Genomic DNA, 106281 nt, shown 5'->3' with positions numbered 1-106281 from the left:
AAGTCCCTCACAACTCACTTTAGCCAACCCGCCTGCGTTTCGGCGGCGGGAGGCCGGCTAGATGATTTTCATACCCCTTTTTGGGCAGCTCGTCCGGCGCGCCCGGGCATGGCCGGCCGTGACCGGCACGCCGGCGCTGCTGCGGCGCCGGTCCGGCCAACGCCTAGGCCGCCTTGCGCTTGGCCAGGTACATGGCCGCGTCGGCGTGCTTGAGGATGTCGTCGGCGTCGCTCTGGTCGCCGCAGAACAGGTGCCAGCCGATGCTGACCGTGCAGCTGTATCGCAGTTCGCCGAGCTGGTATTCCTGGTTCAGGATGCGGGTGATCTTGTCCGCCACCGCCACCACATGCAGTTCGGCGGCCGCCTGGTCGCCGCCCAATTCCTCGATCAGCACGACAAACTCGTCGCCGCCCAGGCGCGCCACCGTGTCGGCCTGCCGCACCAGCGCCCGCAGGCGGCGCGCCACCTTCACCAGCAGCTGGTCGCCTGCGTCGTGGCCGTGGGTGTCGTTGAGCAGCTTGAACTTGTTCAAGTCCATGAACAGGATGGCCGCGTAACTGGTGTGGCGCTTGCTCGTGTAGATGGCCTGCTTGAGCCGGTCCAGCAGCAGGCGCCGGTTGGGCAGCTGGGTCAGCGCGTCGTAGAACGCCATCATGCGCAGCTCCTGCTCGAGCCGCTTGCGTTCCGTCATGTCCACGAACTGGGCCAGCAGATGGCTGCCGCCGTCCGCCTCCACCGGTACGATGCGCGATTCAAGCCAGATGTCGCGCCCGGAGCTGGTGCCCACCTGCACCTCGCGCCGCTGCACGCAGTTGCTGGCCAGGGCCAGCCGGCAATCGTCCACCAGCGCCGCCACGTGCCAGCGGCTGACCTCATAGGCGCCCTGTGCCAGCAATTCCTCGCGCGTGACGCCGATCAGGCGGGCAAAGGCGTCGTTGGCCTCGATGCAGCGGCCGTCGGCGGCGAACACCCGCATCGGCAGCGGTGAGTTGAGCAGGATGGAGGCGTTGAACTTGAGCACCGCATGCAGCTCGCGATTGACCGATTCGGCCGCGCCGCGCGCATCGCGCAGCTCCTGCTGCACGCGCTGGCTGGCCTCGAGCGCGTCGCGCAACCGGACCTCCATCTCATGGCGTTCCGTCAGGTCGAGGAACTGCACCAACAGGTGGCGTTCGCCATTGAGCTCGGTGACCATGAGGTGGCATTCGCCGCTGATGTCGCGCCCGAACGCCGTCAGCACGGCGCCTTCGACCCGGCGCGGCTGGCCGTCCTGCAGCGACAGCAAGGCTTGCTCCAGCAAGCCCGTGTCGCGCCATTTATCGATGCTGTGGAAGTTGTACGTCATCAGCCTGGCACGGGTGGTGCCCACCATGCGGGCGTAGGCCTCGTTGGCCTCCACGCAGCGCCCGTCGGCCGCGTAGACGCCGATCGGCACCGGCGAATGGAGCACGATGGTCTCGTTGAAGCGCAGCACGGCGGCCAGCTCCTGGTTGGCCTTCTCTGCCTGCCCCAGCGCGGCGGCCAGCTGCCGCTGCAAGTCCATCTCGATACCGTAGCTGGCCTCGTAGCTGCTGACGAAGGACCACACCATGAAGCCGGTGAAACCGATCACGGTGGCGTGCACCATGGTCCACACGTCGGCCGACCGCAGCGGCACCGTCAGCACCAGCCAGCCGCGCGTCTCGGCCAGCCAGTACAGGGCCACGGCACACACGAACAGGGCCGTGAGCCCCAGCAGCACGCGCCGGCCCAGCAGCCAGCCAGCCATCATCAACAGCGGCGCCATGCTCAGCAGCACAGGCGAACGCACGCCCGTCAACAGCATGGGGGTGAGCAGGACGAAGGACGACCACAGCCCCACGATCAGGTAGCGCGCCAGCCGGCTGCGCCCCTGCAGCAACGCGCCCTTGGCGCCCAGGCCGGCCACCACCATCAGGGCGCCCGGATATTGCACGGCCGGCAGGATCAGGTACAGCGCCAGCCACAAGGCGGCGCCGGCCAGCACCCAGACGTCGACGAAGCGGCGCACGAAACGGTCGCTGGTGCCGCTCACGCGCAGCCGGGCATCGGCGCCGGCGCGCGCCAGGACGTCAGCCGATCGTGGTGCCAGGCGGGGCAAACCCTTGGTCATGTGCTGCGTACTCCGGTGGGACGACGGCGCGATCGCCGGCTCGGACAACAATTTGTCCACGACACATTGTACATGGCGGCACCGCCCCGGCAAGCGCGGGCGGCCGCCGCCGTGTTGACCATACCACAAGCGCCGCGCGCCGCGCGCCATGGGCGGCGGCCGGCGCCTTTGCCACGGCGCGCATCATTTTTCTTGACAAGCACGCGCGCCAGCCCTTACATTAAAGCCATGACCCCGCATCTGCACCTATCCTCTTTCCTGCTGGCCGCCCTATCCCTAGCGGCGCACCTACCAGCACGCGCTTGATTCGCACCCCGCGCAACCCGCGCAATCCGCATTAAGCTGCACCATTTGTTCCGCCCGGCCATGAGCTGCACGGATCTTCAAATTCCAGGAAAGTTTGCACCGATGTTCACTACGGCTACCCGCGTTCACACCAGCACCAGCGCCCCGTTCGCGCTGCCACTCGGCATGCGCGCCCAGTCGCGCCTATGGCTATTGCTACCGATCGGTTGCCTGGCCTAGTGTCCCGTGGCCGCCCGGCAGCCTGTCGCCACCCGCGCCCGTAACGGCTTTCCCCTTTCAAGATCCCAGGAGTCCCCCATGATGTTGCAGAACCCAGCAGCGAAGTATCGCGCCTTTCCCCCTGTCCAATTGTCCGACCGCCAGTGGCCGAACAACGTCATCACCAAGCCGCCCATCTGGATGAGCACCGACCTGCGCGACGGTAACCAGGCCCTGATCGAGCCGATGAGCGCCGAGAAGAAGCTGCGCTTCTTCGAGCTGCTGTGCAAGATCGGCCTCAAGGAAATCGAAGTGGGCTTCCCGTCCGCCTCGCAGACCGACTTCGACTTCGTGCGCAAGCTGGTCGACGAGAACCGCATTCCGGACGACGTCACCATCATCGTGCTGACCCAGTCGCGCGATGAACTGATACGCCGCACCGTGGCCTCGGTGGCCGGCGCCAAACGCGCCGTGGTCCACCTGTACAACTCGGTGGCGCCCGTGTTCCGCAAGGTGGTGTTCGGCATGTCGCGCGAACAGATCACCGACATCGCCACCACCGGCACCCGCCTGGTGAAAGAACTGGTGGCCCAGCACCCGCAGACGGAATGGGTGTTCGAATACACGCCCGAATCGTTCTCCACCACGGAACTCGATTTTTCCAAGCACATCGTGGACGCCGTCAGCGCCATCTGGGAGCCGACCCCGCACAACAAGATGATCGTCAACCTGCCCTCGACGGTCGAATGCAGCACCCCCAATGTGTACGCGGACCAGATCGAATGGATGTCGCGCAAGCTGGCGCGGCGCGACTCGCTCATCATCAGCGTCCACCCGCACAATGACCGCGGCACGGCTGTCGCCTCGGCCGAACTGGCCGTGATGGCCGGCGCCGACCGCGTCGAAGGCTGCCTGTTCGGCAACGGCGAACGCACCGGCAACGTCGACCTGGTCACGCTGGCGCTCAACCTGTACACCCAGGGCGTCCACCCGGGCCTGGACTTCTCCGACATCGACGAAGTGCGCAAGTGCGTGGAAGAGTGCAACCAGCTGCCCGTGCATCCGCGCCACCCCTACGTGGGCGACCTTGTATTCACCGCCTTCTCCGGCTCGCACCAGGACGCCATCAAGAAGGGCTTCGCCCAGCAGCAGCCGGGCGCGCTGTGGGAAATCCCCTACCTGCCGATCGACCCGGCCGACCTGGGCCGCAGCTACGACGCCGTGATCCGCGTCAACAGCCAGTCCGGCAAGGGCGGCATGGCCTACTTGCTGGAACAGGACTACGGCCTGGTGCTGCCGCGCCGCCTGCAGATCGAGTTCTCGCGCGCCGTGCAAGCCGTGGCCGACGCCACCGGCCTGGAAATCACGGCCGACGGCATCCACGAGATCTTCAGCCGCGAATACCTGGAGCAGAACGCGCCCTACGCCTACAGTTCGCACCGCATGGTGGAAGACACCAGCAGCGACGAGCCGGTGCAGATCGACATCGCCATACTCCACCACCAGGCGCCGCTGGCCCTGCAAGGCGGCGGCAACGGTCCGGTCGATGCCTTCGTCGACGCGCTGGGCCTGGACATCAAGCTGATGGACTACCACGAGCACTCGATCGGTTCCGGCGCCAACGCCAAGGCGGCCTGCTATGTGGAACTGCGCCTGGCCAACGGCCCTACCCTGTTCGGCGCCGCCATCGACAGCAACATCGTCACGGCCTCGTTCAAGGCCGTGCTGAGCGCCGTCAACCGCCAGCTCAAGCAGACCAAGGCCGGCGCCACGCCAGCCGCCGCCACCGCCTGAGAGGCTGACGCGGCGCCCCGTTGCGCGCGATCGCCAGTCGTTTTCGCGCAACGCTTTCCACTCACAAAAGTGGAAAATATGATAACTAAATCACGGATTGCACTACACTGCATTTTTAGCCAGGAGTGCGATCCGTGAAACCGACCGAATTCTCCGCCCTTCCCTTCCTGGAGCTGTCCCGCTGGCAGCGGCTGACGCTGGCCGTCGCACTGGGCGCGGCCCTGCACTTCGCGCTGGGCCTGGAGCCGGTGTGGTGGATGGCCTGGATCGCGCCCGCGCCCGTGCTGGCCCTGGCGCTGCGTTCGCGCAGCGGCGCCGCCCGCTGGGGCACGCTGGCCGCCGCCGTGACCGGCCTGGCCCCCAACCTGCCCTACCTGATTACCGTACTCGGCGACTTCACGGCGCCCCTGGTCCTGCTGCTGCAAGGGCTGCTGTGGATGGCCGTTATCATGGCCACGCGCCGCATCGTGCTGCGCTACCCGCGTTGGTGGGCCGTGTTCGCCTATCCCCTGCTGTGGGCCGGCGCCGACACGCTGATGGCCAACCTGCTGCCGGACGGGAACTGGAACAGCCTGGCCTACACCCAGGCCGGCTTCCTGCCGGCCCTGCAGGTGACGGCGCTGTCCGGTACCGCCGGCCTGGTGTTCCTGCTGTCGCTGCCGGCCTCCGCGCTGGCCCTGCTGGTGGCACGCGGCAGCGTGCTGCCCCATGCCTGGCGCGCCGCCGCCGGCGCCGCGCTGCCTGTGGCCGCCGCGCTGGCCTATGGCGTGCTGCGCCTGCAAACGCCGCTGGCAGGCCAACAGACCACCTTCGGCCTGGCCGCCATCGACGACGCCATCGGCCTGCAGGCCAGCGCCACCTATGCCGCCCCGATCTGGCAGCGCTACGAACAACACATTGAAGCGCTGGCGGCACAGGGCGCGCGCATCGTCGTCCTGCCGGAAAAAATCGCCATGCTGTCGCCCGCGCAGGCGCTGCAACAGCAACAGCGGCTGGCCGCGCTGGCGGCGCGGCTGGGCATCTGGATAGCGGCCGGCGTGGGCACCGACGACGGCCAGCACCGCCTCAACCTGGCCTGGCTGCTGCCGCCGCAAGGCGCGCCGGCGCAGACTTACCAGAAGCACCATCTGGCGCCGCCGGAGCGGGAATTCGTGCCCGGCAGCGAATACACGCTGCAGACCGTGGACGCCTTGCACTACGGCCTGGCCATCTGCAAGGACATGCATTTCGGCACGCTGGGCCGAGCCTACGGCCAGCGCGGCGCGGACGTGATGCTGGTGCCGGCCTGGGACTTCGGCGCCGACCGCCACCTGGCCGCCGCCATGACGGCCCTGCGCGGCGTGGAAAATGGCTACACGGTGGTGCGTGCCGCACGCGAAGGCGTGCTGACGGTACACGATCCCTACGGCCGCGCGCTGGCGCAGCAGGACAGCGCCGCCATGCCCGGCGCCGCCACGCTGGCCACGGTGCAGGCGGGTCCGCAACTGGCCACGCTCTACACCCGCACCGGCGACGCCTTCGGCTGGCTGTGCACGGCCGTAGGCGCCTTGCTGGTGGTGCTGAGCCGGCGCCGCCCGTCGCTCACCGCGACCCGCGCCGCCCTCGCCGCCTGAGCCTCCCGTCCTGGCTGCCGGCGTTGCCGCGCGCATCGGACAGCGGGCCACCCGGAACCGCAATATGGACAGTTGCACCACAATCGCGCCTGGCCACGCACGCTTACCATGCGCGCCGCCATTTTTGTTGCCGATTGCTGGCCCGATTTGTGCATTAATTGTCCTGGATCATGCAAATTTTTGCTGCAGCGCACTATAGTGTGACGATTACCTGCACCGGTTCGGACATTTCCCGTCCTGACTGCACCAAATTGACGCAACGGTCCGACGTCCGCGCATTCCCTAGCTTATCCGAAAAGAAACGAGTCAACCATGAACCTGATACTGCGACGCCTGCTGCTCTGGCAAAAATTCCTGGTCCTGTCGCTGCTTTGTGCCGTGCTGGTGGCCATTCCCCTGCTGCTGTACGTTGTCCAGTCGGGCAAGGAAGTGGGCGTGGCGCAGCAGGAAGTCCAGGGTATCGCCCCGATCCGCGCCACCATGAACGCCATCCGGCTGGCGCAGCAGCATCGCGGCCTGTCGGCCATGGTGCTCGGTGGCGACAGCAGCGCCAACGAGCGGCGCCGCGCCAAGCAGCAGGAACTGGCGGGCGCGCTGACGGCGGCCGACGCCCTGCTCAAGGATGGCGACCCGGCCCTGTATGAGCGCTATGCCAAGGTGCGCGACGAAATCGGCGCCCTGACGGCGCGCGTGGAACAGGGTGCGCTGAACGGCCAGGAAAGCTTTAGCGCCCACAGCGCCCTGATCGGCCGCCTGATGCGCTTTAACGAAGCGCTGGTCGACCACTACAATCTGAGCCTCGACCCGCAGTTCGAAACGTTCTACCTGATCGACTCGGCCCTGGTCAAATCGCCCGCCCTGACGGAAGCGCTGGGCCGCCTGCGCGCCAAGGGTTCGGCCGCGCTGGCCACCAAGACGGCCACCCCGGAACAGCGCGTCACCATCGCCGCCATGGCGGCCACGGTGGCCGAACTGTATGACAGCGCCACCAACTCGCTGCGCAAGGCCAGCGAAGGCGACGCCGCCATCAAGGCGCAGCTGGACGCGCTGCAGGAAACCAGCCTGGCCTCGGGCCGCGCCGTGCTGCAACTGGTCGATCGTCAGATCGTCAAGGCCGACGAACTGACGCTGGCGCCGGCCGAATTTTTCAACCAGATCACGGGCGCCATCGACAACCAGCTCAAGCTCAACGACGCCGCGCTCGACCAGGTGCGCAGCCGGGTGGACAGCCGCCTGGCCCATCTGAACATGGTACGGTATGAAACCATGGCCGGCATGCTGGCGCTGGCCGTGCTGGCCGCGTTCACCTGCGTGGCCATCGTCAAATCCGTCACGGTCCCGCTGGCCGAAGCCGTGGAGGCGGCGCACCGCGTGGCGCAAGGCGACCTGACGGTCGACATCGACGCCCACTCGGAAGACGAAGCGGGCCAGCTGATGCGCGCCCTGCACGCCATGGTGGCCAGCCTGACGGCCATCGTCGGCACGGTGCGCGCCGGCAGCGACGCCATCGTCAGCGCCTCGACCCAGATGGCGACCGACAACGCCGACCTGTCGAGCCGCACGGAATCGGAAGCGAGCGCGCTGGAAGAAACGGCGTCGGCCCTGGAGCAGCTGGCCTCGACCGTGCACCAGAACGCGGAAAGCGCGCGCCAGGCCAACACGCTGGCCGCCTCGGCTTCCGACGTGGCCGTGCGCGGCGGCACCGTGGTGGCGCAGGTGGTGCAGACCATGGAGTCGATCAACGCCTCGGGCCGCGAAATCACCAACATCATCGGCATCATCGACGGCATCGCCTTCCAGACCAATATCCTGGCGCTCAACGCGGCGGTGGAAGCGGCGCGCGCCGGCGAACAGGGACGCGGCTTTGCCGTGGTGGCGACGGAAGTGCGCAACCTGGCGCACCGTTCGGCGGCGGCGGCCAAGGAGATCAAGACCCTGATCGACGCCTCGTCCGAGCAGTCCAGCGCCGGCGCCAAGCTGGTGCAGCAGGCCGGCGCCACCATGGACGAAATCATCGGCAGCATCAGCCGCGTCAACCACATCGTGGGCGAGATCAGCACGGCCAGCAGTGAACAGGCGATCGGCATCGAACAGATCACCGAAGCCGTCACCCACCTGGATGGGGTGACGCAGCAGAACGCCACCATGGTGGAAGAAGAAGCGGCCGTGGCCAAGGCCATGAACCAGCAGGCCAAGGAACTGCAGGCGGCCGTCAGCGTATTCAAGCTCGGTTACGAGGATGCGCCACCGGCCGCACGCCCCCACGGGCGCGAGCAGCAGCGCCGCCTGAAACTGGCTGCCTGAATCGGCAAATAGAAATGGGGACGTACCCCATTTCCGGGGACCTGAAAAATGGGGACGTACCCCTTTTTTCCCCTTGAAAAATGGGGACGTACCCCATTTTCGTTCGGTGACATACCCCATTTTCGCGGCTTGATTACGGCTGGCGTGCCAGGCGGATGCCGGTGAACTGCCAGCGCGCGCCGGCCGGGAAGAAATTGCGGTAGCTGGCACGCGCATGGCCGGCCGGCGTGGCGCACGACGAGCCGCGCAGCACATATTGGTTGACCATGAACTTGCCGTTGTATTCGCCCAGCGCCCCCGGCGCGGCGCGGTAGCCGGGATACGGCGCATAGCTGCTGCTGGTCCATTGCCAGCAGTGGCCGAACAATTGGGCGATGCCGGGGCTGCCCCGTGCGGCCAACTCCCATTCCGCCTCCGTCGGCAGGCGTGCACCGGCCCAGTGGGCATAGGCGTCGGCCTCGAACAGCGACACGTGCGTCACTGGCCGCATCAGGTCCAACGTCCGCGCGCCGTGCAGCGTGAATTCGCGCCACCGTCCGGCACCATCATTCTCGTCGCCGCGCAGCCAGTACAGCGGATGCCGCAGCCGGTTGGCCTGCACCCAGTCCCAGCCCTCGGCCAGCCACAAGTCGGGATTGTTGTAGCCGCCGGCCTCGATGAAGGCCATGTATTCGCCATTGGTCACCAGCCGCGAGGCCAGCGCGAACGGCGCCACGTATTGTCGGTGCCGGGGCAATTCATTATCAAAACTGAAGCCGTCGCCGTCATGGCCGATGTCCACCAGGCCGCCATCGAGCTCGATCCAACTCTGCGGCCCGGGTGCGGCGGCAGGCTCCAGTGGCGCGGCGGCAGAAGTCGCTGCAGGAGCGGCAATGGACGCGGCAATGGAAGCAGCGACCGAAGCGGCGCCATGCGCTGCATCGTGGTAGGCCGGCAGCAGCGGATTCTGCGCCAGCAGGTGCTTCACGTCCGTCAGCATCAGCTCCTGATGCTGCTGTTCGTGCTGCATACCCAGCGTGAGCAGCGCGCCCAGTTCCTGCACCTGCCCCGCATCGCAGACGCTGTCCGTCAGCAGCGCGATGCGGCGGTCCACGTCGGCGCGGTAGGCGCGCACCTCCGTCATCGACGGCCGCGTGAGCAGGCCGCGCTGGGCGCGCGGATGCTTCTGCCCCACGCCGTTGTAGTAGGAATTGAACAGCACCCGGAACGCTGGATGGAACGGCACAAAACCGGGTTCCATGCGCTCCAGGATGAAGGTCTCGAAGAACCATGTCGTATGCGCCAGATGCCATTTGATGGGACTGGCGTCGGGCATCGACTGCGCGCCGCAGTCCTCGTCCGACAGCGGCTCGGCCAACGCCAGCGTGCGGCGCCGCACGGTTTCGTAGCGGGCACGCCACAACGCCTGGGCGCCTGCCAGCTGCGGGGGCTGGTGCATGCTCATGGGCTCAGGCGCGCGCGGCGCGGGCGTGGATCACGGCGAACCAGCCGGCCGGATCGGTCCAGATGCGGGCCGCCTCGAAGCCGGCCCGTTCCAGCAGCGCGACAAAACCGGCGCGCGTGTATTTGTAGCTGTATTCCGTGTGGATGCGTTCACCGGCGCCGAAATGGCGCTCGCCGCCCTGCCAGCGCACCGTCAGCCCGTGGCGCGCCTCCAGGTGCATCTCGATGCGGCTGGCCTGCTCGTTGAAGAAGGCGCGGTGCAGCCAGTCGCGCACGTCGAAGTCGGCGCCGGCCAGGTGGTTCAGATGATTGAGCAGGTTGAGGTTGAAGGCGGCCGTCACGCCCAGCGCATCGTCGTAGGCCGCGTCGAGCACCGCCGTATCCTTGACCAGGTCCACGCCGATCAGCAGCCCGCCATCCTCGCCCGCGCTGTCGCGCAGGCCGCGCAGGAATCGCTCCGCCTCGTCCGGCCCGAAATTGCCGATCGACGAGCCAGGATAGAAGAACAGCCGGCGCGTGCGGCGCACGCTGTCGGGCAGCGCGCAGCCTTTCGAGAAATCCAGGCCCAGCGCCAGCATGCCGATTTCCGGAAAGCGCTGCTGCAGGCCACGCACGGCTTCGGCCAGGAAGTCGCGCGAAATATCGACCGGCACGTACTGGGCCGGCTGCAGCAGGGGAAACAGGGCGGCCGCCTTGGCGCAGTTGCCCGCGCCCAGGTCGATCAGCGTGCAGCTGGCGCCGGCCTCGCGCGCGATGTCGCTGCCGTGGCGGGCGAAGATGGCGGCCTCGGTGCGGGTCGGATAGTATTCGGGCAGTTCGCAGATGGCTTCGAACAGGCGCGAACCGAGGCTGTCGTAGAAGAACTTGGGCGACACGGCGGCGGACGGGGCCAGCAGCCCCGCGCTGATCTCGGCCACCACATTGACGGCGCCATGGGCCGGGCGCGCGGCAGCATCGGCAGTGCAGGATTCGGGCGAAACGGGCGAAACAATACGCATCGCGGGAGTACGGGGCATCAGCATGATGTGCTCAGTCGGTTGGTGGATGACGGTCGTCCCTGCCGGCGCTGCCCCTGCATCTGGCCACGCCGGCCACTGCTACGGATAACATTTTTGTTATGATAGCCGAATCTCCAATTTTCAGCGCCACGCAGTACCGCTGTGCCCACCGGCGCATGGGCAGCGCTCTCAATAGCAATCTCGCAACGATCAATCATCCGAACAAGAAAAGGCACACCCGACATGACCACCTCCGCCCTGCGCACCATCAAATCCATCCTGGCCGCCGCCCTCGGCGCCACCCTGCTGCTGGCCACGCCGCTGAGCCAGGCACAGGGCCAGGTGTTCCGCGTGTCCGCCATCCCGGACGAAGCGCCGACGGAACTGCAGCGCAAGTTCAAGCCGCTGGGCGAATACCTGGAAAAGAAGATCGGCATGAAAGTCGAGTTCACGCCCGTGACGGACTACGCCGCCTCGGTCGAAGCGCTGATCAACAAGAAGGTCGACATGGTGTGGTTCGGCGGCTTCACCTTCGTGCAGGCCAAGGACCGCAGCAAGAACCAGATCACGCCGCTGGTGCAGCGCGCCGAGGACGAAAAATTCCATTCCGTCTTCATCACCACCAACAAGGACATCCACAAGCTGGAGGACTTGAAAGGCCACACCCTGAGCTTCGGTTCCGAGTCGTCCACCTCGGGCCACCTGATGCCGCGCTCCTACCTGCTGGCCGCCAAGATCAACCCGGACACGGACCTCAAGCGCATCGCCTTCTCCGGCGCACATGACGCCACCGTGGCGGCCGTGGCCGGCGGCAAGGTCGACGCGGGCGCGCTCAACATCTCCGTGTGGGAAAAGCTGGTCAGCGAACACAAGGTCGATCCGGCCGTGGTGCGCGTGTTCTACACCACCCCCGGCTACTACGACTACAACTGGAGCGTGCGCACCGACATGAACGCCGACCTGAAGAAAAAGCTGAGCGACGCCTTCCTGGCGCTGGACCCGAAGAACCCGCAGGACAAGGCCATCCTGGACCTGCAGCGCGCCTCGAAGTTCATTCCCACCAAGGCTGAAAACTACACCGCCATCGAAGTAGCCGCCGTCAACGCGGGCCTGCTGAAGAAGTAAGCGATGCAAGCGAGCAGCCGCACCGGCGCCGACGCCAGCGCCGGGCCGACCTACCGCCTGGAGCACCTGACGGTGCGCCACCTGGCCGCCGCCGCGGGCGCGGCCCCGGCGCTGCGCGACGTCACGCTGACGGTGGCGCCCGGCGAGCAGCTGGCCGTGATCGGCCCGTCCGGCGCCGGCAAGACCACCCTGCTGGCCGTGCTGGCCTGCGCCCACCGCCCGTCCGACGGCGTGTTCCAGGCCTTCGGCCAGGACCCATGGACGCTGGCCGAGGCGCAGCGCCACCGGCTGCGCGCGCGCCTGTTCCTGGCGCCGCAGACCCCGCCCCTGCCGCCGCGCCAACGCGTGGTGACGGCCGTGCTGGCGGCGCGCCTGCCGCAATGGAGCTTGTGGCGCGCCCTGGTCTCGCTGGTCAAGCCGGCCGATCCGGAAGCGGCCTATCAGGCGCTGGCCCGCTTCAACCTGGGCGACAAGCTGTACGCCCGGGTCGATCGCCTGTCCGGCGGCGAGCGCCAGCGCTGCGGCCTGGCGCGCCTGCTGCTGTCGTCGGCGCAGGCGCTGCTGGTGGACGAACCGCTGTCGGCGCTGGACCCGGCCCTGTCCGAGCTGGCGCTGGCCACGCTGCGCCAGGACGCTACCGAACGCAACGCCACCCTGATCTGCAGCCTGCACCAGGTGGACCTGGCGCTGGCCCATTTTCCCCGCATCGTCGCCCTGCGCGACGGCGCCATCGTGTTCGACCTGCCGCGCGAGCAGGTCACGCCGGACATGGTGACGGCGCTGTACCAGGGCGAGCTGCCCGCCGCCAGCACGCCGCCGCCGGCCGTACTGCCGTCGCGCGTGGCCGTGGGCGCCTGCTTCTGATCCATGCACAATACGTTCAACCCCAGGCCCAACCCCAACGGCGCCACACGCCACCCCGACCCCGCCTGGCGCGGCCGCGTCATCATGGCCGTGCTGGGCGTCGCCCTGCTGTGGCCCATGGTCGTGACCAGCGAATTCAAGCCCTCCGTGCTGTTCGACTGGCAAAGCCTGGAGGCCACCGGCCGCTTCCTGGCCGGCTTCGTGCCACCGGCCCACAGTCCCGAATTTCTCGCCATGCTGCTGCGCGAAACGTGGCAGACGGTGGCCATCGCCACGGCCGGCCTCACGCTGGCCCTGCTGGGCGCCATCCCCGCCGCCTTGCTGGTGACGGAAAAGCTGTCGATCTCGCGCCTGGGCACGGGCCGCATGCGCCTGCCCTCGGTCCTGCTGCGCCAGCTGGCGCGCTGGCTGCTGGTGCTGCTGCGCAGCGTGCCGGAACTGGTGTGGGCGCTGCTGTTCGTGCGCATCATCGGCCTCGGCCCCACGGCCGGCGTGCTGGCCATCGCCCTCACCTACTGCGGCATGCTGGGCAAGGTCTACGCCGAAATCCTGGAATCGGCCGACGGCGGCGCCAGCACGGTGCTGCTGGCCAACGGCAGCGGGCGGCTGGCCGCCCTGCTCTACGGCACGCTGCCGGAGGCGGCCTCGGAACTGGTGTCCTACACCGTCTACCGCTGGGAATGCGCGATCCGCGGTTCCGTCGTCATGGGCTTCGTGGGCGCCGGCGGCCTGGGCCAGCGCATGGATGAATCGATGAAGATGCTGTCCGGCGGCGAAGTGTCGTCCATGCTGATCGTGTTCGTGCTGCTGGTGGCCGGCGCCGACACGGTGTCCAAAATGCTGAGGAGGCGGCTGGCATGAGCGCACCGCACACCCCGGCCGGCATGCCGCCGGCCCCGCCCCGCGCCTGGTCCACCATCGCCCTGGCCGCGCTGTTGCTGGCATTGGTGGCGGCCAGCTTCGCCTCGCTGCCCCTGCAGTGGCGCGCCTTTTTCACGCTCGAAGCGCTGGCCAGCATGGCGGAATTCCTGTCCGGCTTCGCCCCGCCCGAGCTGGCCCTGCCCTTCCTGGCCAAAACGGCCGGCGCCGCCGCCGAAACGCTGGCCATGTCCGCCCTGGGCACCCTGCTGGCCGTGATGGCCGGCCTGGCGCTGGCCCTGCCGGCCGCGGGCCGCTTCGGCCGCGCCCTGCGCGCGCCCGTGCGGGCCCTGCTCAACGTGCTGCGCTCGATTCCCGAACTGGTGTGGGCTTCCATCCTGCTGGTGGCGGCCGGCCTGGGGCCGTTCGCCGGCACGCTGGCGCTGGCCGCCCACACGTCCGGCGTGCTGGGCCGCCTGTTCGCCGACGCGCTGGAAAACGCCGCGCCCCTGCCCGAGGAAAGCCTGCGCACCAACGGCGCTTCCCCGCTGGCCGCCTTCCTGTACGCCACCTTGCCGCAGGCGCTGCCGCAGATGCTGTCCTACACCCTGTACCGCTGGGAGAACAACATCCGCGCCGCCGCCATCCTGGGCGTGGTGGGCGCGGGCGGGCTGGGGCAGATGCTCAAATATCACCTGTCGCTGTTCCAGATGCAGCAGGCCGCCACCGTGATCGCCGCCATGCTGCTGCTGGTGGGGCTGGTGGACGCCATCAGCTTCGCGCTGCGGCGCGTGCTGACCCGCTAATCCAACCCAGGTAACCCGCCCCATGCTCGAACTGCGCCAGCTCACCAAATCCTACGCCAGCGGCCATCCCGTGCTGGACCGGCTCAGCTGGCAGTTCCGGGCCGGCGAGTTCGTCGCCATCATGGGCGACTCCGGCGTCGGCAAGTCCACCCTGCTGAACCTGATCGCCGGCCTGGACCAGCCCGACCCCGGCCCGCAAGCGTCGCCCATCCTGGTGGACGGGGTGGCCATGTCGGGCCTGGACGACGACGCGGCCACCCGGCTGCGGCGATCCCGCATGGGCTTCATCTTCCAGGCCTTCCACGTGCTGCCCCATCTGACGCTGCTGCAAAACGTAGCCCTGCCCCTGCTGCTGAACGGCCTGCCGCGCGGACGCGCCGGCCAGATGCTCGAAGCGGTGGGCCTGGGCGGGCGCGGCGCCGACTTCCCGCACCAGCTGTCGGGCGGCGAACTGCAACGGGTGGCCATCGCGCGCGCCCTGGTGCACCGGCCGGCCCTGGTGCTGGCCGACGAACCGACCGGCAATCTCGACCCCGACACGGCCGATACCATCCTCACCCTGCTGCGCCAGGAAATCAAAGCGACCGGCGCTTGCGCCATCATGGTCACCCATTCCCATGCCGCGGCCGCCATGGCCGACAAAACGTTGTTATTAACGAAATTGGGGATACAAGAAACAACAATCGTCAATCCGTTTGAGCAAAAAACAAGATAATTTTTTTATCAAATCATCCTATCCAATTCTCTCCGTAGTATTATTGAAAGTAACTTGCTTGGTTATCAAGAATGTTGAGCCGCTTTCCACATTCGGGGACCGAAATGTGGGGTCGCTCGCCAGCGAGGACACGCCAACCTATCCACGTTTTTGAGCAAAGGAGGAGCAAAAATGAACGTACGGCAAAAAAAGTTGGAATTGATCGAGGCCATGAACCGGGCCCGCGCGCTCGAACCATCCAGCTTTGTTCCCAACAAGCTGCTGGACACCCTGATCGAGAAAATGAACCTGAAAAACGATGCGGAATTGTGCCGCGTGCTTGAGGTTCAACCGCCTATCATCAGCAAAATCCGGCATCGCAAGCTGGCCGTCGGGGCCACCATCTTATTGCGTATGCATGAGAAATCGGACATCAGCATCCGAGAACTGAAGGAATTGTCGACCGCTTCCATGCACTGAGCAGCCCAGCTGACCTTGCGATGCCAGGCGCCGGCATGCGGTTTCCGGCGCCCCACCTGCGCCAGAAGTAAAACTTGCAGCGAGCCTGCCGTTGAGCCGCACATCTCTTTACAACGTCCAGCCCAAACCCCGCTGAACGACGTTACAAAGTAATCACTAGTCAAAATTTTTCAGTAACCAAGCAAGTCTTCAACTGGTTGAAGATTGTAACTACTGGTATTGAAGTCGCGACCTCATATTTACTCCGTCATCGCGCCGTTCCGCGCCAGGGACAAGCCGCGCCTTGCGCGCCCGCGCCGCAGGCATGGCCGTCGCCTTCGGCCTGCGCTAGCGCAGCCGCTCGCGCAGCCGCGCCAGCGCGCGCATGAACAACTCCGGCTGGTCGTGGGCGCGCGCCAGCACCAGCGCGCCCTGGATGCCGCCCACCACTTCCTCGGCCAGGGCCGCGGCATCGTTCGCCGCGCGGCCGCCCCGCTGCAGCGCCGCGGCCAGGGCCGCGATCCATTCAGCGAAATAGCCTTTCACCTGCTGCGCGTGGCGGTCGCGCTCCTGGCCCAGCGCGAACAGGCCCACCAGACAGACCTTGCGGCCGGACAGGAAGTAATTGGCCACGGCGCCGAACATCCGGTCCAGCCCCGCGGCCACATCGTCGCAGGCGGCCAATGGCAGGAACACCTGTTCGCGGAACCAGGTATCGATCTCGGTCAGCACGGCGTCGGCCATCTCCTCCTTCCCGCCGGGGAAGAAGTGATAGATGCTGCCCTTGCCCAGCCCCGTCCCTTGCGTGATGCGGGCCAGGCTGGCGCCTTCGAAGCCATAGGTCCGAAACACTTCCGCCAGCCGTGGCACCACGTCGCCGCGTTCCGCAATTGTCCTTGCCATTACCGCTCACCTGCTTTCTTTAAAATCCGAAGTCGCTCAAGCCCGGATGATCGGCCGGACGCGGGCCGTTCAAATCCCAGTGGAACTTGCGTTCGGACGCCGCGATCGGCGCTTCGTTGATGCTGGCCAGGCGCCGCGCCATCAAGCCGTCGGCGGCGAACTCCCAGTTCTCGTTGCCGTAGGCGCGATACCACTGGCCAGAGTCGTCATGGTATTCGTAGGCGAAGCGGACCGCAATGCGATTGCCCTCGACAGCCCACAATTCCTTGATCAAGCGGTATTCCAGCTCGCGCGTCCATTTGCGCGTCAGCAGGCCGACGATGGCGGCACGGCCCTGCACGAACTCGGCGCGGTTGCGCCACAGGCAGTCTTCCGTGTAGGCCAGCGACACTTTTTCCGGATTGCGGCTGTTCCAGCCATCTTCGGCCAGACGGACTTTTTCGATGGCGGTGGCGCGGGTGAACGGGGGCAGCGGGGGACGGGACATGATAAACCTCCAAAAGTAAGTTTGATTGTACCGAGCGGAATAATGTGTACCGATCAGTACAATAAGTGTAGTCCGCAAGCCGCCGCAATGCAAGCACATTCCAATCTGGCCGGAACGGCCGCAGGGAACCAGATCAAGCTGTTTGCAAAAGATTAATGAGGCACTATACTCCGCACTGCCCCGCCGCCGCCCGCGCCCGGCAGGGCCGGAGACAGCCTATACTGAAAATCGGAGCACACCGCATGGACGACAAGAAACCGGGCCGCATCGAGCCCTACACGCACGCCGCCGCCGGCTGGGGCGCGCTCAAGCAAGTGGCGATCAACCTGGTGCGTGAAAAGGTCAGCGGCAGCAATTACAGGAGCCTGCTGGCGCAAAACCAGCCCGACGGCTTCGACTGCCCCGGCTGTGCCTGGCCCGACCGCGAACATACGTCCACCTTCGAATTTTGCGAGAACGGCGTCAAGGCCGTGGCGGCGGAGGCCACCAGCAAACGGGTGCGGCCGGACTTCTTCGCCCAGCATACGGTGGGCGCCCTGCTGCAGCAGTCCGACTACGAGCTGGAACAGCATGGCCGCCTGACCGATCCCATGGTGTACCACCACGCCAGCGACAAATACGTGCCCATTTCCTGGGACGGCGCCTTTGACCTGATCGCGCGCCACCTGAAGGCGCTGCCCGATCCCAACCAGGCCGCCTTCTACACCTCCGGCCGCACCGGCAACGAGGCCGCCTTCCTGTTCCAGCTATTCGTGCGCATGTACGGCACCAACAACTTCCCGGACTGCTCCAACATGTGCCACGAGCCCACCAGCCGCGGCCTGCCCGGCACCGTGGGTACGGGCAAGGGCACCGTCACGCTGGAGGATTTCGAACATGCGGACACGCTGCTGATCTTCGGCCAGAACCCGGCCACCAACCATCCGCGCATGCTGGGCGAACTGCGCGACTGCGCCAAACGGGGCGCCACCATCGTCTCCATCAATCCGCTGCGCGAACGAGGGCTGGAGCGCTTCACGTCGCCGTCCCACCCGCTGGAGATGCTGACCAACGCCAGCACGGCCATCGGTTCGCTGTTCATCCAGCCGCGCCTGGGCGGCGACTTCGCCCTCATCAAAGGCGTGGCCAAGCGCCTGCTGGAACTGGATGACGCGGCCCTGGCGGCCGGCCAGGCGCGCCTGCTGGACCTCGATTTCATCGCCGAACATACGAGCGGCTTCGACGCCTTCGCCGACGACTTGCGGCAACAGGACTGGGACCAGCTGATCGCCGAATCGGGCGTGCCGCGCGAGCAGATCGAGCGCCTGGCGCAGATCTACGCCAACGGCCAGCGCGTGATCGCCACCTGGGGCATGGGCTTGACCCAGCACAAGGGCGCCGTGGCCACGATCCAGATGCTGTCCAACCTGATGATGATGCGCGGGAACATCGGCCGCCTGGGCGCCGGCCTGTGCCCCGTGCGCGGCCACTCCAACGTGCAGGGCGACCGCACCATGGGCATCGAGGAAAAGCCCACGGCCGCCTTCCTCGACCGGCTGGGCCAGGTGTTCGGCTTCACCCCGCCGCGCCAGCACGGCTACGACGTGGTGGCCACCATCCAGGCCATGCTGGACCACAAGGTCAAGGTGTTCTTCGGCATGGGCGGCAACTTCGCCATGGCCACGCCCGACACCCCGCTCACCTTCCAGGCCCTGCGCGCCTGTGCGCTGACCGTGCACGTGGCCACCAAGCTCAATCGCAGCCACCTGGTGCACGGCAAGGATGCCCTGCTGCTGCCCACGCTGGGCCGCACCGAGATTGACCTGCAGCACGGCGTGGCGCAAGGGGTGACGGTGGAGGATTCGATGAGCATGGTGCACCTGTCCTACGGCATGAACGCGCCGGCCTCGCCCAACCTGCTGTCGGAGACGGCCATCGTAGCGCGCATGGCCGAGGCCACGCTGGGCAGCGCGCTGGTCGACTGGAACTGGTACGCGGCCGACTACGCCCGCATTCGCGACGCAGTGGCCAGGGTGTTCGACGATTTTTACGACTTCAATGCGCGGGTGAGCAAGCCGGGTGGCTTCCACCTGAAGGTGGCCTCGCGCGCGCGCGAGTGGCGCACGGCCAGCGGCCGGGCCCAGTTCCTGGTGCGGACCGTCGACACCGACACCCCCATCCACCGCGCCCGCGCCATCCACGGCGCGCGCCTGATGACGCTGATGACGGCCCGTTCGCACGACCAGTACAACACCACCATCTATGGCATGGACGACCGCTACCGGGGCGTGTACGGCATGCGCCGCGTGGTGTTCGCCAACCGGGCCGACCTCGACATGCTGGGGCTGCAGCCGGGCGGCTGGGTCGATCTGGTGAGCGTGTGGGACGATGGCGTGGAGCGCCGCGCAGACGGCTTCCTGCTGGTGGAATACGACATCCCGCGCGGCTGCCTGGGCGCCTACTTCCCGGAGACGAACCCGCTGGTGCCGCTGCACAGCACGGCCGACGGCGCCGGCACGCCCACTTCAAAGTCGATTCCCGTGCTGCTGCATCCGGCAACGGCGCCGGCCAATGCGCCGGTCAGCACGACAGCCAGCACCTAAGCGTACTGCACGCAGCCATCCTCGCGGCAGAAGCTGACCAGCGCGAGGCCGGCCCGTTCGGCGATGTCGATCGCCAGCGTGCTGGGGGCGGAAATGGTGGCCAGCATGGGGATGTCCATGCGGGCGGCCTTGCGTACCAGCTCGTAGCTGGCACGGCTGGACAGGAACACGAAACCGCGCCGCATGTCCTCGCCCTGCCGCGCCAGGTGGCCGATCAGTTTGTCGAGGGCATTGTGACGGCCCACGTCTTCGAACACGTGGACGATGGCGCCGTCCGGATGGCACCAGGCGGCCGCGTGGACGCCGCCGGTCGCTTGCATCAGCAATTGGTGTTGCGCCAGTTCGCGCGCCGCGCGCGCCACGGCCGGCGCGGGCGCGTGCCCGAGCGCCGGCGCGCTGATGCGCGGCGGTTGCAGGTCGAGCTGCGCCAGGGAGTCCACGCCGCATACGCCGCAGCCGCTGCGCCCGGCCAGCGTACGGCGCCGCTCCTTCAGCCGCATGAACGCCTGCTGGCAGATGGTCAGCTCCACTTCGGCGCTGTCGGCGTGCTGGCGCAGCACCAGGTCGTAGATGTCGTCGCGCCGCTCGACCACCCCTTCGGACAGGGCGAAACCGAGCGCGAACACTTCCAGGTCGCGCGGCGTGGCCATCATCACCGCTTGCGAAACGCCGTTGAACACCAGCGCCACCGGCATTTCCTCGACCACGCGGTCGGTGGTGCGCGCCTGGTCCGGGCCACGGTGGCGTACCACGCTGCGCTGCTGGAAACCAGCCCGCTCCAGCTCTGTGTCAAATAGCATGCTGCCTCCGCGCTCGTATCATCTTGCCATGATACATGCGCGGACGCGGCCATGCAGCATCTCAGCTTCTCAGGCGGGAGCGCCCTCGCCGGCCACGCCGTAATGGCGCGCGTAGCGGGTATCCAGGTTCCCCAGCGGCAGCAGCAGGAACAAGTCGGCGCTTTCAAAATCAGGGTCCCAGGCCGGTTCGCCGCAGATCCACGCGCCCGAGCGCATATAGCCTTTCAGCAGCGGCGGCACTTGCGCCTTGCCGGCCGCTTCCAGCTTGCTGATGGGGAAAGGCAGGTGCGGCGTGACGCGGTATTCGGGCGGCGCCATGTGCTGGCCGGCCAACGCCTGGTACACGGCGACGGCATTGTGACCGCCGTCGGCCAGGCTGATGCTGGCGCAGCCGATCAGGTAGTCGCAGCGCTCGCGCCGCATGTACTCGGCCAGGCCGGACCACAGCAGCATGATGACGCTGCCGCCACGGTAGTCGGGATGGATGCAGGCGCGGCCCGCTTCCACCATGCGCCCGCGCAGGTTGTTCAGGCGGCCCAGGTCGAATTCGTTTTCGGAGTAGAGGCGGCCCAGCTTGCGGGCGCGCGTGGCGCTGAGCAGGCGGTAGGTGCCCACCACTTCCAGCGTGTTGGTGTCGCGCACGATCAGGTGATCGCAGTGCTCGTCGAATTCATCGCTATCGAGGCCATCGTCGCGGGCCAGCGAACTGAGTCCCATCGTTTCGATGAACACTTTGTAGCGCAAGCGCTGCACTTCATGCAGCTCTTCCGGTGTGCTTGCCATGCTGAGGACCAGCTTGGCCGACGCTGCCCTGACGTCTGCTTGTACGATCGAATGTTGCATGCTTCATCCTTTCAGTGGGAGACGAAGCAAGCGTAACGGTCTAATACTTCAAGAAAATGACAAAGCGGTGTCTTTTCCGTGACATCAGGGCGGCGTTGTTTTTTTGCTAGTTTTTCTTCGGACGGCCCGTTTTCAGCTGGGGAAGCGCGGACAGCACATTCTGCAGCGTGGCCAGGTCGATCTGGCTGATCAGGGCCACGCCGATGCGCAGCAACTCGCTCTTCTTGATCTCAAAGCCCGCTTTCAGGCAGGCTTTCTTGACCTGGCCCAGCACCGCGTACTCCTGTTCGGGCATGGTGAAGCTGTCGCGCACCAGCTTGTCCTTGCGCTGCTTGTCCTTGGCCGGTTCCACCGGACGGACGGCGGGCGCCTTGGCGGCGGCCTTGGGGGCAGCCTTGGCGGCGGTTCTGACGGCTGGCTTGCTCACTGCCTTCGGCGCGGCCTTGGCGGTAGCTTTGACGGCAGGCTTGGCTGCCGCCTTAGGTGCAGCCTTAGGTGCAGCTTTGGCGGCTTTCGGCGCAGCTTTTACGGCAGCCTTCGGCGCGGCTGCTTTCGATGCGGCTGCTTTCGATGCGACCGCTTTCGGTGCAGCCGCTTTCGGCGCGGCTTTCGCTGCCGGCTTGGCGGCGGCCTTCACAACGATCTTGGTCTCGGCCTTGGCAGCCGGCTTCGCAGCCGGTTTGGCCACAGGCTTGGCGACGGCCTTGGCGCCGTCCTTTACGGCCGGCTTGGCGGCAGCGGCGCGCGTGGCGGGCCGGGCCTTGGCGACCGGCGCCGGGACGATCTTGGGCAGCGGGGCCGCCTTGCCGTTGGCAACCGGCTCGCCGGCCGTGGATTTCATGGCGATTGCTTTGCTCATAAACACTCCTCATTAACAATATAAACAATATATACTATTTTTGAAAATTGTGTTTGAGCAATATCATGCCCGGCAGCGCCGGCTCTCAGCCCCTCAGGCGTTGGCGCGGATGCTGAAGTCCACCCCCACCTCGTCCCACAGCTCCTGCTCCTTCTCCATCCAGTACGACACGGTGGGATGGTCGCTGACCCAGTCGCGCCGGATTTCCAGCTCGATGCGGTTCTTCATGCGCAGCTTGAGCTGGCGGAAATCGACATCGATGCGCGCGTGCATGAACAGGATCGCCAACCGCAGCGCCACCACGGCCTTGGCGAAATCGGGCTCGGTGAGCGCCTCGCCCACCTTGCGCAGGTTGCCCTTCTGGGCCACGATCAGACGGCTCATGGTCTTCTGCTCGCGCGTGGTGAAGCCCGGCAGGTCGGCGTTCTCGATCATGTAGGCGGCGTGCTTGTGGTAGCCGGTCTGCGACACCACCAGTCCCACCTCGTGCAGCAGCGCGCTCCAGAACAGGTGGCGCGTGTAGGCGTCGGTGGCCGGCTTCATCTGCGCGTACAGGGCCAGCGCGTCGTCGGCCACGCGCTCGGCGCGGCGCTCGTCGACATGGAACTTCTGCTGGAAGGCGCGCACCGACTGCTCGCGCCGGTCACGCTTGGTCGAACGCAGGTACAAGTCCCACATTACGCCCATGCGCAGGCCGGCCTCGATCGGCTGCACCACGGGGATGTCCAGTTCGTGCACCAGCGCGATCATGATGGCCAGGCCGCCGATGATGGTGGAGGCGCGCTCCGGGCGCAGCCCCGCCAGTTCGATCTTGCTCACGTGGCCGATCTGGATGAAGCGCTGCTTGAGCGCCTCCAGCGTGGCGGCGTTCATCTCGCGCCCCAGGCCGTTCTTGACGATGATCTCGGCCAGCGTGCGCGCCGTGCCGGATGAACCGTAGCACTGGCGCCAGTACTGGGGATGGTAAGGCGGCGCCGCATCCTCCAGGTGGCTGCGGGCCGACAGGATGGCCGCCTCGAACGAGGGCGCGTCGATCCGGCCGCCGACGAAGAACGACAGGCTTTGCTTGACCGTACCCAGGCTGAACGACTCGACCCGCTCGATCTCCTGGCCACGTCCCAGTATCAGCTCGGTGGAGCCGCCGCCGATGTCGATCACCAGCCGCCGCTCGCCCGGCAGCGCCAGCGCGTTGGACACGCCCATGTAGATCAGGCGTCCCTCCTCCTCGCCGGAGATCACTTCGATGGGGTAGCCGATGGCCTGTTCGGCGGCCGGCAAGAAGGCGGCCGCATTGCGCGCCACCCGCATGGCCGAAGTGGCCACCACCCGCACCGCCTCCAGCTGGTAGGCCGCCAGCGTGATGCTAAAACTCTTGAGGCAGTTCAGGGCCGCCTGCATGGCCGCCTCGGTCAGGTTGCCGTTGGCGTCCAGGCCGGCGGCCAGCCGTATCGGTTCGCGCACGCTCTTGAGCACGCGGATGGCTTCGCCATCGTGTTTGCCGATGTGCAGGCGGAAACTGTTGGAACCTAAATCTACTGCTGCGTACATAGGAGAAGCCTCTTATCTGATGACCACCGCGAAGGCTTTCAGAATACCGGGTGAAAAATCCTCATACAGTAAGCGCTGAATGTGACAGGCCGATGACAGGCCCGCCTCAGGCTTCCAGCGCGCTTTCCGCGCGCGCCTCCACCACCCGGTTGCGGCCGGCCAGCTTGGCTTGCTGCAGCGCTTCGTCGGCCCGCTTGAACAGGCTCACGGCGCTGTCCTCGGCGCGGATGGTGGTCACGCCCAGGCTGGCCGTCAGGTTGATGACGGCCCGCTCGGTCTTGACGGGGTGGCCAGCCACGGCGTTGCGGATGCGTTCGGCCACCATCAGCGCGTCGGCCAGCGAAGTGCGGGGCAGCTGGATGGCGAATTCGGCGCCGCCCAAGCGGCCCATCAGGTCGCTGTCGCGCAACTGCTTCTTGCACACGTCGACCATGGTTTTGAGCACCATGTCGCCCACCGGGTGGCCGTAGCTGTCGTTGACGCGCTTGAAATGGTCGAGATTGAGCACGATCAGGGCGGTGGGCATGCCGGGCCGGCGCGCCAGCGCCATCCACGGCGTCAGGGCCTGATAGAAGCCGCGCCGGTTGGGCACGTCCGTCACCGTGTCCACCGTTTCGAGCCGGGCCAGTTCGCCCTGCAGCGTCTCGCGCGACAGCAACAGGTAGCCGAAGGCGTTGGTGAGCATCATCAGGTACAGCACGGCCAGGCCCAGCCACTGGATCATGCCGCCGCTCACCCAGCCCCAGCCGTCCGGCTGCAGCACGGACAGCATGCCGCGCGCGGCCACGGCCAGCGACAGCAGCAACATGGTCACCACCAGGAAGCGGCGCAGCATGCTGCCGTCGCGCCAGCGCAGGGCCAGCGCCACCACCCCGGCCAGGAAGAAGCCGGCCACGATCAGCGAGCCGGCCGCCGCCCGCAACGGCTGCTCCAGTTCGCCCAGATAGCCGGCCAGGAACACGGCCACGGCCACGCCCAGGGCCGGCGCCAGGTAGCGCCGCCAGATGGGGCGGCCCGCCAGTTCCCACAGGGCGGCCGCGTCCAGCGCCATGCCGGCGAACAGCAAGCCGTTGCCCACGCCGATGCACAGCAGGTCGGGCAAGGTGCCGCGCAGGTACAGCAGCAGCCACGCGCCGGCCTGGCACTGCTTGGCCACGGCCCAGGTCGACAGGCTGAGCGTCTGCTTGCGCTCGTATTCAAAAAAGAACAGCGCCGCGCACAGGCTCAGATTGCCCAACGCCAGCGCCAGCAGCAGTGTTTTGATATCCATGGATGAAAGGATGCGGGGCGCGCCGGGCGCGCCCGGTTACACCTCGTGTTCGACGTTGGTGCTGCCGTCGCCGATCTTGCTGCTCCACGCCTGGACGAAGAACTGCTTCTCGTCCTCGGTGGGCGCTTCGTGCCAGAATACGATCAGCGTGCCCTTGTGGTCATGAATCTGGGAAAACTTTTCGATGAAACCCTGATTGCCGGCCTGGTCGGCCAGCGCCACCACGTAGCCGTACACGCGGGTCAGGCGCTCGATACGGTCCGGCTCGGTGAAACTGTTGGTTGCGGTAATGGTGGGGTGGTCTAGAAACATCTTTCTCTCCAATGAGGCCGCCAGCAGGGCTGGTCCTGGCTTTCGCCAATGTACCTACAAATTTTCCATCTGTAAATGCGGATGACCGGCCCGGGGGCCGCATGCTACTATAAAAACACGCCCGGCGCCCGTCAACTGCCTGGCAAACGCCCAGTTCACCGCCCACCTGTCCCATGCCGCCACCGCCCGATCCGCATCCAGCCCAGCCGCCCTGCCCGCCCGCGCCCCGCGTGCGCACCCGCGGCGACTGGCGCTCGCTCGAATTCCTGCCCGGCATGGTGCAAAGCGAAATGCGGCTGTCCCGGCCCGACGATCTCGTGCTCAGTTACGCGCGCGCCATGATGTGCTTCGTGCTGTTCCAGCCGCAGCCCGAACACATCCTGATGGTGGGCCTGGGCGGCGGCTCGCTGGTCAAGTTCTGCCACCGCTACCTGCCGCGCTCGCGCATCACCGTGCTGGAATTGCGGGCCGACGTGATCGCCCTGCGCGACCAGTTCGCCATTCCGCCCGACGATGCGCGCTTGCGCGTGATCCACACGGACGCCACGCACTACATGGCCGGCCAGAACGGCTGCGCCGACGTGCTGCTGGTGGACGGCTTCGACGAGGCCGGCCTGCCGCCGGCGCTGGGTAGCGCCAGCTTCTATGCCGACTGCCGGCGCGCGTTGCGTCCCGGCGGCGTGCTGGCGGCCAACATCTTCAGCTACGACCCGCACTACCCGGCCATGCTGCGCCGGCTGCGCCAGACTTTCCAGAACCAGTTGTGCTGGTTCCACGGCATGGCCGGCAACAACCGCATCGTGTTCGCCGTCAAGGGCGGCGGCCGTTCGCCGGCCCTGGCCATGCAGCGCCGCGTGGCGCGCCGCCAGGGGCTGGGGCTGGCCCTGCTGAACCGGCTGCTGGCGCACTGGGTCGTCATGCGCCTGCGCTGGGGGCGCTAGCGCCGGCGCCAGCGTCTATCCTATTCGGCCGCCTTCTTCTTGGCGCCATGCACCATCTGGCGCGCCTGCTTGCGCAACTGGGCCTGGGCGTAGCGCGATTGCTGCTCCGGCGTTTCCGGCACCAGCGTGGGCACGGCCACCGGCTTGCGGTTCTCGTCCACCGCCACCATCGTGAAGTAGCAGCTGTTGGCGTGACGCACCAGGCGCTGCTGGATATTTTCCGTCACCACCCGTATCCCCACTTCCATCGAAGTGCGGCCCGTGTAGTTGATCGAGGCCAGGAACGTCACCAGCTCGCCCACGTGGATAGGCTGCAGGAACATCACCTGGTCCACCGACAGCGTGACCACATAGCTGCCCGAATAGCGGCTGGCGCAGGCATAGGCCACGCTGTCGAGGTATTTGAGGATGGTGCCGCCGTGTACGTTGCCGGAGAAATTGGCCATGTCCGGCGTCATCAGCACGGTCATGGTCAGTTCGTGGGCGGACCAGGTCATCGGTTTTTCCATAGTTGTTCCAGTGGGTGGGGATGGGGGATGTCGCCATCCTATCTGCTCGGCCCGCCGCTAGCAAATAAATAGCCTGCAACAACTTGATTGCACATTTGCAAGTCACAGGTTACAAAGCCCTGCCCAGATGGTAAGGTATGCTACCTGCCGGCCATGCCGCCCCCCGCAATCCGCTCCCCAGCCCGCAACAACGAGCCCGTCCCATGCCATCCAGTCCCCCGCCCGCGCCCAACCTCGAAACCCTGGTCAAGCTGCGCAAGCTGTTTACCCGGCTGGTGGCGGCGGTGGGAGCCGTGCTGCTGATCCTGTCCATCTTCGTCGTCCACGCCCTCAACCAGAGCCGGCTGCGTTACTACGCGGCGGCCGAGGAAACGTCGCGCAACCTGTCGGTCGCGCTGGAAAACTTCCTGCTGTCGCACTTCCAGGAAGTGGAACTGTCGATGCGGCGCGCGGCCCAGGAATATCGCGCCATGCAGAGTGGCGGCCACTTCGACGACGCCGCCTTCAGCGCCTACCTGCGCACGCTCAAGGAGCGCACGCCCCACGCCAACTCGGTGCGCGGCTCGAACGCGGACGGCCTGGTGATCTACGGCGAGGAAATCGACCTGGCCCACCCGCAAGATCTGAACATCCGCGAATTCTTCCAGCGCGCCCGCACCGACCGCGAGCTGATCATCGGCGTGCCCGTCAAGTCGCGCATCAGCAACGAGTGGGTGCTGCCGCTGATGTACGCGCTCACCAAGGCCGACGGCAGCTTCGGCGGCACCGCCTACGTCAACATGAACACCTCGCGCATCACCGAGCTGTTCGCCTCGCTCAACACGGGGCCGCGCGGCGTCATCACCCTGCTCGACAGCCAGCGCCGCATCCTGCACCGCTACCCGGAATCGTCGGCCGTCGTGATCGGCAGCCCGGTCAGGCTGTCGGCACAGACGGAAGCGATGCTGGCGGCCGGCAAGCCGCACGCCACCTACCGCGCCGAGAGCCGGCTCGACGGCCAGCACCGCGTGTTCAGCGTCGAGCGCATCGGCAACTATCCGATCTATGTGCTGGTGGGGCTGTCGAGCGACGACTTCCTCGCCCCGTGGTACAAGGAAATCCGCAACGCCTCCCTCTTCCTCACCGTGATGTACCTGCTGGCCGGGGCCTTCCTGGCCAGCGTGCGGGTGGCGATGCGCACCCAATACCGTTCGCTGACGCAGCTGGTGGAAAAGGATGCAGCCCTGCAAAGCTCGCTCGCCCGGCTGACGGCCTCCGAGTCGCGCTGGCGCTCGCTGACGGAAGGCTTGCCGCAAATGGTGTGGACCACCACCCCAGCCCTGCGGCTGGACTTCCTCAGCCACCACTGGCACGACTACACGGGCGTGCCGACGGCGCAATTGCTGGCGCGCGAGCATTGGTCGGCCATCGTCCACCCGGACGACAGCGCGGCGCTGGAGGCGGCCTGGCAGCTGGCCCAGGCGAACGGGCGGGAATTCCGCTGCGACTGCCGGTTGCGCCACCGCGACGGCCAGTGGCGCCTGTTCGACAACCACGCGCTGGCGCAGCGCGACGGCGACGGCAAGGTACTGAGCTGGGTCGGCAGCAGCACCGACATCACGGAAGCGCGCGCCGCCCACGACGCCCTGCTGCTGGCCAAGGAGCAGGCGCTGCAGGCGGGCCGGGCCAAGTCGGAATTCCTGGCCAACATGAGCCACGAGATCCGCTCGCCCATGAACGCCGTGCTGGGCATGCTGCAGCTGCTGCAGCAGACGGCCCTGGACGGGCGCCAGCACGACTACACCACCAAGGCCGAGACGGCGGCCCGCGCGCTGCTGGGCCTGCTCAACGACATCCTCGACTTTTCCAAGGTGGAGGCGGGCAAGCTGGCGCTCGATCCCCACCCGTTCAGCCTGGACAAGCTGTGGCGCGACCTGGCCGTGATCCTGTCGGCCAACGTGGGCGACAAGAACGTGGAAGTGCTGTTCCGCATCGACCCGGCCTTGCCCTCGTGGCTGGTGGGCGACGCCCTGCGCCTGCAGCAGATCCTGCTTAACCTGGCCGGCAACGCCATCAAATTCACGGCCTCGGGCGAGGTGGTGCTGTCGGCCCGGCTGGCCGGGCGCAGCGAGCGCGGCCTGTCGATCGCGTTCGCCGTGCGCGACACCGGCATCGGCATCTCGCCCGAACATTGCCGCCACATCTTCGACGGTTTTTCCCAGGCCGAGGCGTCGACGGCGCGCCGCTACGGCGGCACCGGCCTGGGCCTGGCCATCAGCCAGCGCCTGGCACGCCTGATGGGCGGCACCTTGAAAGTGGACAGCACCCCGGGCCAGGGCAGCGAATTCAGCTTCGTGATCGAGCTGCAAACGGCGCCCGAACCGGCCGAACCGGTCGCCGCGCTGCAGGGGGCTAGCCTGACGGACCTGCATGGGCTGGCATGCCTGGTAGTGGACGACAATGCCAGCGCGCGCCAGATCCTGAGTGAAATCGCGCTCTCGTTTGGCTGGCAGGTGGAGGTGGCCGACAACGGCTACGACGCGCTGGCCGCCGTGGCCCGGCGCGACCCCGACCGTCCCTACGACGTGGTGTTCATCGACTGGCGCATGCCGTCGCTGGACGGCTGGGAAACGAGCTGGCAAATCCGCCGCCTGCTGCCGGAAGGCAAAACGCCGCTGATCGTCATGGTCACCGCCTACGACCGCGAACTGCTGGCCCAGCGCCAGGCCGAACTGGAGCCCGTGCTCGACGGGGTACTGGTCAAGCCGGTCACGGCCTCCATGATGTTCAACGTGGTGGCCGAAGCCCGCCTGGGCCACCATGGGCCAGCCGTGGCGGTGGCGCCCCGCTCCCAGCAACGGCTGGCCGGGCTGCGCCTGCTGCTGGTGGAGGACAACGCCACCAACCAGCAAGTGGCGGGCGAACTGCTGGGCAACGACGGCGCCGACGTGGAAGTGGCCGGCTGCGGCCAGGCCGCCATCGACGCCCTGCTGCGCTCAGGCCAGCAGCCCGACCTGATCCTGATGGATATCCAGATGCCCGACATGGACGGCTACCAGGCCACGCGCCTGATCCGCGAACGGCTGGGCGAGCTGGCCCCGCCCATCGTGGCCATGACGGCCAACGCCATGCCGGCCGACCGCGCCGCCGCGCTGGCGGCGGGCATGGTGGATCACATTGGCAAGCCGTTCGACCTGGCCCAGCTGATCGCCGTCATCCTGCATCACACGCGCCCGGACACGGCAGACGGCGCCACGACCGGAACCGGGCACGGCGGCGCGGATGCCGGCGCGATTGCCGGCGCTGACACGGTCATTGAACAGCATGCCGATACGGTTACCGCGCCGACCATCGCGCCCGTCCCGGCCGTCAGCCTGAACAGTGCGGCCGCCCTGGCCCGGATGGGCGGCCTGGAAGCCGTCTACCTGATGACCCTGCGCAGCTTTGGCGCCGAAGCGGAACGCAGCGGCGCCGCCCTGCGCCTCGCCGTGACCGAACACCGGCTGGACACGGCGCCAGCCTTGCTCCACACGCTCAAGGGCGTCTCCGGCACGGTGGGCGCGGAGGCGCTGGCGGCACTGGCGGCGCAGGCCGAAGCGACCTTGCGCAGCACGGCCGATCCAGCCGTCTGCACAGCCCAGATCGAAGCCGTGCTGGCCGCGCTGCCCGTCACCGCCGCCGCCATCGACCAACTGGCCACGCGGATGGAAGCGCAAGCGGGCGGGCGCGCCGCCTGAGGTCGGTGACGACCGGCGGAGCGAAGCGAGCCATCAGGCAATAGCGGCCGTGGTGACTGTGGTGGCCGTGGCCGTGGTAATTGTGGTGACTGTGGTGACTGTGGTGACTGTGGTGACTGTGGCGGCCGTGGTAGCAGGCCGGCGCGGGCCAGGCCGCGCCGCTGCCGGGGACGGGCGCTTACAGACCCTGGCTGTCGATATCGGCCAGCGATTCGCGGCCCTTGTCGGTGAGTTCGTAGCCGGCATCGCCGGCGCGCACTGCGATGTGGGCTTTCTTGCCCAGGAAATTGGCCACGTCCGCTTCCAGCGTGGCGTGCGGATCGGCCGCCAGTGCCCGCATGCCGATGATGCAGCGGCGCAGGAACAGGGCTTGCTCGCCCTTGTCGGTGAGCGACAGGCGGCCATTCTTGGCCACGCTGAACAGCTTGAGGCCGGCCAGGCGCTTGGTATTGCGGCCCACGCAGGCGCTCACACGCTCACCCTTGAGGCCACGCGCCACTTCGGCCAGTGCGTCGTATTCGTCTTGCGTTAATTTCTCGTTTTTCATTGCCATTTTTTCCATAAGAGACTGCTGCGGCCCTCATGGTACGCGCCCGGCCCCGCATCGGCAAGGCAAGCCGGTCCCGCAGCGCCTCCCTGGCGGAGGACGCCCGGCACAGCCCGCGGGTGGACTGTCAATGGAATTACTTGAACGCTCGTATCGCCAGCCACACCAAGCCTATGCTGGCAAAGGCGCCGACCCAGAGAATCACTTGCACACGCTTGCTGTTCAGCACTGCTACGCTGCGGCGGCCGAGGTAGATTTTATTGTGTAAGGAATTGCCCATGATGGCCTCCGTGAACAGAAAAACGATGTCGTGAGTAAATTATATGAACTCTTCCGTGACGGCTGTGTGACCGCGGACACAATACCTAAAATTTGTATCCGACAAGCAACAAAAATGAAAGAAGCATACGACTGCAGCGGCACCCGGTGAAGGCACCGCTGCGCTACGCCCCCACGCCACCGCGCTCACGTCTGGATCGGCGCCTGATGCGGGGTGGGCTCCTCGATGGGCGCGTGGTCGGGCGACGGCATCTCGTCCGGCGGCGGCTCTTTCTCGGGTTTCGGGGGCGGCATATCCGGCTCCGGCGTCGTGTGGGCGCGCCGGGCGGGTGTAATGGGGAAAGCAGTAGGTGTCATCTTGAGATCCTCCTGAACGGCCGGGCAAGCACTGCCCTTCCCTATCAGATCGGGGGCGATCAGGAATTATCAAGAGGATACCGGCAGCGCGGCGGCGCCGGCAGGAGACGTGCGCTCCGGGCCGGCACTGCGCCCAAAAGCGCGGCGCCGCCCCGCCAGCCTCAGCGGCTGATGGCCGTCAGCAAGACGAAGGTTTCATGACGGATGGCAGGCTCCGCCTCCTTGAAAGCCTTGTCGGCCTTGACATAGGCGGGCCGCTTCAATTCCACCTTTTCCTTGGCGGTGGGCACGGGCGCCGTGTCGAACAGCGAGGGGCCGCTGTTATAGGTTTGCTTGAGCACGCGCTGGCCGTAGCTGGACTGGTAGTAGTGCGTCATCTCCTTGGCCGTCTCGGCCGACAGCAGGCGCGCCACGGGAATGGACAGGCGCTGGTAGATCTGCTCGGCGGGAACCTTGTCCAGCTTGTCGAACACGGCCTGGCGCTGCTGGGGCGTGGGATAGCGGCTCATGCCGGCCGTGGCCCGCATCATTTTTTCAGCCTGCATGGCGGCCAGCAGATCGTGCGCGGCCTGCACTTGTGCCGCGTCCGGCATGGACGGGGCTGCGGGTCCCGCCGCGGCGCCAGCCGTTGCCGAGACCAGGTTTGCGGCCGCCATCAAGCCGGCCAGGGCCAGCATCTTCATCGATTTCATTGTTGCTCCGGAAGTTGCGCGGCACTGCGCGCGAGGCAGCATCATATTATCGATCAGGCAAATATGCCAAATTTTCATGACGTGCGGAACCGGGGACGAACAGGTGACTTATGCGGTAAAGTGGCCGGATTTCACCGCCCATCACCGAATGTCGGCAAGTTCGTGCCGCCAAGAGAAAGATCATGACAATGACTGTATTACCGTTCCGGGCGACCAGCGCCGAGGCTTGCCTGTGGCTGGAACAGCAAACCCTGACCCCATGGACCCTGGCGCGCCTGATCGAGCATGGGCTCACGCCCTACGTCTGGCTGGAGTACGACGCCGCCTATCCCGACCTGTTCGGCGATGCCAATGGCGGTTATGCGGCCCCCATCTTTTTCGAAGGTGACACCCGGCGCCTGGCCGCCGGCAGCGAAGACGTGCTCATCACCATGACCAAGGATGCGTACCGGATCGTCGTGACGCTCCCGCCGCCGGGTTTCCGCCGCGCCTTGCACGAGTTGCGCTTCCAGAAGAAGGACGTGGAGCGGCTGGCAGGCAAACTGAAACACGAGGCCGAGCCGGCCGTCGTCAAGGTCGAGACGGCCCGGGAATCGCAGGATGGGATCGGCAAGGAGCAGGTGCTGACGGCGTTTGCCGGCATGGTCAAGCTGGATCTGGAACAGGCGCTGGCCAGCGGCGGCGGCATTTTTGGCGACGACGGCGCCCGCGTCAAAGGCAGCGCCAGGAAGTCGAAAAACAAGGCTATCTGGAATCCGGTCACGCTGGCGCTCGGCTTGCATGAAGTGCACCGGGTTCCCATCTCGCACCTGAAACGCGCCTTCAACGGGCATGACTTTCTGGCGCCGTGGGCGGCGCAGTGGGAGCAGTCCCTGGCATTGCTGGGAAAGTAAGCCACGCTGAAGCTGCCACAGCGCCGGCCGCCACGCCACACGTGCATCGGCCGCATCGACCGCAGCGGCGCGCCGCGCGCCGGTCGCAAGGCGCCGCGCGCTGTCGTGGCGGACCAGCGCCCGCCACGGCTATCAGGACGGAGCGCCCTTATTTGCCCGAATTTTTCAGTTCGTGTTTCAGGCTTTCGCTCATCGGGAACTTGAAGGTCGGGGTGAGGAACCACTTGCTGTAGATCTTGGCGAATTCCCCCGAGGCGTTCAGTTTCGCCAGGGTGGCGTCGACCACCTGTTGCAGCGGCTTGTTATCCTTGCGCATCATGATGGCGATCGGATCGCTCGACAGCGCATCCTTGAGCAGCACAAAACCTTTCGGATTACTGGCGGTGGCGGCCAGCTGCGCCAGCTGCACGTCGTCATGCACAAAGGCGTCGACCTTCTTCTGCTGCAGCGCGCCGAACGATTCCACATTGTCGTGCGACTTGACGAACTGGATGTGCAAGCCCTTGTCCATATCGGCCTTGGCCAGCAGCGGCGCGCCGGACGCACCCTGGTTGACGATCACGCGTTTGTCCTTCAGGTCGGCGACGGACTGGATGCCCGAATCGGCGCGCACCATGATCTTGGTATCGGCGAAGAAGATGGGCGTGGAAAACGCCACTTCCGTCGCGCGCTGGGGCGTGATCGAAGTGGAGCCGCACTCCAGGTCGACCGCGCCATCCTTCACCTTGGCCATGCGGTCGCTGGACGAGACCTGGACATAACTGACCTTCAGGTCCGGCTGGGCCAGTTCCTTCTTGATGGCCTCGACCACGGCGCCGCACAGATCGATGGTGTAACCGGACGGCTTGTGCTGCCCGTCGGCAAACGAGAACGGCTGCGACGCCTCCCGGTAGCCGATCGCGATGGCGCCGGGCTTGCTCAGCTTGAGCTGACTGCTAACCTCGCCGCCCACCGCATGGGTCATCACGCCCAGCAGCGTGGCCGCCAACACTAGCGCTTTATCGTTCAACATTATTTGTCTCCCTGGTTATTGGATGTAAACGTAAGGAGATAGCAATCGACGTGCCAGTCTGGCGCGGACAGCACGCTGTTGCAAGCGCTTGATTTTGCGATGGTTTCCCCGGACCAGGCCGGACTGCGGCAGGCTCGCCTCCAACAACTTGGACGTTGCGGCGATATGCTGTATGAATAATTGAACTGGGCAGATAACGATCTGCCATCCCACACCAGGACAGCATCGGATGGACCAAACACAAAAAAACCGCCGGCCCGGTGAGGGAACGACGGTTTCCTTGATGCCCATCTAACTGACTGGACAGTGTTTGGCGGAGAGGGTGGGATTCGAACCCACGGTAGGGGGAAACCCTACGCCTGATTTCGAGTCAGGTACATTCGACCACTCTGCCACCTTTCCGGGTCTTGCTACTGTCGCTTGCTGCTGCGAAGGCAAAATTATAGCAGAGCAAAACTGAATTGGAAGGGCAAACGCAAAAAATATGTTCGCCCAACCTCACAATGTCGCTCAGGCTGCCTTCAGATGCGTCAGCCCGCCCATGTACGGACGCAGCGCGGCCGGGATCTCGACGCTGCCGTCGGCCTGCTGGTAGTTTTCCAGCACGGCCACCAGCGTACGGCCCACGGCCAGGCCGGAACCGTTCAGCGTGTGCAGCAATTCCGGCTTGCCCTGGGCATTGCGGAAACGGGCCTGCATGCGGCGCGCCTGGAACGCTTCACAGTTCGACAGCGACGAAATCTCGCGGTAGGTGTTCTGCGCCGGCAGCCACACTTCCAGGTCGAAGGTCTTGGTCGCGCCAAAGCCCATGTCGCCCGTGCACAGCGACATCACGCGATATGGCAGGCCCAGGCGCTGCAGGATGGTTTCCGCATGGCCCACCATTTCGTCCAGCACCTGGTAGGAGGTGTCGGGATGCACCACCTGCACCATTTCCACCTTGTCGAACTGGTGCTGGCGGATCATGCCGCGGGTGTCGCGGCCATAGCTGCCCGCTTCCGAGCGGAAGCAAGGGGTGTGAGCCGTCATCTTCAGCGGCAGCGCATCGGCCGCCAGGATTTCGTCGCGCACGATGTTGGTCAGCGACACTTCCGACGTCGGGATCAGGTAGAAGGTTTCGCCCTCGCCTTCCGCGCCGCCTTTTTTCACCGAGAACAGGTCGGCTTCAAACTTGGGCAGCTGGCCCGTGCCGCGCAGCGAGTCGGCGTTGACCATGTACGGCGTGTAGCATTCCGTGTAGCCGTGCTCGTCGGTGTGGGTGTTCAGCATGAACTGGGCCAGCGCGCGGTGCAGGCGGGCGATGCCACCCTTCATCACGGAGAAGCGCGAGCCGGTCAGCTTGGTGGCCACGTCGAAGTCCAGGCCCAGCGCGGCGCCCACGTCCACGTGGTCCTTGATCTCGAAGTCGAAGCTGCGCGGGGTGCCCACGCGGCGCACTTCCACGTTGGCGGCCTCGTCGGTGCCCACCGGCACGGATTCGTGCGGCAGGTTGGGAATGGCCTGCATGAAATCGCCCAGCTTGGCTTGCACGGCCGACAGTGCCGTCTCGTTGGCTTTGAGTTCGTCGCCCAGGCCGGCCACTTCCGCCATCACGGCCGACGTATCTTCCCCCTTGCCCTTCATCATGCCGATTTGCTTGGACAGCGAATTGCGCTTGCCTTGCAGTTCTTCGGTACGGGTCTGGATCGCCTTGCGTTCCGCTTCGAGGGCGTTGAAACCGGCCACGTCCAGCTGGAATTTACGCGTCGCCAGGCGCTCGGCGACGGTGGCTATGTCTTTACGGAGGAGTTGGATATCTATCATGGGGGAAAACTTGCCGTTATATCGAAAACGCAATTGTACCAAGAGGATGCCGTTTATTTGCGAGTTTTGCGCCTCCGGCCTGGCGCCGGCCCGGGCCAGGCCGCCAGCACGCCGATCCGCCGGTTCCGCAATGGGTCAGCAGCCGGTGGCAGGCGGCAATTGGCAGGGCGCAGGCCAACTCAATTCGCCCGCACGGCCGACGCCGCCGCTGCGACGGCCGTCTCGCCCAGCCAGGCAGCAACGGCCTCGTTGAACGCTTCCGGCTGGCGCACCATGGGCCAGTGGTCGGCCTTGAAGCCCAGCACCCGGCTCGATGGCCGGGCATCGAGCGCCTCGGCCCACGGCCGCGAATGGAACATGAATGGTTTCTTGCTGCCGTAGATGAACAGCATGGGACAGGCCGGCTCGAAGCGCTTGCGGTCGCGGTAGGAGCCGTGGGCGCCGGTCCAGGTGATGTAATAGGGGAAGTTCATGGCCGAACTGATGTAGCGCGGATCGGCCGGCACCTTCATCAGGCGCACCATGAAATGCGTCATCCAGTCGCCCATGCGGCCACCCACCTTCCAGGCCACGGCCAGCCAGACCTGGTACCACACCACCATCAGCTTGGCGCCCTGCGACAACGACTTCACGTAGTCCTGGGATTCCACGTCGCCGATGTCCACGCCCACGATGCGCGACACCAGCTCCGGATGGCGCATGTAGAACTGGTAGCCGAACACGCAGCCCCAGTCGTGCAGCATCAGCGTCACCTTGCGGCCGGGGCTGACCTGGGTGACGATGCGCTCGAACAGGGCCAGCATTTCGGCCAGACTCCAGGCGCGGCGCGGCTTGCTGCAATCGAAGCCGGGCAAGGTGAAGCGTACGCAGCGGTAATGGGGAGACAGCGCGGCCACCTGGGCGTCCCACAGCCGATAGGTATCGGGCCAGCCGTGGAGCATGACGATGGTTTCCTGCCCCTCCCCTTCCACCAGGACGTCGATACCTTCGATCTGCAATTGCTGCTTCATGGCTACTCCTTGGGTGTGCGCCGTTCCGGCATTTTGTACATATTAACAACACTTTATCCCAATCAGGACAAACGCCGGGGCTGTGCTGACGGAATGGCATTATTCGCCAGGTGGGCGCACACGATCAATGACCTGGGAGATCATCTTCGCATGACCTGGCAGGTCATGGCCGCCATGCAGCCCCAAGGGTAGAATGGGCTGATGGAACGCCACACCCTGCCAGCATCGCCCTCCTCCCCGCCCGCCCATGCGGGCATTTTGCTGCGCGAATGGCGCGCCGCGCGCCGCCTGAGCCAGCTCGACCTGGCGCTGGACGCCGGCCTGTCCACCCGCCACCTGAGCTGCGTGGAAACGGGCAAGGCCCAGCCCAGCCGCGAAGTACTCACACGCCTGGCCGACACGCTGCAGATGCCGCTGCGGGCCCGCAACGCGCTGATGATCGCGGCCGGCTTCGCGCCGCGCTATCCGGAAACGGCGCTGGTCAAGCCGGAGCTGGCGCAAATGCGGCGCGCGATCGAATTCATCCTGGGGCAGCAGGAACCGTATCCCGCCTTCCTGCTCAATCGCCACTGGGATGTGTTGATGGCCAACCGCGCCTCGGCCCGCGTCAACCGGTTGGTGATGGGCGGCCGGCGCACGCAGCATCGCAATATGCTGCGCCAGATATTCGACCCGGCCGACCTGCGCGGCGCCATCGTCAACTGGGAAGAAGTGGCGGGCAACCTGATCCACCACCTGCACAGCGTGGTGGCTGGCTCGCCGGACGACCAGGTAGCGCGCGGGCTGCTCGACGAAGTGCTGGCCTACCCTGGCGTACCGTCGCGCTGGCGCCTGCGCGAACTCGAAGCGACGCCCGTGCCATTGCAGAACACAATCTTGCGGCACGACGGCGGCGAGCTGCGTTTCTTCTCCACCATCACCACCTTCGGCACCCCGCGCGACGTCACGCTGGACGAAGTGCATATCGAATGCTGCTTCCCCGTCGACGAAGCGACGGCCGAGCTATGCCGCCAGCTGGCTCGCCAAGACAGCCCAGCTCGCCCGCTCAAAAAACCGGAGACATAACACGGCTCCCCGCAGCCTGCCTAAAATGGGGACGTACCCCATTTTTCTGGAAGATCGCACCGCGCGCAGCACGCCAGAAAATTGTATTGAGTCTCCGTTTTCCGAATTGAGTCGAATTGGGGTACGTCCCCATTTCCGTTTTTTGAAAATGGGGTACGTCCCCATTTTTTCGTCCCCATTTCTTTTTGCATCGTTGACGTTGCAGCTGTGCATGCCCACCCGCTATTTTGTATCGACGCGCCGCTCTGCGCGCCAGGCGCGAGGCGGCTGGCCAAATCTGGCAATGAACCAGCGCGTGAATGACGCCTGCCGTGTGTAGCCCAGCAACGCGGCGATGCGGCCTATGGGAAACTTGGGATTGCTCAAGTAGCGGATCGCCAGCTCGTGCCGCACATCCGCCAGCAATTCAATGAACTCGGCGCCATGCTCGGCCAGATGGCGCTGCAGACTGCGTCCGCTCAGCCTCAATTTTCCAGCCACGCCGTCTATCGTCGCTTCGTTCAGCGGCAGCAGCAAATAGATGGCGCGCCGCACTTCGAATACGATCGATTCATGGTCGGCCGCATCAAGCGGCTCCGCCAGGCTTTCCCCATACCGCACCAACGCCGGATCAGCCGCGGGATTGGCCACGTCCAGGTCCGCCGCCACGCAAACGATGCCATTGAACTCCCGGTCGAAGTGGACGGCACAGCCGAAGTAGCGCCGGTGGTAGCTCGCATCGGCCGGCGCAGCATGGGTGAAGTTGACACTCCTGGGCCGCCATCCTGCGCCCAGCAGCACGCGGCAGATCCGCGACAGCACGCCCACGGCCAGTTCCGTCGCCTGCCGCGTCTGCACGTCCGCGCCGGCGATGATTTCTTCGCGGATCAACACCGTGTCGTCCACCGTTTCGATGTAGATGGCCAGCGCATCGTTGAGCAGGTGATGGTAGCGTTCGGCCATCAACAGCGCTTCGCGCAAGGTGCGCGCGTGCGCCAGCAGCAGGCCGATGGGGCCCACGTCGCGCCGCTGCCGCAGCTCCGACATTTCCAGTCCGAAAGTGGTGCACCCTGCGCGCTCGGCCGACAATTCCAGCAGACGGCATACGGCCGACAGCGGCACGCGCTGCCCCTGGTCGCCTACCTGCGCCGCTTCTATCCCCACCCCCGCCAGCAATTCCAGTGAGTTCAGCTTGTGGCGGCTGGCCACCTCCAGATAGCCGGTCAGCGTGCTCGCCCGAATCATGGTTCCCATTTCCCGCTCCCCGTTTTCCGCCCCGCGCCTGCCATTTCCGCGTATTTACATGCGTGAAATCAATCGCACCTCAACTGCCGGTCCAGTATAACGGACGTGGCGCAAAATGAGAAAACTTTGGCGCATAAAGAGAAACAACAGGCAGCCATCTCCCTATACTTTCAATCAACCGCAGCACTGAAAGCGGCGATCCACCGAAACTAAAACACCACGGAGACACGATGAGAATCGAACAAATGACCTGCGCCATCGGCGCCGAGTTGCTGGACGTGAATCTGGGCGACGCGGTCCGCGACGACGGCCTGTTCAACGCCATTTACGACGCCCTGCTGAAACACAAGGTGCTGTTCCTGCGCGACCAGACGCTGGACAAGCTGTCGCGCCAGGACCACATGGCGTTCGCCCAGCGCCTGGGCCAGCTGGAAACGCACCCGATGGCCCCCAGCCATCCGGAAGCACCTGGCCTGGTGCAGATCTACAAGAACCCGGACACCCCGATGGACCGCTACGAAAACGCCTGGCACAGCGACGGCACCTGGCGCGCAACGCCGGCCCTGGGTTGCGTACTGCGCTGCATTGAGTCGCCCCCGGTGGGCGGCGACACCATGTGGGCCAACATGGTGCTGGCCTACGACAAGCTGCCCGCCTACGTAAAAAAGGAAATCGAAGGCCTGATCGCCAACCACAGTTTCAACGCCTCGTTCGCCGCCGCCATGCCGCAAGAGCAGCGCCTGAAAATGAAGGCCCAGTACCCGGACGCGGAACACCCCGTCGTACGCACCCATCCCGAAACGGGCGAGAAGATCCTGTTCGTCAACGCCTTCGCCACCCACTTCGTGAATTATCACAACAAGGAACGGGTCCGCTACGGCCAGGACTACAACAAGGATGGCGGCGAACTGATGCAGTACCTGATCAGCCAGGCCTACATCCCCGAATACCAGGTGCGCTGGCGCTGGCGCAACAACAGCATGGCCATCTGGGACAACCGCAGCACCCAGCACTACGCCGTCATGGATTACCCGCCCTGTCATCGCAAGATGGAGCGCGCCGCCATCATCGGCGACAAGCCTTACTAAGCCTGGGCCATCCCAGAAAACCCTACGCATCTATCCCCAAGGAGCAAAAAATGAATTTCCTCGATGGCTCGCTGTTCCCCGAAAACCAGCAAAAACTCGTCATCACTGCCGCGCCGTTCGGCCCTGAGTGGCAGCCTTCCGACTTCCCGGAAGACATCGCCGTCACCCTGGAGCAGCAGATCCAGAAAGCGGTCGACTGCTACAACGCCGGCGCCACCGTGCTGCACGTGCATGGCCGCGAAGACGACGGTTCCGGCTCCAAGCGCCTGGAGCGCACCAACGAACTGGTGGCCGGCATCCGCGCCCACTGCCCGGACATGATCCTGCAAGTGGGCGGCTCGATCTCGTTCGCCCCCACCAAGGAAGGCGAAACGGCCAAGTGGCTGTCGGACGACACCCGCCACGGCCTGGCCATGATCGATCCCAAGCCGGACCAGGTCACCATCGCCATCAACAGCAACCAGATGAACGTGGTGGAGCAGATGTGCGCGGCCGACGTCAAGGGCACTTCGCTCGACGTGGGCACGCCCGGCTATTTCGCCTACCGCGAAATGACCATCCCGGCCGGCCCTGAGTGGGTGGAAGAGCACATCCGCCGCCTGTCGGCACGGGGCATCCAGACCCATTTCCAGCTGGCCAACATCGCCCAGCTGGAAACGGTGGAGCGCATGATGCGGCGCGGCGTCTGCAACGTGCCGCTGATCCTGACGTGGGTGGCCATCGGCGGCGGCTTCGAGGCGCCCAACATCTACAACCTGGCCAACTTCGTGCGCGCCTGCCCGGACGGCTCCGTGCTGACGCTGGAAAGTTCCATGCTCAACACCCTGCCGCTGAACATGATGGCCATCGCCATGGGCTTGCACGTGCGTTGCGGCATCGAGGACAACCTGTGGACCCAGGACCGTTCGCGCAAGATGTCCACCGTGGAGCAGATCGAGCAGCTGGTGCGCATTTCCCGCGAATTCGGCCGCGACGTGGCCAACGGCAAGGAAGCGCGCGAAATCTACAAGATCGGCACTTTCTACGAAACGGCGGACGAAGCGCTGGCCAAAAACGGCTTCGCACCAAACCGCAAGGCTGGCCAGAAGGGCTTTACGCAGTTCGCGCGCTGAATTCGTGCGCTAAGTTCGTACGCTGAATTCGTACGCCGACCTGGCTGACCACCCCGGCGGAACGCGCCGCCGGGGTACTGTCGCGCAACGCCAGGCTGGATCCCCCCCCCACCTGCCCGCGTCCGTTCCGCCGCATCCGGCAACAACGGGCGCACAATAGACAACTGAGCAAAAGCCGCCTACCATGAATTACGGTGTTCAATACCGTTTCGTGGAGGCGGCTTTTCCATTGCGGCAGTTTGACCTCGCCACTGTGCCGGTAACGCGCACGGCAGGACGATGGACATGGGAGGCACTATGGTAGTGACAAACTGGTCTGGCACGTTCCTGTTCCTCGTCATCCTGCTGTTGCTCGCCTCGTCCGTCCGCATTTTCTGGGAATACGAGCGCGGCATCGTCTTTACGCTGGGGCGCTATACGAAAGTAAAGGGCCCGGGGCTGGTCTTCATCATCCCCCTGATCCAGCAAGTGGTGCGGGTGGACTTGCGCACCATCGTGCTGGAAGTGCCGACCCAGGATGTGATCTCGCGCGACAACGTGTCGGTGAAGGTGAGCGCCGTCATCTATTTCCGCATCGTCGAGCCGGAAAAGGCCATCATCCAGGTAGTCAACTACCTCAATGCGACGAGCCAGCTGGCGCAGACCATGCTGCGTTCCGTACTGGGCAAGCACAGCCTGGACGACTTGCTGGCCGAACGGGAAAAACTGAACCAGGACATACGCGATGCGCTCGAAGCGCAAACGGATTCCTGGGGCATCAAGGTGGCCAACGTGGAAATCAAACAGGTCGACCTGACCGAATCCATGGTACGCGCCATCGCCCGGCAGGCCGAGGCGGAACGGGAGCGGCGCGCCAAGGTCATCCACGCCGAAGGGGAATTGCAGGCTTCGGAGAAATTATATGAAGCGGCCAAGGTGCTGTCCCAGCAACCGCAAGCCATCCAGCTGCGCTACCTGGAAACCCTGACCGTGATCGGGGCGGACAAGAACACCACTATCGTGTTCCCGCTCCCCATGGAATTGGCCGCATTCCTGCAGCGCGCGCAGCAGCAGGCGGAGGCGCCGCCCGCGCACGGGTAATCGTCGCTGGCTTGCACCGGACCGGCTGCGGATCGGCCCCTTTGCAAGGCCAGCCACTCGATCAAGCACGGACCGCCACCAACCCGCCGGCGCCCGATGCCGGCGCGCCTTATTCCTTGCCCGCGTCCTCATCGAGCTTGCGCAGGAAAGCCATCTTGTCGGCGATCTTGCTTTCCAGCCCGCGCGGTACGGGTTGATACCAGCCCGGGTCGCCTATCCCGTCCGGCAGATAGGTTTCCCCTGCCGCATAGGCGTGCGGCTCGTCGTGCGCGTAGCGGTACTCGTGACCGTAGCCCAGCTCCTTCATCAGCTTGGTCGGCGCATTGCGCAGATGCACGGGCACTTCGCGCGACTTGTCCTTTTTCACGAACGCCATGGCCTGGTTGAAGGCCATGTAGCCGGCGTTGCTCTTGGCCGCGATAGCCAGGTAGATCACAGCCTGGCCCAGCGCCAGATCGCCTTCCGGCGAACCGAGCCGCTCGAAGGTGGCCGCCGCGTCGTTGGCCAGCTGGATGGCGCGCGGGTCGGCCAGGCCGATGTCTTCCCACGCCATGCGCACGATGCGGCGCGACAGGTATTTGGCGTCCGCGCCGCCGTCCAGCATGCGGCACAGCCAGTACAGGGCCGCGTCCGGGTTGGAGCCGCGCACGGATTTGTGCAGGGCGGAAATCTGGTCGTAGAAGTTATCGCCGCCCTTGTCGAAGCGGCGCGCGTTCAGCGTCAGCGCATTCTGGATGAATTCGGGCGTAACGATATTGGTGCGGGCCGCGTTGGCGGCCGTGCTGGTCTGTTCCAGCAGGTTGAGCAGGCGGCGCGCATCACCGTCCGCATAGCCGACCAGCGTGTCGATGGCCGCGTCCTCGATCTGCAGATGGGACAGCGCCGTCGCGCGCGCCTTGGCCACCAGCTGCTTGAGCTCGTCCTCGTTGAGCGACTGCAGCACATACACCTGCGAGCGCGACAGCAAAGCGGAATTGACTTCGAACGAGGGATTCTCCGTGGTGGCGCCGATCAGCGTCACCAGGCCCGATTCCGCATACGGCAGCAGCGCATCCTGCTGCGACTTGTTAAAACGGTGAATCTCGTCCACGAACAGGATGGTGTGCTTGCCCATGGCCAGATGCTGCTCGGCCTGCTCCATGGCGGCGCGGATATCCTTCACGCCGGAAAACACGGCCGACAGCGCGATGAACTGGCAATCGAAGGCATTGGCCGTCAGTCGCGCCAGCGTGGTCTTGCCCACGCCGGGCGGGCCCCACAGTATCATCGAGTGCGGCTGGCCCGATTCAAACGCCAGGCGCAGCGGCTTGCCCGGCCCCAGCAGATGGCTCTGGCCGATCACTTCGTCCAGGGTCTTGGGCCGCAGCGCTTCCGCCAGCGGCTGGCGCGGTTCATTCGAAAAAAGGTCTGCCATGCTGTACTTGCCGTATCAAAGGGAAAAGCGCCGCAGCAAGAGCTGCGGTGTGCATCGCTGTGCCATACGAGCCTGTTTCAAAATGACGGTGGCCAGGCGTGGCGCCCAAGACAGTGCGCATGCACGGCGAGGCACCACAACGACGCCACGGGCTTGTTGAAACGGGCTCTTAATTATTGAAGACGTCGGCGCCCTTCGGCATGACGAACTTAAAGCTCGTGGCATTTAGCGCCGGATTACGTTCGATTTTCTTGAACGCCAGCACGGACAGCTGGCCAAACGTATCCTTCAGCTCCATCGCCTCCGGCAAGCCGTTGCGCAGGCCGATGGTAATTTCCTCGAAGCTAGTGTCCTTGGCCTTGGGCACGGCCTTCAGCCATTCCACGCCATCCTTGGTGCCCGCTTCCGACAGGGTGAAATTTTTCTCCAGGTCGTTGCTGCCGAACAGGATGGCGGCCGGCGAGGAACCGAGCGCATTGCCCAGCTTCTTCACGGTGACCTGGTTCAAGTCCTTGTCGAAAATATAGAGCTGCTCGCCATCGGCCTGCAACACCTGCTCGTACGGTTTTACGTACGTCCAGATGAACTTGCCGGGCCGGGCGAACACGAAGGTGCCGGTGGACGAGGTGGAAGTCTTGGTGCCGCCGCTTTCCAGCTTTTTGACCTGGTGCTGTGAAAATTCGCCCTTGGCCGACTTGGTGCCGGCCACGAAAGACTTGAACTGTTCCAGCGCGCTGGCATGGGCCGCGCCCGCCAGCAGCAGGCTGCAGGCCAGGGCGGCCGCTGTCTTGGCCACTGTTTTGGCCACTGCGTTGCAATGTTTCATACGATTTATCCTGTTTATTCTGCGCTGGCGGTCGGGGCCAGAATGTCGCGGTTGCCGTTCGACTGCATGGGCGACACAACGCCGCTCTGCTCCATCTGCTCCAGCAAACGCGCGGCGCGATTGTAGCCGATGCGCAAATGGCGCTGCACCAGCGAAATGGAGGCGCGGCGGTTCTTGAGCACCACCTGCACGGCCTGGTCGTACATCGGGTCGGCTTCGCCGCCGCCCTCGCCCGCCGCCCCCGCTTCGCCGCCTTCGCCTTCCAGCGTGCCGCCTTCCAGGATGCCGTCGATGTAGTCCGGTTCGCCCGTCGTCTTCAAGTGCTTGACGACGCGGTGCACCTCTTCATCGGAAACAAACGCGCCGTGCACGCGCACGGGCAGGCCGGTGCCGGGCGGCATGTACAGCATGTCGCCCATGCCGAGCAGCGTTTCCGCGCCCATCTGGTCGAGAATGGTGCGCGAGTCGATCTTGGACGACACCTGGAACGCGATACGGGTCGGGATGTTGGCCTTGATCAGGCCCGTGATCACGTCCACAGATGGGCGCTGCGTGGCCAGAATCAAGTGCAGGCCGGCCGCGCGCGCCTTTTGCGCGATACGGGCGATCAGTTCTTCCACCTTCTTGCCGACCACCATCATCAGGTCGGCCAGCTCGTCGATGATGATGACGATGGTGGGCAATTTCTCCAGCGGCTCCGGCGAATCCGGCGTCAGGCTGAACGGATTCGGGATGTGTTCCTCGCGCTTGCTCGCCTCGGCGATCTTGGCGTTGTAGCCGGCCAGGTTACGCACGCCGAGCTTGGACATCAGCTTGTAGCGGCGTTCCATTTCGTTCACGGCCCAGTTCAGGGCGTGGCCGGCCTGGCGCATGTCCGTCACCACGGGCGCCAGCAGGTGCGGAATGCCTTCGTAGACCGACATCTCCAGCATCTTCGGATCGATCAGGATCATGCGCACGTCCAGCGGATCGGACTTGTACAGCAGCGACAGGATGGTGGCGTTGATACCCACCGACTTGCCGGAACCGGTGGTACCGGCCACCAGCAGGTGCGGCATCTTGGCCAGGTCGGCCACCACGGCCTTGCCGGCGATGTCCTTGCCCAGCGCCACGGTCAGGCTGGATGGGTTGTCGTTGTAGACCTTGGAGCCGACAATCTCGCTCAGGCGCACGATCTGGCGCTTGGGGTTGGGCAGCTCGAGCGCCATGTAGTTCTTGCCGGGAATGGTTTCCACCACCCGGATCGAGGTCAGCGACAGGGAACGGGCCAGGTCGCGTCCCAGGCCCACGATCTGGCTGCCCTTGACGCCGGTGGCCGGTTCGATCTCGTAGCGCGTGACGACGGGGCCGGGATAGGCCGCCACCACCTTCGCTTCCACGCCGAAGTCGGACAGCTTCTTCTCGATCAGGCGGCTGGTGAATTCCAGCGTCTCGACGGACACGGTTTCCTGCACGGGCGGCGGTTCGTCCAGCAGCGACAGCGGCGGCAGATGGCTGCCGTCGGACAGATCCTGGAACAGGCTGGCCTGCTTTTCCTTCTCCACCCGCTCCGACTTGACCACCGTGACCACCTGCGGCTCGATCTTGACGGGCGGCGCGGCCACGTGCTTTTCCACGTGCTTGGCGCGCTCGCTGACCACCACTTCGTCGCGCTTGACGGCGGCCACTTCGCCCTGGCGGCGGTCTTCGCGGTACTGGTAGCGCTGGATGAACCAGTCGATGGCCAGCTCGATGCCGCCGCCGATGCGCTCGGCCACGGCCAGCCACGAGACCTGGAAGAACAGGCTGAAGCCCAGCCCGAACAGCAGCAACAGCAGCAAGGTGGCGCCAGTGAAGCCCAGCCCCACGTGGGCCGAATGGCCGATCAGTTGCCCCAGCACGCCGCCGGGCGCGCGCGGCAGTTGCACCTTGAGCGACCACATGCGCAGATATTCCAGCCCCACGCTGCCCAGGAACAGCAGCACGAAGCCGACGATGCGGATGATGTATTCGTGCTGGTGTTCCGGTTCCGGTTCCCTGGACAGCACAAAGGTCTGGGTCAGCCCCGTATAGCCCTTCCACACCAGGCGCAGCAGGCACAGGCACAGCCACCAGGCGGAAAAGCCGAAGATAAACAGCAACAGGTCGGCCAGCCAGGCGCCGGCCCGGCCGCCCAGGTTGTGTACCCGTGGCACCACACTGGCGTGCGACCAGCCGGGGTCGCCCTTGGAATAGCTGATCAGGATCAGCACGAAATACAGGGCCAATGCCGCCAGCGCGAGCCAGCGCGCCTCGGACAACAGGCGGACCAGCCGGTTGGGCAAGGGTTGACGTTCAGTCACAGTGCGGGTGTAGCTGGATGGGGTCGAGGGGCTGGATTTCGTCATACGCTCTGGGACTAGTACTACGGCCGGCATTACCGCCGGCTAAGTGTTATTGCAATATTATCGACCATGAAACAGTCATAGCCTTCTATTCTAAGGCATATGCGCCCCGCCCGGCCCCCTGATTCGTGCCGAATCGCCGCTTGGACTATAATCTTGCATTGCTTAACCGAATGCAATAGCTGGCGCCCCTGCGCCGCCCTTGCTCTACCGGTATTTGCCCCCAATTCGGATACGTTATCCACCGTCCAACCTCTGAATAAGAAGCCATCTCATGACCACTCCCAAACACGCCCGCGTCTTGATCCTCGGTTCCGGCCCCGCCGGCTACAGCGCCGCTATCTATGCTGCGCGCGCCAACCTGAACCCGATGCTGGTGACCGGCGTCGAGCAAGGCGGCCAGCTGATGACCACCACCGACGTGGAAAACTGGCCGGCGGACCCCATGGGCGTGCAAGGCCCGGACCTGATGCAGCGTTTCCTGCAGCACGCCGAGCGCTTCAACACGGAGATGGTGTTCGACCACATCCACACCGTCAAGCTGAACGAAAAGCCGCTGCGCCTGATCGGCGACAGCCATGAGTACACCTGCGACGCCCTGATCATCGCCACCGGCGCCTCGGCCCAGTACCTGGGCCTGCCGTCCGAGCAAGCGTTCATGGGCAAGGGCGTGTCGGCCTGCGCCACCTGCGACGGCTTCTTCTACCGCAACCAGGCCGTGGCCGTGGTCGGCGGCGGCAACACGGCCGTGGAAGAGGCGCTGTACCTGTCCAACATCGCCAACAAGGTCACCCTGATCCACCGCCGCGACAAGTTCCGCGCCGAGCCCATCCTGGTCGACCGCCTGAACGCCAAGGTCGCCGAAGGCAAGATCGAGATCAAGTACAACCACACCCTGCATGAAGTGGTGGGCAACGACAGCGGCGTGACGGGCGTGAAGATCGCCTCCACCACCGACGGCGCCATCACCGACGTGACCGTGCACGGCCTGTTCGTGGCCATCGGCCACAAGCCCAACACGGACATCTTCGAAGGCCAGCTGGAAATGCACAACGGCTACATCAAGACCCGCACCGGCACCGAAGGCATGGCCACGGCCACCAACATCCCCGGCGTGTTCGCCGCCGGCGACGTGCAGGACCACGTGTACCGCCAGGCCATCACCAGCGCCGGCACCGGCTGCATGGCCGCGCTGGACGCCCAGCGCTACCTGGAAAGCCAGGACTAAGCGGCCATGGCACTGAAGGACTTCGCCGACCTGAAATCCCTGAGCAAGCAGCTCAAGGAACAGGCCGACGCGCGCGCCGCGGCCAAGGCCGAGCAGGCCAAGCGGGAAAAAGTGCAGGTGGTGGAAGCTAACCTGTTCCACGCCAGCGTGGGCGGCGTCAAGCGCCTGCCGGAGCAGAACCGGCTGGTGCCGGGCCTGCCCAAGGCGGCTGGCGTCACGCCGGCCACGCCCGCCCGCCCCCGCTCCCAGGCCGAGGACGATGCGGCCGTGCTGCGCGAATCGCTGTCGGACCAGTTCGACGTCGAGCACCTGCTGGAGACGGAACCGAACGTCAGCTTCACCCGCAACGGCGTGGGTCCGGACGTGATGCGCAAGCTGCGCAAGGGCCACTGGCCGGTGCAGGACGAACTGGACCTGCACGGCCTGCGGCGCGACGCTGCCCGCGACGCCATCGGCGCCTTCCTGCAAAAGGCCAAGCGGCACAACGCGCGCTGCGTGGCCGTCATTTACGGCAAGGGCTACGGCTCCGCCAACGGCGAACCGGTGCTGCGCTCCATGGTGCACAGCTGGCTGGAACAGAAGGAAGAAGTGATCGCCTTCTGCGCCGCCCGTCCGCTGGACGGCGGCGAAGGCGCGCTGATGGTGCTGCTGCGCGCGGCCCTGCAGACGCCGCGCTGAGCGACCCGACTGGTGGCGCTACGGCGCGCGCAGCCGTGCAGATGCCGCGCTGACCGGCGCCGCCCGCTGATGGTGCTGCTGCGCGCCACCCGGTGGATGGCGCGCTGACCGGTCTGGCGCCGTCCGTCCGCCCCGTCCAAAATTCCAACGAAGCAACAAAACTATCCCACGACCGGCTTGCGCATGTTAACCTACGCGCACCAGCCACCCTGCCCTATTCGCCAGCATGAAGCACATCCCGCACGTCTCCCTCATCACCGTCATAGAAATCGTGGCGATCCTGGTGGGCGCGATGTCGGGTTTCATCGAAGCGCGCCGCAAGCGCATGGACCTGGTGGGCGTATTCACGGTGGCCTTCATCACGGCCTTCGGCGGCGGCACGCTGCGCGACATCCTGCTCGACGTGCGGCCCCTGTTCTGGGTCGAGCACCAGGGCTATGCCATCCTGATCTTCGTGCTGGCCCTGGTGGCCACGCCGCTGGTGCGCACCATCCGCCAGATCGTATCGGAGCGCATCATCGTGGTGGCCGATGCCATCGGCCTGGGGCTGTTCGCCGTGGCCGGCGTGTCGCAGGCGCAAGCGGCCGACATGCCCGTGTTTATCGCGGCCATGATGGGAGTGATTACGGGGATTTTCGGCGGTGTGTTGCGCGACATCGTCTGCAACGAAGTGCCGATGGTGTTCCGCGACGGGAAACCGTACGCGATCTGCGCCTTCTTCGGCGCCTGGCTCTACATCGCGCTGCAGCACACGCAGGTATCGAACGACTTCGCCCTGTGGTTCAGCGCCGCCTTCATCACGCTGCTGCGGCTGCTGACCTGGAAATTCGACATGCGCATCAACCGCTAGCGCGTTGGATGTGCCGGCATCCCCGCAGGCGCGGGGACGCCGGCACATCCAACGAACCTTAGACGGCGTCGGGACCCGTTTCGCCGGTGCGGATGCGGATCACCTGCTCCACGTTCTGCACGAAGATCTTGCCGTCGCCGATCTTGCCGGTGCGGGCGGCCTTGATGATGGCGTCCACCACCTGCTCGGCCACGCCGTCGTCCACCACCACTTCCACCTTCACCTTGGGCAGGAAGTCGACCACGTATTCGGCGCCGCGATACAGCTCGGTGTGGCCCTTCTGGCGGCCGAAGCCCTTCACTTCCGTCACGGTCAGGCCGGTGACATTGACTTCAGCCAGCGCTTCGCGCACTTCGTCCAGTTTAAACGGTTTGATTACAGCGGTAATCTGTTTCATGACATCTCCTTGAATGTAAATCGTGATTCGTAAAACCGGTACGTAAAACGGGGAGTGCCCTGCCCCGGACGCACCGCCATGGTGCATGCCGGACGGCGGCTGGTGCCGGACGATACGAGCTAGTATCGGCGCCTTCCCGGATCTTCAGCAGGTGGGTAACCCATGCCGTGCCGCGCGGCGGGTAGCCGGCGGCCATGACGGCAGCGATCGGACGAGGTGATTCCACGATATCCAGACCGCATTGTAAGCTACCCGCGCCCGCTCTCCTATCCGCACGCGGCAATACCGAAGCGCTGCTCGGTTAATGTCGCCGCCTCAGACGGGGATACGCTGCAGATCCTGCATCCATACCACGCTTTGCGCATCGCTGGGCGCGCGCCAGTCGCCGCGCGGCGACAGCGACCCGCCAGTGCCCACCTTGGGCGCGTTGGGCACGCAGCTGCGCTTGAACTGGCTGGTGCGGAAGAAGCGGTCCAGGAAGATGGCCAGGTTCTTCTTGATCGCGGCCAGGTCGTACTGGTTGCGCGCCACATGCTCGCCCTCCGGCCAGCGCCCCTGCTCACGGTCGTGCCAGGCCGCCAGTGCCAGGAAGGCCACCTTGGCCGGCGCGAAGCCGAAGCGCAGCGTGTAATACAGGTTGAAGTCCTGCAGCTCGTACGGGCCGATGGTGCTTTCCGTGCGCTGCTCCGGCTGGCCGTCGGCTGTGCCGGGCACCAGTTCCGGGCTGATTTCCGTGCTCAGGATATTGAGCAGCACCTGCGCGTCGTTACGGCCGATCACGCCCGACTCGGCCACCCAGCGCACCAGGTGCGAGATCAGGGTCTTGGGCACGCTGGCGTTCACGTTGTAGTGCGACATATGGTCGCCCACGCCGTAGGTGCACCAGCCCAGCGCCAGTTCGCTCAGGTCGCCCGTGCCGATGACGATGGCGTGGTTATGGTTCGCCAGCCGGAACAGGTGGTTGGTGCGCTCGCCCGCCTGCACGTTCTCGAACGTGATGTCGTACTGGTTTTCACCGGACGCATACGGATGCCCCAGGTCCTGCAGCATCTGCACGCAGCTGGGGCGGATGTCGATTTCGGCCGAGGCGCAGCCGACCAGTTTCATCAGCTGGTGGGCCTGGGTCAGCGTACGCTCGCTGGTGGCGAAGCCGGGCATGGTGTAGGCCAGGATATTGGTGCGGGGGAGCTTGAGCTTGTCCATCACGCGTGCGCACACCAGCAGCGCGTGGGTCGAATCGAGGCCGCCGGACACGCCGATCACCACCTTCTGGATGCCGCTCGACTGCAGCCGCTGGGCCAGCGCCTGTACCTGGATGTTGTAGACCTCGTTGCAGCGCTCGTCGCGGCGGCGGCTGTCGGCCGGCACGTAAGGGAAGCGCTCCACGCAGCGCTTGAGCGCCAGCGTGCGCTCCAGCGCCAGCGCCAGCTCGAAACGCACCGTGCGGAAGCGCGCCACTTCATCGGCATGGCGCTGCACGGACTGGCCGAACGTGGTCTGGCGCATGCGCTCGCGCGACAGGCGCTCCAGGTCCACGTCGGCAAAGATCAGGCTGGGCTCATCCTGGAAGCGCTTCGATTCGGCCAGCAGCTCGCCGTTTTCGCAGATCAGGGCCTGGCCATCCCACGCCAGGTCGGTGGTCGATTCACCGCTGCCGGAGGACGTGTACAGATAGGCCGACAGGCAGCGCGCCGACTGCTGCGCCACCAGCTGGTGGCGGTAGCCGGCCTTGCCCACCAGCGCGTTGGACGCGGACAGGTTGACCAGCACGCTGGCCCCGGCCAGGGCCGCAAACGACGACGGCGGGATCGGCACCCACACGTCCTCGCAGATTTCAACATGAAACTTCAGCAGCGGCAGATTGGCCACCTCGAACAGCAGGCCGGAGCCGAACGGCACCGTCTGGCCCAGCAGCGTCACTTCCGTCACGGCCGCATAGTCGCCCGAGCAGAACTGGCGCGCTTCGTAAAATTCACCGTAGTTGGGCAGGTAGCTCTTGGGCACCACGCCCTGGATGCGGCCACCCGCGATCACGACGGCGCAGTTGTACAGCTGGTGCTGCACCCGCAGCGGCATGCCCACCACCAGCGCCAGCGGCAGCGCTCCGGACGCGGCCACCACCGTGCCCAGCGCCGTCTCGCAGGCGTCCAGCAGCGCGCGCTGGTGGAACAGGTCGTCGCAGGTGTAGGCCGACAAGCCCAGCTCGGGGAACGCCACCAGGGCCGCACCCTGCTGGTGGGCTTCGGTGGCCATGGCGATGGTCTGGGCCGCGTTGAAGGCCGGGTCGGCGATGCGGCATCGGGGCACGGCCACGGCCACGCGGGCGAAGTCGTGCGAGTACAGATTGAAGAAGTTTTTCGTCATGTCCATCTTTCTCACCTGCCGGGCGCATGCCCGCTCGTCCGGCGGTGACGGAATATTTTGCGTAGAATGCCACTCTGGTCAGCCGGGATAGTGCAAACATGATGAGCGGGCAACAGATGAATTATCGCACGGGTATCGTTTCTTCTCTTGCCGACGTGGGCGAAGCGGCCTGGACGGCCTTGCTGGCGGCCCAGGGCGATGCCAACCCCTTCCTGTCCTACGCCTTCCTGCATGCACTGCACGAATCGGGCGCGGCCTGCACCGATACGGGCTGGCAGCCCCAGTACCTGGTGCTGTGGGACGGGCCGGTGCTGGCGGCGGCCATGCCGCTCTACGTCAAATCCCATTCCTACGGCGAATATGTGTTCGACTGGGCCTGGGCTGACGCTTACCAGCGCAACGGGCTGGAATACTATCCCAAGCTGCTGTCGGCCATCCCCTTCACGCCCGTGACGGGCGCGCGCCTGCTGGCGCGCGGGCCGGCCGAACGGGCCGCCCTGGTCGAACTGCTGTGTGCCCAGCAGGAAGCGGCCGGCATGTCGTCCACCCACATCCTGTTTCCGCCCGAGGAGCAGGCGCGCCAGCTGCAGGAAGCCGGTTTCATGCTGCGCAGCGGCGTGCAGTTCCATTGGCTCAACGGCGGCTACGCGGACTTCGAACAGTTCCTGGCCACGCTGGAACACAAGAAGCGCAAGAACATCCGCGCCGAGCGGCGCAAGGTGCGCGAGGCGGGCGTGACGCTGCGCCAGCTGCGCGGCGCCGCCATCACGGAAGCGGACTGGCGCCTGTTCCACCGCTGCTACGCCAACACCTATGCCGAGCACCGCTCGTCGCCCTACCTGAACCTGGATTTCTTCCTGCGCATAGGCCGCACCATGCCGGACAACGTCATGCTGGTGGTGGCCGAGCGCGATGGGCGGCCGGTGGCGTCCTCGCTCGTATTCCACACGGCCGACACGCTGTACGGCCGCTACTGGGGCGCGCTGGAGCACATCCCCTGCCTGCATTTCGAGACGGCCTATTACCAGCCGCTGGAGTTCTGCATCGCGCAAGGCATCGCCACCTTCGAAGGCGGTGCGCAGGGCGAGCACAAGTTGGCCCGCGGCTTCCTGCCGCAAAAGACCTGGTCGGCCCACTGGCTGGCCCATCCCGCCTTTGCCGACGCCATCGAGCGCTTCCTGGCGCGCGAAGGGGGCGGCATCGATGCCTATCTCGACGAGCTGAACGAACGCAACCCGTTCCGCGACCAGCCCGGACCCAACGGCTGCCGCGTCAGTGCGGCGCCGTCAAGCGCAGGGGGTCGCTGAGCTTGAGGATGTGGCGGTAGTCTTCGCTATCGACCACTTCCATGCTGCTCACTTGCCCCAGCTCGATATCGACATAGACCGTGCGCGGCGCCCGGATCAAGTGGTTCAAGCCTTCCACCATCACGCTCAGGATGTCGTCGCGCGGCTCGTACGTCAGGCCCAGCAGGGGTATCCACTCCTGCTCCACCTGGCTGCCCAGCGACATTGCCTCGACGTCGATTTCGACGCTCTTGCCTTCCAGCTCCTTGGAGACGCGGTCGAAATAGCTGTGCCATTCCGCCTTCTCGATTTTCGCGACCGTCATTTCCAGCCTCCTTTCGTCAGCATAGCCTGCCGTCGCGCTGCTGCGGACGGCATGTATCGGAACGTTCAGTATGCGCCGCCGGCCCCGCGCACGGTATAAAAAATAGTGATTGGGATCAGCTCCTGAGACGAAAAACGCCGCCGGCCGGCAAGACCGGCGGGCGGCGCGGGGCCGTCACGGCCGCGTTCAGCTGTGCGCCTGGTGGGCGGCCGTCAGGCGGCGCATCATGGGCAGCGCGGCCAGCGCGATGGCGGTGCAGACGACGGCACCAAAGCCCAGCTTGGTGAACAGGTTGGTGTAAATGGGCAAGGTCAGCACGGGATCGACGATATCCTTGGGCACGCTGGCGAAATTGGCCACCACCCCGCCCAAGTACTGGGAAATGCCGACGGCGACGAAATAGGCGCCCATCATGAAGCCGCCCATGCGCTCCGGCACGTAGCGCGCCATCACGGCCAGGCCCAGCCCGCCCACCAGCAGTTCGCCCAGCGAATAGAAGCCGTAGCCGGCGATCATGACCCAGGCCGACGCCTTGCCGCCCACGGCGAACTGGCCGGCCACGCCGTAGATGAAGAAGCCGATGGCGACGATGGAAAAGCCCAGCGCGAACTTGCCGGCGATCGACAAATCCTTGCCGCTGCGTCCGGCCCTGGCGTAGGCCCAGGCCAGCACGGGGCTCAGCAGCATGATCCAGATCGGATTCAAGGCCTGGAACTGGGCCGGCGCCCAGGTCCACAAATGCGTGCCCAGCAGCTGGAAGTCGCCATTGACGTTACGCAGCGCGAACAGCGACAGCGAGGTCGACATCTGTTGATAGAAAATAAAGAAGAACACGGTCTGCATCATCAGCACCAGGGCCGCGATCAGGCCGGCCCGTTCGCTCACCTCGCTCTTGCGGATCAGGTAGACGAAAATGCCCAGCACGACGAAGCCGGCCACATAGACGAAGGCCCGTGCCACGCTCTGGTATTGCAGGATGACGGCCGCGCAGACGATGGCCACCACGCCCCCGCCCAGCACCATCAGCAGGCGCCGTATATCGAGCGGCAACTCATCGGGCCGGGAACCGACCCGGTCCAGCGTCTGGCGCATGGACAGCACCGTGAACAGGCCCACCACCAGGCCCACGCTGCACACGGCGAACGCCATGTGCCAGCCCAGGCCGCTGCCGTAGTGCTCGTTGACATAGTCCTTGACCCACGGCGTGGCCAGCATGGACACGGTGGAGCCGACATTGACGGACATGTAATAGAGCGTGAAGGCGCTGTCGATCTTGGAATCGTCACCCTCATAAATCTTGCGCACCAGGTTGGCCGTGTTGGGCTTGAACAGGCCGTTGCCGACCACGATCACGCCCAGCGCGGAAAAGATCTGCCACGTGTTTTCGCTCGGGATGGCCATCAAGCCATAGCCTATGCTCAGGATCAGGGCGCCCAGCATCATGCAGCGCTTGGTGCCCAGCACCTTGTCGCCGACCCAGCCGCCGATGGCGGGCGAGACGTAGACCAGGGCGGAAAAGGCACTCCACACCAGGTTGGCGCGGCTATCGTCAAAGCCCAGGCGCTGCACCATGAAGTAGACGATCAGCGCCTGCATGCCGTAATAGCCGAAGCGCTCCCACAGTTCGATCAGCGCGATCGTCGCGAACGAGCGCGTCTGCGTATAGGTTGGGACGGGGGTAGTCATGGATCTCCAGTGTCTGGTTCTTAAGCTTAAGCGTTTATTAAGTGGCATACGGTGTGCCGCCGGCGCATGCTACGCCACTCCGGGACAACTGGCAATTTCAGGAATGTAACGCTCTTTGTACGCCAGGCCAGCCGCCATCGCGCCGGAGCCGGGCGGCCCCGGTGCCCACCGCGCGCCCGCCGCTAGCCGTGCAGCCGGACCGGCGGCGCGGCATCGTCATCGGCCAGCAGCACGCGATTGCGCCCGCCATGCTTGGCCTGGTACAGGGCCGTATCGGCCAGGCGCAACAGCGCATCCGTGTCGCCCGCGGCCGCCCCTTCCGCGACGGCCACGCCGACGCTGATGGTGACGGTGGCGGCCGGCGCCGCCTCGTGCGCGATGGCCAGTTGCTCGATGGCGGCCCGCAGCGTCTCGCCCACCTGCATGGCCTCGGCCGCGCCGGCGTTGGCCAGCACGATGGCGAATTCCTCGCCGCCATAACGGGCCACCAGGTCGCTGGCGCGGCGCGCCCCGTTGCGCAGCGCCAGCGCCACCCGGATCAGGCAGTCGTCGCCGCGCTGGTGGCCATAGCGGTCGTTGTAGCTCTTGAAGTAGTCGACGTCGATCATGACCACGGCCAGCGGCTGGCCGGCGCGGCGGGCGCGGGCCCATTCGTTGCGCAGCACTTCGTCGAAATGGCGGCGGTTGGCCAGCCCCGTCAGGCCATCCGTGGCCGACAGCGCCACCAGCCGGGCGTTGGCCTCTTCCAGCAGGGCCGTGCGCTCGGCCACCCGCTGCTCCAGGCTGTCGTACAGCCGGGCATGCGCGATCGAGGCGATGGCCTGGGCGCACAGGATGCGCAGGAATTCCACCCGCGCCGCCGTGAACGTGCCCTCGGCCAGCCGGTTCTCCAGGTAGAGGATGCCGTCGAGCCGGCCGGCCTGCCGGATCGGCAGGCACATGACGGAACGCGGGCCCGGCTGGCGTCCATAGGGATCGGCGGCAAAACGGGCCGAGCCGGCCAGATTGTCCTCGATGACTTCGACCCCGGTCCGCATCACGTAGCGCAACAGCGACAGGGGGAACTGGGAATCGCTGGCCGCATCGAAGTCCACCGGCCGCGCCTGCAGCACGGCCGTCACGCCGTCCACCGCTTCCGCCTCCAGCTGCCAGGCATCGTCCTCGAGCAGCAGCAGGCGCGCCACCTGGGCGCCGGAATTCTCGCAGACGATGGCGATCAGGCGCCGCAGCACATTGCCCAGGCCGATCTCGTGCGACAGGGCCTGGGCCGCCTTGAGCAGTGTCATCAGATCCAGTTCCGCATTGGCGCCGCCCCGGCTACGCGTGCTCCAGCCCGGCATGGACGGGGCGCGCGCGGCCGTCCCGGCCGCCGCCGGCGTGGCCAGCATGGCGCCATGCCGGACGTTCAGCTCGCTGGCCTTGCCGTCCGCGCCCCACTGCCGGTAGCGCGCCAGCGCGTCACTCAGGTAGACGGCCGCCACCCGGGGCTGGCCCTGCTCCAGCCAGCATTCGCCGCACAATTCGTTGCCCAGCGCCTGCAGCGGCACGCAGCCGGCCGCCGCGTCCATGCCGCGCTGGTAATGCTGGGTAGCCAGCGCCAGGTCCTGTTCGCTGCGGGCCAGTTCGGCCAGCACCAGGCAGTGGCGCGCCACGAACAGGGCCGGGCCCAGCGTCGCCCAGCGCGCCAGGCTGTCCTGCAGCGCGCCGATGCGGGCGCGGATGGCGTCGGCGTCGGCCCGGCGCGGGTCGCGCCGCAAGGCCCGGATCCAGATCAGGGCGGTGTAGAAGGTGGCGTCGGGCACCTTGGCCTGGCCCCGCATCATCTGCGCCACCAGGTCCAGCTGGCCGGCCAGCGCTTCCGCGTCGGCGCCGTCGAACAGCCAGGCATTGCGTATTTTGCCCTGCAGGAAATAGGCGCGGAACAGGCGCGAGTCGCCGTAGCGCTCCAGGAAACGGGCTTCGTTGAAACCGTCGTCGTCGTAGCTGCTGCCGTCCGGCGTCTGGCCCATCAGGCATTTGATGGGCTGCACGGCGGCCGCCACGCAGCAGTCGGCCATGGCTTGCTGGCCGTTGCTGCGCATCAAGAGCAAGTCGTGGGCGATGGACAGCTTCAGTTCAGGCAGGTAGTCGCCCAGGATCAGGCGGTCCGTGGCGCGCACGGCCGCCACCACGCCCACCTGCACGTAGTCGGCGATGTCGAGCGCCCAGCCGAACGCTTCGTCGTATAAAACGTCGGAGCTGCGCAGGGAACGGACCCAGTGGTTGCACAGGGCCGCGAACATCAGCCCGGTCAGGGTGCGGGTCTGCAGATTGGCGCGGCGCCGGGCCAGCGCCAGCGCCATCTCGCCGAAGCGGTAGGCCAGGTCCATGTCGCCCGTGCGCAGGGCCAGCATCAGGGCATGGCCGACATAGGCCACGGCGCTGAAATCGCTGGTGCCCTGCTGCATCGACAGCCGCGTCATCGACAGCACCATGTGCACGCTCAGCTCCTGCTGCCCCGCGTAGTAGGCGGCCATCCACATCGACTGCATCATCTGCATGGCGGCCAGGGCGGGGCCTTCTTCGAGTTCGGCGGCCGCCAGCAAGGCCTGCGTGTCGCGCGCCAGCGGATGGCGCTCGATCTCGCCGTACAGGGCGTCGGAGCGGGCGGTGAGCTCGGCCACGCCGTGGGCGATGGGCATGCCCAGCAGCGCCAGCCCGGCCCGCAGCACGGCGATGGCGTCCAGCAGCCGGCCCTGCAGCTGGTACTGGTGGGCCTGGACGGCCACGCAGCGCACCTGGTCCAGCGGCGCCGGGCAGCGCGCCATCAGCAGCGGATAGATGGCCTCGGCCCGCTCGAACTGGCCACACAGGTAGGCCGCTTCGGCCGCGCCCAGCTGCAGCTCCAGCCACAGCGCGCCGTGGCTGTGCCAGGCCTGCTCGGGCAGCAGCGCCAGCCCGATCGCCATGTGTTCCAGCGTGGCCTGGAAGGCGGCCGAACGGCGCGCCTTGATGCCGGCCCGGCAATTGAGCCGCGCCAGCGCTATCCGTTCCTGGCCGTCCTCCACCAGCGCGCGGCCGGCGTTGCACTGCTCGACGATGGCAAACAGCTCCTCCTCGAGCCGGCGTTCGTCCGCATGGGCCAGCAGCAGGCGGCCGATGCGCAGGTGCAGCGCCGCCCGCGCGTCCGGCTCGACCAGCGCATAGGCGGCCTGCTGCACGCGGTCGTGCAGGAAGCGGTAGCTGACGTCGGTGCCGGTCGCGTCCGGGTCCAGGTATTTGTAGCGCAGGTCGCGCGGCTGGATCAGGCCCGCCTGCAGCGCCGGCCACAGGGTTTGCTGGACCCGGGCCGGGGCCGCGTCCACCAGCACGGCCAGCGTATCGAGCCGGAACTGGTTGCCGACGGCCGCCGCCAGCTGCAGCAGCTGCTGGGTGGCCGGCGGCAGGCGGCGTATCTTCTCCACCAGCAGCTCGACCACGTTGTCCGTGTAGGCGGCCTGCTCCAGCACGGCCAGGTCCCAGCGCCAGCAATCCTGGGCCGGCTGGTAATGCAGCTGCCCGGCGTCGTGGATGGCATGCAGGAACTGGTTGAGGAAGAACGGGTTGCCGCCCGTCTTGCGCTGGCACAGCCTGGCCAGCGGCACTGCCGCATCGGCCGGCACGTGCAGGCTGTCGGCCACCAGCCGGGTCACGTCGGCCTCGTCGAGCGGCGCCAGCGCCAGCCGCGTCACCCGCGCCCCCTGCCGATGCAGCCGCTCGCACAAGCCCGTCAGCGGATGGGCGGGCGTCACTTCATTGTCGCGGCAGGCGCCAATCAGCAGCATGTGGCCCTGCTCGCGCTCGCGCAGGAACAGCTCCACCAGGCGCAGCGTGGGCGGGTCGGCCCACTGCAGGTCGTCCAGGAACAGCACCAGCGGATGGTCGGCCGTGCCGAACACCTGGACCAGGCGCTGGAAGGCGCGGTCTAGCCTGGCCTGGGCCTGGTCCGGGGCCAGCGCGGTACCTGCAGCGGCATCGGCATCGGCGGGGCCGGCCACCAGCGCCAGCTCGGGTATCAGCTGCGCCAGCACGCCCAGGCTGTCGCCCAGCGCCGTGCGCAGGCGCTCGCCCCAGCGCCGCAAGTCCTGCTCCGGTTCGCTCAACAACTGGCGCAGCAGTTCCTGGAAGGCCTGGATCAGCGGCGCATAGGGCACGTCGCGCCGGTACTGGTCGAACTTGCCCGACAGGAAACAGCCGCGCCGCGCCACGATGGCCGGCTGCACCTCGTCCACCACGGCCGACTTGCCGCTGCCGGCCGGACCGGCCACCAGCAGCAGTTCGCTGGTGCCGGCGGCGCTGCGCTCGAAGGCGGCCAGCAGCGCCGCCGTTTCGCGCTCGCGCCCATACAGGCGCTGCGACACATTGAACGGCCGGTGGCGGTCCGCCAGTCCGGCCAGCGGCAGCACAGGGCCGCCCGCATCCCCGCCCGCACCCGCGCGGCAAGCCTGCACGTCCAGCGCCAGCGCGTGCAGGGTCTGGTAGCGCTGCTCGGCGTTCTTGGCCAGCAGGCGGCGCAGGATGTCGGTCAGCCCCGCCGGTCCGCCGGCCAGGGCCGGATGCGACCAGTCGGGCACGCGGGCGATGTGGCTGTGCACCAGCTCCATGGCGTCGCCGGCGAACGGCGGCTGGCCCGTCAGCAGCTCATACCAGGTGGCGCCCAGTCCGTAATAATCGGCCCGGTAGTCGACCCGCCGGTTCATGCGCCCCGTGCGCTCGGGCGCCATGTAGGGCAAGGTGCCTTCCAGCGCATAGGGGTGGACGATGCCCTGCACTTCCTGCGCCAGCTCGCCGGCGATGCCGAAGTCGATCAGCTGCAGCTGGCGCCGGGCGCCGTTCCATACCAGGTTGGACGGGGTGATGTCGTTGTGGATGATGCCTTGGCCATGGACGGCGTCGAGCGCGGCGCACAGCTGCAGCGCGATGGCGAAAAAATCGTCCAGGGCCAGGCCGGGCTGCTGGACGGCGGCGCGGTCGCGCAGCAGCACGCTGAGGGCGGTGCCGCCTATGTCTTCCTGCAGCATGACCCAGCGCCCGCCCTGCTGCGCCAGCGCCAGCGGACGCACGACGCCGGGATGGGCGCAGCGCCGCGCCAGCGCGAATTCGCGCTTGAAGCGGGTCACTTCCTCGTGCGAGGGACAATCCGTGTTGGGTATCTTGACGATGAGCGGCGCCCGTTCGGCCGTGGAGCGGGCGCGGTAGACCAGGGAACGGGCACTGGCATGCAGTGGTTCGATGATCTCGTAGTCGAATAAGGCGCTCACGGACTTCCAGTCGTAATCAGGCGGTGCAACGCGGTCATGCCGGTTGCTGGCAACCTCCGTACGTGACCTCAGCCGTTATATTACGTTAGCGCGACGACAATTACTATAAAGTAAAACAAGTTAAGGTAGAACAAGCGACGGCGCACGCCATGGCGCCCCCTCCAAAAACACAACGGGCGCCCGTGGGCGCCCGTCGTCTGCATGCCGGCGGCTTAGCCTTCCGGATTTTCCTTCTTGTAGCTGGCAACGCCGCTCAGGATTTCAGCTTTCGCTTCTTCCGGACCGTACCAGCCGTCGATCTTGACCCATTTACCCTTCTCCAGGTCCTTGTAGTGCTCGAAGAAGTGGGTGATCTGGCGCAGGCGCAGTTCGTTCAGGTCTTCCGGCTTCTGCCAGTGGCTGTAGATGGACAGCACCTTGTCGACCGGCACGGCCAGCACCTTGGCGTCTTCACCGGATTCGTCGGTCATCTTCATCACGCCGATCGGACGGCAACGCACCACCACGCCGGGGATCAGCGGGAACGGGGTGATCACCAGCACGTCGACCGGGTCGCCGTCGGCCGACAGCGTGTTGGGCACGTAGCCGTAGTTGCATGGGTAGTGCATGGCCGTGCCCATGAAACGGTCGACGAAGATGGCGCCGGACTCCTTGTCCACTTCGTACTTGATCGGATCGGCGTTCATCGGGATTTCGATGATCACGTTGAAATCGTTAGGCAAATCGCGGCCGGAAGGCACTTTATTCAAGCTCATGGGGTTTCCTTGTTATGCAGGCAGATGGTTTAACCGCGTCATTATAGCGAAAGCGTGCCCGCTTGTGCGACGCAGCACAAAAAACAGGCACGTCAGCAAGCCGTAAGGGCGCCATGCCAGCATGGCCCACCGGCCCGGCGGCGGGCACAAAAAACCCGTCGCGGGGACGGGTTGCGGTGTTACAGGATGGTGGCCAGGGCGCACTGCCGGAAATGGCTGGCCGCCTCTTCCGGTTGCTGCAACGCTTCATGCAGCTGGGCCAGCTTGAGGTGGGCTTCGCGCACCATGCGGGCGTCGCCCGCGTCTGACAGGGCTTGCTCCAGGTAGCGCTGGGCCTTGCCCCACAGCTTCTGCTTCAGGCACAGGGAACCGAGGGTCAGCGCCAGCTCGGCGTCGGCCGGACGCTGGGCCACCCATTTTTCGCAATGCTCGATCTGCAGCAGCAGCGCGGGCGTACCGGCCGGCGCGGCCGCTTCACGGTAGGCGCGCACCACGCGCTCGTCCCAGTCGGCCGCCAGCGATTCCTCGGCCACCAGGCGCGCCTCGTCGTGCAGGCCGCGGGCGTTGAGGGCTGTGGCGGCGCGCGAAGCGACGAAGGGCTTGATGCGGTCGGCCGAGGGCACGGTGGCCCACACGCGCAGCAGCGATTCGGCGTCGTGGCCGTTATCGGCCAGCATGTCTTCGTAGGCCATCTCGCGCAAGCGGGCCGACAGGGCCGGATGCAGGGCGCGGTGCTTGTCGAGCGAGCGCACCAGGCGCAGCACTTCGGGCCAGTTCTTGGCCTGCTGCTGGGCCTTGAGCGACCATTGCAGGGCGTGGATGTGGCGCGTGCCGCTGGCGTTCAATTCCGCCACGGCCTGCAGTGCCGCCTCCGGCTGGTGGTCGTCCACCAGCAGTTCCGTCATCGTCATCAGGCGCGCCGTCTTCATGGCGGCGTCGCCCTGCAAGCGGGCCAGCCAGCTGTCGCGGCGCTCGGCCTGGCGCATGCGGTGCGCGGCGCGGGCGCCGATCAGGGCCGCCACGCCGGCGTTTTCTTCCAGCTCGGCGGCGCGGGCGGCCGCTTTTTCCGCGTGGCCGAAACGGCCTTCGAACAGGGCCTTGAGCGCTTCGCGCAAGCCCTTGTTGCCGTCGCGCTCACGCTTGCGCTGGCGGTAGGCGGCCACCCGGGCCGGCATCTTGAGGGTGGCGCGGAAGGCGCGGATCAGCACATAGAGCAGCGCGAACAGCGCCACTTCCAGCACCACGAAGAAGTTCAGCGACAGGTCGATGCGGTGCGGCGGATAGAACAGCACCACATTGCCCGGGTTGAATCGTGCCGTCACGGCGATGCCGATGGCGGCGGCCATCAAGGCCACTAACCAGAGAAATAAACGCATGGTTATGGCTTCGCCTTGTAGTTGCGGACGGCGTTCAGGCTGTCGGCCAGGGTCGGCATCTCGATGGCGAGGTTGCTGCCCTGGACCTGGCGCAGCAGCGCCTGCACGGTCTGGGTGGACTTGGCGCGGGTGTCGAAGTACTTGACCAGCGCATCCTGGGCGGCGATCAGGTCGCTGCGGAACGCCCCTTCATTGCGCGACAGCAGGGCCATGCGCGCGTTGAGCAGGCGCAGCTTGAGGTTCTCGCGCAGGAAGTAGGCCTGCGTCGGCGACAGCATCAGCGCGTCCGGCGTTTCCACGCTGCGCACGCGGATCAGCTGGCGCACGTCGGTCCACATGTCGGTGCTCCAGCTGGTCCACACGTCCTGCAGCTTGAGCAGCCACGGGCTGGGCGCTTCGGCCGGCGCGGCAGGCTTGCCGCCCGCCTTGGCCTTGACCGCCTTCTTCTCGGGCGGCGCCGGCAGGGTAGGCTTCTCGTCGGCCAGCATGGGCAGCAGGTCGATCTGGGCGATCACGTTATCGAGGCGCAGGGCCAGGCCGACGGAATCGACGCTGGGCAGGGCCTTGAGCTTGTCCATGTCCTTGGCGATGGCGCGGCGGATGGTGATGAACTGGGGCTTGTCGGAACGCGACAGGCTGCGGTCGGCGTTCTGCAGCGCGATCAGGGCGCCCGGCACGTTGCCGGCCAGTTGCAGCTGCTGGCTGGCCGTCGACAGCACTTGCTCGATTTCCGTCAGGGCCCACTCGTCGCGGTTCTTGGACAGGTCCTGGTACAGCTGTTCCAGCGCCAGCTGCTGGCTCTGGGCTTCCACCTGCTTCGATTCGAGCAGCGCGACCTTGCCCTGCAGTTCCTTGCTCGACTCCTGCACGGTGCGGGCCAGGGTGCCCGTCTCCGCGTTCGAGGCATCGTTCTTTTGCAGCCGGCGCGCCATCTCCTCGCGCAGGTTGCGCACTTGGGCGTGGCTGGACCAGGTCTGGCCGGCCACCACGATGCCGAGCGCCACCACGGCGCAGCCCAGCACTTGCGGTTGCAGCAGGGTCTCGACCCAGCTGGGCGACGGCGGCGTGGGCGGCGTAGGCGGCAATTCCGCGGCCGGGCCGGGCGCGGCGACAGGTTCAGGTAATGTAGGCAATTCGTTCATGGGTGTGATTGTAGCGCGGCGAGCAGTCGTTCGTCGCCTGATCCTGTGAGCGTCAGTCGGGTAAAGCCCAAATTGTTTGCCGTTTCGGCAATTCGGGCGTGCGGGATAATCAAATGTTGGCGTTGCATCATTACAACATATTTAGCGTGGTCTGCGCCAGCACTGTCTTGCCGTGCCAGCTGTTCCAGCAGGCCCATCAGGCCGCGCAGCGCTTCCGAACTGGTGATGATCCAGTCGTTGGGCTGGGCCAGCAGGCGGCGCAGGGTGGCCGCCAGGGCCGGAGTCAGGGCCGGCACGGCGCGCCGGTAGGCCGCCACCACGGTGACGTCGGCGCCGGCCGCGCGCAGGCCGTCGGCCATCAGTTCGCGCCCCTGCTCACCGCGCACGATCAGCACCCGGCGCCCGCGCAGGGCCGCCAGGTCCAGCGTCTGCAGCAAGTGCTCGGAGTCGCTGTGGGCCGTGTCGGCCGGGCTGACGATGGTGGCATTGGCCGGCGTGACGCCGTGCGCGGCCAGCGCGGCGCGGCTGCCCTCGCCCAGCACGGCCAGCGTCACGCCGTCCGGCCAGCGGGCGATATGGGCGAAGGCGGCGTCGATGGCGTTGGGCGACACGAAGGCCACCATGGCATAGCCGGCCAGGCCGGCCAGCACGGCCTGCAGCGGCGCCGTATCGGCTAGTGGCGCGATTTCCAGCAGCGGCAGCGTTTCCACCGCGCGGCCCATGGCGGCGATGCGGGCCGCCAGCGGCCCTGCCTGCGCTTGGGGCCGCGTGATGATGACCGTGCCGGCCATCCGCGTCAGGCGGCCGGCTGGTCGTCGGCCGGCGCCGCCGTGGCGCATACGGCCAGGATGGCTTCCGCGTCCTGGGCCCGCAGCAGCGCGGCCACCTGCTCGCCCAGCTGCTCCGGCGCGGACGCCGGGCCGCTCACTTCAGCGCTGGCCATGCGGCTGCCGTCCGGCGTGGCCACCATGGCGCGCAGGCGCATCTGGTCCCCATCCACCGTGGCGAAGGCGGCCAGCGGGATCTGGCAGCTGCCGCCGAACACCTTGGACACCTTGCGCTCGGCCGCCACGGCCTGGGCCGTCGCCGTGTGGTTCAGGGGCGCCAGCAGGGCGTGCAGATCCAGGCCGTCGCTGCGTTCGGCGATTTCGATGGCCATGGCGCCCTGCCCCGCGGCCGGCAAGCTCGTTTCCGGCTCCAGCAGGGCGCGGATGCGCTGCGGCAAGCCCAGGCGCTTGAGGCCGGCGGCGGCCAGGATGATGGCCGCGTAGTCGCCCCGGTCCAGCTTGCCCAGCCGGGTGTCGAGGTTGCCGCGCAGCGGCTGGATCACCAGGTGGGGATAGCGGGCCGCGATCAGCGACTGGCGGCGCAGGCTGCTGGTGCCCACCACGGCGCCGGCCGGCAGGTCGGCCAGCGAGGCGTAGTGGTTGGAGACGAAGGCGTCGCGCGGGTCTTCCCGCTCCAGCACGGCGGCCAGGGCAAAGCCCTCCGGCAGCTCCATCGGCACGTCCTTGAGCGAGTGCACGGCCAGGTCGGCCCGGCCTTCGGCCATGGCCACTTCCAGTTCCTTGACGAACAAGCCCTTGCCGCCCACCTTGGACAGCGCGCGGTCAAGAATCTGGTCGCCCCGGGTCGTCATTCCCAGAATCTCGACCGTACACTGCGGATATAATGCAGACAAGCGGTCGCGTACATGTTCCGCTTGCCACATGGCAAGGCGGCTTTCGCGCGAGGCGATGATTAATCTGGACGGGAGAGGTTGGACCAATTCGGAAGTTTTCAAAACCAGTTCTTTCGCTGTAGCCGACGCTAACCGGCGTAGGCCAGTTATTTCGCGCATGTTTAAGATCACAAATTTTATCACGCGCGCCTTCTTGCAGAAGCGGGCCACAAGCCTTTGCACCGACTTTCATCACATTTTGCGACTCATCACATGGCAAAACAATCTAGTGCAATAGACGAACAACCGGGCGTGGACGCGCAGGCCGACAAGGACGCGCCGCTCAAGGAAGACATCCGCCTGCTGGGCCGCCTGCTGGGCGACGTGCTGCGCGACCAGGAAGGCGAGGAAGTGTTCGCCGTGGTCGAGACCATCCGCCAGACGGCCGTGCGCTTCCGCCGCGAAGCGGACGCCGGCGCGGCCAAGGAACTGGACGGCATGCTGAAAATTCTCACCCGCGAGCAGACCATCTCCGTGGTGCGCGCGTTCTCCTACTTCTCGCACCTGGCCAACATCGCGGAAGACCAGCACCACATCCGCCGCCGCCGGGCCCACCTGCTGGCCGGTTCCGCGCCCCAGCAAGGCAGCATCAATTTCGCGCTGTGCAAGCTCAAGGAAGCGGGCGTGGCGCAGGACACCGTGTCGACCTTCTTCCAGGACGCCCTGATCGCCCCCGTGCTGACGGCCCACCCGACGGAAGTGCAGCGCAAGTCCATCCTCGACGCCGAGCACGACATCGCCCGCCTGCTGGCCGAGCGCGACCTGCCGCTCACGCCCAAGGAGCGGGCCGCCAACATGCACCTGCTGCGCGCCCGCGTGGCCACGTTGTGGCAGACCCGCATGCTGCGCTACTCCAAGCTGACCGTGGCCGACGAGATTGAAAACGCCCTGTCCTACTACCGCATCACCTTCCTGCGCGAGTTGCCCGGCCTGTACGACGACATCGAAAGCGACATCGCCCAGCACTACCCGGCCACCGAAGGCAGCGCCATCAACGCGCCCTATGTGCAGATGGGCAGCTGGATCGGCGGCGACCGCGACGGCAACCCCAACGTCAACGCCGGCACCATGCAGCACGCGCTGGAACGGCATGCCACCACCATCCTCGACTTCTACCTGGAAGAGGCCCACACCTGCGGCGCCGAACTGTCCGTCTCGACCCTGATGGTGGCCTGCAGCCCCCAGTTGCAGCACCTGGCCGATAGCTCGCCCGACACCTCCGACCACCGCAGCGACGAGCCGTACCGGCGCGCCCTGATCGGCATCTACGCCCGCCTGGCCAGCACGGCCCGCGCGCTGGGCGCCACCAACATCCTGCGCAAGGAAGTGGGCCACGCCGAACCGTACGGGGCGTCGGCCGAATTCTCGGCCGACCTGCAAGTGCTGATCGACTCGCTGGACGCGCACCACGGCGGCATGCTGGTCAAGCCGCGCCTGTCGACGCTCAAGCGGGCGGCCGACATCTTCGGCTTCCACCTGGCTTCGCTCGACATGCGCCAGAGTTCGGACGTGCACGAGCGCGTGCTGACGGAACTGTTCGCCAAGGCCGGCGTGCTGAAACACTACAGCGAGCTGGACGAGGACGCCAAGGTGGACCTGCTGCTGAGCGAACTGAGCCAGCCGCGCCTGCTGTACACGCCCTACATCGAGTACTCGGCCGAGACCGATTCCGAGCTCACCATCCTGCGCGCGGCGCGCCAGATCCGGGCCCGCTACGGCGCGCGCGCGATCCGCAACTACATCATCTCGCACACGGAAACCGTGTCCGACCTGCTGGAAGTGCTGCTGCTGCAAAAGGAAATGGGCTTGCTGCGCCTGGCCGAGGCGGAACTGGACCTGATGGTCATCCCCCTGTTCGAAACCATTCCCGACCTGCAGCGCGCGGCCGGCATCATGGAAGCGGTGATGGCGCTGCCGCTGGTCAAGCAGCTGATCGCCAAGCAGGGCCAGATCCAGGAAGTCATGCTGGGCTACTCGGACTCCAACAAGGACGGCGGCTTCCTCACGTCGAACTGGGAACTGTACAAGGCCGAAACCCACCTGGTGACCGTGTTCGAGAAAGCCGGCGTCAAGCTGCGCCTGTTCCACGGCCGGGGCGGCACGGTGGGCCGCGGCGGCGGTCCATCCTACGAGGCCATCCTGGCCCAGCCGCACGGCACCGTCAACGGCCAGATCCGCCTGACGGAACAGGGCGAAATCATCGCCTCCAAGTTCTCCAACAAGGACATCGGCCGGCGCAACCTGGAGCTGCTGGTGGCCGCCACGCTGGAAGCGAGCCTGATGCCGCAGTCGGAAGACAGCGCCCACCAGGCGCAGCTGCGCGGCTTCGAAGCCGTGATGGCCGAGATCTCCGACCGCGCCTACAAGGCGTATCGCGACCTGGTCTATGAAACGCCGGGCTTCACCGACTACTTCTTCGCCGCCACCCCGATCGCCGAGATCGCCGAATTGAACCTCGGTTCCCGGCCCGCCTCGCGCAAGTCGACCAAGCGCATCGAAGACTTGCGCGCCATTCCCTGGGGCTTCTCGTGGGGCCAGTGCCGTTTGCTGCTGCCCGGCTGGTATGGCTTCGGCAGCGCCATCGGCGGCTGGATCGCGGAAGGCAAGCAAGAAGAGCGGGTGGCCCAGCTGCGCGCCATGTTCCAGCAATGGCCATTCTTCGCCACCCTGCTGTCGAACATGGACATGGTGCTGGCCAAGACCGACATGGCGATCGCCTCGCGCTATGCCGAGCTGGTGCAGGACAAGGAACTGCGCGAGCGCATCTTCAAGCGCATCACGGAAGAGCACGACCACACGCTGGCCATCCTGCAAAGCATCACGGGCGCCACCGAGCGCCTGGCAGGCAACCCGCTGCTGGCCCGTTCGATCCAGAACCGTTTCGCCTACCTCGACCCGCTGAACCACCTGCAAGTGGAGCTGATCAAGCGCCACCGCGCCCTCAGCAAGGAGCCGGGCAAGGTCGACGAGCGCGTGCACCGCGGCATCCACCTGTCCATCAACGGCGTCGCAGCCGGCCTGCGCAACACGGGCTAACCCCGACGAAAAGCGGGGTCGGAAAGGCGGGGTCAGTTCCGGCCATCTGACACAAACAAAGCGGGGTCACAAAGCGGGGTCAGATCCGACATTCGGACACAAACCGAGCCATATCCATCTGTACGGCTCAGTTTGTGTCCGATTGCCAGATCTGACCCCGCTGGTTCTGCCAGATCTGACCCCGCTGGTTCTGGTTTGACCCCGCTGGTTTTGCTCCCCAATTCAGGGCATTAGTTACATTAAAAGAAAGACAAATCGGCAAAGATAGAATTACAATACGCCAACATTCCGCTGCACCCCGCGACCAGGTGCGGGCGGCACGCCGCGTCTTGTCACTCCATTATTTGCAGCCATGAAAAATTGGTCGACTCCCTTCCTGCGCCCGGTTGCGACCGGCGCAGCCCTGCTGCTGGCCGGATGGCTGGGCGGGGCCGTTTGGGGCCACACGGCCCTGCCCGCCACCGGCTATCTGCTGGGATACGCCCTGCTGGCGCTGGCCGCCCTGCTGTTGTGGCGCCTCCATGTGGCCGATGTCCGCCAGCGGGCCGATGCCGCCGCCCATCGCGCCGCCGAGCTGGCCCATGCCGACGCCGACCTCCAGTTGCGCGAAATCGTCGCCATGATGCCCGTCGCCCTGTTCATCAAGGATGCCCAGTCGCGCATCGTGATGATGAACGCGGCCTGCGAAGACATCTTCGGCGTGCCGTTCTCCCTGCTGTCTGGTCATCAGGGCAACGCCTATTTTCCGCCCGAGCAGATGGCGGGGTTTCTGGAAAATGACCGCGCCGCCTTCGCCGGCGGCCAACTGGTGGTCAACGAGGAGCTGCTGTGGTGCGTCTCGCGCGCCGAAAACCGCCAGATGGAAACGTTCAAGAAGCCCATCTTCGACGCCGACGGCCAGCCCCGTCTGCTGATCGGCATGTGCTTCGACATCACCGACCGCAAGCGGGCCGAGGCGGCCCTGCAGCGCACCCTGGACCAGCTGCGGGCCATGACGCTGCACCAGGACCGCATCCGCGAGGACGAACGGCGCCGCATCGCACTCAACATTCACGATGAGCTGGGCCAGAACCTGCTGGCCATGAAACTGGACGTGGCCCAGCTGCACGCGCGCACGGCCGCCCACCACACGCTGCTGCACCGCCAGGCCGGCCAGGTGCTGGCCACGCTGGACGCCAGCATCAAGTCGGTGCGCGCCATCATCAACGACCTGCATCCGAGCACGCTGGAGCTGGGCCTGTGCGCGGCCATCGAATGGCTGCTGGGCCAGCTGGAACAGCGCAGCGGCCTGCGCTACCGGCTGCAGGTGCTCGACGACAGCGCCAACGCCCTGCTCGACGAACGCCAGACTTCCGGCCTGTTCCGCCTGGTGCAGGCGGCCCTGACCAGCATCGCCTGCTTCGCGCGGGCCGGCGAAGTGATGGTGTCGCTCAACCTCAAGCCCGACACCATGACCATCGTGCTGCACGCGGACGGCGCCGGCATTCTGCAGGCGGAACAGGCCACGGCCGACGCCTTCGGCATCCGCGCCATCAAGGAACGGGTGGCGGCCATGGGTGGTGAAATGGTGCTGGCGCGCAGCCAGGGTGGCAGCATGCTGACCCTGCTGCTGCCCGGCGTGGCCATCGCGCCGCATGACGCGGCCCGCCCCCTGCCCGCCTGACGCGCCTCAGTGCACCCGCCCGCCATCCATGCGGGCCCGCATGGCCGGCGTCATGGCCACGTGATGCTGGGCATCGACCAGCATCACTTCCTTCAGGCCCAGGCGCTGGGCCATCGCTTCCCAGCCGGCCGGCCCAGTGATGAACAGGGGCTTGGAATTGCCGTCCGAGCGCAGCCCGGGATCGCTGCCGCCGGACGCGATCACGGTCACGGACGCCACCAGGTCTATCGTCTCGCCCGTGCGCGGGTCGATGATGTGGGGGTGGCGCTTGCCATCCTTCATGAAATAGCGCTCATAGTCGCCGCTGGTGCCGATCGCCTCGTTGTCGCGCAGCGACAGCGTGGCCAGCGTGCCGTCGCCGCGCGGGTCGCGGATGCCCACCTGCCACGGCCGCTTGCCGGGCTGGCCGATGGCCAGGATGTTGCCGCCCACGTTGATGAGGGCCGCGTTGACGCCGGCGTCGCGCAGGATGCGGGCCGCCCGGTCCAGCGCGTAACCCTTGGCGTAGCCGCCCAGGTCTATCATCACGGCGCGGTTGGTGCTGGTGATGGTATTGCCCTGGTAGCGCAGGTCCGACAGGCGCGGATTGGCCGCCACCCAGCGCCGGATCTCGTCCGGAGCCGGCCCCAGGTCGTGGATGTCGCTGCTCTGGAAGCCCCACAGCCGTATCAAATGGCCGATGGCCGGGTTGAACAGGTAGTCGGAGCGGGCCGACAGTACGGCGGCCGATTGCAGCAGGCCCACCAGTTCCGCGTCCGCCTCGAACGGCTGGCCGGCCGCGATGGCGTCGTTCAGGCCCGTCAGCATGCTGGGCTGCCAGGCGTGCAGCTTGTGGTGCAGACGGTCGAATTCCTTGAGCACGGCGGCGCTGAGGGCATCGGCCCGCTGCGGCGTCTCGCCGTAGATGCTGATCTCGACCACGGTGCCGAACACGTGGCCCTGGGTCTTGTAGGTATGGTATTCGCGGGCGCAGCCCGACAACAGGCCGGCCAACAGCACGGCCGCCAGCAGCGGCAGCAGCCACTTGGCCAGCCGATGCCACCGCCCACGCGGCGGCGGACGGTGCGCCATTCCGATATTGCTTGTCACGGCACCTTGCATGCTGGCGCCCTCCCTGCGGTGAGGGACCGGGCGGACCCGGTCCCGTGTGCATCATGCTGCCGCCGCAGCGGCAGCGCCTTCACTGTCAGATCGACTTGGCCGTTATGAAGTCGACGGCGGCCTTGACCTCGTCATCCTTCAGGGCCGCGTTGCCGCCGCGCGGTGGCATCATCTTGAAGCCGTCCAGGGCGCTGGTGTACAGCACTTTCTGGCCCTTGGCCACGCGCGGCTTCCAGGCTGCCTTGTCGGCGAACTTGGGGGCGCCCATCACGCCGGCGCCGTGGCAGGCGAGACAGGTGGCTTTGTAGATCTTCTCGCCCTTGACCAGGTCAGGAGCGGCCTGCACGGTACCGGCGGCGCACACGGCCAGCAACAGGGAGGAAAGGAGGGTAGCTAATTTCATGGGGATTCACTTTCAGTTAAAAAAAGAAAAAACAGGGGGACGGTGGCGGAATGTCGATCAACTCACGATTGCCCCCTTTCTCAGTGCGACATGGCGTCGTCATGGGCGGCGCTGCCGCTCATGCTGACCATATCGCGACCGATCTGCTCGAAGCGCAGCACCTTGCCGCCCTGGACGGCGGCGAAGTCCTGCGCGCCCTGCAAAGTGGCGAAGGCGCCGAAGGTGGGGCCCATCGAGCCGTGCTTGCGGCTGCCCGCCACGTAATAGGCGCTGCGCGCTTCGATCCAGTTGCCGCTGGGGTGGTCCCAGTCGGCCTTGCTCATGTCCTGCACGTACAATCCGGCCACGGGCCGCTTCTGCTCGGCGCCGAGGACGACCGCGAACAGTTCCATCAGGTCGCAGTAGTAATCGGGCTTGCCCTCGGCGTACTGGATCTGGGCCTTGGGACCGGGAAAGTCGCGCAGCACCATGCCGTCCAGCGAACAGGCCGTGTCGGCGCCCGGTTCCTGGGCCGCCACGCGCGGCGTGTTGGGCGTGCAGGCCGCCAGCAGCATGACGGCCACCAGCAGGGCGCGGCGGGCGGCAGGCGCCGCCAAGGTAGTCAACTTCATTTGAATCTCCTGATAGCGATAAGAAATGGCAGTGCGATCCAGGCCAGCATGATGGCCAGCAGCACCAGCGGATTGGTCAGCGCGCCCGGCATCACGGTCGACAGGCCATACATGGTCTGCACCTGCTCCGAGCTGAAAATGTTGAGCAGCCGGAACACGTCGGCCGGGTTGAGCATGAGGATGGCGCCGAACAGGGCGCTGCTGAGCTTGCCCTGGCTCATGACGAGCGCGCCCATCAGCAGCAAGTCGAAGATCAGCACGTAGAAGAACCACAGGCCGATGGCCGCGCCGCTGGCGCGCACCCGGTCGGACGCCAGCACGGACAGCAGCACCGAGATGCTGAGGAAGGCCATGCCCATCAGCACGGCGCTGAACACGAAGCCGGCGTAATGGTAGCCGTCGCGCACGGTCAGTTCGGCCGCCAGCGGCAGCAGCCCGGCGCCGAAGCCGACCACAGTGGCGCCGGCCAGCGCGCCGGCCAGGCCCAGATATTTACCGAGCAGGATTTCGGCCCGCGTGATGGGCATCGACTGCAGCAGTTCGAGCGAGCCGCGCTCGCGCTCGCCCACGATGGCGTCGTAGCCGAGGATCAGCGCGATCAGGGGCACCAGGTAGATCACCAGGCTGACCAGGCTGGCCACCGTGGCGTCCACGCCATGGAAGCCCACCTCGCCCTGCTGGGCCGCGCCGAAATAGGCGATGGCCAGCGCGAACAGGGCGAAGATGACGGCCACCGCCACCACCCAGCGGTTGCGGATGCGGTCGCGCCACTCCTTGCTGGCGATGACGCGCACTTGCGACCATTCAATGCGGCTGGACATGGGCGCCTCCGTGGCCAAGGAACAGCTGTTCCAGTGTCGGTTCATGGATGGTCACGTCCAGCGCCAGCGCGCCGAGCGCCGACAGCACGGCCATCTTGTGCTGGCTGTGGCAGGCGATGGTGGCCTCGCTGCCCACCAGCCGCAGGTCCGGGCCATCCATGGGCGCCAGCGCCGCCTCCAGTTCGGCCGCCGCGCCGGGGCGCAGCGTGGCCACGATGTGCGACGGCAGCACCATGCGCGAGCGCAGCTGGGCCAGCGTGCCCTGCTCGGCGATCCGGCCCGAATGCATGATGACGAGCCGGTCCACCCGGTCCTGGATCTCGGCCAGGATGTGGGAGGTGATGACGATGGTGGCGCCGCGCTCCCGCACTTCGCGCAGGATGCGGTAGAAGTCGGCAATGCCTTCCGGATCCAGGCCGTTGGTGGGCTCGTCCAGGAAGATCAGGTCCGGCTCGCCCAGCAGGGCCTGGGCGAAGCCGAGGCGCTGGCGCATGCCCTTGGAATAGGTGTGCACGCGGCGCCCGGCGGCCAGGCTCATGCCCACCTGTTCCAGCACGCCGGCGCAGGCGCGGCGCGGCACGTGCTTGAGGTCGGCGAACAGCTGCAGCACTTCCAGCCCCGTCAGGTTGTCGTAGGTGACGAAGCTTTCCGGCAGATAGCCGATACGGCGCCGCACCTGGCGGAACTCGGGGCTGGCCGTGTCCACACCCTGTATGCGCACGGTGCCGGCGCTGGCCGGCAGCAAGCCCAGCATCAGTTTGAACAAGGTGCTCTTGCCGGCGCCGTTGTGGCCGATCAGGCCGAACATTTCGCCCGGGGCCACGGTCAGCGACACGTCCCGCAGCGCCTGTACGGCGCCGAAGGATTTGCTGACCTGCTCCAGTTCAATGGGGGAGGATGTCATTCCAGCGTCTCCAGTTGGGGTTCAGTGGGCGGGTGCGGGGATGGCGGTCGACAATGCTGGGCGCGCGCAGCAGCGGGAACTGGCGCGCCACGAAGCGCAGCGTCTGCACCGAAGGGCTGGACAGCACCAGCTTGACCAGCGGGTACTGCCAGTTCAGGCGGTCCACCAGATCATTCGCTTCGTAGGCCACATCGCCCACGCCGTCGCCGTCCTGGTCCCAGCCGCTGTAATTGCTCCAGTAGTTGCCCTGCTTGCGGCCCCACTCCACGTCGCGCGCGGCGACGAACTTGACCTGCTCTTCGTTGCCGATAAAGTCGTTGCCGTCCACTTCGTTGTTCGCCGAGCCGGCCGACAGGTGCACGCCGATGCGGTTGTGGCTCACCAGGTTGTCGCGCACCACGTTGTATTCCGCGTCGTAGATGAAAAAGCCGCGGCCGTTGCCGGCCACCACGTTGTGTTCGATCAGGGAATCCTGGATGGTGCGCAGCATGATGCCGTGGTCCGTGTTGCCCCAGGCGATGTTGTTGCGCACGATGAGGTTGCGCACTTCCATCAGGGCCAGTCCGCCCCGGTTCTGGTAGGACTCGTTGTTTTCCCACGTGCTGTGATTGGTGTTCATGTAGTGCGTGCCGTAGCGCACGTGGTGGATCTTGTTGCCGCGGAACAGGGCGTCGCGCGACACGTCCACGTAGATGCCGTCGCGCGTAAAACTGACGTTGTTGTCGATGATCTGGGCGCCGCGCGTGTTGTAGACCTGGATGCCGTTGCCGCGCGCGGCCGACTGCAGGTCGCGCCGGCCCGTGACGACGTTGCGCAGCACCTTGGCGTCATCCGACTTTTCCAGCCAGATGCCGAACAGGTTGAACACCAGCGCGCAGTCGGCGATGGTGACGCGGTCGGCGCCGGGCACCACGTAGATGCCCGCGTTCTGGGCGTCCAGGCTGGTGCCGCTGTCGCGCACATTGAGGCCGGCGACGGTGACGTCGCTGGCCGTGACCCGTATCACGTCGCCGCTGAAGCCGCCGCTGATGGTGGGTTGCTCATGGCCGCGCAGCGTGAGCGGCTTGTCGATCAAAATGTGTTCCTTGTAGTCGCCCCGCTCCACCAGCACCGTGTCGCCCGGCGCGGCGCGCGCCACGGCGGCGGCGATCGAGTCGCCCGGCATTACCCGCAACACGGCGGCCGCCCCATCGGCCGCCGTGCCCAGGATGGCGAGGCCGCTGGCACATGCCAGCAGCCAGACCCGCAACCGGTGATGCAACACCGGCCGCGTCTCGCCCCGTCTGTGGGTGTTCACAGCGACTCCTGGCGGGCGGCGGGACGCCGCTCCTTCAGGGTGCTGCGCAAACTGTCGAGGGAAATGAAATAACCCTGGTCGTTAATCGGCGTCAGGGCCTGGCCGGCCGCCGTACGCTGCTTGCGTTCCTTGACCAGCGGCGGGCAGGCATGGTCGTCGTAGTACATCACCATGCAGTCCAGGCACAGCAGGCATTCCATCTGGTCGATCTTGCCGTTCTTGTCGATCGCGTGCGAACCGCAGCCGGCCGCGCAGGCGTGGCAGGTGGTGCACTCGGCCTTGCGCTTGAGGCCGAACAGGCGGAACTTGCTGGGAATGGCCAGGCCGGCGCCCAGCGGGCAGAGGTACTTGCAGTACGGCCGCTCGCTGACCATGGACAAGCCCAGGATGCCACCGATGAAGATCCAGAACGGCCACGTGCGGTTCCACACGCCCACCAGGAAGGTGGTCTTGAACGGCTCGATCTCGGCCAGCTTCTCGGCCATTTCCATCGAATAGAACGACACGCCCAGCAGCACGAAGAACACGCCGTACTTGATCCATTTGAGCTTGTCGTGCAAGGCCTTGGGCAGCAGGCGCTGGTATTTCTTCAGGCCGACGATGGCGCCGAGCTTGAGGGCCAGGTGCTGCAGCGAACCGAACGGGCACAGCCAGCCGCAGAACAGGCCGCGGCCCCACAGCAGCACGGTGCCGATGATGAACCACCAGAACGTGAAGATGTACGGGTCCGACAGGAACAGCTCCCACTTCCATTGGTGCAGGATCGAATGGAACCACGTCATGACCTGGGTGATGCTGGGCTGGGCCTTCAGGTAGAAGCCGAAGAAGCCCACGCTGGCGATCCACAGGGCCATGCGGGGACGGCTGATCCATGGCTTGTGCTTGCGGTTCGACGCGCGCACCAGCTTGTCGCGGCGCGCGTACCAGAAGGCGGCCGCGCCCAGCAGCGCCACGAAGGCGGCGCCCACCAGCGCATTGTTGCGCCACAGGCTCTTCCAGGCCGCTTCCGGCTGCACCACTTTCGGACGGCCACCTTCAAGGTAGCGGTCGGCCAGCCAGTATTGCTGGTCGAAGTGGACGAAGGTCTTGCCGCCATGCTCGGCGTCGGGCTTGTTGGCCAGCATGGTGAGCTGCCAGGGCCAGGCCGGGTTGAAGTCCTTGGAACGGACGATGAAGATGGCCGATTCCTTGAACTCGGGCACGTCCTTCGGTTCCAGCCGGTACAGGTTCAGGTAGTCCGTGTCGCGGAAGGTGAAGGTGACGGGGTCTTGCCGCACCTGGATGCGGTCGTAGATGCCGCCGCGCACGAAGCCGGAACCCTTGAACGAGCTCTGGCCCCTGGCGATCAGGAAGATCGCGTGTTCATCGGGCTTGAGGTCCGCCATCAGCCGCTGGTAGCCATGCTCGCCCAGGATGCTGTTGCCGATGGTGGGCACGTTGAGGTAGCCGAAATACAGGTCCATATAGGGGCCGCCGCTGTCGCTGGCGCCCACCTCGGAGGCCGGCACCAGCAGGTGGGCGATGCTGCCCTCGGCGGCCAGCCCGGCCCAGTCGAGGCGCTCGTCGAGCGGCGTGAAGCGGGCCGGCGGCCGCGCCGCGCTGGTGAAGATGCCCACCTGGCGCCCGATCTCGTAGGCGCTGCGGGAAATGACCTGGTTCTCGGCGATGGCCGTGACGGTGGCGCCGCTGATGGCGTCCAGTCCGACGGCGCCCTGGCTGGCGTCGCCATGGCCGATTTCCAGCTTGGCGTCACCCTTGCGGCCCACGTACTGGCCGATGAATTTGAGCAGCGCCGACTCGGGGATGCCGGCCAGCAGGATAGGTTCGGAGTGTTTCAGTACGCGCACGCCCGTGATGGTGCCCTGGCGGTCCATGCCGATCAGGGTCACGACGGGTTTGCCGGAATAAGCGGGAATGTCGACCACGTCGGTCGACAGGAAGACATAGCCCAATAATTTTTCGTGCTGGTCGGCGCCCGGCCCCCACGCTTCCACGTAGGCCGGCGCACCCTTGCGCTGCGAAAAGCGGGTGGCCTGCGGCAGCACGTCGGCGCATGGCGCGTAGGCGCACAGGTCCGGTCCGTGCAGCATTTCCGGTGGCAGCTCGGCGTCGTAGACCGTGGCGCGCGCCGGGGCGGCGCACAACACGGCCCATAGGACACCGAGCAGCACCAGCAGGTGCCGCACGGTCCGGGGCAAACGATTACTCTGTGTCATCGCATGCCCGGTACGTTACGCTTCGACCAGCAGGCGGCTGCGCATTTCCAGGTGCAGCGCGTGGCAGAAGTGGGTGCAGTAGATCCAGAACGCGCCCGCATGGTCAGCCTTGAAGGTGACCGACTTGGTCTCCTGCGGGTTGACGATGAAGTTGATGTTGTAGGTCGGGATCGCGCAGCCGTGGGTCAGGTCTTCCACCTTGTCGTGGTTGGTCAGGGTGAGCGTCACTTCGTCGCCCTTCTTGATCTTGATCTCCGGCAGGCTGTAGTTCGGGGCCTGCGACATCAGGCGCACGGACACCTTGTTGCCCTGGCGGGTGACGCCGGCGTTCTCCGGCTTGACCGGGTTGGGGAAGTCGTCCATGTTGTAGATCTGGCGCGTCTTGACCACGTCGCGGCGCACGATGATGCCGTCGTGCGGTTCCGAGTAGGCCGTGTGGTCGGCCACCAGCTTCATGGTCGAGCCGCTGATGTCGATCAGCTGTTCCGTCTCCGGATGCAGCGGGCCCACCGGCAGGAAGCGGTCCTTGGAGAACTTGTTACCCGAGTTCAGGTACTTGCCATCCGCTTCCTTGGTCTCGCCCATCGAGGCGTAGTTGTGGCCGGGCTGGTAGTGCACGTCCATCTTCTCGACGATCACCTTGGCGTTCTTGTCGCCCTTGAACTGGGCGATGGCCGCGTCCACGTTCCACTTCACGCACTGGCTGTCGAGGAACAGCGAGGTGTAGGCATTGCCCTTGCCGTCGAAGGCCGTGTGCAGTGGGCCCAGGCCGATTTCCGGCTCCGCCACCACGGCGTCGCGTTCGGTCTTCAGTTCGCCGGCGAACCATTTGTGCACCAGCGACAGGTCAATCACGGTGGCCGTGGGTGAGAGCTTGCCGGAGCAGACGAAGTACTTGCCGTCCGGGCTGGCGTTCACGCCGTGCGGGTTCTTGCCGACCGGGACGTAGCAGGTGACGGAAGTTTTCGGATCGGCATTGGCTGCCTTGCGGCCATCGACCACAGGCACCTTGGAGCTGCCGATGGTGGTGAACTTGCCGGCCTTGACCAGTGCTTCGATGCGGGCCACGTTGAAGAACACGCAGGCGTCGCGCTCGGCGGCCATCATGCCCGCCAGGTCGTGCGCGTTTTCCGTGTTGTACTGGTTGGAGGCGGCCAGCTTGCCGTCGTACGAGGTGGCCACCAGGTCCATGTTGCCGTCCACGCGGCACTGCCACAGCAGTTCCATGGTGTCGGCGCTGACGCAGCTGAACAGGCAGCCCCATTTGTCCGGGTCGTTCAGGTCGTGGCCGTCGTTGGGCAGCGGGATGTGGAATTCGGCGCCGCAGAACACGCGGGTGGTGTAGTTGATCTTAGCGTCGACCGGATCGCACTTGTCCGGGAACATGCCGTGGAAGCCCATCACGTTGGGCAGCTTGGTGATCTTGTCGCACTCCATCGTATCCATGCGGATGCGGGCCAGGCGCGAGTGGATCTTGTCGTTGACCCACATGAAGCGGCCGTCATAGGTGCCGTCCTTGTAGCTGGCGTGGACGTGGTGGGTGTCGCCCGTCATGTACTCGAGCGTGCCGTCGGCCTTGGTGCCCATGATCTTCTTGGACTCGTTGGTGATGCCCCAGCCGACCATGCAATCGACGTTGAACACAGGAATACGCTTGAGCGTGCGGCCCGATGGCAGGCCGATCACGCGCGCCTCGCCGCCATGGCCGGCGCTGGTGAAGGCATAGTAGTCGTCCAGCTGGCCCGGCGTGATCTCGTGACCGCCGCCGCCCTTGGCAACCGCCGATGCGGAAGCGGAAGCGCTGCCCTTGGCGGCACCGCCCTCTTCCTTGCAGCCGGCCAGTCCCAGCGTGGCGCCTGCCAGGCCCAGCATCGCGCTCTTGCCGAGGAAACCGCGCCGTGCATTGACGACTTCGGTGTCCGTGTCCTTGCCTGCCTTCTTGCTGCTATCCATTTGTTTTTCTCCTGAGTGTGCATACATCGGTATGGCGGGTTGCCGCGCGCTGCGCGCAGTCCCGGGCCAGGGCGTATTGTCTTGCTTCAATGAAGAAAGCTTCAATGATGCAGATCAAATTTTTCCGAGCAAGCCCTTGCGCTCTGAGCGACCTGTTCAGTGTAGGGAGGACGGGGGGGTGCCGCCTATCGGCATGAATGGCGGCGGGCCACGCCAAACGGAACTAGTGGCGCTACGCCTTAGGGACTAGGGCACTGCGGCGGAATGCATATTGTCCGGCGCGGGCCGCTGCCGTAGCATGAACCTTCGCCTATCGCCCCGCCGCCGCAGGCCTTGCCGCGCCGGGCGTCACGTATGAGGATGTACGATGAACCAGCATGCAAGCAGCCGCGGACGGGATTCTGCCCTGAACATCACGATCGACCGCGACGGCACCCGTATCCACCGCCTGATCGACGATGTGATTTATCCGGTGCGCGCCAGCCGCGCCATCGCCCGCCGCGACCCGATGGTCGAAGCGCTGTTCGGCGCGCCCAACGCGCGCCGCACCAAGGGCAAGCAATAGCGGCTTTCCCGGGCGGCCGGCGCGCCGCCCGCCAGATTGCGCCTGTCCACGCTCCCCACCCAGCAACACGCCGGCCGGCCGCATGCGCGCCCGGCCTTGGCCCGCTTGCAATCTTCAACTGTCTTAATTTTTCAACAGAGCCAAGAAAACAATAGCAAATGTAAAATATTTCAGTAGAATGAGCTCACAACTTCGCAGCAAAGCAACACCATAACAATGAAATCTGCTCGCGCCACAAGCGCAACCGCAGTGCCGCACAATCTCATCGGGAGAAACACATGTTGTTGAGCACCTTCAGCGTTCCGCAGTCCTTCCGTCTCATCCGCCAGACCCAACTCCCCCCCGTGTAGCCGAGCACCGCGCCGCCACAACCCCTTGACGCATACGCAATGCCTGTTCTCTTGATGACAAGAGACCGTGCACTGCCGCACCCTTTTTTTCGCTATCGCAATTTGTCGAGAGCGTTAAAATGTACTCACGCTTGTTGATCCACGGCAGCATGTTGACAGCGGAGTAAGAGCAGATTGTCCGTTAGCAGGACAACTTTGATGTTCCACCCCACTCGGAGAAATCAAAATGAAATTCAGCTTCAAACTGACTTTGCTCGCCGCCAGCCTGGCATGCGCCACGGCCGCCCAGGCCGGCGTGATCAAGGAATCCAAGGATTCCATCTTCAAACCCACCGGCAAGGGTTGGGGCGAACTTGATCTGGATTCCATGAGCCACCCGGAGAGAGCGGCCACGCTCAAGGCCCGCCGCACCTCCAACCTGACCTACCAGGGCGGCCCCGTGATGGTGGCGCCGACCAAGGTCTACTACATCTGGTACGGCAGCAACTGGGACACGGGCAACGGACCGGCATCGAAGAGCGTGCTGACCAACCTGGCCCAAAGCATCGGCGGTTCGCCCTACTTCAACATCAACACCACCTACTACAACGCCAGCAACACCCACGTGGTCAACAACGTGACGCTGGCCGGCAGCATCAGCAATTCCGGCACGCTGGGCACCCAGCTGTCGGATGCCAACATCCAGACCGTGGTGACCAGCGCCATCTCGTCCGGCGCCCTGCCGCTCGATTCGAACGCCGTGTATTTCGTGATGACCGACAACGCCACCACGGCCACCTCGGGCTTCTGCACCCAGTACTGCGGCTGGCACACCAACACCACCGTGAGCGGCCAGAACATCAAGTACGCTTTCGTGGGCAATCCGGAAACCCAGTGCGCCTCGAGCTGCGGCGCCAACACGCCCAGCCCGAACAACACCCCGGGCGCCGACGCCATGGCCAGCATCTTCGCCCACGAACTGGAAGAAGCCGTCACCGACCCGGACGGCAACGCCTGGTACTCGCTGCAAAGCGGCATGGAAAACGGCGACAAGTGCGCGTGGACCTTCGGCACCACTTCGCTCGCATCGAACGGCGCCAAGTACAACGTGACCCTGGGCGGCCTGAAGTACCTGATCCAGCAGAACTGGACCCTGCTGCCATCGCAGGCGTGCACCATGCAGTATCCCTAACGTAGTAGCATGAAGCACGGCCGCCGCACGCCCGTCGCGGCGGCCATTTTTTCCGGAACGCGTATGCACAAGTACTGCCTGACCTTGCTTACCCTGCTATCGCTGGCCAGCGCCGCCGCGCCGGCCGCCGAACCGCAAAAACGCATCATCCCCACCGTGACGCTGACGGTCAAACAATTCACCGAGCTGGAAAACGACTGGCTGGACGCCGTCCACCAGCGCGACACGGAAGCGCTCGACCGGCTGGTGGCCGACCGGTTCGAACTGCGCACCTCGGCCGCGCCCGGCCGCCCCACGGCCCGCGCCGAATGGCTGAAACAGGCGCAATCGGGCGCCCCGTTCGAATCGCGCATCGAACAGATGGCCACCCATGAATACGGCCCCCTGATGGTGGTCAGCTTCCTGTGGAAACTGGACGTGCCCAAGACCTCGCCCCTGCCCCAGCAAGTGTTCGTGATCGACACCTGGCAGCAGGGCGACAAGGGCTGGCAAGTGGTGACCCGCTACGCCGCGCCGGTACAGGCCGGCGCCAAGGCCGTACCGGGCGCCGAACCGGGCCCGCCGGCCGTCGACAAGAAAATCTGACGCGCACCGCCCGCCGCAGCAAACCGTCCATGCAGATCACTTACTATCTCAGGCAAGGCGGCTACGTGGCCGCCGCGCTGGCCAGCGCCGCTTTGATCTGGTACTGGCAAGCCGGCACACCGGCCGACACGGGCACCGCGCCTGGCGCCGCCGCCCCGGCCTGGAACGGCGCCGTCGGCCCCGGCATGCTGGGCAGCGCGCCGCGCAACGCCGCCCTCGACGTGGACATGGACGACTTGCCGCCGGCGGACGCTTTCACCGTCAGCGATGCCGGCCAGCTGCTCGCCAACCGCCAGCTGCGCGCCAGCTTCGACTACTTCCTGATCCGCAGCGACGGCGCCGACCTGGCCGCCCGCGCGGCCCAGCTGCGCGGCTACCTGGCACAGCGCCTGCCGCCAGCTGCCGCCGCCCAGGCCGAGGCGCTGCTGGCCCCGTATGTGAGCTACGTGCGCGCGCACGATGAACTGCTGGCCCGCCAGCAGCTCGCGCTGGCGCCCGGCGCCCTGCCCGATGCGCAGCAAACGGAAAGGCTGGCCGTCTGGCAGGCGCAGCGCGCCCGGCTGCGCCAGGCCAGCTTCAAGCCGCCCCTGCTGCGGGCATGGTTCGGCGACGACGACGATGCGCTGGCGGACGCCGTGGCCGAGCTGCGCAGCCGCGCCGGCGCCGGCGCAGCAGCAGCCGATGGCGAAGGAGATTCCAACACGCTGCGCCAGCAACGCCTGCACGGCGCCACCCAGCAGGCCGCGCGCGACGCCGAACTGGCCGAACTGGTGCGCGACGCCACCTTCTCTTACGAATCGGCCGCCGCGCAGGAGCGGCAATGGCGCGTGCGCTACGCCCGCTACCGCACGGCCGTCAGCCAGCTGCAAGGGGAAGAAGGCGCGCCCGGCGCGGCGCGCCGGCGCAAGTTGGAAGCGCTGCGGGCCGAACTGTTCCCCACCGAGGCCGAACGCATCCGCGCCCGTGCCAGCGGCATTGAATGAGCATATGATGAGCACACGACAAGGACTGAACATGAAGCACAAGATAGCGCTGTTGCTGGCCACCGCCCTGCCGGCGCTGGCGCAAGCGGGCGCGGAGACGGCCACGGAGGCGCGCATCCACGCCCTGATCGAGCCGCGCATGGGCATCAACATCAAGGTCGACGGCGTGAGCAAGACGCCGTACGGCGGCCTGTATGAAGTGCGCACCAACGGCGACGTGTTCTACACGGACGAAAACGCCAAGTACCTGTTCGTCGGCAAGGTGGTCGACACCGGCACCTACCAGGACCTGACGCGCGCCCGCGCCGACCAGCTGGCCACGATACGCTTTGCCGACCTGCCGCTGGAGACGGCCATCAAGACCGTGCGCGGCGACGGCAAGCGCGTGATGGCCGTGTTCGAAGATCCCAACTGCCCCTACTGCCGCAAGCTGCACCAGACGCTGAAGAACATCGACAACGTCACCATCTACACCTTCCTGCTCGACATCCTGTCCGACGATTCGGCCGTCAAGTCGCGCAACGTCTGGTGCGCGGCCGACCGCGCCCAGGCGTGGCAAGCCTGGATCGAGGACAGCAAGCCGGCGCCCGCCGCGCCGGCCGGCTGCACGGCGCCCCATGAGCAGGTACTGGCGCTGGGCAAGAAGCTGCACGTGATCGGCACGCCCACCGTCTACTTTGCGGACGGCACCCGCACCGGCAGCGCCTTCGACATGCGTGCACTCGAAAGCCGGCTGACGGCGGCCCTCAAGTAGCACGCAACTGCCATGGCCGAGCGCTCCGACGACCAAACTGCCCCGGACGAGCGCTCCCCGGCCACCGCGCCGGCGCCGGCGCCGGCTCCGACGGCCAGTCCGCCCCGGCATGACGCATCGACGGTGGATGATGCGTCCCTGGCGGCGACAGCCAGAAGCGGCTGGCGCAGCTTGGACCCCGACATCATCAAGCTGGGACTGGTCAGCTTCCTGACCGACCTCAGTTCCGAGATGATCTTCTCCGTGTTCGCCATCTTCTTCACGACGGTGGCCGGGGCCTCCAGTTCGCTACTGGGGCTGATCGAAGGGCTGGCCGATTTCTCCGCCTCCTCGCTCAACTACCTGTCCGGCTGGCTGTCCGACCGCAGCGGGGGGCGCAAGGCGCTGGTGGTGGCCGGCTACGGTTTTTCCACGCTGGCCAAGACCATCCTGCTGGTGAGCACCTCCGTCACGGGCCTGGCCCTGTTCCGCGTGATCGAGCGGCTGGGCAAGGGCTTTCGCGGGCCGCCGCGCGACGCCTGGCTGTCGGCCATCGCCACCTCCGAGCGGCGCGGCTACGCCTTCGGCGTGCACAAGGCGCTGGACAAGTCGGGCGCCGTGCTCGGCCCGCTGATGGCGTGGGGGCTGCTGTCGTGGCTGGGCGAATCGGGCGCCACCTACCGCCTGCTGTTCTGGGTGGCCGTGGTGCCGGCCATCGTCAGCGTGGCCATGCTGGCGACGGTGGACGAGCGCCCCGCCGCGCCTCACGCGCGCGAAAGCGTGTGGCAGAACTGGCGCGCACTCAGCCCCGGCTTCAAGCGCTACCTGCTGCCGGGCGGACTGTTCGCGCTGGCCTATTACAGCCTCGGCTTCCTGCTGCTCAAGGCGCACGAGGTAGGCTTCAGCGTGACGGACATCGTGCTGCTGTATGCCTTCTTCAACGTCACCTGCGTGCTGGCCGCGCCGTCCGTGGGGCGGCTGGGCGACCGCATCGGGCGGCGGCGCGTGATCGTGCTCGGCTACCTGGTGCACGGCCTGCTCAACGTCTGGCTCGCGCTGGCCCACGGCCGCTGGGAAATGATCGCCGCGTTCGGCGTCTACGGCCTGTTTTACGCGATCGAAGATGCGCAGAGCAAGGCCTACGTGGCGGATCTGGAGCCGGAGCGGCGCGCCTCGGCGATCGGCATCTACAGCTTCGTGACGGGCGCGCTGTACCTGCCGGCGTCCTTGCTGGCCGGTGCGCTGTGGAGCATCGCGCCGGCATGGACATTCACGGCGGCGGCCCTGCTATCGCTGTCCGCCATCATCCTGTTCACGGCGCTGAAGCCGCCGCCGACATAAAAGACTGCGTCACCGCAAGAAAAAAATGGGGACGTACCCCTTTTTTCCCCTTTTTACCGAAATGGGGTACGTCCCCATTTTTTGGACAAAAAAAAGGGAGGCTCGCGCCTCCCTTTTTGTTGCTGCCGCCTGCCGCCCTTAGTGCGTGGTCAGGAAGGTCTTCAGCTTGTCCGAACGGGACGGCTGGCGCAGCTTGCTCATGGCCTTCGCTTCGATCTGGCGAATGCGCTCGCGCGTCACGTCGAACTGCTTGCCCACTTCTTCCAGCGTGTGGTCGTTCGACATTTCCACGCCGTAGCGCATGCGCAGCACCTTCGCTTCGCGCGGGGTCAGCGAGTCCAGCACTTCCTTGATGACGTTGCGCATCGAGGCGTGCAGCGCGGCGTCCAGCGGCGCCAGCGTGGTGTTGTCTTCGATGAAGTCGCCCAGCTGCGAATCGCCGTCCTCGCCCATCGGCGTTTCCATCGAGATCGGCTCCTTGGCGATCTTCATGATTTCGCGCACCTTGTTCTCGGGCATTTCCATCTTGACGGCCAAGGTCGCCAGGTCCGGCTCGCTGCCCGTTTCCTGCATGATCTGGCGCGAGATGCGGTTCATCTTGTTGATGGTCTCGATCATGTGCACCGGCACACGGATGGTGCGCGCCATGTCGGCGATGGAGCGGGTGATGGCCTGGCGGATCCACCACGTGGCGTAGGTCGAGAACTTGTAGCCGCGACGGTATTCGAACTTGTCCACCGCCTTCAGCAGGCCGATGTTGCCTTCCTGGATCAGGTCGAGGAACTGCAGGCCGCGGTTGATGTACTTCTTGGCGATCGAGATCACGAGGCGCAGGTTGGCCACCGTCATTTCGCGCTTGGCCTGGCGGGCGCGCTTCTCGCCGGCCGCCATCTGCTTGTTGATCTTGCGCAGGTCGGCCAGCGGCAGCGCCACACGCGCCTGCAGGTCGATCATCTTCTTCTGCAGCTCTTTCACGGCCGGCACGTTACGGCCCAGCACCGCGCTGTACGGATAGGCGCAATCGACTTCCAGGTCGACCCAGTCCAAATCGCACTCGTTGCCGGGGAAGACCTTGATGAAGTGGGCGCGCGGCATGCCGCACTTGTTGACGCACAGTTCCAGCACGGCGCGCTCGATGTGGCGCACTTCTTCCATCTGGCCACGCAGCGTGTCGCACAGTTTTTCCACCACCTTGGCCGTGAAGCGGATGCCCAGCAGCTCGTTGGAGATGGCTTCCTGCGCCGCCACGTAGCCCTTGGAGCCGTAGCCGCCGGCGGCCTTGCGCATCTTGTCGTACTGGGACGAGATGACGGCGAATTTTTCCAGCGCCGCCTTCTTCAGCTGCACCAGCTGTTCGGTCGAGAAGCCGGCCGCGCCGCCGTTGGCGTCGCCGTCCTCTTCCTCGACTTCTTCTTCCTCTTCCTCGTCCTCGTCCGCCACGGTGGCGGCGGCCGTGCTGACGGCCGGCGTGTTGTTCGCTTCATTGAGGTCGACGAAGCCATCCACCACTTCGTCCACCTTCATCTCGTCGGCTTCGATCTTCTTGGCCAGCGCGACGATCTCGGCGATCGTGGTCGGGCAGGCCGAGATGGCCTGGATCATGTCCTTCAAACCGCCTTCGATGCGCTTGGCGATTTCGATCTCGCCTTCGCGCGTCAGCAGCGCCACGGCGCCCATTTCACGCATGTACATGCGCACCGGGTCGGTGGTGCGGCCGAAGTCGGAGTCGACCGTCGACAGCGCCGTGGCGGCCGCGGCCTCCACTTCGTCGTCGCTGGTGACGGTGGCCACGCTGTCGGTCAGCAGCAGCGATTCGGCATCGGGCGCGCGCTCGTAGATGGCGATGCCCATGTCGTTGAAGGTGGCGATGATGCCTTCGATCGCTTCCGGATCGATGATGTTTTCCGGCAGCTGGTCGTTGATCTCGGCATAGGTCAGGAAGCCGCGCTCCTTGCCCATGTTGATCAGGTTCTTGATCTGCTGGCGGCGGCGTTCCAGGTCTTCGGCCGAGCTTTTCGGGTCCAGGCCCAGCATGTCGGCGGCGCCGCCCTTGGCCTTGCGCTCGCGGGCCTTGGACACGGCCTTCAACTCGGCGCGTTCGACGGCGTTCAGTGCCGCCACTTCATCGTTTTCCGGCGTGAATTCGCTCGGCTTGCGGCCGCGGCGGCCCGGCACCTTGACGCTGGGCAGCAGATAGCCGGAGGTGTCGATCGAGGCCAGCGTGGCCGCGTCCGTCACCTGGCTCACGGCCGGGCCGGCCGTCACGATGACAACAGGGGCCGGCTCGGCCTTGGCCTTGACCAGCTTGGACTTGGGCGCGACCACCGGCTTGGGGCCGGCCGGGGCCGCCAGCGAAACGGCGGCCGAGGCGGCGCCAGCCTTGCGGGCCACCTTGACGGTAGGCGCCTTGGCCGGCGCTTCCGTCGCCACGCTCGCTTCAGCGGCGGCCGCTTCGGCGGCGGCCACGGCGGCCAGGCGCGAACTTTTCTTCTTGACTACCGTAACTTTGCCCGCTGCCTCTTGCGCATTCTCGATGACATAAGATAAAGTCGTCTTCGGCACCACCAGCGGCGCGGAGCTGGTACGGGCGGCCTTGACGGACAACGTTAAAGTTTTCGGCGTTTTTGTCATTAAATTTCTCTCTATGCGAGGCCCGGCAGGCCGCGGCGCAAAGTGAATCATCCCACCGGGCCTGCTGCGGATCCGATGGGGCGTATGTGCTACCTGTTGGCCACCCACAACGGGCGGCGTCGCCACTGCCATACCCCAATGCCTATGGCCGGCGCTCACCGCATGCGGTCCGCCTGGCTGTGCAATGTTGTATAAAAGTTGACGATGAAGCTGCGGAATAAAAAAAGCCCGCTACCTAAAACGGGCTATTGTCTATTTTTCAGTGAAGAATAGAGGAGAGGGCAAATTATGCCGTATAGCGAGACATCAAGATAATTGATAAATCAAATATCCGTCATCTGAAAACCAAATAACAAGGGCTAGCGCCCCGTTAAATCTTCCAAACCGCATCCTGTACCAAACTGAAACCGCACCGCCCTGCATTTGGTGCGTCAGCCATTATACCCGGTTTATGACGCAAAAGCACCTGCCCCGGCGACATGAAAAGCATGGCAAAAACGACATTGTGGCTGAAAATGCACTGCATTGAGGCGGGACGCATGATATGCTGGCGCCTCCTGCTTTAACCTATGATTCGATGAACACTAGCCTCACCCCCCAGCCACCGGCCAGCGAAGCTGATACGACCGTTGCTACGAACGCCGCCGCGACCGCCACGGCAGCGGCTTTGACCCCGCGCAGCCTGCTGAAGAAACTGCAGACCGAATTCCCCGCCTTCCGCGATTTCCTGCCGCTGGCGATCGGTATCGACAAGCAGCTGCTGGCGCGCATGCCCGACCTGGACCGCAAGATCATGCGCACGGCGCTGGGCATCCATACCGGTTCGCTGCGCTACCTGAAAGTGATGGAAAAGGCCAAGGTGCGCTACGACCTGGACGGCACTGCCGGCGCCGAGGTGACCGATACCCATCGCGCCCACGCCACCCAGGTGTTGCAGGATCGCTTCAAGAAGGAAGCGGAACGCAAGAAGGCCGAGCGCGCGGCAGCTGCCGCCGAAGAAGCGGCCCGCGTGCGCGCCGACAAGCTCAACCAGTTGACCGCGAAATTCTCGCGCAAGGGCTGAGTTGATGCCGGAAGCCGTGCCGGCCGACGCGCCCCCCTCCTCCGCACCGCCCGAGCTGCCGCCCTACCAGGGCATCAGCCTGCGCGACGTGCGCGTGGTGACCACCCCGGCCCAGGCCGAGGCGGCACGGGTGGACTTGCTGGCCACGGACGCCATCGGCTTCGACACGGAATCCAAGCCTACCTTCCTCAAGGGTGAAAAGTCGACCGGACCACACCTGATCCAGCTGGCCACCGACCGCATCGCCTACCTGTTCCCCATCGGCGCCCATCCGGCGCTCGATGTGCTCAAGGCCATCCTGGAATCGGAGCAGACCATGAAGGTTGGCTTCGGCCTGTCCGACGACGTCAAGCGCCTGCAGGCCAAGCTCGAGATCCAGGCCGCGCGCGTGCTCGACCTGTCGGTGGCCTTGCGCACGCCGGGCCAGCGCAACGACCTGGGCGCCAAGACGGCCGTGGCCAAGTTCTTCGGCCAGAAGCTGCAGAAGTCGAAAAAAATCTCCACCACCAACTGGGCCAGCACGCGCCTGAACGAAAAGCAGATCCTGTACGCGGCCGACGACGCCCAGGTGGCGCTGCGCATCTTCCGCCACTGGATCGCGCAAGGCGGCAAGCTCCCGCCGTTCAAGCCGCCCAAGCCGCCGCGCCAGCACCGGCCCGGCACGCGCCGGCCGGACGGCGTGCCTGCAACGCCGGCCGCAGCGGCGGACGATCAGTCCAGCGAAAGCTGAACCTCAGGCTTCACACCAGCTGCTGCGCGACCAGCCGCCCCAGCGTGGCCATCGCCGCCTCATGACTGGCATCCCACGGGTGGCCATAATTCAAACGCAGGCAATTGCGGAACGCGCGCTTGGCCGAGAAGATCGGCCCCGGCGCGATGCCGATGCCATGGGCCAGCGCGCTGCGATGCAGGGCCAGCGCATCCACGCCGTCGGGCAGTACCAGCCACAGGAAGTAGCCGCCTTGCGGATGGGTCACGCGCGTGCCGGACGGGAAGTGAGCCGCCACAGCCGCCAGCATGGCCGCCTGCTGGCGTGCCAGCGCCGCGCGCAACTGGCGCAGATGACGGTCGTAGCCGCCCTGCCCCAGATAGGCGGCCAACGCCAGCTGTGACGGCATGGCGGCGCCCAGGCTGGTCATCAGCTTGAGCCGCTCCACGGTGCGCGCATAGCGTCCCGGCGCAGCCCAGCCCACGCGAAAGCCCGGCGCCAGGCATTTGGAAAACGAACTGCAATGCATCACCAGCCCGTCGCTGTCGTAGCGCTTGGCCAGCGCCGGACGCTGCGCACCGAAATACAGCTCGCCGTACACGTCATCCTCGATCAAGGGCACCTGGTACGCCGTCAGCAGCGCCACCAGCGCGCGCTTTTTCTCGGGCGGCATCAGGCTGCCCAGCGGATTCTGGAAACTCGTCATCAGCCAGCATGCCTTGGGGCGGTGCCGCTCCAGCACCTCGGCCAGTGCCGCCAGGTCGACGCCGTCGCGCGGATGGGTGGGCAGCTCGATCGCCTTCAACTCCAGCCGCTCCAGCGCCTGCAGGCCCGCATAGAAACTGGGCGACTCGATCAGCACCGTATCGCCGGGCCGCGCCACCGCCTGCAGGCACAGGTTGAGCGCCTCCAGCGCGCCGTTGGTGACGACGATGTCGTCGCTGGCCACGACCACGCCATCCAGCTGGTAGCGCAGCGCGATCTGGCGCCGCAGCTCCGCGTTCCCCGGCGGCAGGTCGGCCACCGTGCTCCACGGATCGATGCTGCGCAGGCTGCCCGCGGCGGCGCGCGCCAGCTTCTGCAAGGGGAACAGCAAGGGGCTGGGAAAGGCCGAGCCGAAGGGCACGATATCGCGCGCCAGTCCGGCGGCCAGCACGTCGAACACCAGTTCACTCACATCGACGGTGGTGGAAGCGCTGCCGGGGCGCGATGTCTCCGGCTCCTGCGGGCGCGCGCGGGCGGCCGCGCAAACATCGCCGTCGCCATCGCCGCCGCCACTGTCCGCGCCGCCGGGCAATCCACATCCCGCACCATCCGCTGCAGTTCCGTCCACGGGATGGGCCACGTAATAACCGGAACGAGGCCGCGACACGATGGCCCCCCGTGCCTGCAGCAAATCGTAAGCCTGGAACACGGTGGCCGGACTGATGCCGCGCCGCGCACGCTGCTGGCGCACGGACGGCAGACGCTCGCCGGCACGCAGCAGGCCGCCGGCGATCATGCTCTCGATTTCATCGGCCAGCGCCTCATACAGCTTCAAGCATCCCCCATGGTCAACTGATCCGCCATTTTAATTGCAAAACTGAGTCTGTTTTTATTCGGTAGCGCGGTATATGCTTGTCAAGCCGCCAAATTTGCAGCGGGCGTTTTCCTGATAAACGGTATAACTCATGTCCAAATTCCTGACCGTGGCACGGCCCGCCCCGCTGGCACTGGCACTGGCGCTGTCCTGCGCCGTGCTGCCGGCGCTGGTGCGCGCCGCCACGCCCGCCACCTTGCCCGATACGATGGAGCAGCGCGTGGCCGCCTGCACCGCCTGCCACGCCATCAAGGAGCGCGGCGACGCCTTCTTCCCCCGCATCGCCGGCAAGCCGGCCGGCTACCTGTACAACCAGCTGCGCAACTTCCGCGAAGGCCGGCGCCGCTATCCGATGATGACGTACATGGTGGACCATCTGCCGGACGCCTATCTGCAGGAAATCGCCCAGTACTTCTCCGAGCAGCACCCGCCCTACCCGCCGCCCGCCGCGAGCACGGCCAGCACCGGCACGCTGGAACGGGGCCGCACCCTGGTGCGCCACGGCGATCCGGCCAAAAAGATTCCGGCCTGCGTGGCCTGCCACGGCGAACAGCTGACCGGCGTCGCGCCCGCCATCCCGGGCCTGATCGGCCTGCCGCACGACTACATCAACGCCCAGTTCGGGGCCTGGCGCAACAAGGTGCGGCGCGCCGCCGCGCCCGACTGCATGGCCGAGATCACCAGCCGCCTGTCCGACACCGACGTGGCCGCCGTCTCGTCCTGGCTGGCCAGCCAGCCGGCCGATCCCGCCGCCCGCCCCGCCACCACGATCGCCTTGCCGATGCCGCTGCAATGCGGCAGCGTGCCGGCCCGCTAGCACCATGAAGAAAATCAAACCCATCCTGGCCGGCGCCGGCGCGCTGCTGATCACCGTCCTTGCCATCGCCCTGTGGCCCACCGACGACGCCGGCCCGCCGCCCACCGGCACGGCCGCCCTGGCACCGGCCGAGCGCGTGGCGCGCGGCGCCTACCTGGCCCGCGCCGGCGACTGCATGGCTTGCCACACCACGCGCGGCGGTGCGCCGTTCGCGGGCGGACGGGCCATGCCCACGCCGTTCGGCACCATGATCACGCCCAACATCACCTCCGACCGCGACACCGGCATCGGCGCCTGGAGCGCGGACGACTTCTGGCGCGCCCTGCACAACGGCAAAGCCAGGGATGGGCGGCTGCTGTACCCGGCCTTCCCCTACACGAACTACACCAAGATCTCGCGCGACGACGCCGACGCGCTGTACGCCTACTTCCAGACCATACCGGCTGCGCATCAGCCCAACCGGCCGCACCAGCTGCGCTTCCCCTACAACCAGCAATTCATGCTGGCCCTATGGCGCACGCTGTACTTCAAGCCGGCCGTGTTCCGCCCGCAGGCCGCGCAATCGGCCGACTGGAACCGGGGCGCCTACCTGGTCGAAGGCCTGGGCCACTGCGCGGCCTGCCACAGTGAACGCAACACGCTGGGCGCCACCAGCGACACGCTGTCGGGCGGCATGATTCCCGTACTGGGCTGGTATGCGCCGTCGCTGACGGCCGACGCGGAAGCGGGCCTGGGCGAGTGGAAGCCGGAACACGTGGCGGCGCTGCTGAAGACGGGCGTGTCGCCGCGCGCCACCGTGTTCGGCCCGATGGCCGAGGTAGTGCAGCAAAGCCTGCAGCACCTGAACGATGCCGACATCCACGCCATGACGGTCTATCTGCGGGCGCTGCCGGGAACGGCGGAGAAATCGGACTATGAGCGCGACACCTCGGCCCAGGCCAAGGAATTCCTGCAAGCGGGAGCACGCCTGTACCACAAGCATTGCGTGGACTGCCACGGCGCCAACGGCAAAGGCCTGCCGCCCGGCGTGCCGCCGCTGGCCGGCAACCGCGCGCTGACGATGGAGGAAGCCGTCAACCCGATCCGCATCGTGCTCAATGGCGGCTTTGCGCCCGGCACGGCGGGCAATCCGCGGCCCTACGGCATGCCGCCGTTCGGCCATGTGCTGAGCGACCCGGAAGTGGCGGCCGTCGTCTCCTACCTGCGCAGCGCCTGGGGCAACAACGCGCCGCCCATCATGGGCCAGGACGTGAACCAGTACCGCAACGTGCCGCTGGACTAAGCCCGGGGTTTAGCGCTCGACCAGGCCGATGCGGTCGGTGCTGGCGTTGCGCGCGTCTTCCACGCTGACCTTGCCGGCCGCCAGCAGCGCGCGCAGCGAAGCGTTCATGGTGTGGCAGCCATGGGCCGTCTTGCCTTCCATCCAGCCGCGCAGGGCCGATACGTTGCCGCCGGCGATCATCTGCACCACTTCCGCGTTCGAGGTCAGGCATTCCGTGGCCAGGTGGTAGCGCTCGCCCTCGACGGACGGCAGCAGCGCCTGGCACAGCACGCCGCGCAGGGCATGGGCCAGCGCCTGCGATTGCGGTTCCGTGTTGCCCAGCAGGCGCACCATCTTCTGCAGCCCCAGCTCGGTCGAGCGGGCGTGCAGCGAGGCCAGCACCAGCGGGCCCGATTCGGCCAGCGCCAGCGCTTCCTGCGCCGTCTGGGCGTCGCGGATCTCGCCGATGACGATCACGTCCGGCCGCTCGCGCAGCGCGTCGAGCGCGCCCAGGTAGAAGCTTTCCACGTCGCCGTCGAAACCCACTTCGCGCTGGGTGATCACGCATTTGCGCTGCGGGATCAGGGTTTCCACCGGATCTTCAATGGTGATGATGTGGCCGGACCGGTTCTTGTTGATCTCGTCGAGCATGGAGGCGATGGTGGTCGACTTGCCCTGGCAGGTGTCGCCGATGATCAGCACCAGGCCGCTGGTGAGCTTGGCGAAGTCCTGCTCGTCCTGGCGCAGGCCCAGCTGGCCCAGTGCCATCGGTTCCTTGGGGAAGCGCCGGATCACGCAGCCGAGCCGCTTCTTGCCCTGGAAGGTGAAGCAGTTGGCGCGGATGCGGGCCGTGTGCAGGTCGATCGAACGGTCGAAGGCGCGGTCCTGGATGCGCTCGGCCCAGTTCGGCTCCACCACTTCGAAGAACTCTTCCAGCTCTTCGCGCGTGATGGGCGAATCCGTCACGGCCACCAGTCCCTTGGGCTGGCGCAGCAGCAAGGGACTATTCTGGTGGATCAGGATGTCGCTGAAGATCAGTTTGGAGTTCAGCAGGTGCAGGATCTGCTCGACCAGCGTGCCGAACACGGGATGGTCTTCGTTCTCCACATAGGACAGCGTGCGTATTTGCGACGACAAGTGATGTTCCATCTTTGCTCTGATCTCCGGGTCCGTTGAGACGTTGTGCCACCATCTCCAATTGCTACGGCGATTATAAGACCAGCGGCAAAGATTGCCATCAGAAAATTAATTTTCTGAAACTTGGGCGCAACAGGGGCCGGCCGTCAGCGTGGCTGGCGGGTCTTGGGGTACTCGAAGCCGGTGCGCAAGTCCATCTGGTAGCGCTGGCTGGCGTCTGTCACCTCGACCCGGTCGGGCGGCGCGTCGCCGGCCAGGGCGCCCGAGAACAGGGGCAGGCCCTCGCCCTTGCGCACCAGATCGTCGCAGCGTTCATAGACATTCTGGCAACCCGTCTCGGCGATCAGCGATTGCACGATGGGCACCTTCCACGCATCGACGCCGCCGGCCTGGAAGCGGCAGATCAGGTAACCGGAGGCGCCGCCATAGCAGTCCACCAGCAGGCCGGGCAAGCCGTCCTCCTCGCCCAGCACCAGCGGCAGCAGCGACGTCGCGCCGGCCTGGCGCAGGCTGGCGGCGCGCTTTTCGATGGCGGCCTTGACGCGGCGCTTCATCAGCGCGTGGTCTATCGGTTCGTCCTGGCGGAAGGTCCACACCCGGGCCCGGATCTGCGATTTCGAATTGTAGGCGGCGCGGGCCAGGAACTGGCGCGACGACGTTTGCACGATGGCGGTCGAACCAGGCTTCATTTTTTCCTGCGGCTTGCCGTCGACTTTCTCGATCGCGGAAGCGTAGATCCACGGGTCGCCGGCCAGCAAGCTTTTTTCCTTGCCCTGTTTGATGGTAATGATCAGCATGTAATTCCAGTGAGGTTGACCGGCGCGGCCGGTCAGGGTGACGTGGCGCCGCCGAACGGCGCCGATACCCGGCATGATACCTCATGGCGCCTGCGGCGCCGGCGTCGGCGGCGCCGCCAAGCGTGCTCGGTTCGGGCAGCGCCAAGCGGCTGGGTGCGGCGCCGCAATGATACGGGTCGAAGATACACACAAACAGACACCGATCAATCACACGCCCTCCAGATTATGGGATCCTGTTTGCCGCCTCAATCCACGGGCTTGCGAAGATTCGCTTATAGGCTAATATGTATCACGTACTCCATTATCTGGATGGACACGGTAGAGACCATTATCAGGAGTGGTTGGACGCGTTACGTGATCGTCAAGCCAGAATTGCGATCATCCGCCGAGTTGCTCGGCTGGGAGTTGGTTTGGCTGGCGACCATAAATCAATCCGTGGCGGCATACAAGAACTTAGAATAGACGTTGGCGCCGGTTACCGGGTTTATTACGCGCTCGTTGACCGCTCCATCGTGCTGTTGACGTGCGGCGGAAACAAACAATCGCAAGCGCGTGATATTGCTTTAGCTGTTGAATTCTTGCGTGACTGGAAAATCCGAAATGCCAAAACCACACCGTTCCCATGAGGAAGCAACAGTTGCCATGTTCCGGAATGACCCGGCGCTCGCCGCAGATTATCTTAATGATGTACTTGAGACTGGTGATGAAGTGGACCTGATGCTTGCACTCCGGTCCCTTAGCGTAGCGTTTGGCGGCGTACAGGAAGTGGCCAGGCGTGCAGATGCGAATCCAAACACAATGTATCGCACGCTGTCGCAAACAGGAAACCCGTCGCTCAAAACCTTACGTGCTGTACTAAATGCCATGGGCTTGCGGCTGGCCGTTCAACCACTCAGTTGAATTGGAACCCGGCGGCTTCCCCAGTAAGCTTCCCCCATCCGACAAATCCCATCGAGGTAATGCCGCCATCGCGAAGATGGTGCAGCCATCGTCCATCCCTGCCCTTGACCGTGTCACCCTGCCCTCCATCAGCGGGCTGCGCAAACATGATACGGATTTTTCTTGAAGATTAAACTAATTGATATACATCACACGAGAATGGCGCTATATACTTTCCGTTCGAATAACACACCAGGAGACTTATTTGAACCGCAAGAATGTATCCTTCCGCCGGGCGTTCGCCCTGCCCGCACTGCTGCTGGCCTGCGCCGGCGCCTGGGCCGCCGATGCGGCGCCCGCCCCGAAGATCAAGGCCGTCAAGGCCGCCCACATGCTCGACGTGCGCAGCGGCGCCATGGTCGAGCAGGCCGTGGTGCTGATCGCCGACGAGCGCATCACGGCCGCCGGCAGCAAGCTGGCCATTCCGGCCGGCGCCCAGGTGATCGACCTCGGTAACAAGACCCTGTTGCCCGGCCTGATCGACATGCATACCCACCTGACCGGCAATCCTGAAGATGCCGGCTACGCCAGCGTGGCCATCTCCGTGCCGCGCGCCACGCTGACGGGCGCCCGCAACGCCCTGCGCACGCTCAACGCCGGCTTCACCACTGTGCGCAACGTGGGCGCGGAAGCCTATTCCGACATTGGCCTGCGCGACGCCATCAACGCCGGCGACGTGCCCGGCCCGCGCATCTCCGCTTCCGGTCCGCCCCTGAGCATCAGCGGCGGTCACTGCGACGACACCATGCACGCGCCGGAATACAAGCTGCAGGCCGAAGGCGTGGCCGATGGCGTGGACGAAGTGATCAAGCGCACCCGCCAGATCATCAAGTACGGCGCCGACGTGATCAAGGTCTGCGCCACCGGCGGCGTACTGTCGTTCGGCGACGATCCACGCGCGTCGCAATACACGCTGGAGGAAATGAAGGCCATCGTCGGCGAAGCGCACCGCCTGGGCCGCAAGGTGGCGGCCCACGCCCACGGCGGCGACGGCATCAAGCTGGCCGTGCTGGCCGGCGTCGATTCGATCGAACACGGCTCCTACATCGACGATGACGGCATCAAGCTGATGAAGGAGCACAAGACCTGGCTGGTGCCCACCGTCTACCTGGCCGACTGGCTGATCGACAACGCGGAAGCCATCAAGCTGCCCAAGCCGCTGCTGGAAAAGGCCAAGGTGGTGCTGCCGGCGGCGCGCCAGAACATCGCCCACGCCATCCAGCAGGGCGTGCCGGTGGCGCTGGGAACGGATGCCGCCGTCTATCCGCACGGCTTGAACGGCCGCGAATTCGCCGTCTACGTCAAGCTGGGCATGACGCCGCTGCAAGCGATCCGCAGCGGCACCGTCAACGCCAGCCAGCTGTTGGGCTGGAGCGACCGGGTGGGCGCCATCGAGGCCGGCAAGTTCGCCGACATGATTGCCGTGAACGGCGATCCGCTCAAGGACGTGACGGAACTCGAACGCGTGCAATGGGTGATGAAGGGCGGCGCCGTGGTGCGCTGAATCCCGCCCTGCCCCAGCAAGCAAAAATGCCCGGATCGCTCCGGGCATTTTTGCTTTACAGCTCACACCGCGGGTCACCTACAGGTCGTATTTCAGCTCCGCGACCAGCGTGCGCTGGGTGTAGGGATGGAAGGCCCAGTATTTGGCGTTGTTCAGGTTATCGATGCCCAGCGACGCCGTCCACTGCTTGTCGAGCCGGTAGCGCAGCCGCACATCCATCACGAGAAACTTCGACACGCCCGTGTAGGTCTTGCCGTTCGGGTCGCTGTTGTCCAGCGTGCCGTACTGCTTGCCGCTGTAACGCACGCCGTAGGTGCCGCTCCACTGCGCGTTGGCCTGGTAGGCGGCCAGGAAGTTGGCGCGCCAGCGCGGCACGCGCGGCTGCAGCTTGCCCACGCTGGCCGGGAAGCCATCGTTGGCGACAATGCGCGAATCGGCATAGGTCAGGCTGTCCGAAATGGACAGGCCAGGCGCCAGCACGTTGTCGGCCTGGTGCGAGAACTCCACGCCTGTGGTGCGGATCTTGCCCACGTTCTGGATGGTGTTGACGGTCGGCGTCAGCGGCTGCGAATACAGGGCGTCGCGCGTGAGCTCGTGGAACAGGGTGGCGCGCAGGCTGGAATCGGCATTCAGGCGTTCGGCCGTCAGCTCGCTGGTCCACGATTTTTCTGCCTTCAGATTGGGATTGGTGTTGACGATCTTGCCGTCCAAGATGGCACCCTGGAACAGCTCGGCCGCCGTCGGATTGCGCACGGCGCGCCCGGTCGATGCCTTCATGGTCCATTCGTCGCTCGCGTTCCAGGCCAGTGCCGCCTTGGGCGACCAGGACGTTTCGCTGCGGTCGGTGAACGGCAGCAGGTTGCCCGCGCCGCCGATCTGGCCGCCGAACGCCTGCCAGCGCTCGAGCCGCGCGCCCAGCGTGGCCTTCCACAGCGGCGCGACGCGCCAGGCGTCCTGCGCGTACAGGCTTTCCAGCCGGGTGTCGCCGTTGAAGTGGGAGACGGTCTTGCCGTCCACCGCATGCAGCCAGTCGGCGCTGCTGAAGACGTGGGTGCGCAGCTTGGCGCTGTCGCGCTGGACGCCGAAATCGACGAAGTGGGCGCCGGCCATGCCGTCCGGCCGCCAGGTGCCTTTCAGCGCCAGCGTGTTCCAGCCGCTGCCGCCCATGTCGGTGATGTTGCCCTGGCCGTTGGTCTGCGCATCGGCCACCAGCACGGTGGGCGTGCGCACCAGGTCGCGGTGGTAGTCGTACAGGCTGGCCGCCACTTCCCAGTCGAACACGCCCTTGGCATGGCTCTTCAGCGACAGGCCGTGCATCAGGTGTTCCAGGTCGCCCACGCTGGGCGCGAAGTCGGAGGCCAGCAAGGTGTAGGTCATGCCGCCGACGTTGATGCGGTTCTTGTCGTCGCCGGTGTAGACGGCGTTGCCGGTTGCGTCGCGCAGATAGGAATCGGAGTGGCGTTCGGCGTCGTTCTTCCACCAGCCCAGCGTGTAGCTGGCCCGCAGCACGGGCGACACATCGTAGGCCAGCTTGACCTTGGCGTGGTCCTGGATGGTGTGGATCTGGTTGGTGGCGCCCAGGATCAGCCAGTCCTGGTTGATGGGATTGCGGTCGGCCAGCGCGCCCGTCACGGGCAGGCCGGCGCTGCCGGGCACACCCTTGCTGGCCAGCTTGTTGGCGTAGGCGATGGGCTGGCCATTGCTGTCCAGGCGCGACAGGTCCAGCCACCACGCCCACGCCCCCTGGCGGTTGCCGATGGAGGCGCTGCCCTGCTTGCCGAAGTAACGGGCGTCGGTGCCGTACTGCTGGAACGCCTGGCCGAAGCCGGCCAGCTTGAAGTGGGCTTCGAAGCGGGTCGGCATGCGGGTCATGTAGTCGACCACGGCGCCGACCGAGTTGCCGGCGTAGGCGGCCGAGAACGGGCCGTACAGCACGTCGACCCGTTCGATTTCCTCCGGCGTGACCAGGCCCCAGCGCGGCGTGTAGGTGGCGCCGTTACCCAGCAAATTGGACAGCAGGATGCCGTCCGCGTACACCATCGAACGGGCGCTGTTGCCGGTGCCGGAAGCGCGGCTGGCCAGCACGGCGTGGTCGTAGTCGCCCACGTAGCGCTTGCGCACGTTCAGGCTGGGCAGGTATTTCAGGGCGTCCTCGCTGTCGAGGGCATTGATGCGCTCCTCGATCTGGACCCCGGTGATGCCTTCTATCGTGGTGGGAATCTGGGTCGGCAGCGAGCTGGGACGGCCGCCGTTGATGGCGATCACCGCCATCGGCTGGGCCTCGTCGGCCACGGCATGGGTGGCGCCCAGCAGGGACAGCAACAGGACCAGCGGCTTGAGTTGGATGCGAGGTGTCATGGCATGCTCCGGCCGCTCAGTGCTTGGGGGCGACGTAGTTGAGCGCCTTGACGGGCACCGACAGCGACACGGTTTCCGTCTTCTTGTCCTTGTTCTGGATCACCAGCGTCATGGGCACGGTGTCGCCCTCCTTTAGCTGGTGCTTCAGGTCCAGCAGCATCACGTGGTAGCCGCCGGAGGCCAGGTCCACCGGTTTGCCGGCCGGCAGATCGAGGCCGTTGATGGCGTGCATGCGCATCATCTGGCCTTCCATCGCCATTTCGTGGATCTCGACCACGCCGGCCACGCCGGAGCGCACTTCCAGCAGGCGCGCATCGCGTGCCGACTGCAGCTGCATGAAGGCGCCCGCGGCCTTGGCGGCCGGCACGGTGGCGCGTATCCACGCATCCTTCACGGTGACCTGGGCCATGGCGCAGGAGGCGAGCGTCATCGACGCCAGGAAAGTCAGCAATTGCTTGTTCATGTCAGTTCCTTCTTCAAGAGGCGGTACGGCCGGCGGCGCGGCACTGGTCCGGCGCCTGCCCGGCGTTGGCGCCAACGGGGCGCAGATGGGGCACAGGCAGGGCACAGGCAGCGGCAGGCGCACAACGGCGGTACGCGCGGGGCCGCACGGCGGCGGCATGGTTCACATCTGGTACGGAGGTCGGGCGCGATCCGGTGCCCTGACCAGGCAAATTCGGGGACAGTGCAAGGTGGAGCGGCAGCGCGCAAGGCGCAGCCGCCGTCAGGCTGCGGGCGGACCGCGGGGACGGGAAGCCGACCACGCCGTCAGCGGCGCGGGCGAGCGGTAGAACAGGAAGGGGCGTATCTGGTGCGCACCGGACAAGCCCAGGCCGGAAACGGCGGTGGGCAGCAAGCCGTAGCTGCCGGCGTGCGGGGTGCAGTAGCCGCAATCGTCCATGCTGAACATGGCCTTTTGCGGCGCCTGCTGCTTGCCGCCGCTGGCCAGGATGGTCTTGACCGCATCGCCGGCCGGCGCGGCCTGCATGGCGCTGCCGTCGGCGCGGCAGATTTCCCAGGCCGGAGCCTGGTCCTGCATGAAGGCGACGGCGTGCGAAATCGATGGCGCGAGCGCGTTCATGAGGATCGCAAAACATGCGATCCAGATGTGCAGCGCGCGTAGTGTCGATTTCCTGGACATGGGTCGATTATAGTCGACCGGGCGTTTTTTCCCCGCGGCGGATAGCGGCGAAATTGATTTGTCCGGTCTTTTTCAGGAAAAGCTCAGCGCTCGGACTTGAAGGTCTCGCGGCCGATTTCCACCGTCTCGCTGCCGTCGGTCAGCCAGATCTGGCCGTCCTGGATGGTGCACTGCAGCTGCATGCTGCGCTGGGCCATCTTTGCCAGCTGCTCCGTGGCGTCGGACGGCAGGTTAATCACGGTCAGGTTCTTGCAGCGCTCGACCTTGTTGGCCAGCTGCTTCCACCAGATATGGCTGGTGGCGCTGTAGCTGTACACCACCACGTGCTCGGAACGGCCGCACGCCTTCAGGATTACCTTCTCGTCCGGCTGGCCCACTTCGATCCATAGCTGGATGGCGCCCGTCAGGTCCTTTTGCCAGATGTCCGGCTCTTCCACGTCGAACAAGCCCTTGGTGAAGGTCAGCGCTTCGTTGGCGTGGATGGCGAAGGCCAGCAGGCGCACCATCATGCGCTCGTCCGTCTCGGACGGATGGCGGGCCAGCGTCAGCGACTGGGTCTCGTAGAAATTGCGGTCCATGTCCGCAATTTGCAGGTCGGCTTTATAGATTGTTGCTTTGAGGGCCATCTTGTGAATCTTTGCTAATGATATAAACGATTATTACTTGAACACGACGGTCTTGTCGCCGTTCTGCAGCACGCGGTGCTCGACGAACCACTTGACGGCCCGCGCCAGCACCACGCACTCGACGTCGCGGCCGATGGCCGACAGCGTCTCGGGGCCCATCGAATGGTCGACCCGCTCCACGTCCTGCTCGATGATGGGGCCTTCATCCAGGTCGCCGGTGACGAAGTGGGCGGTGGCGCCGATCAGCTTCACGCCGCGGTGGTGGGCCTGGGCATACGGTTTCGCGCCCTTGAAGCTGGGCAGGAAGGAATGGTGGATGTTGATCGCCTTGCCCTTCAGGGCCGCGCACAGTTCCGGCGACAGGATCTGCATGTAGCGCGCCAGCACCACCAGGTCGATGCGGTGGGTGTCCATCAGCTCGATGACCTTCGCTTCCTGCGCGGCCTTGGCTTCCTTGGGCGCGCCGGTAGCCAGCGGCAGGTGGTGGAACGGGATGTTGTAGCTGGCCGCCAGCTGGTAGAAGTCCATGTGGTTGGACACGATGGCCGGGATCTCGACCGGCAGCAGGCCGCTCTTGTAGCGGAACAGCAGGTCGTTCAGGCAGTGGCCGATCTTGGACACCATCAGCATCACGCGCGGCTTGTAGCGGGCGTCGCGCAGTTCCCAGTCCAGCCCCATGTCGGCCGCCAGCGCCGCGAAATCGGCCCGCAGCAGGGCGTCGCCGACGGCGCTGTCTTCCAGCGCGAAGTGGACGCGCATGAAGAACAGGCGCGATTCACCGTCGCCGAACTGGGCCGAGTCGATGATGTTGCAGCCGTGGTCGGCCAGGAAGCCCGATACGCGATGAACGATTCCGCGCTGGTCCAGGCAAGAGAGAGTCAAAATGTATTCGGGGTGGGTCATGGCTGCTATGGTGCAATGATGGGTTATCTGAACAAGGGCAGTATTGTCGCATGCCGGAGGCCCTGCCGTAAAAAAGTGGGCAAAATGGTATCGCCGCACGACAAAAACGCAAAATAGCACGGTCGTTCATTTATGCGGTATAGTGGACGCCACCTACCCTTACAGAGGAAAAAAAATGACAACGAACGTCTTGGAGAACCTGCAATTCCGCCTGGCCGCCCGTCCCGTGGGCATGGTCAAGGACAGCGACTGGCAGCAGGTGGTGGAGCCGGTGCGCGCACTGGCCGACGGCGAAATCCTGGTCAAGGTGCTGTACCTGTCGCTGGACCCGGCCATGCGCGGCTGGATGAACGACGCCAAGTCCTACATCCGCCCGGTGGCCATCGGCGAGGTGATGCGGGCCGGCGGCATCGGCGTGGTGCTGGAATCGCGCTCGCCCCGGTTTGCCGCGGGCGACCATGTATCGGGCGGCATGGGCGTGCAGCGCTACTGGATAGGCGCGGCCGACGACAAGGCCGGCGCCTTCTACAAGGTCGACCCCGCGCTGGCGCCGCTGACCACTTACCTCAACACGCTGGGCATGCCCGGCATGACGGCCTATTTCGGCCTGCTGGAATCGGGCCAGCCCAAGGCCGGCGAGACGGTGGTGGTGTCCGGCGCGGCCGGCGCCGTGGGCCAGACCGTGGGCCAGGTGGCCAAGCAGCTGGGCTGCCGCGTGGTGGGCATCGCCGGCGGCAAGGAGAAGTGCGACTTCGTCGTCAACGAACTGGGCTTCGACGCCTGCATCGACTACAAGGGCGGCTCCGTGCGCGACGGCCTCAAGCAGCACTGCCCGCAAGGGGTGGACGTGTATTTCGACAACGTGGGCGGCGACATCCTGGATACGGTGCTCACCCGCATCAACATGAAGGCGCGCATCGTCATCTGCGGCGCCATCTCGCAGTACAACAACACGGAAGCCGTCAAGGGTCCGGCCAACTACCTGTCGCTGCTGGTCAACCGGGCCCGCATGGAAGGTATCGTCGTGTTCGATTACGCCGACCGCTACCACCTGGGCGTGGCCGCGCTGGGCCAGTGGCTCAAGCAAGGCAAGATCAAGAGCAAGGAAGACATCGTGCAAGGCATCGAGCAATTCCCGCAGGCGCTCAACATGCTGTTTGAAGGCAAAAACTTCGGCAAGCTGGTGCTGCAGGTGGCGAACGACTGACGGCAACCATCAGCAGCCGACAACAACCATCGGCAACTGACAGCAACCGACAGCGCCCCGCCTGACGCCGCGCCGCCCACCCCCGGGGGGCGCGGCGTCTTTTTTTTTGAAGCGACGTCACACATGGAACTTACGCCCGCGCCCCGTCTCTAAACACGCAGAGCGGCCCGAACGTGGCGGTTCGCCGCCGGCACGGCGCGGTGCTCTGCAACCAACAGACTTTTTCCAATAACTAAGGAGGTCGATATGGCCAGCAATCCAAGCAGCGATCAGGGCAAGGGCAGCACTCAGAAAGGCACGGCCAAGCGTGGCTTTGCCGCCATGAGCGAGGCGCAGCAGCGCGAAATTGCCAGCAAGGGCGGCCAGGCCGCCCACCAGAAAGGCACGGCGCACGAATTCGATTCCGAGGAAGCGCGCCGGGCCGGCCAGAAAGGGGGGGAAGCCGTCAGCCGCAACCGCGAACACATGGCGGAAATCGGCCGCAAGGGCGGCGAAAGCCGGCAGTCGGCCGCCCGCCAGAACGACAAGGCACGGGCCGCCACCTCGGAACAACAGGCCAAGGGCGGCACCCGGCAAGGCGACAAGGCGGACGAAAGCTAGTGGACTAAAGCAGCGGCGGCAGCCTGTTACGTCGCCAGCACTTCCTGCAGGCGCAGCAGCATGGAGGCATGGACGCGCGGCGGCGCGGCCGCGATGTCGGCCGACAGCAGCCGATACGGTGCGCCATCGACCTGGCTCACCGTACCGCCCGCCTCGCGCACCAGCAACGCCGGACCCATGCAGTTGAAGCCGTCCTCGCCGAACTCCCAGAAGGCGTCGAGACGGCCGCAAGCCACATAGGCCAGCTGCAGTGACGTGGGGCCGAGATTGCGCACGGCCACCACGTCGGGCAGCATGGCGCTCAAGGCGCGGCCGGCCCGCTCCACGGCCCGCGGCTGCTTGACGGCAAACGGCGGCTGGCTGGTGGCCACGAAGCCGTTGTAATGGCTTTCGCGGTCGTTCACCCGCACCGGCTTGCCGTTGCACCAGGCGCCGCCGCCCCACACGGCATGGAACATCTCGTCGTGGGCCGCATCGAACACGGCCACGAACACGGGCACGCCTTCGCGCACCAGCGTCAGCGACATGGCCCAGTTCGGCATGGCGCGCAGAAACTGCGCCGCGCCATCGATCGCATCGCATATCCAGAATTCGCCCCGCGCCAGCATGGCCGCGGCTTCCTCGTCGTCGCTGTCGGCGCCGTCGAACTCGCCCTCCATCCAGCCGATGCGCGGGTAGAGCTCGGCCAGCCCGCAGCGCAGCGCGGCCGACGCCTGGCCGTCAATGCGGTGGAAGGCGGCAAACATTTCGTCCAGTTCCACCACCGGTTCCAGCTGCCAGAAAGTGTCACACAAGGATGCGCCCACGGTCCGCAACAGCGCCAGTACTTCTTCGGTATCGATTGCAGTCATGTTAAATCCTTGCTATAAATGAAAGTCCTAGCATGCCAGCAGTGCCGTCGTCCGGCTAACTGGCGCCAGACAAGAGATAACGCGATCGGGCCACAATATGCATTTGCACCCTCCTCCTTTCGAAGAACGCCGGCTGTCGGCCGGCTACCCCATGCTGCTCATGCCGCAGCACGCCGATCTGTCCGGGACAGACAGCGGCAAACACGTCCAT

Annotated in this window: 90 protein-coding genes and 1 tRNA gene (1 of these 91 running past the window's edge); 39 read left to right on the top strand and 52 right to left on the bottom strand. The window is 66.0% G+C overall.

Annotation, left to right across the window (positions count from 1 at the left end):
- Positions 1-163: 163 nt before the first annotated feature.
- Entirely contained in the window at positions 164-2131 is a 1968-nt protein-coding gene (locus AC3WOS_RS09320) for a diguanylate cyclase domain-containing protein (protein WP_492715631.1), read from the bottom strand.
- A 603-nt stretch (positions 2132-2734) separates the two neighbouring features.
- On the opposite strand from AC3WOS_RS09320, the gene leuA reads away from it, so the two are divergent.
- The 3 genes from leuA to AC3WOS_RS09305 all read left to right on the top strand — a co-directional run bounded on the left by leuA (position 2735) and on the right by AC3WOS_RS09305 (position 8346).
- Positions 2735-4429, top strand: a complete 1695-nt coding sequence (gene leuA, locus AC3WOS_RS09315; protein WP_492715630.1) for a 2-isopropylmalate synthase — start codon at positions 2735-2737, stop codon at positions 4427-4429.
- Between the two features lie 134 nt (positions 4430-4563).
- Positions 4564-6042, top strand: a complete 1479-nt coding sequence (locus AC3WOS_RS09310) for a nitrilase-related carbon-nitrogen hydrolase (protein ID WP_492715629.1) — start codon at positions 4564-4566, stop codon at positions 6040-6042.
- Positions 6043-6354: 312 nt separating this feature from the next.
- Positions 6355-8346 carry a methyl-accepting chemotaxis protein gene (locus tag AC3WOS_RS09305; protein ID WP_492715628.1) on the top strand — a complete coding sequence of 664 codons (1992 nt, stop codon included), beginning with the start codon at positions 6355-6357 and terminating at the stop codon, positions 8344-8346.
- Positions 8347-8479: 133 nt separating this feature from the next.
- Here AC3WOS_RS09305 and egtB read toward each other — a convergent pair whose 3' ends face one another.
- Positions 8480-9784 (bottom strand): ergothioneine biosynthesis protein EgtB, encoded by a 1305-nt coding sequence (egtB, locus tag AC3WOS_RS09300; RefSeq protein ID WP_492715627.1) that lies wholly within the window; start codon positions 9782-9784, stop codon positions 8480-8482.
- A gap of 10 nt (positions 9785-9794) precedes the next feature.
- Positions 9795-10805: an L-histidine N(alpha)-methyltransferase gene (egtD, locus tag AC3WOS_RS09295; protein WP_492715639.1), complete on the bottom strand. Its 1011-nt coding sequence runs from the start codon at positions 10803-10805 to the stop codon at positions 9795-9797.
- Between the two features lie 225 nt (positions 10806-11030).
- On the opposite strand from egtD, the gene AC3WOS_RS09290 reads away from it, so the two are divergent.
- The 6 genes from AC3WOS_RS09290 to AC3WOS_RS09265 all read left to right on the top strand — a co-directional run bounded on the left by AC3WOS_RS09290 (position 11031) and on the right by AC3WOS_RS09265 (position 15614).
- Positions 11031-11912, top strand: a complete 882-nt coding sequence (locus AC3WOS_RS09290; protein WP_492715626.1) for a putative selenate ABC transporter substrate-binding protein — start codon at positions 11031-11033, stop codon at positions 11910-11912.
- Positions 11913-11915: 3 nt separating this feature from the next.
- Entirely contained in the window at positions 11916-12776 is an 861-nt protein-coding gene (locus tag AC3WOS_RS09285) for a phosphonate ABC transporter ATP-binding protein (protein WP_492715625.1), read from the top strand.
- A 3-nt stretch (positions 12777-12779) separates the two neighbouring features.
- A complete protein-coding gene (locus AC3WOS_RS09280) occupies positions 12780-13637 on the top strand; it encodes a PhnE/PtxC family ABC transporter permease (protein ID WP_492715624.1) in 858 nt (285 codons plus the stop codon).
- Positions 13634-14440 (top strand): phosphonate ABC transporter, permease protein PhnE, encoded by an 807-nt coding sequence (phnE, locus tag AC3WOS_RS09275; protein ID WP_492715623.1) that lies wholly within the window; start codon positions 13634-13636, stop codon positions 14438-14440. Before AC3WOS_RS09280 ends, phnE begins: the two co-directional genes overlap by 4 nt.
- Positions 14441-14462: 22 nt before the next feature.
- Positions 14463-15155: an ABC transporter ATP-binding protein gene (locus AC3WOS_RS09270; protein ID WP_492715622.1), complete on the top strand. Its 693-nt coding sequence runs from the start codon at positions 14463-14465 to the stop codon at positions 15153-15155.
- A 171-nt stretch (positions 15156-15326) separates the two neighbouring features.
- Positions 15327-15614 carry a hypothetical protein gene (locus tag AC3WOS_RS09265; RefSeq protein WP_182152738.1) on the top strand — a complete coding sequence of 96 codons (288 nt, stop codon included), beginning with the start codon at positions 15327-15329 and terminating at the stop codon, positions 15612-15614.
- Positions 15615-15941: 327 nt separating this feature from the next.
- Here the strand turns inward: AC3WOS_RS09265 and AC3WOS_RS09260 are convergent, their stop codons facing one another.
- Both AC3WOS_RS09260 and AC3WOS_RS09255 read right to left on the bottom strand, forming a co-directional pair.
- Positions 15942-16496 (bottom strand): TetR/AcrR family transcriptional regulator, encoded by a 555-nt coding sequence (locus AC3WOS_RS09260; protein WP_492715621.1) that lies wholly within the window; start codon positions 16494-16496, stop codon positions 15942-15944.
- Positions 16497-16515: 19 nt separating this feature from the next.
- Positions 16516-16983, bottom strand: a complete 468-nt coding sequence (locus tag AC3WOS_RS09255) for a nuclear transport factor 2 family protein (protein ID WP_492715620.1) — start codon at positions 16981-16983, stop codon at positions 16516-16518.
- 242 nt (positions 16984-17225) lie between these two features.
- On the opposite strand from AC3WOS_RS09255, the gene AC3WOS_RS09250 reads away from it, so the two are divergent.
- Positions 17226-19565: an FdhF/YdeP family oxidoreductase gene (locus AC3WOS_RS09250; RefSeq protein ID WP_492715619.1), complete on the top strand. Its 2340-nt coding sequence runs from the start codon at positions 17226-17228 to the stop codon at positions 19563-19565.
- On the opposite strand, the gene fdhD is transcribed toward AC3WOS_RS09250, so the two are convergent.
- The 6 genes from fdhD to AC3WOS_RS09220 all read right to left on the bottom strand — a co-directional run bounded on the left by fdhD (position 19562) and on the right by AC3WOS_RS09220 (position 25197).
- Positions 19562-20365: a formate dehydrogenase accessory sulfurtransferase FdhD gene (gene fdhD / locus AC3WOS_RS09245; RefSeq protein WP_492715618.1), complete on the bottom strand. Its 804-nt coding sequence runs from the start codon at positions 20363-20365 to the stop codon at positions 19562-19564. The genes AC3WOS_RS09250 and fdhD overlap by 4 nt on opposite strands.
- A 69-nt stretch (positions 20366-20434) precedes the next feature.
- Positions 20435-21208, bottom strand: a complete 774-nt coding sequence (locus tag AC3WOS_RS09240) for a GNAT family N-acetyltransferase (RefSeq protein ID WP_492715616.1) — start codon at positions 21206-21208, stop codon at positions 20435-20437.
- A 106-nt stretch (positions 21209-21314) separates the two neighbouring features.
- Positions 21315-22067, bottom strand: coding sequence for a hypothetical protein (locus AC3WOS_RS09235; RefSeq protein ID WP_492715615.1), 753 nt, complete (start codon positions 22065-22067; stop codon positions 21315-21317).
- A 93-nt stretch (positions 22068-22160) separates the two neighbouring features.
- Positions 22161-23615 (bottom strand): Ppx/GppA phosphatase family protein, encoded by a 1455-nt coding sequence (locus tag AC3WOS_RS09230; RefSeq protein WP_492715614.1) that lies wholly within the window; start codon positions 23613-23615, stop codon positions 22161-22163.
- A gap of 106 nt (positions 23616-23721) precedes the next feature.
- Positions 23722-24885 carry a GGDEF domain-containing protein gene (locus AC3WOS_RS09225; RefSeq protein WP_492715613.1) on the bottom strand — a complete coding sequence of 388 codons (1164 nt, stop codon included), beginning with the start codon at positions 24883-24885 and terminating at the stop codon, positions 23722-23724.
- 36 nt (positions 24886-24921) lie between these two features.
- Positions 24922-25197: a hypothetical protein gene (locus tag AC3WOS_RS09220; RefSeq protein ID WP_492715612.1), complete on the bottom strand. Its 276-nt coding sequence runs from the start codon at positions 25195-25197 to the stop codon at positions 24922-24924.
- Positions 25198-25427: 230 nt separating this feature from the next.
- Between AC3WOS_RS09220 and AC3WOS_RS09215 the strand changes: the two genes are divergently transcribed.
- Entirely contained in the window at positions 25428-26138 is a 711-nt protein-coding gene (locus tag AC3WOS_RS09215) for a fused MFS/spermidine synthase (protein ID WP_492715611.1), read from the top strand.
- A 20-nt stretch (positions 26139-26158) separates the two neighbouring features.
- Here AC3WOS_RS09215 and AC3WOS_RS09210 read toward each other — a convergent pair whose 3' ends face one another.
- Positions 26159-26647, bottom strand: coding sequence for an acyl-CoA thioesterase (locus AC3WOS_RS09210; RefSeq protein WP_492715610.1), 489 nt, complete (start codon positions 26645-26647; stop codon positions 26159-26161).
- Between the two features lie 203 nt (positions 26648-26850).
- Here AC3WOS_RS09210 and AC3WOS_RS09205 point away from each other — a divergent pair, with 203 nt between their 5' ends.
- A complete protein-coding gene (locus AC3WOS_RS09205; RefSeq protein WP_492715609.1) occupies positions 26851-30363 on the top strand; it encodes a response regulator in 3513 nt (1170 codons plus the stop codon).
- Positions 30364-30541: 178 nt separating this feature from the next.
- Here the strand turns inward: AC3WOS_RS09205 and AC3WOS_RS09200 are convergent, their stop codons facing one another.
- From AC3WOS_RS09200 to AC3WOS_RS09185, 4 genes are all read right to left on the bottom strand, one after another.
- Complete coding sequence (locus AC3WOS_RS09200; protein WP_492715608.1) at positions 30542-30910, bottom strand: hypothetical protein; 369 nt, start codon at positions 30908-30910, stop codon at positions 30542-30544.
- A 136-nt stretch (positions 30911-31046) separates the two neighbouring features.
- Positions 31047-31190 carry a hypothetical protein gene (locus AC3WOS_RS09195; protein WP_492715607.1) on the bottom strand — a complete coding sequence of 48 codons (144 nt, stop codon included), beginning with the start codon at positions 31188-31190 and terminating at the stop codon, positions 31047-31049.
- A 185-nt stretch (positions 31191-31375) separates the two neighbouring features.
- A complete protein-coding gene (locus AC3WOS_RS09190) occupies positions 31376-31546 on the bottom strand; it encodes a hypothetical protein (protein ID WP_492715605.1) in 171 nt (56 codons plus the stop codon).
- Between the two features lie 161 nt (positions 31547-31707).
- A complete protein-coding gene (locus AC3WOS_RS09185) occupies positions 31708-32238 on the bottom strand; it encodes a hypothetical protein (RefSeq protein WP_492715604.1) in 531 nt (176 codons plus the stop codon).
- Between the two features lie 182 nt (positions 32239-32420).
- On the opposite strand from AC3WOS_RS09185, the gene AC3WOS_RS09180 reads away from it, so the two are divergent.
- Entirely contained in the window at positions 32421-33131 is a 711-nt protein-coding gene (locus AC3WOS_RS09180; RefSeq protein WP_492715603.1) for a hypothetical protein, read from the top strand.
- Positions 33132-33279: 148 nt separating this feature from the next.
- On the opposite strand, the gene AC3WOS_RS09175 is transcribed toward AC3WOS_RS09180, so the two are convergent.
- The 4 genes from AC3WOS_RS09175 to AC3WOS_RS09160 all read right to left on the bottom strand — a co-directional run bounded on the left by AC3WOS_RS09175 (position 33280) and on the right by AC3WOS_RS09160 (position 36956).
- Positions 33280-34143: an amino acid ABC transporter substrate-binding protein gene (locus tag AC3WOS_RS09175; RefSeq protein ID WP_492715602.1), complete on the bottom strand. Its 864-nt coding sequence runs from the start codon at positions 34141-34143 to the stop codon at positions 33280-33282.
- Between the two features lie 311 nt (positions 34144-34454).
- Positions 34455-34545 (bottom strand) — tRNA-Ser (locus AC3WOS_RS09170).
- 108 nt (positions 34546-34653) lie between these two features.
- Positions 34654-35946, bottom strand: coding sequence for a serine--tRNA ligase (gene serS / locus AC3WOS_RS09165; RefSeq protein WP_492715601.1), 1293 nt, complete (start codon positions 35944-35946; stop codon positions 34654-34656).
- Positions 35947-36125: 179 nt separating this feature from the next.
- Positions 36126-36956, bottom strand: a complete 831-nt coding sequence (locus AC3WOS_RS09160; protein WP_492715600.1) for an alpha/beta fold hydrolase — start codon at positions 36954-36956, stop codon at positions 36126-36128.
- A 201-nt stretch (positions 36957-37157) separates the two neighbouring features.
- Here AC3WOS_RS09160 and AC3WOS_RS09155 point away from each other — a divergent pair, with 201 nt between their 5' ends.
- A complete protein-coding gene (locus AC3WOS_RS09155; RefSeq protein ID WP_492715598.1) occupies positions 37158-38021 on the top strand; it encodes a helix-turn-helix domain-containing protein in 864 nt (287 codons plus the stop codon).
- Between the two features lie 222 nt (positions 38022-38243).
- Here AC3WOS_RS09155 and AC3WOS_RS09150 read toward each other — a convergent pair whose 3' ends face one another.
- Positions 38244-39254, bottom strand: a complete 1011-nt coding sequence (locus AC3WOS_RS09150; RefSeq protein WP_492715597.1) for an AraC family transcriptional regulator — start codon at positions 39252-39254, stop codon at positions 38244-38246.
- Positions 39255-39475: 221 nt separating this feature from the next.
- On the opposite strand from AC3WOS_RS09150, the gene AC3WOS_RS09145 reads away from it, so the two are divergent.
- The 3 genes from AC3WOS_RS09145 to AC3WOS_RS09135 all read left to right on the top strand — a co-directional run bounded on the left by AC3WOS_RS09145 (position 39476) and on the right by AC3WOS_RS09135 (position 42525).
- On the top strand, positions 39476-40333 hold the full coding sequence (locus tag AC3WOS_RS09145) for a TauD/TfdA dioxygenase family protein (protein ID WP_492715596.1): 858 nt from the start codon (positions 39476-39478) through the stop codon (positions 40331-40333).
- A 50-nt stretch (positions 40334-40383) separates the two neighbouring features.
- Positions 40384-41445: a beta-keto acid cleavage family enzyme gene (locus AC3WOS_RS09140; protein ID WP_492715595.1), complete on the top strand. Its 1062-nt coding sequence runs from the start codon at positions 40384-40386 to the stop codon at positions 41443-41445.
- 303 nt (positions 41446-41748) lie between these two features.
- On the top strand, positions 41749-42525 hold the full coding sequence (locus tag AC3WOS_RS09135) for a slipin family protein (RefSeq protein ID WP_492715594.1): 777 nt from the start codon (positions 41749-41751) through the stop codon (positions 42523-42525).
- A gap of 109 nt (positions 42526-42634) precedes the next feature.
- Here the strand turns inward: AC3WOS_RS09135 and AC3WOS_RS09130 are convergent, their stop codons facing one another.
- The 3 genes from AC3WOS_RS09130 to AC3WOS_RS09120 form a co-directional block, all read right to left on the bottom strand.
- Positions 42635-43939, bottom strand: coding sequence for a replication-associated recombination protein A (locus tag AC3WOS_RS09130; RefSeq protein ID WP_492715593.1), 1305 nt, complete (start codon positions 43937-43939; stop codon positions 42635-42637).
- A 169-nt stretch (positions 43940-44108) separates the two neighbouring features.
- Complete coding sequence (gene lolA, locus AC3WOS_RS09125) at positions 44109-44765, bottom strand: outer membrane lipoprotein chaperone LolA (RefSeq protein ID WP_492715592.1); 657 nt, start codon at positions 44763-44765, stop codon at positions 44109-44111.
- A gap of 14 nt (positions 44766-44779) precedes the next feature.
- Positions 44780-47131 (bottom strand): DNA translocase FtsK, encoded by a 2352-nt coding sequence (locus AC3WOS_RS09120; RefSeq protein WP_492715591.1) that lies wholly within the window; start codon positions 47129-47131, stop codon positions 44780-44782.
- Between the two features lie 271 nt (positions 47132-47402).
- Between AC3WOS_RS09120 and trxB the strand changes: the two genes are divergently transcribed.
- From trxB to AC3WOS_RS09105, 3 genes are all read left to right on the top strand, one after another.
- Positions 47403-48356, top strand: coding sequence for a thioredoxin-disulfide reductase (trxB, locus tag AC3WOS_RS09115; protein WP_492715590.1), 954 nt, complete (start codon positions 47403-47405; stop codon positions 48354-48356).
- 6 nt (positions 48357-48362) lie between these two features.
- A complete protein-coding gene (locus tag AC3WOS_RS09110; protein ID WP_492715589.1) occupies positions 48363-49034 on the top strand; it encodes a Smr/MutS family protein in 672 nt (223 codons plus the stop codon).
- 226 nt (positions 49035-49260) lie between these two features.
- Positions 49261-49884: a trimeric intracellular cation channel family protein gene (locus tag AC3WOS_RS09105; RefSeq protein WP_492715588.1), complete on the top strand. Its 624-nt coding sequence runs from the start codon at positions 49261-49263 to the stop codon at positions 49882-49884.
- A 58-nt stretch (positions 49885-49942) separates the two neighbouring features.
- Here AC3WOS_RS09105 and AC3WOS_RS09100 read toward each other — a convergent pair whose 3' ends face one another.
- Both AC3WOS_RS09100 and AC3WOS_RS09095 read right to left on the bottom strand, forming a co-directional pair.
- The gene (locus tag AC3WOS_RS09100) at positions 49943-50281 is read right to left on the bottom strand and encodes a P-II family nitrogen regulator (protein ID WP_019922031.1); all 339 of its coding nucleotides are present in this window, start codon (positions 50279-50281) and stop codon (positions 49943-49945) included.
- A gap of 315 nt (positions 50282-50596) precedes the next feature.
- Positions 50597-52645 (bottom strand): NAD(+) synthase, encoded by a 2049-nt coding sequence (locus tag AC3WOS_RS09095; RefSeq protein WP_492715638.1) that lies wholly within the window; start codon positions 52643-52645, stop codon positions 50597-50599.
- A 116-nt stretch (positions 52646-52761) separates the two neighbouring features.
- Between AC3WOS_RS09095 and AC3WOS_RS09090 the strand changes: the two genes are divergently transcribed.
- Positions 52762-53952, top strand: coding sequence for a GNAT family N-acetyltransferase (locus AC3WOS_RS09090; protein ID WP_492715637.1), 1191 nt, complete (start codon positions 52762-52764; stop codon positions 53950-53952).
- Here the strand turns inward: AC3WOS_RS09090 and AC3WOS_RS09085 are convergent.
- The 8 genes from AC3WOS_RS09085 to hemC all read right to left on the bottom strand — a co-directional run bounded on the left by AC3WOS_RS09085 (position 53918) and on the right by hemC (position 66334).
- Positions 53918-54256 (bottom strand): DUF5335 family protein, encoded by a 339-nt coding sequence (locus AC3WOS_RS09085; RefSeq protein ID WP_492715587.1) that lies wholly within the window; start codon positions 54254-54256, stop codon positions 53918-53920. The two genes, AC3WOS_RS09090 and AC3WOS_RS09085, sit on opposite strands and share 35 nt — an antisense overlap.
- A gap of 186 nt (positions 54257-54442) precedes the next feature.
- The gene (locus tag AC3WOS_RS09080; RefSeq protein ID WP_492715586.1) at positions 54443-55942 is read right to left on the bottom strand and encodes a peptide MFS transporter; all 1500 of its coding nucleotides are present in this window, start codon (positions 55940-55942) and stop codon (positions 54443-54445) included.
- 182 nt (positions 55943-56124) lie between these two features.
- Positions 56125-61221, bottom strand: a complete 5097-nt coding sequence (locus AC3WOS_RS09075) for a diguanylate cyclase (RefSeq protein ID WP_492715585.1) — start codon at positions 61219-61221, stop codon at positions 56125-56127.
- A gap of 212 nt (positions 61222-61433) precedes the next feature.
- Positions 61434-61976, bottom strand: a complete 543-nt coding sequence (ppa, locus tag AC3WOS_RS09070; RefSeq protein WP_492715584.1) for an inorganic diphosphatase — start codon at positions 61974-61976, stop codon at positions 61434-61436.
- A 179-nt stretch (positions 61977-62155) separates the two neighbouring features.
- Positions 62156-63352 (bottom strand): heme biosynthesis protein HemY, encoded by a 1197-nt coding sequence (locus tag AC3WOS_RS09065; RefSeq protein ID WP_492715583.1) that lies wholly within the window; start codon positions 63350-63352, stop codon positions 62156-62158.
- Between the two features lie 2 nt (positions 63353-63354).
- Positions 63355-64494 carry a uroporphyrinogen-III C-methyltransferase gene (locus tag AC3WOS_RS09060; RefSeq protein WP_492715582.1) on the bottom strand — a complete coding sequence of 380 codons (1140 nt, stop codon included), beginning with the start codon at positions 64492-64494 and terminating at the stop codon, positions 63355-63357.
- Positions 64491-65285 carry a uroporphyrinogen-III synthase gene (locus AC3WOS_RS09055; protein ID WP_492715581.1) on the bottom strand — a complete coding sequence of 265 codons (795 nt, stop codon included), beginning with the start codon at positions 65283-65285 and terminating at the stop codon, positions 64491-64493. The genes AC3WOS_RS09060 and AC3WOS_RS09055 overlap by 4 nt, the downstream gene beginning before the upstream one ends.
- Before the next feature lie 5 nt (positions 65286-65290).
- Complete coding sequence (gene hemC / locus AC3WOS_RS09050) at positions 65291-66334, bottom strand: hydroxymethylbilane synthase (protein WP_492715580.1); 1044 nt, start codon at positions 66332-66334, stop codon at positions 65291-65293.
- A gap of 93 nt (positions 66335-66427) precedes the next feature.
- Here hemC and ppc point away from each other — a divergent pair, with 93 nt between their 5' ends.
- Both ppc and AC3WOS_RS09040 read left to right on the top strand, forming a co-directional pair.
- Positions 66428-69250, top strand: a complete 2823-nt coding sequence (gene ppc, locus AC3WOS_RS09045; protein ID WP_492715579.1) for a phosphoenolpyruvate carboxylase — start codon at positions 66428-66430, stop codon at positions 69248-69250.
- A gap of 352 nt (positions 69251-69602) precedes the next feature.
- On the top strand, positions 69603-70913 hold the full coding sequence (locus AC3WOS_RS09040; RefSeq protein WP_492715578.1) for a PAS domain-containing sensor histidine kinase: 1311 nt from the start codon (positions 69603-69605) through the stop codon (positions 70911-70913).
- Positions 70914-70919: 6 nt separating this feature from the next.
- Here AC3WOS_RS09040 and AC3WOS_RS09035 read toward each other — a convergent pair whose 3' ends face one another.
- The 8 genes from AC3WOS_RS09035 to nosZ form a co-directional block, all read right to left on the bottom strand.
- Positions 70920-71984, bottom strand: coding sequence for an FAD:protein FMN transferase (locus AC3WOS_RS09035; RefSeq protein ID WP_492715577.1), 1065 nt, complete (start codon positions 71982-71984; stop codon positions 70920-70922).
- 115 nt (positions 71985-72099) lie between these two features.
- Entirely contained in the window at positions 72100-72417 is a 318-nt protein-coding gene (locus AC3WOS_RS09030; RefSeq protein ID WP_492715576.1) for a c-type cytochrome, read from the bottom strand.
- Between the two features lie 80 nt (positions 72418-72497).
- Positions 72498-73028, bottom strand: coding sequence for a nitrous oxide reductase accessory protein NosL (locus AC3WOS_RS09025; protein ID WP_492715575.1), 531 nt, complete (start codon positions 73026-73028; stop codon positions 72498-72500).
- Entirely contained in the window at positions 73025-73849 is an 825-nt protein-coding gene (locus tag AC3WOS_RS09020; protein ID WP_492715574.1) for an ABC transporter permease, read from the bottom strand. Before AC3WOS_RS09020 ends, AC3WOS_RS09025 begins: the two co-directional genes overlap by 4 nt.
- Positions 73833-74753, bottom strand: a complete 921-nt coding sequence (locus AC3WOS_RS09015) for an ABC transporter ATP-binding protein (RefSeq protein WP_492715573.1) — start codon at positions 74751-74753, stop codon at positions 73833-73835. The genes AC3WOS_RS09020 and AC3WOS_RS09015 overlap by 17 nt, the downstream gene beginning before the upstream one ends.
- Positions 74734-75918 (bottom strand): nitrous oxide reductase family maturation protein NosD, encoded by a 1185-nt coding sequence (locus AC3WOS_RS09010; RefSeq protein ID WP_492715636.1) that lies wholly within the window; start codon positions 75916-75918, stop codon positions 74734-74736. Before AC3WOS_RS09010 ends, AC3WOS_RS09015 begins: the two co-directional genes overlap by 20 nt.
- Positions 75919-76046: 128 nt before the next feature.
- A complete protein-coding gene (locus tag AC3WOS_RS09005) occupies positions 76047-78236 on the bottom strand; it encodes a 4Fe-4S binding protein (protein WP_492715635.1) in 2190 nt (729 codons plus the stop codon).
- A 45-nt stretch (positions 78237-78281) separates the two neighbouring features.
- Positions 78282-80219, bottom strand: coding sequence for a TAT-dependent nitrous-oxide reductase (nosZ, locus tag AC3WOS_RS09000; protein ID WP_492715572.1), 1938 nt, complete (start codon positions 80217-80219; stop codon positions 78282-78284).
- A 367-nt stretch (positions 80220-80586) separates the two neighbouring features.
- On the opposite strand from nosZ, the gene AC3WOS_RS08995 reads away from it, so the two are divergent.
- The 6 genes from AC3WOS_RS08995 to AC3WOS_RS08970 all read left to right on the top strand — a co-directional run bounded on the left by AC3WOS_RS08995 (position 80587) and on the right by AC3WOS_RS08970 (position 85947).
- A complete protein-coding gene (locus tag AC3WOS_RS08995) occupies positions 80587-80784 on the top strand; it encodes a hypothetical protein (RefSeq protein ID WP_492715571.1) in 198 nt (65 codons plus the stop codon).
- Between the two features lie 576 nt (positions 80785-81360).
- A complete protein-coding gene (locus tag AC3WOS_RS08990; protein ID WP_492715570.1) occupies positions 81361-82305 on the top strand; it encodes a hypothetical protein in 945 nt (314 codons plus the stop codon).
- Between the two features lie 63 nt (positions 82306-82368).
- On the top strand, positions 82369-82890 hold the full coding sequence (locus AC3WOS_RS08985; protein WP_492715569.1) for a nuclear transport factor 2 family protein: 522 nt from the start codon (positions 82369-82371) through the stop codon (positions 82888-82890).
- A 29-nt stretch (positions 82891-82919) separates the two neighbouring features.
- On the top strand, positions 82920-83873 hold the full coding sequence (locus AC3WOS_RS08980; RefSeq protein ID WP_492715568.1) for a hypothetical protein: 954 nt from the start codon (positions 82920-82922) through the stop codon (positions 83871-83873).
- Positions 83874-83904: 31 nt separating this feature from the next.
- Positions 83905-84627: a DsbC family protein gene (locus AC3WOS_RS08975; RefSeq protein WP_492715567.1), complete on the top strand. Its 723-nt coding sequence runs from the start codon at positions 83905-83907 to the stop codon at positions 84625-84627.
- Between the two features lie 171 nt (positions 84628-84798).
- Positions 84799-85947, top strand: a complete 1149-nt coding sequence (locus tag AC3WOS_RS08970) for an MFS transporter (RefSeq protein WP_492715565.1) — start codon at positions 84799-84801, stop codon at positions 85945-85947.
- A 138-nt stretch (positions 85948-86085) separates the two neighbouring features.
- On the opposite strand, the gene rpoD is transcribed toward AC3WOS_RS08970, so the two are convergent.
- On the bottom strand, positions 86086-88578 hold the full coding sequence (gene rpoD / locus AC3WOS_RS08965; protein ID WP_492715564.1) for an RNA polymerase sigma factor RpoD: 2493 nt from the start codon (positions 88576-88578) through the stop codon (positions 86086-86088).
- A gap of 577 nt (positions 88579-89155) precedes the next feature.
- Between rpoD and AC3WOS_RS08960 the strand changes: the two genes are divergently transcribed.
- Positions 89156-89641: a ProQ/FINO family protein gene (locus AC3WOS_RS08960; protein ID WP_492715563.1), complete on the top strand. Its 486-nt coding sequence runs from the start codon at positions 89156-89158 to the stop codon at positions 89639-89641.
- A gap of 4 nt (positions 89642-89645) precedes the next feature.
- Positions 89646-90371 carry a 3'-5' exonuclease gene (locus AC3WOS_RS08955; protein WP_492715562.1) on the top strand — a complete coding sequence of 242 codons (726 nt, stop codon included), beginning with the start codon at positions 89646-89648 and terminating at the stop codon, positions 90369-90371.
- Positions 90372-90381: 10 nt separating this feature from the next.
- Here AC3WOS_RS08955 and AC3WOS_RS08950 read toward each other — a convergent pair whose 3' ends face one another.
- Positions 90382-91890 (bottom strand): aminotransferase-like domain-containing protein, encoded by a 1509-nt coding sequence (locus tag AC3WOS_RS08950; protein WP_492715561.1) that lies wholly within the window; start codon positions 91888-91890, stop codon positions 90382-90384.
- Between the two features lie 130 nt (positions 91891-92020).
- Between AC3WOS_RS08950 and AC3WOS_RS08945 the strand changes: the two genes are divergently transcribed.
- On the top strand, positions 92021-92746 hold the full coding sequence (locus AC3WOS_RS08945; RefSeq protein WP_492715560.1) for a c-type cytochrome: 726 nt from the start codon (positions 92021-92023) through the stop codon (positions 92744-92746).
- A 4-nt stretch (positions 92747-92750) separates the two neighbouring features.
- Complete coding sequence (locus tag AC3WOS_RS08940; protein ID WP_492715559.1) at positions 92751-94028, top strand: c-type cytochrome; 1278 nt, start codon at positions 92751-92753, stop codon at positions 94026-94028.
- Positions 94029-94037: 9 nt separating this feature from the next.
- On the opposite strand, the gene AC3WOS_RS08935 is transcribed toward AC3WOS_RS08940, so the two are convergent.
- Positions 94038-95156: a type IV pilus twitching motility protein PilT gene (locus tag AC3WOS_RS08935; RefSeq protein WP_492715558.1), complete on the bottom strand. Its 1119-nt coding sequence runs from the start codon at positions 95154-95156 to the stop codon at positions 94038-94040.
- Between the two features lie 134 nt (positions 95157-95290).
- Complete coding sequence (locus tag AC3WOS_RS08930; protein WP_492715557.1) at positions 95291-95941, bottom strand: class I SAM-dependent rRNA methyltransferase; 651 nt, start codon at positions 95939-95941, stop codon at positions 95291-95293.
- A 284-nt stretch (positions 95942-96225) separates the two neighbouring features.
- Here AC3WOS_RS08930 and AC3WOS_RS08925 point away from each other — a divergent pair, with 284 nt between their 5' ends.
- The 3 genes from AC3WOS_RS08925 (at position 96226) to AC3WOS_RS08915 (ending at position 98384) form a co-directional block, all read left to right on the top strand.
- Positions 96226-96567, top strand: a complete 342-nt coding sequence (locus AC3WOS_RS08925) for a type II toxin-antitoxin system RelE/ParE family toxin (protein WP_492715556.1) — start codon at positions 96226-96228, stop codon at positions 96565-96567.
- On the top strand, positions 96542-96841 hold the full coding sequence (locus tag AC3WOS_RS08920; protein WP_492715555.1) for a helix-turn-helix domain-containing transcriptional regulator: 300 nt from the start codon (positions 96542-96544) through the stop codon (positions 96839-96841). Before AC3WOS_RS08925 ends, AC3WOS_RS08920 begins: the two co-directional genes overlap by 26 nt.
- A gap of 244 nt (positions 96842-97085) precedes the next feature.
- Positions 97086-98384 carry a Xaa-Pro dipeptidase gene (locus AC3WOS_RS08915; RefSeq protein WP_492715554.1) on the top strand — a complete coding sequence of 433 codons (1299 nt, stop codon included), beginning with the start codon at positions 97086-97088 and terminating at the stop codon, positions 98382-98384.
- A 78-nt stretch (positions 98385-98462) separates the two neighbouring features.
- On the opposite strand, the gene AC3WOS_RS08910 is transcribed toward AC3WOS_RS08915, so the two are convergent.
- The 5 genes from AC3WOS_RS08910 to purU form a co-directional block, all read right to left on the bottom strand.
- Positions 98463-100742: a TonB-dependent receptor gene (locus tag AC3WOS_RS08910; RefSeq protein WP_492715553.1), complete on the bottom strand. Its 2280-nt coding sequence runs from the start codon at positions 100740-100742 to the stop codon at positions 98463-98465.
- 16 nt (positions 100743-100758) lie between these two features.
- Positions 100759-101205 carry a copper chaperone PCu(A)C gene (locus AC3WOS_RS08905; protein WP_492715552.1) on the bottom strand — a complete coding sequence of 149 codons (447 nt, stop codon included), beginning with the start codon at positions 101203-101205 and terminating at the stop codon, positions 100759-100761.
- A gap of 261 nt (positions 101206-101466) precedes the next feature.
- Positions 101467-101883, bottom strand: a complete 417-nt coding sequence (locus AC3WOS_RS08900; protein WP_492715550.1) for a DUF2946 domain-containing protein — start codon at positions 101881-101883, stop codon at positions 101467-101469.
- A gap of 83 nt (positions 101884-101966) precedes the next feature.
- A complete protein-coding gene (locus AC3WOS_RS08895; protein ID WP_492715549.1) occupies positions 101967-102509 on the bottom strand; it encodes a YaeQ family protein in 543 nt (180 codons plus the stop codon).
- Between the two features lie 33 nt (positions 102510-102542).
- A complete protein-coding gene (gene purU, locus AC3WOS_RS08890; protein ID WP_492715548.1) occupies positions 102543-103412 on the bottom strand; it encodes a formyltetrahydrofolate deformylase in 870 nt (289 codons plus the stop codon).
- Positions 103413-103587: 175 nt separating this feature from the next.
- Between purU and AC3WOS_RS08885 the strand changes: the two genes are divergently transcribed.
- Both AC3WOS_RS08885 and AC3WOS_RS08880 read left to right on the top strand, forming a co-directional pair.
- Positions 103588-104619 (top strand): NADP-dependent oxidoreductase, encoded by a 1032-nt coding sequence (locus tag AC3WOS_RS08885; RefSeq protein WP_492715547.1) that lies wholly within the window; start codon positions 103588-103590, stop codon positions 104617-104619.
- A gap of 246 nt (positions 104620-104865) precedes the next feature.
- Entirely contained in the window at positions 104866-105219 is a 354-nt protein-coding gene (locus AC3WOS_RS08880; protein WP_492715546.1) for a KGG domain-containing protein, read from the top strand.
- 26 nt (positions 105220-105245) lie between these two features.
- Here the strand turns inward: AC3WOS_RS08880 and AC3WOS_RS08875 are convergent, their stop codons facing one another.
- Positions 105246-106070, bottom strand: a complete 825-nt coding sequence (locus tag AC3WOS_RS08875; protein ID WP_492715545.1) for an inositol monophosphatase family protein — start codon at positions 106068-106070, stop codon at positions 105246-105248.
- Positions 106071-106173: 103 nt separating this feature from the next.
- Here AC3WOS_RS08875 and AC3WOS_RS08870 point away from each other — a divergent pair, with 103 nt between their 5' ends.
- On the top strand, positions 106174-106281 hold the beginning of the coding sequence (locus tag AC3WOS_RS08870) for a helix-turn-helix transcriptional regulator (protein ID WP_492715544.1). The gene runs 696 nt beyond the window's last position; only the first 108 of its 804 coding nucleotides appear in the window; the start codon lies at positions 106174-106176; its stop codon lies beyond the right edge, outside the window.

This window comes from Rugamonas sp. FW305-51, assembly GCF_058786935.1.
Note: the sequence above shows the minus strand (reverse complement) of the source record. Positions and strands in the feature narration are given on the sequence as shown.

Excerpts from the sequence above, each read along its gene's own strand:
- AC3WOS_RS09105 (WP_492715588.1), top strand. The coding sequence starts at position 49,261 with ATGAAGCACATCCCGCACGTCTCCCTCATCACCGTCATAGAAATCGTG.
- AC3WOS_RS09235 (WP_492715615.1), bottom strand. The coding sequence starts at position 22,067 with ATGAGCAAAGCAATCGCCATGAAATCCACGGCCGGCGAGCCGGTTGCC.
- AC3WOS_RS09260 (WP_492715621.1), bottom strand. The coding sequence starts at position 16,496 with ATGGCAAGGACAATTGCGGAACGCGGCGACGTGGTGCCACGGCTGGCG.
- AC3WOS_RS09250 (WP_492715619.1), top strand. The coding sequence starts at position 17,226 with ATGGACGACAAGAAACCGGGCCGCATCGAGCCCTACACGCACGCCGCC.
- AC3WOS_RS08925 (WP_492715556.1), top strand. The coding sequence starts at position 96,226 with ATGTATCACGTACTCCATTATCTGGATGGACACGGTAGAGACCATTAT.
- AC3WOS_RS09175 (WP_492715602.1), bottom strand. The coding sequence starts at position 34,143 with ATGTTGAACGATAAAGCGCTAGTGTTGGCGGCCACGCTGCTGGGCGTG.
- egtB (WP_492715627.1), bottom strand. The coding sequence starts at position 9,784 with ATGCACCAGCCCCCGCAGCTGGCAGGCGCCCAGGCGTTGTGGCGTGCC.
- AC3WOS_RS09190 (WP_492715605.1), bottom strand. The coding sequence starts at position 31,546 with ATGACACCTACTGCTTTCCCCATTACACCCGCCCGGCGCGCCCACACG.
- ppc (WP_492715579.1), top strand. The coding sequence starts at position 66,428 with ATGGCAAAACAATCTAGTGCAATAGACGAACAACCGGGCGTGGACGCG.
- AC3WOS_RS08945 (WP_492715560.1), top strand. The coding sequence starts at position 92,021 with ATGTCCAAATTCCTGACCGTGGCACGGCCCGCCCCGCTGGCACTGGCA.
- AC3WOS_RS09110 (WP_492715589.1), top strand. The coding sequence starts at position 48,363 with ATGGCACTGAAGGACTTCGCCGACCTGAAATCCCTGAGCAAGCAGCTC.
- AC3WOS_RS09210 (WP_492715610.1), bottom strand. The coding sequence starts at position 26,647 with ATGGAAAAACCGATGACCTGGTCCGCCCACGAACTGACCATGACCGTG.
- AC3WOS_RS08995 (WP_492715571.1), top strand. The coding sequence starts at position 80,587 with ATGAACCAGCATGCAAGCAGCCGCGGACGGGATTCTGCCCTGAACATC.
- AC3WOS_RS09225 (WP_492715613.1), bottom strand. The coding sequence starts at position 24,885 with ATGGATATCAAAACACTGCTGCTGGCGCTGGCGTTGGGCAATCTGAGC.
- AC3WOS_RS08975 (WP_492715567.1), top strand. The coding sequence starts at position 83,905 with ATGAAGCACAAGATAGCGCTGTTGCTGGCCACCGCCCTGCCGGCGCTG.
- AC3WOS_RS09320 (WP_492715631.1), bottom strand. The coding sequence starts at position 2,131 with ATGACCAAGGGTTTGCCCCGCCTGGCACCACGATCGGCTGACGTCCTG.
- AC3WOS_RS09090 (WP_492715637.1), top strand. The coding sequence starts at position 52,762 with ATGAATTATCGCACGGGTATCGTTTCTTCTCTTGCCGACGTGGGCGAA.
- AC3WOS_RS09010 (WP_492715636.1), bottom strand. The coding sequence starts at position 75,918 with ATGCCGGGCGACTCGATCGCCGCCGCCGTGGCGCGCGCCGCGCCGGGC.
- nosZ (WP_492715572.1), bottom strand. The coding sequence starts at position 80,219 with ATGGATAGCAGCAAGAAGGCAGGCAAGGACACGGACACCGAAGTCGTC.
- AC3WOS_RS09020 (WP_492715574.1), bottom strand. The coding sequence starts at position 73,849 with ATGTCCAGCCGCATTGAATGGTCGCAAGTGCGCGTCATCGCCAGCAAG.
- AC3WOS_RS09180 (WP_492715603.1), top strand. The coding sequence starts at position 32,421 with ATGACAATGACTGTATTACCGTTCCGGGCGACCAGCGCCGAGGCTTGC.
- phnE (WP_492715623.1), top strand. The coding sequence starts at position 13,634 with ATGAGCGCACCGCACACCCCGGCCGGCATGCCGCCGGCCCCGCCCCGC.
- AC3WOS_RS09080 (WP_492715586.1), bottom strand. The coding sequence starts at position 55,942 with ATGACTACCCCCGTCCCAACCTATACGCAGACGCGCTCGTTCGCGACG.
- AC3WOS_RS09025 (WP_492715575.1), bottom strand. The coding sequence starts at position 73,028 with ATGAAGTTGACTACCTTGGCGGCGCCTGCCGCCCGCCGCGCCCTGCTG.
- AC3WOS_RS09200 (WP_492715608.1), bottom strand. The coding sequence starts at position 30,910 with ATGAAAAACGAGAAATTAACGCAAGACGAATACGACGCACTGGCCGAA.
- AC3WOS_RS09015 (WP_492715573.1), bottom strand. The coding sequence starts at position 74,753 with ATGACATCCTCCCCCATTGAACTGGAGCAGGTCAGCAAATCCTTCGGC.
- AC3WOS_RS09160 (WP_492715600.1), bottom strand. The coding sequence starts at position 36,956 with ATGAAGCAGCAATTGCAGATCGAAGGTATCGACGTCCTGGTGGAAGGG.
- AC3WOS_RS09130 (WP_492715593.1), bottom strand. The coding sequence starts at position 43,939 with ATGGCAGACCTTTTTTCGAATGAACCGCGCCAGCCGCTGGCGGAAGCG.
- AC3WOS_RS09040 (WP_492715578.1), top strand. The coding sequence starts at position 69,603 with ATGAAAAATTGGTCGACTCCCTTCCTGCGCCCGGTTGCGACCGGCGCA.
- AC3WOS_RS08920 (WP_492715555.1), top strand. The coding sequence starts at position 96,542 with ATGCCAAAACCACACCGTTCCCATGAGGAAGCAACAGTTGCCATGTTC.
- fdhD (WP_492715618.1), bottom strand. The coding sequence starts at position 20,365 with ATGCTATTTGACACAGAGCTGGAGCGGGCTGGTTTCCAGCAGCGCAGC.
- AC3WOS_RS08930 (WP_492715557.1), bottom strand. The coding sequence starts at position 95,941 with ATGCTGATCATTACCATCAAACAGGGCAAGGAAAAAAGCTTGCTGGCC.
- purU (WP_492715548.1), bottom strand. The coding sequence starts at position 103,412 with ATGACCCACCCCGAATACATTTTGACTCTCTCTTGCCTGGACCAGCGC.
- leuA (WP_492715630.1), top strand. The coding sequence starts at position 2,735 with ATGATGTTGCAGAACCCAGCAGCGAAGTATCGCGCCTTTCCCCCTGTC.
- AC3WOS_RS09100 (WP_019922031.1), bottom strand. The coding sequence starts at position 50,281 with ATGAAACAGATTACCGCTGTAATCAAACCGTTTAAACTGGACGAAGTG.
- AC3WOS_RS08910 (WP_492715553.1), bottom strand. The coding sequence starts at position 100,742 with ATGACACCTCGCATCCAACTCAAGCCGCTGGTCCTGTTGCTGTCCCTG.
- AC3WOS_RS09140 (WP_492715595.1), top strand. The coding sequence starts at position 40,384 with ATGAATTTCCTCGATGGCTCGCTGTTCCCCGAAAACCAGCAAAAACTC.
- AC3WOS_RS09280 (WP_492715624.1), top strand. The coding sequence starts at position 12,780 with ATGCACAATACGTTCAACCCCAGGCCCAACCCCAACGGCGCCACACGC.
- AC3WOS_RS09085 (WP_492715587.1), bottom strand. The coding sequence starts at position 54,256 with ATGACGGTCGCGAAAATCGAGAAGGCGGAATGGCACAGCTATTTCGAC.
- AC3WOS_RS08875 (WP_492715545.1), bottom strand. The coding sequence starts at position 106,070 with ATGACTGCAATCGATACCGAAGAAGTACTGGCGCTGTTGCGGACCGTG.
- AC3WOS_RS08980 (WP_492715568.1), top strand. The coding sequence starts at position 82,920 with ATGCAGATCACTTACTATCTCAGGCAAGGCGGCTACGTGGCCGCCGCG.
- AC3WOS_RS08960 (WP_492715563.1), top strand. The coding sequence starts at position 89,156 with ATGAACACTAGCCTCACCCCCCAGCCACCGGCCAGCGAAGCTGATACG.
- lolA (WP_492715592.1), bottom strand. The coding sequence starts at position 44,765 with ATGAAACATTGCAACGCAGTGGCCAAAACAGTGGCCAAGACAGCGGCC.
- AC3WOS_RS09285 (WP_492715625.1), top strand. The coding sequence starts at position 11,916 with ATGCAAGCGAGCAGCCGCACCGGCGCCGACGCCAGCGCCGGGCCGACC.
- AC3WOS_RS09120 (WP_492715591.1), bottom strand. The coding sequence starts at position 47,131 with ATGACGAAATCCAGCCCCTCGACCCCATCCAGCTACACCCGCACTGTG.
- AC3WOS_RS08990 (WP_492715570.1), top strand. The coding sequence starts at position 81,361 with ATGAAATTCAGCTTCAAACTGACTTTGCTCGCCGCCAGCCTGGCATGC.
- AC3WOS_RS09095 (WP_492715638.1), bottom strand. The coding sequence starts at position 52,645 with ATGACGAAAAACTTCTTCAATCTGTACTCGCACGACTTCGCCCGCGTG.
- rpoD (WP_492715564.1), bottom strand. The coding sequence starts at position 88,578 with ATGACAAAAACGCCGAAAACTTTAACGTTGTCCGTCAAGGCCGCCCGT.
- ppa (WP_492715584.1), bottom strand. The coding sequence starts at position 61,976 with ATGAGCTTGAATAAAGTGCCTTCCGGCCGCGATTTGCCTAACGATTTC.
- AC3WOS_RS08880 (WP_492715546.1), top strand. The coding sequence starts at position 104,866 with ATGGCCAGCAATCCAAGCAGCGATCAGGGCAAGGGCAGCACTCAGAAA.
- AC3WOS_RS08955 (WP_492715562.1), top strand. The coding sequence starts at position 89,646 with ATGCCGGAAGCCGTGCCGGCCGACGCGCCCCCCTCCTCCGCACCGCCC.
- serS (WP_492715601.1), bottom strand. The coding sequence starts at position 35,946 with ATGATAGATATCCAACTCCTCCGTAAAGACATAGCCACCGTCGCCGAG.
- AC3WOS_RS09305 (WP_492715628.1), top strand. The coding sequence starts at position 6,355 with ATGAACCTGATACTGCGACGCCTGCTGCTCTGGCAAAAATTCCTGGTC.
- AC3WOS_RS09035 (WP_492715577.1), bottom strand. The coding sequence starts at position 71,984 with ATGGCGCACCGTCCGCCGCCGCGTGGGCGGTGGCATCGGCTGGCCAAG.
- AC3WOS_RS09220 (WP_492715612.1), bottom strand. The coding sequence starts at position 25,197 with ATGTTTCTAGACCACCCCACCATTACCGCAACCAACAGTTTCACCGAG.
- AC3WOS_RS09290 (WP_492715626.1), top strand. The coding sequence starts at position 11,031 with ATGACCACCTCCGCCCTGCGCACCATCAAATCCATCCTGGCCGCCGCC.
- AC3WOS_RS09255 (WP_492715620.1), bottom strand. The coding sequence starts at position 16,983 with ATGTCCCGTCCCCCGCTGCCCCCGTTCACCCGCGCCACCGCCATCGAA.
- AC3WOS_RS08940 (WP_492715559.1), top strand. The coding sequence starts at position 92,751 with ATGAAGAAAATCAAACCCATCCTGGCCGGCGCCGGCGCGCTGCTGATC.
- AC3WOS_RS09055 (WP_492715581.1), bottom strand. The coding sequence starts at position 65,285 with ATGGCCGGCACGGTCATCATCACGCGGCCCCAAGCGCAGGCAGGGCCG.
- AC3WOS_RS09205 (WP_492715609.1), top strand. The coding sequence starts at position 26,851 with ATGCCATCCAGTCCCCCGCCCGCGCCCAACCTCGAAACCCTGGTCAAG.
- AC3WOS_RS08905 (WP_492715552.1), bottom strand. The coding sequence starts at position 101,205 with ATGAACAAGCAATTGCTGACTTTCCTGGCGTCGATGACGCTCGCCTCC.
- AC3WOS_RS09265 (WP_182152738.1), top strand. The coding sequence starts at position 15,327 with ATGAACGTACGGCAAAAAAAGTTGGAATTGATCGAGGCCATGAACCGG.
- AC3WOS_RS08885 (WP_492715547.1), top strand. The coding sequence starts at position 103,588 with ATGACAACGAACGTCTTGGAGAACCTGCAATTCCGCCTGGCCGCCCGT.
- AC3WOS_RS09150 (WP_492715597.1), bottom strand. The coding sequence starts at position 39,254 with ATGGGAACCATGATTCGGGCGAGCACGCTGACCGGCTATCTGGAGGTG.
- hemC (WP_492715580.1), bottom strand. The coding sequence starts at position 66,334 with ATGCGCGAAATAACTGGCCTACGCCGGTTAGCGTCGGCTACAGCGAAA.
- AC3WOS_RS09155 (WP_492715598.1), top strand. The coding sequence starts at position 37,158 with ATGGAACGCCACACCCTGCCAGCATCGCCCTCCTCCCCGCCCGCCCAT.
- AC3WOS_RS09240 (WP_492715616.1), bottom strand. The coding sequence starts at position 21,208 with ATGCAACATTCGATCGTACAAGCAGACGTCAGGGCAGCGTCGGCCAAG.
- AC3WOS_RS09185 (WP_492715604.1), bottom strand. The coding sequence starts at position 32,238 with ATGAAATCGATGAAGATGCTGGCCCTGGCCGGCTTGATGGCGGCCGCA.
- trxB (WP_492715590.1), top strand. The coding sequence starts at position 47,403 with ATGACCACTCCCAAACACGCCCGCGTCTTGATCCTCGGTTCCGGCCCC.
- AC3WOS_RS08935 (WP_492715558.1), bottom strand. The coding sequence starts at position 95,156 with ATGGAACATCACTTGTCGTCGCAAATACGCACGCTGTCCTATGTGGAG.
- AC3WOS_RS09270 (WP_492715622.1), top strand. The coding sequence starts at position 14,463 with ATGCTCGAACTGCGCCAGCTCACCAAATCCTACGCCAGCGGCCATCCC.
- egtD (WP_492715639.1), bottom strand. The coding sequence starts at position 10,805 with ATGCCCCGTACTCCCGCGATGCGTATTGTTTCGCCCGTTTCGCCCGAA.
- AC3WOS_RS09230 (WP_492715614.1), bottom strand. The coding sequence starts at position 23,615 with ATGTACGCAGCAGTAGATTTAGGTTCCAACAGTTTCCGCCTGCACATC.
- AC3WOS_RS09030 (WP_492715576.1), bottom strand. The coding sequence starts at position 72,417 with ATGAAATTAGCTACCCTCCTTTCCTCCCTGTTGCTGGCCGTGTGCGCC.
- AC3WOS_RS08895 (WP_492715549.1), bottom strand. The coding sequence starts at position 102,509 with ATGGCCCTCAAAGCAACAATCTATAAAGCCGACCTGCAAATTGCGGAC.
- AC3WOS_RS08900 (WP_492715550.1), bottom strand. The coding sequence starts at position 101,883 with ATGTCCAGGAAATCGACACTACGCGCGCTGCACATCTGGATCGCATGT.
- AC3WOS_RS08985 (WP_492715569.1), top strand. The coding sequence starts at position 82,369 with ATGCACAAGTACTGCCTGACCTTGCTTACCCTGCTATCGCTGGCCAGC.
- AC3WOS_RS09060 (WP_492715582.1), bottom strand. The coding sequence starts at position 64,494 with ATGAACGAATTGCCTACATTACCTGAACCTGTCGCCGCGCCCGGCCCG.
- AC3WOS_RS09065 (WP_492715583.1), bottom strand. The coding sequence starts at position 63,352 with ATGCGTTTATTTCTCTGGTTAGTGGCCTTGATGGCCGCCGCCATCGGC.
- AC3WOS_RS09145 (WP_492715596.1), top strand. The coding sequence starts at position 39,476 with ATGAGAATCGAACAAATGACCTGCGCCATCGGCGCCGAGTTGCTGGAC.
- AC3WOS_RS09195 (WP_492715607.1), bottom strand. The coding sequence starts at position 31,190 with ATGGGCAATTCCTTACACAATAAAATCTACCTCGGCCGCCGCAGCGTA.